General features: G+C 71.4%; 102 protein-coding genes, 7 tRNA genes and 1 pseudogene (2 of these 110 running past the window's edge). 76 read left to right on the forward strand and 34 right to left on the reverse strand.

Going from position 1 to position 113,188, the window contains the following annotated elements; all coding sequences use genetic code 11:
- The 3 genes from ACZ4Z3_RS24075 to ACZ4Z3_RS24085 all read left to right on the forward strand — a co-directional run.
- Positions 1–310, forward strand: the 3' end of a protein-coding gene (locus ACZ4Z3_RS24075; protein ID WP_468502939.1) for a PP2C family protein-serine/threonine phosphatase. It extends 689 nt beyond the left edge of the window; only the last 310 of its 999 coding nucleotides appear in the window; the start codon falls outside the window, past its left edge; it ends in the stop codon at positions 308–310.
- A 223-nt stretch (positions 311–533) separates the two neighbouring features.
- On the forward strand, positions 534–1,874 hold the full coding sequence (locus ACZ4Z3_RS24080; protein ID WP_468502940.1) for a transcriptional regulator: 1,341 nt from the start codon (positions 534–536) through the stop codon (positions 1,872–1,874).
- 98 nt (positions 1,875–1,972) lie between these two features.
- Positions 1,973–2,518, forward strand: coding sequence for an NUDIX hydrolase (locus ACZ4Z3_RS24085; protein ID WP_055517029.1), 546 nt, complete (start codon positions 1,973–1,975; stop codon positions 2,516–2,518).
- Positions 2,519–2,545: 27 nt separating this feature from the next.
- On the opposite strand, the gene ACZ4Z3_RS24090 is transcribed toward ACZ4Z3_RS24085, so the two are convergent.
- The 3 genes from ACZ4Z3_RS24090 to ACZ4Z3_RS24100 all read right to left on the reverse strand — a co-directional run bounded on the left by ACZ4Z3_RS24090 (position 2,546) and on the right by ACZ4Z3_RS24100 (position 4,468).
- Positions 2,546–2,803: a hypothetical protein gene (locus ACZ4Z3_RS24090; protein WP_055517027.1), complete on the reverse strand. Its 258-nt coding sequence runs from the start codon at positions 2,801–2,803 to the stop codon at positions 2,546–2,548.
- A 253-nt stretch (positions 2,804–3,056) separates the two neighbouring features.
- Complete coding sequence (locus ACZ4Z3_RS24095) at positions 3,057–3,548, reverse strand: hypothetical protein (protein ID WP_468502941.1); 492 nt, start codon at positions 3,546–3,548, stop codon at positions 3,057–3,059.
- Between the two features lie 44 nt (positions 3,549–3,592).
- Positions 3,593–4,468, reverse strand: coding sequence for a 3-hydroxybutyryl-CoA dehydrogenase (locus ACZ4Z3_RS24100; RefSeq protein WP_468502942.1), 876 nt, complete (start codon positions 4,466–4,468; stop codon positions 3,593–3,595).
- A 192-nt stretch (positions 4,469–4,660) separates the two neighbouring features.
- Between ACZ4Z3_RS24100 and ACZ4Z3_RS24105 the strand changes: the two genes are divergently transcribed.
- A complete protein-coding gene (locus ACZ4Z3_RS24105) occupies positions 4,661–5,899 on the forward strand; it encodes a glycoside hydrolase family 10-like protein (RefSeq protein ID WP_468502943.1) in 1,239 nt (412 codons plus the stop codon).
- A gap of 45 nt (positions 5,900–5,944) precedes the next feature.
- Here ACZ4Z3_RS24105 and ACZ4Z3_RS24110 read toward each other — a convergent pair whose 3' ends face one another.
- Both ACZ4Z3_RS24110 and ACZ4Z3_RS24115 read right to left on the reverse strand, forming a co-directional pair.
- On the reverse strand, positions 5,945–6,139 hold the full coding sequence (locus ACZ4Z3_RS24110; RefSeq protein WP_468099597.1) for a DUF1918 domain-containing protein: 195 nt from the start codon (positions 6,137–6,139) through the stop codon (positions 5,945–5,947).
- 90 nt (positions 6,140–6,229) lie between these two features.
- Positions 6,230–7,162 (reverse strand): DMT family transporter, encoded by a 933-nt coding sequence (locus tag ACZ4Z3_RS24115; protein WP_468502944.1) that lies wholly within the window; start codon positions 7,160–7,162, stop codon positions 6,230–6,232.
- Here ACZ4Z3_RS24115 and ACZ4Z3_RS24120 point away from each other — a divergent pair.
- The gene (locus tag ACZ4Z3_RS24120) at positions 7,161–8,633 is read left to right on the forward strand and encodes an aminotransferase-like domain-containing protein (RefSeq protein WP_468502945.1); all 1,473 of its coding nucleotides are present in this window, start codon (positions 7,161–7,163) and stop codon (positions 8,631–8,633) included. The genes ACZ4Z3_RS24115 and ACZ4Z3_RS24120 overlap by 2 nt on opposite strands.
- A gap of 260 nt (positions 8,634–8,893) precedes the next feature.
- Positions 8,894–9,466: a histidine phosphatase family protein gene (locus ACZ4Z3_RS24125; protein ID WP_099965566.1), complete on the forward strand. Its 573-nt coding sequence runs from the start codon at positions 8,894–8,896 to the stop codon at positions 9,464–9,466.
- Here ACZ4Z3_RS24125 and ACZ4Z3_RS24130 read toward each other — a convergent pair.
- Positions 9,463–9,945, reverse strand: a complete 483-nt coding sequence (locus tag ACZ4Z3_RS24130; RefSeq protein ID WP_468502946.1) for a DUF6314 family protein — start codon at positions 9,943–9,945, stop codon at positions 9,463–9,465. The genes ACZ4Z3_RS24125 and ACZ4Z3_RS24130 overlap by 4 nt on opposite strands.
- A 143-nt stretch (positions 9,946–10,088) precedes the next feature.
- Between ACZ4Z3_RS24130 and ACZ4Z3_RS24135 the strand changes: the two genes are divergently transcribed.
- Entirely contained in the window at positions 10,089–12,575 is a 2,487-nt protein-coding gene (locus tag ACZ4Z3_RS24135) for an alpha-L-arabinofuranosidase C-terminal domain-containing protein (protein ID WP_468502947.1), read from the forward strand.
- Between the two features lie 134 nt (positions 12,576–12,709).
- On the opposite strand, the gene ACZ4Z3_RS24140 is transcribed toward ACZ4Z3_RS24135, so the two are convergent.
- A complete protein-coding gene (locus ACZ4Z3_RS24140) occupies positions 12,710–13,486 on the reverse strand; it encodes a LysR substrate-binding domain-containing protein (RefSeq protein ID WP_468502948.1) in 777 nt (258 codons plus the stop codon).
- 84 nt (positions 13,487–13,570) lie between these two features.
- Between ACZ4Z3_RS24140 and ACZ4Z3_RS24145 the strand changes: the two genes are divergently transcribed.
- Positions 13,571–13,966, forward strand: coding sequence for a DUF5997 family protein (locus tag ACZ4Z3_RS24145; RefSeq protein ID WP_468502949.1), 396 nt, complete (start codon positions 13,571–13,573; stop codon positions 13,964–13,966).
- A gap of 51 nt (positions 13,967–14,017) precedes the next feature.
- Here ACZ4Z3_RS24145 and ACZ4Z3_RS24150 read toward each other — a convergent pair whose 3' ends face one another.
- Complete coding sequence (locus tag ACZ4Z3_RS24150) at positions 14,018–14,815, reverse strand: hypothetical protein (protein WP_468502950.1); 798 nt, start codon at positions 14,813–14,815, stop codon at positions 14,018–14,020.
- A gap of 104 nt (positions 14,816–14,919) precedes the next feature.
- On the opposite strand from ACZ4Z3_RS24150, the gene ACZ4Z3_RS24155 reads away from it, so the two are divergent.
- Entirely contained in the window at positions 14,920–16,998 is a 2,079-nt protein-coding gene (locus ACZ4Z3_RS24155) for a hypothetical protein (RefSeq protein ID WP_468502951.1), read from the forward strand.
- 58 nt (positions 16,999–17,056) lie between these two features.
- Here the strand turns inward: ACZ4Z3_RS24155 and ACZ4Z3_RS24160 are convergent, their stop codons facing one another.
- Together ACZ4Z3_RS24160 and ACZ4Z3_RS24165 are read right to left on the reverse strand one after the other, a co-directional pair.
- Complete coding sequence (locus tag ACZ4Z3_RS24160) at positions 17,057–18,187, reverse strand: hypothetical protein (protein WP_468502952.1); 1,131 nt, start codon at positions 18,185–18,187, stop codon at positions 17,057–17,059.
- A gap of 41 nt (positions 18,188–18,228) precedes the next feature.
- Positions 18,229–18,624: a hypothetical protein gene (locus tag ACZ4Z3_RS24165; RefSeq protein ID WP_468502953.1), complete on the reverse strand. Its 396-nt coding sequence runs from the start codon at positions 18,622–18,624 to the stop codon at positions 18,229–18,231.
- 225 nt (positions 18,625–18,849) lie between these two features.
- Here ACZ4Z3_RS24165 and ACZ4Z3_RS24170 point away from each other — a divergent pair, with 225 nt between their 5' ends.
- From ACZ4Z3_RS24170 to ACZ4Z3_RS24195, 6 genes are all read left to right on the forward strand, one after another.
- On the forward strand, positions 18,850–19,203 hold the full coding sequence (locus ACZ4Z3_RS24170; protein ID WP_055713064.1) for a cupin domain-containing protein: 354 nt from the start codon (positions 18,850–18,852) through the stop codon (positions 19,201–19,203).
- Between the two features lie 227 nt (positions 19,204–19,430).
- Positions 19,431–20,459, forward strand: coding sequence for an N-acetyl-gamma-glutamyl-phosphate reductase (gene argC / locus ACZ4Z3_RS24175; protein ID WP_468502954.1), 1,029 nt, complete (start codon positions 19,431–19,433; stop codon positions 20,457–20,459).
- Positions 20,456–21,607, forward strand: coding sequence for a bifunctional glutamate N-acetyltransferase/amino-acid acetyltransferase ArgJ (gene argJ, locus ACZ4Z3_RS24180; RefSeq protein ID WP_468502955.1), 1,152 nt, complete (start codon positions 20,456–20,458; stop codon positions 21,605–21,607). Before argC ends, argJ begins: the two co-directional genes overlap by 4 nt.
- Positions 21,604–22,515, forward strand: coding sequence for an acetylglutamate kinase (argB, locus tag ACZ4Z3_RS24185; protein ID WP_055536662.1), 912 nt, complete (start codon positions 21,604–21,606; stop codon positions 22,513–22,515). The genes argJ and argB overlap by 4 nt, the downstream gene beginning before the upstream one ends.
- Positions 22,512–23,708 (forward strand): acetylornithine transaminase, encoded by a 1,197-nt coding sequence (locus ACZ4Z3_RS24190; RefSeq protein ID WP_468502956.1) that lies wholly within the window; start codon positions 22,512–22,514, stop codon positions 23,706–23,708. Before argB ends, ACZ4Z3_RS24190 begins: the two co-directional genes overlap by 4 nt.
- Before the next feature lie 19 nt (positions 23,709–23,727).
- Positions 23,728–24,264 carry an arginine repressor gene (locus ACZ4Z3_RS24195; protein ID WP_055536664.1) on the forward strand — a complete coding sequence of 179 codons (537 nt, stop codon included), beginning with the start codon at positions 23,728–23,730 and terminating at the stop codon, positions 24,262–24,264.
- Between the two features lie 133 nt (positions 24,265–24,397).
- Here ACZ4Z3_RS24195 and ACZ4Z3_RS24200 read toward each other — a convergent pair whose 3' ends face one another.
- From ACZ4Z3_RS24200 to ACZ4Z3_RS24220, 5 genes and pseudogenes are all read right to left on the reverse strand, one after another.
- Positions 24,398–25,192: an FAD:protein FMN transferase gene (locus ACZ4Z3_RS24200; protein ID WP_468502957.1), complete on the reverse strand. Its 795-nt coding sequence runs from the start codon at positions 25,190–25,192 to the stop codon at positions 24,398–24,400.
- A gap of 4 nt (positions 25,193–25,196) precedes the next feature.
- Positions 25,197–26,306, reverse strand: coding sequence for an FMN-binding protein (locus ACZ4Z3_RS24205; protein ID WP_468502958.1), 1,110 nt, complete (start codon positions 26,304–26,306; stop codon positions 25,197–25,199).
- 121 nt (positions 26,307–26,427) lie between these two features.
- On the reverse strand, positions 26,428–27,765 hold the full coding sequence (locus ACZ4Z3_RS24210) for a ferredoxin reductase family protein (RefSeq protein ID WP_468503111.1): 1,338 nt from the start codon (positions 27,763–27,765) through the stop codon (positions 26,428–26,430).
- Between the two features lie 145 nt (positions 27,766–27,910).
- Positions 27,911–28,498, reverse strand: a complete 588-nt coding sequence (locus ACZ4Z3_RS24215) for a pyridoxamine 5'-phosphate oxidase family protein (RefSeq protein ID WP_468502959.1) — start codon at positions 28,496–28,498, stop codon at positions 27,911–27,913.
- A gap of 589 nt (positions 28,499–29,087) precedes the next feature.
- Positions 29,088–29,915 (reverse strand): annotated as a pseudogene (locus tag ACZ4Z3_RS24220) (hypothetical protein); the annotation flags it as partial.
- A gap of 234 nt (positions 29,916–30,149) precedes the next feature.
- Between ACZ4Z3_RS24220 and argH the strand changes: the two are divergent.
- The 4 genes from argH to ACZ4Z3_RS24240 all read left to right on the forward strand — a co-directional run bounded on the left by argH (position 30,150) and on the right by ACZ4Z3_RS24240 (position 34,822).
- A complete protein-coding gene (gene argH, locus ACZ4Z3_RS24225) occupies positions 30,150–31,580 on the forward strand; it encodes an argininosuccinate lyase (protein ID WP_468502960.1) in 1,431 nt (476 codons plus the stop codon).
- 90 nt (positions 31,581–31,670) lie between these two features.
- Positions 31,671–32,642, forward strand: a complete 972-nt coding sequence (locus tag ACZ4Z3_RS24230) for an aldo/keto reductase (RefSeq protein ID WP_468502961.1) — start codon at positions 31,671–31,673, stop codon at positions 32,640–32,642.
- A gap of 108 nt (positions 32,643–32,750) precedes the next feature.
- A complete protein-coding gene (locus ACZ4Z3_RS24235; RefSeq protein ID WP_468502962.1) occupies positions 32,751–33,302 on the forward strand; it encodes a TetR/AcrR family transcriptional regulator in 552 nt (183 codons plus the stop codon).
- Positions 33,299–34,822, forward strand: coding sequence for an MFS transporter (locus ACZ4Z3_RS24240; RefSeq protein WP_468502963.1), 1,524 nt, complete (start codon positions 33,299–33,301; stop codon positions 34,820–34,822). The genes ACZ4Z3_RS24235 and ACZ4Z3_RS24240 overlap by 4 nt, the downstream gene beginning before the upstream one ends.
- Here the strand turns inward: ACZ4Z3_RS24240 and ACZ4Z3_RS24245 are convergent.
- Positions 34,819–35,598, reverse strand: a complete 780-nt coding sequence (locus ACZ4Z3_RS24245) for a hypothetical protein (RefSeq protein ID WP_468503112.1) — start codon at positions 35,596–35,598, stop codon at positions 34,819–34,821. The two genes, ACZ4Z3_RS24240 and ACZ4Z3_RS24245, sit on opposite strands and share 4 nt — an antisense overlap.
- Positions 35,599–35,752: 154 nt before the next feature.
- Entirely contained in the window at positions 35,753–36,427 is a 675-nt protein-coding gene (locus ACZ4Z3_RS24250; protein WP_055518690.1) for a lysophospholipid acyltransferase family protein, read from the reverse strand.
- A 331-nt stretch (positions 36,428–36,758) separates the two neighbouring features.
- On the opposite strand from ACZ4Z3_RS24250, the gene ACZ4Z3_RS24255 reads away from it, so the two are divergent.
- From ACZ4Z3_RS24255 to ACZ4Z3_RS24265, 3 genes are all read left to right on the forward strand, one after another.
- Entirely contained in the window at positions 36,759–37,952 is a 1,194-nt protein-coding gene (locus ACZ4Z3_RS24255) for a glycerophosphodiester phosphodiesterase (RefSeq protein WP_468502964.1), read from the forward strand.
- A 129-nt stretch (positions 37,953–38,081) separates the two neighbouring features.
- Positions 38,082–38,588: an RNA polymerase sigma factor gene (locus tag ACZ4Z3_RS24260; RefSeq protein ID WP_390946144.1), complete on the forward strand. Its 507-nt coding sequence runs from the start codon at positions 38,082–38,084 to the stop codon at positions 38,586–38,588.
- A gap of 45 nt (positions 38,589–38,633) precedes the next feature.
- Positions 38,634–39,131 (forward strand): GNAT family N-acetyltransferase, encoded by a 498-nt coding sequence (locus ACZ4Z3_RS24265; protein WP_468502965.1) that lies wholly within the window; start codon positions 38,634–38,636, stop codon positions 39,129–39,131.
- 38 nt (positions 39,132–39,169) lie between these two features.
- Here ACZ4Z3_RS24265 and ACZ4Z3_RS24270 read toward each other — a convergent pair whose 3' ends face one another.
- Both ACZ4Z3_RS24270 and ACZ4Z3_RS24275 read right to left on the reverse strand, forming a co-directional pair.
- Entirely contained in the window at positions 39,170–39,619 is a 450-nt protein-coding gene (locus tag ACZ4Z3_RS24270; RefSeq protein WP_468503113.1) for a hypothetical protein, read from the reverse strand.
- Positions 39,620–39,650: 31 nt separating this feature from the next.
- Positions 39,651–40,010 (reverse strand): hypothetical protein, encoded by a 360-nt coding sequence (locus ACZ4Z3_RS24275; protein ID WP_468502966.1) that lies wholly within the window; start codon positions 40,008–40,010, stop codon positions 39,651–39,653.
- A 489-nt stretch (positions 40,011–40,499) separates the two neighbouring features.
- Here ACZ4Z3_RS24275 and ACZ4Z3_RS24280 point away from each other — a divergent pair, with 489 nt between their 5' ends.
- The 8 genes from ACZ4Z3_RS24280 (at position 40,500) to ACZ4Z3_RS24315 (ending at position 52,469) form a co-directional block, all read left to right on the forward strand.
- Positions 40,500–41,543: a methionine ABC transporter ATP-binding protein gene (locus tag ACZ4Z3_RS24280; protein WP_468502967.1), complete on the forward strand. Its 1,044-nt coding sequence runs from the start codon at positions 40,500–40,502 to the stop codon at positions 41,541–41,543.
- On the forward strand, positions 41,540–42,271 hold the full coding sequence (locus ACZ4Z3_RS24285; RefSeq protein WP_468502968.1) for a methionine ABC transporter permease: 732 nt from the start codon (positions 41,540–41,542) through the stop codon (positions 42,269–42,271). The genes ACZ4Z3_RS24280 and ACZ4Z3_RS24285 overlap by 4 nt, the downstream gene beginning before the upstream one ends.
- A gap of 84 nt (positions 42,272–42,355) precedes the next feature.
- A complete protein-coding gene (locus ACZ4Z3_RS24290) occupies positions 42,356–43,189 on the forward strand; it encodes a MetQ/NlpA family ABC transporter substrate-binding protein (RefSeq protein ID WP_468502969.1) in 834 nt (277 codons plus the stop codon).
- A gap of 179 nt (positions 43,190–43,368) precedes the next feature.
- Positions 43,369–44,007, forward strand: a complete 639-nt coding sequence (locus tag ACZ4Z3_RS24295) for a GNAT family N-acetyltransferase (RefSeq protein ID WP_468502970.1) — start codon at positions 43,369–43,371, stop codon at positions 44,005–44,007.
- Positions 44,008–44,131: 124 nt separating this feature from the next.
- Entirely contained in the window at positions 44,132–45,340 is a 1,209-nt protein-coding gene (gene cbiE, locus ACZ4Z3_RS24300) for a precorrin-6y C5,15-methyltransferase (decarboxylating) subunit CbiE (protein ID WP_468502971.1), read from the forward strand.
- 359 nt (positions 45,341–45,699) lie between these two features.
- Positions 45,700–50,190: a nicotinate-nucleotide--dimethylbenzimidazole phosphoribosyltransferase gene (cobT, locus tag ACZ4Z3_RS24305; protein ID WP_468502972.1), complete on the forward strand. Its 4,491-nt coding sequence runs from the start codon at positions 45,700–45,702 to the stop codon at positions 50,188–50,190.
- 163 nt (positions 50,191–50,353) lie between these two features.
- The gene (gene cobA / locus ACZ4Z3_RS24310) at positions 50,354–51,586 is read left to right on the forward strand and encodes a uroporphyrinogen-III C-methyltransferase (protein WP_468502973.1); all 1,233 of its coding nucleotides are present in this window, start codon (positions 50,354–50,356) and stop codon (positions 51,584–51,586) included.
- 64 nt (positions 51,587–51,650) lie between these two features.
- Positions 51,651–52,469, forward strand: a complete 819-nt coding sequence (locus tag ACZ4Z3_RS24315; protein WP_055540878.1) for a TrmH family RNA methyltransferase — start codon at positions 51,651–51,653, stop codon at positions 52,467–52,469.
- Between the two features lie 108 nt (positions 52,470–52,577).
- Here the strand turns inward: ACZ4Z3_RS24315 and ACZ4Z3_RS24320 are convergent, their stop codons facing one another.
- The gene (locus ACZ4Z3_RS24320) at positions 52,578–53,882 is read right to left on the reverse strand and encodes a serine/threonine-protein kinase (protein ID WP_468503114.1); all 1,305 of its coding nucleotides are present in this window, start codon (positions 53,880–53,882) and stop codon (positions 52,578–52,580) included.
- Positions 53,883–54,517: 635 nt separating this feature from the next.
- Here ACZ4Z3_RS24320 and ACZ4Z3_RS24325 point away from each other — a divergent pair.
- The 3 genes from ACZ4Z3_RS24325 (at position 54,518) to ACZ4Z3_RS24335 (ending at position 56,299) form a co-directional block, all read left to right on the forward strand.
- Entirely contained in the window at positions 54,518–54,718 is a 201-nt protein-coding gene (locus ACZ4Z3_RS24325; RefSeq protein WP_055716924.1) for a hypothetical protein, read from the forward strand.
- A gap of 259 nt (positions 54,719–54,977) precedes the next feature.
- Complete coding sequence (locus tag ACZ4Z3_RS24330) at positions 54,978–55,916, forward strand: phosphotransferase family protein (RefSeq protein WP_468502974.1); 939 nt, start codon at positions 54,978–54,980, stop codon at positions 55,914–55,916.
- A gap of 86 nt (positions 55,917–56,002) precedes the next feature.
- Positions 56,003–56,299: a TFIIB-type zinc ribbon-containing protein gene (locus ACZ4Z3_RS24335; RefSeq protein ID WP_099965768.1), complete on the forward strand. Its 297-nt coding sequence runs from the start codon at positions 56,003–56,005 to the stop codon at positions 56,297–56,299.
- Between the two features lie 53 nt (positions 56,300–56,352).
- Here the strand turns inward: ACZ4Z3_RS24335 and ACZ4Z3_RS24340 are convergent.
- The 5 genes from ACZ4Z3_RS24340 to ACZ4Z3_RS24360 all read right to left on the reverse strand — a co-directional run bounded on the left by ACZ4Z3_RS24340 (position 56,353) and on the right by ACZ4Z3_RS24360 (position 56,823).
- A tRNA-Val gene (locus ACZ4Z3_RS24340) sits at positions 56,353–56,424 on the reverse strand.
- A 35-nt stretch (positions 56,425–56,459) separates the two neighbouring features.
- Positions 56,460–56,531: transfer RNA gene (locus tag ACZ4Z3_RS24345), tRNA-Val, on the reverse strand.
- A 34-nt stretch (positions 56,532–56,565) separates the two neighbouring features.
- Positions 56,566–56,637, reverse strand: a tRNA-Val gene (locus ACZ4Z3_RS24350).
- A 1-nt stretch (position 56,638) separates the two neighbouring features.
- Positions 56,639–56,712, reverse strand: a tRNA-Cys gene (locus ACZ4Z3_RS24355).
- A 38-nt stretch (positions 56,713–56,750) separates the two neighbouring features.
- Positions 56,751–56,823, reverse strand: a tRNA-Gly gene (locus tag ACZ4Z3_RS24360).
- A 156-nt stretch (positions 56,824–56,979) separates the two neighbouring features.
- On the opposite strand from ACZ4Z3_RS24360, the gene ACZ4Z3_RS24365 reads away from it, so the two are divergent.
- Genes ACZ4Z3_RS24365 through ACZ4Z3_RS24375 form a run of 3 tightly spaced genes read left to right on the forward strand, consistent with a single transcriptional unit; the run spans position 56,980 to position 59,719 of the window.
- Positions 56,980–58,023, forward strand: a complete 1,044-nt coding sequence (locus ACZ4Z3_RS24365; protein WP_468502975.1) for a chorismate-binding protein — start codon at positions 56,980–56,982, stop codon at positions 58,021–58,023.
- Complete coding sequence (locus ACZ4Z3_RS24370; RefSeq protein ID WP_468502976.1) at positions 58,020–58,841, forward strand: aminotransferase class IV; 822 nt, start codon at positions 58,020–58,022, stop codon at positions 58,839–58,841. The genes ACZ4Z3_RS24365 and ACZ4Z3_RS24370 overlap by 4 nt, the downstream gene beginning before the upstream one ends.
- 53 nt (positions 58,842–58,894) lie before the next feature.
- Entirely contained in the window at positions 58,895–59,719 is an 825-nt protein-coding gene (locus tag ACZ4Z3_RS24375) for a GNAT family N-acetyltransferase (RefSeq protein ID WP_468502977.1), read from the forward strand.
- A 114-nt stretch (positions 59,720–59,833) separates the two neighbouring features.
- Here ACZ4Z3_RS24375 and ACZ4Z3_RS24380 read toward each other — a convergent pair whose 3' ends face one another.
- Positions 59,834–60,355, reverse strand: coding sequence for a DsbA family protein (locus ACZ4Z3_RS24380; protein ID WP_468502978.1), 522 nt, complete (start codon positions 60,353–60,355; stop codon positions 59,834–59,836).
- A gap of 183 nt (positions 60,356–60,538) precedes the next feature.
- Between ACZ4Z3_RS24380 and ACZ4Z3_RS24385 the strand changes: the two genes are divergently transcribed.
- Positions 60,539–60,994 carry a hypothetical protein gene (locus ACZ4Z3_RS24385; RefSeq protein ID WP_468502979.1) on the forward strand — a complete coding sequence of 152 codons (456 nt, stop codon included), beginning with the start codon at positions 60,539–60,541 and terminating at the stop codon, positions 60,992–60,994.
- Between the two features lie 187 nt (positions 60,995–61,181).
- Positions 61,182–61,337, forward strand: coding sequence for a hypothetical protein (locus ACZ4Z3_RS24390; protein ID WP_468502980.1), 156 nt, complete (start codon positions 61,182–61,184; stop codon positions 61,335–61,337).
- Between the two features lie 119 nt (positions 61,338–61,456).
- Here the strand turns inward: ACZ4Z3_RS24390 and ACZ4Z3_RS24395 are convergent, their stop codons facing one another.
- Positions 61,457–62,017, reverse strand: coding sequence for a CGNR zinc finger domain-containing protein (locus ACZ4Z3_RS24395; RefSeq protein WP_055541994.1), 561 nt, complete (start codon positions 62,015–62,017; stop codon positions 61,457–61,459).
- Between the two features lie 331 nt (positions 62,018–62,348).
- Positions 62,349–62,762, reverse strand: a complete 414-nt coding sequence (locus ACZ4Z3_RS24400; RefSeq protein ID WP_004002642.1) for an SsgA family sporulation/cell division regulator — start codon at positions 62,760–62,762, stop codon at positions 62,349–62,351.
- Between the two features lie 191 nt (positions 62,763–62,953).
- Here ACZ4Z3_RS24400 and ACZ4Z3_RS24405 point away from each other — a divergent pair, with 191 nt between their 5' ends.
- From ACZ4Z3_RS24405 to ACZ4Z3_RS24435, 7 genes are all read left to right on the forward strand, one after another.
- The gene (locus ACZ4Z3_RS24405; RefSeq protein WP_468502981.1) at positions 62,954–63,433 is read left to right on the forward strand and encodes a TIGR02611 family protein; all 480 of its coding nucleotides are present in this window, start codon (positions 62,954–62,956) and stop codon (positions 63,431–63,433) included.
- A gap of 79 nt (positions 63,434–63,512) precedes the next feature.
- Positions 63,513–63,587 (forward strand) — tRNA-Val (locus ACZ4Z3_RS24410).
- 1,167 nt (positions 63,588–64,754) lie between these two features.
- Positions 64,755–66,044 carry an ABC transporter substrate-binding protein gene (locus ACZ4Z3_RS24415; RefSeq protein ID WP_468502982.1) on the forward strand — a complete coding sequence of 430 codons (1,290 nt, stop codon included), beginning with the start codon at positions 64,755–64,757 and terminating at the stop codon, positions 66,042–66,044.
- A complete protein-coding gene (locus tag ACZ4Z3_RS24420) occupies positions 66,044–67,042 on the forward strand; it encodes a carbohydrate ABC transporter permease (protein ID WP_468502983.1) in 999 nt (332 codons plus the stop codon). The genes ACZ4Z3_RS24415 and ACZ4Z3_RS24420 overlap by 1 nt, the downstream gene beginning before the upstream one ends.
- Complete coding sequence (locus ACZ4Z3_RS24425; RefSeq protein WP_468502984.1) at positions 67,042–67,935, forward strand: carbohydrate ABC transporter permease; 894 nt, start codon at positions 67,042–67,044, stop codon at positions 67,933–67,935. The genes ACZ4Z3_RS24420 and ACZ4Z3_RS24425 overlap by 1 nt, the downstream gene beginning before the upstream one ends.
- Positions 67,936–67,946: 11 nt before the next feature.
- On the forward strand, positions 67,947–68,546 hold the full coding sequence (locus ACZ4Z3_RS24430; protein ID WP_468502985.1) for a hypothetical protein: 600 nt from the start codon (positions 67,947–67,949) through the stop codon (positions 68,544–68,546).
- A gap of 103 nt (positions 68,547–68,649) precedes the next feature.
- Positions 68,650–71,397, forward strand: coding sequence for an exo-rhamnogalacturonan lyase family protein (locus tag ACZ4Z3_RS24435; protein ID WP_468502986.1), 2,748 nt, complete (start codon positions 68,650–68,652; stop codon positions 71,395–71,397).
- Positions 71,398–71,507: 110 nt separating this feature from the next.
- Here the strand turns inward: ACZ4Z3_RS24435 and ACZ4Z3_RS24440 are convergent, their stop codons facing one another.
- Positions 71,508–74,000 (reverse strand): SCO7613 C-terminal domain-containing membrane protein, encoded by a 2,493-nt coding sequence (locus ACZ4Z3_RS24440; protein WP_468502987.1) that lies wholly within the window; start codon positions 73,998–74,000, stop codon positions 71,508–71,510.
- A gap of 117 nt (positions 74,001–74,117) precedes the next feature.
- Here ACZ4Z3_RS24440 and ACZ4Z3_RS24445 point away from each other — a divergent pair, with 117 nt between their 5' ends.
- Entirely contained in the window at positions 74,118–74,576 is a 459-nt protein-coding gene (locus ACZ4Z3_RS24445) for an SRPBCC family protein (protein WP_468502988.1), read from the forward strand.
- A 39-nt stretch (positions 74,577–74,615) separates the two neighbouring features.
- Positions 74,616–74,687: transfer RNA gene (locus ACZ4Z3_RS24450), tRNA-Val, on the forward strand.
- A 125-nt stretch (positions 74,688–74,812) separates the two neighbouring features.
- Here the strand turns inward: ACZ4Z3_RS24450 and ACZ4Z3_RS24455 are convergent.
- Entirely contained in the window at positions 74,813–75,538 is a 726-nt protein-coding gene (locus tag ACZ4Z3_RS24455; RefSeq protein ID WP_055716809.1) for a 3'-5' exonuclease, read from the reverse strand.
- Between the two features lie 168 nt (positions 75,539–75,706).
- Here ACZ4Z3_RS24455 and ACZ4Z3_RS24460 point away from each other — a divergent pair, with 168 nt between their 5' ends.
- The 4 genes from ACZ4Z3_RS24460 to ACZ4Z3_RS24475 all read left to right on the forward strand — a co-directional run bounded on the left by ACZ4Z3_RS24460 (position 75,707) and on the right by ACZ4Z3_RS24475 (position 80,283).
- On the forward strand, positions 75,707–76,273 hold the full coding sequence (locus ACZ4Z3_RS24460) for a DUF4365 domain-containing protein (protein ID WP_055541061.1): 567 nt from the start codon (positions 75,707–75,709) through the stop codon (positions 76,271–76,273).
- On the forward strand, positions 76,270–77,496 hold the full coding sequence (locus tag ACZ4Z3_RS24465) for a hypothetical protein (protein ID WP_468502989.1): 1,227 nt from the start codon (positions 76,270–76,272) through the stop codon (positions 77,494–77,496). Before ACZ4Z3_RS24460 ends, ACZ4Z3_RS24465 begins: the two co-directional genes overlap by 4 nt.
- Before the next feature lie 127 nt (positions 77,497–77,623).
- Positions 77,624–79,600 carry a threonine--tRNA ligase gene (thrS, locus tag ACZ4Z3_RS24470; protein ID WP_468502990.1) on the forward strand — a complete coding sequence of 659 codons (1,977 nt, stop codon included), beginning with the start codon at positions 77,624–77,626 and terminating at the stop codon, positions 79,598–79,600.
- Between the two features lie 122 nt (positions 79,601–79,722).
- A complete protein-coding gene (locus ACZ4Z3_RS24475; RefSeq protein WP_468502991.1) occupies positions 79,723–80,283 on the forward strand; it encodes an HIT family protein in 561 nt (186 codons plus the stop codon).
- Positions 80,284–80,534: 251 nt separating this feature from the next.
- Here the strand turns inward: ACZ4Z3_RS24475 and ACZ4Z3_RS24480 are convergent, their stop codons facing one another.
- Both ACZ4Z3_RS24480 and ACZ4Z3_RS24485 read right to left on the reverse strand, forming a co-directional pair.
- Positions 80,535–82,205 (reverse strand): hypothetical protein, encoded by a 1,671-nt coding sequence (locus ACZ4Z3_RS24480; RefSeq protein WP_468502992.1) that lies wholly within the window; start codon positions 82,203–82,205, stop codon positions 80,535–80,537.
- 299 nt (positions 82,206–82,504) lie between these two features.
- Complete coding sequence (locus tag ACZ4Z3_RS24485) at positions 82,505–84,703, reverse strand: elongation factor G-like protein EF-G2 (protein ID WP_468502993.1); 2,199 nt, start codon at positions 84,701–84,703, stop codon at positions 82,505–82,507.
- A gap of 261 nt (positions 84,704–84,964) precedes the next feature.
- Between ACZ4Z3_RS24485 and pgsA the strand changes: the two genes are divergently transcribed.
- From pgsA to ACZ4Z3_RS24565, 16 genes are all read left to right on the forward strand, one after another.
- Positions 84,965–85,723 (forward strand): phosphatidylinositol phosphate synthase, encoded by a 759-nt coding sequence (gene pgsA, locus ACZ4Z3_RS24490; RefSeq protein ID WP_468502994.1) that lies wholly within the window; start codon positions 84,965–84,967, stop codon positions 85,721–85,723.
- Positions 85,720–86,676: a phosphatidylinositol mannoside acyltransferase gene (locus tag ACZ4Z3_RS24495; RefSeq protein ID WP_468502995.1), complete on the forward strand. Its 957-nt coding sequence runs from the start codon at positions 85,720–85,722 to the stop codon at positions 86,674–86,676. The genes pgsA and ACZ4Z3_RS24495 overlap by 4 nt, the downstream gene beginning before the upstream one ends.
- A complete protein-coding gene (locus ACZ4Z3_RS24500; protein ID WP_468502996.1) occupies positions 86,673–87,833 on the forward strand; it encodes a glycosyltransferase family 4 protein in 1,161 nt (386 codons plus the stop codon). Before ACZ4Z3_RS24495 ends, ACZ4Z3_RS24500 begins: the two co-directional genes overlap by 4 nt.
- A gap of 383 nt (positions 87,834–88,216) precedes the next feature.
- On the forward strand, positions 88,217–88,762 hold the full coding sequence (locus ACZ4Z3_RS24505; protein WP_055521858.1) for a LemA family protein: 546 nt from the start codon (positions 88,217–88,219) through the stop codon (positions 88,760–88,762).
- A gap of 503 nt (positions 88,763–89,265) precedes the next feature.
- A complete protein-coding gene (pdxS, locus tag ACZ4Z3_RS24510; protein WP_468503115.1) occupies positions 89,266–90,171 on the forward strand; it encodes a pyridoxal 5'-phosphate synthase lyase subunit PdxS in 906 nt (301 codons plus the stop codon).
- A 6-nt stretch (positions 90,172–90,177) separates the two neighbouring features.
- Entirely contained in the window at positions 90,178–90,786 is a 609-nt protein-coding gene (gene pdxT, locus ACZ4Z3_RS24515; RefSeq protein ID WP_468502997.1) for a pyridoxal 5'-phosphate synthase glutaminase subunit PdxT, read from the forward strand.
- A gap of 48 nt (positions 90,787–90,834) precedes the next feature.
- Positions 90,835–91,587 carry a YebC/PmpR family DNA-binding transcriptional regulator gene (locus ACZ4Z3_RS24520; RefSeq protein WP_468502998.1) on the forward strand — a complete coding sequence of 251 codons (753 nt, stop codon included), beginning with the start codon at positions 90,835–90,837 and terminating at the stop codon, positions 91,585–91,587.
- A 140-nt stretch (positions 91,588–91,727) separates the two neighbouring features.
- Positions 91,728–92,294, forward strand: coding sequence for a crossover junction endodeoxyribonuclease RuvC (gene ruvC / locus ACZ4Z3_RS24525; RefSeq protein WP_468502999.1), 567 nt, complete (start codon positions 91,728–91,730; stop codon positions 92,292–92,294).
- The gene (ruvA, locus tag ACZ4Z3_RS24530; protein ID WP_468503000.1) at positions 92,291–92,896 is read left to right on the forward strand and encodes a Holliday junction branch migration protein RuvA; all 606 of its coding nucleotides are present in this window, start codon (positions 92,291–92,293) and stop codon (positions 92,894–92,896) included. The genes ruvC and ruvA overlap by 4 nt, the downstream gene beginning before the upstream one ends.
- 96 nt (positions 92,897–92,992) lie before the next feature.
- Positions 92,993–94,063, forward strand: a complete 1,071-nt coding sequence (gene ruvB, locus ACZ4Z3_RS24535; RefSeq protein WP_055714943.1) for a Holliday junction branch migration DNA helicase RuvB — start codon at positions 92,993–92,995, stop codon at positions 94,061–94,063.
- A 174-nt stretch (positions 94,064–94,237) separates the two neighbouring features.
- Positions 94,238–94,732 (forward strand): preprotein translocase subunit YajC, encoded by a 495-nt coding sequence (gene yajC / locus ACZ4Z3_RS24540; protein ID WP_055714942.1) that lies wholly within the window; start codon positions 94,238–94,240, stop codon positions 94,730–94,732.
- Positions 94,733–94,865: 133 nt separating this feature from the next.
- Positions 94,866–96,650 carry a protein translocase subunit SecD gene (gene secD, locus ACZ4Z3_RS24545; protein WP_468503001.1) on the forward strand — a complete coding sequence of 595 codons (1,785 nt, stop codon included), beginning with the start codon at positions 94,866–94,868 and terminating at the stop codon, positions 96,648–96,650.
- A 1-nt stretch (position 96,651) separates the two neighbouring features.
- Positions 96,652–97,746: a protein translocase subunit SecF gene (gene secF / locus ACZ4Z3_RS24550; protein WP_468503002.1), complete on the forward strand. Its 1,095-nt coding sequence runs from the start codon at positions 96,652–96,654 to the stop codon at positions 97,744–97,746.
- Positions 97,743–98,282: an adenine phosphoribosyltransferase gene (locus tag ACZ4Z3_RS24555; RefSeq protein WP_468503003.1), complete on the forward strand. Its 540-nt coding sequence runs from the start codon at positions 97,743–97,745 to the stop codon at positions 98,280–98,282. Before secF ends, ACZ4Z3_RS24555 begins: the two co-directional genes overlap by 4 nt.
- A gap of 254 nt (positions 98,283–98,536) precedes the next feature.
- Entirely contained in the window at positions 98,537–98,971 is a 435-nt protein-coding gene (locus ACZ4Z3_RS24560; RefSeq protein ID WP_468503004.1) for a hypothetical protein, read from the forward strand.
- Positions 98,972–99,161: 190 nt separating this feature from the next.
- Positions 99,162–101,732, forward strand: coding sequence for a RelA/SpoT family protein (locus ACZ4Z3_RS24565; RefSeq protein WP_468503005.1), 2,571 nt, complete (start codon positions 99,162–99,164; stop codon positions 101,730–101,732).
- Positions 101,733–101,811: 79 nt separating this feature from the next.
- Here ACZ4Z3_RS24565 and ACZ4Z3_RS24570 read toward each other — a convergent pair whose 3' ends face one another.
- Positions 101,812–103,041: a DUF349 domain-containing protein gene (locus ACZ4Z3_RS24570; protein ID WP_468503006.1), complete on the reverse strand. Its 1,230-nt coding sequence runs from the start codon at positions 103,039–103,041 to the stop codon at positions 101,812–101,814.
- A 135-nt stretch (positions 103,042–103,176) separates the two neighbouring features.
- Positions 103,177–104,013, reverse strand: coding sequence for a peptidylprolyl isomerase (locus ACZ4Z3_RS24575; RefSeq protein WP_468503007.1), 837 nt, complete (start codon positions 104,011–104,013; stop codon positions 103,177–103,179).
- Between the two features lie 168 nt (positions 104,014–104,181).
- Between ACZ4Z3_RS24575 and ACZ4Z3_RS24580 the strand changes: the two genes are divergently transcribed.
- The 9 genes from ACZ4Z3_RS24580 to ruvX all read left to right on the forward strand — a co-directional run.
- Entirely contained in the window at positions 104,182–104,898 is a 717-nt protein-coding gene (locus ACZ4Z3_RS24580) for an MBL fold metallo-hydrolase (RefSeq protein ID WP_468503008.1), read from the forward strand.
- A gap of 13 nt (positions 104,899–104,911) precedes the next feature.
- Positions 104,912–106,174 (forward strand): histidine--tRNA ligase, encoded by a 1,263-nt coding sequence (gene hisS / locus ACZ4Z3_RS24585; protein WP_468503009.1) that lies wholly within the window; start codon positions 104,912–104,914, stop codon positions 106,172–106,174.
- A gap of 136 nt (positions 106,175–106,310) precedes the next feature.
- Complete coding sequence (locus ACZ4Z3_RS24590; RefSeq protein ID WP_468503010.1) at positions 106,311–106,958, forward strand: vitamin K epoxide reductase family protein; 648 nt, start codon at positions 106,311–106,313, stop codon at positions 106,956–106,958.
- A 48-nt stretch (positions 106,959–107,006) separates the two neighbouring features.
- Positions 107,007–108,362, forward strand: a complete 1,356-nt coding sequence (locus ACZ4Z3_RS24595; protein WP_468503011.1) for a replication-associated recombination protein A — start codon at positions 107,007–107,009, stop codon at positions 108,360–108,362.
- A 301-nt stretch (positions 108,363–108,663) separates the two neighbouring features.
- Positions 108,664–109,278, forward strand: a complete 615-nt coding sequence (gene rpsD, locus ACZ4Z3_RS24600) for a 30S ribosomal protein S4 (protein ID WP_055537226.1) — start codon at positions 108,664–108,666, stop codon at positions 109,276–109,278.
- Positions 109,279–109,431: 153 nt separating this feature from the next.
- Positions 109,432–109,914, forward strand: coding sequence for a DUF948 domain-containing protein (locus ACZ4Z3_RS24605; protein ID WP_099965489.1), 483 nt, complete (start codon positions 109,432–109,434; stop codon positions 109,912–109,914).
- Positions 109,915–109,921: 7 nt separating this feature from the next.
- Positions 109,922–110,296 carry a hypothetical protein gene (locus tag ACZ4Z3_RS24610; protein ID WP_055537228.1) on the forward strand — a complete coding sequence of 125 codons (375 nt, stop codon included), beginning with the start codon at positions 109,922–109,924 and terminating at the stop codon, positions 110,294–110,296.
- On the forward strand, positions 110,296–112,968 hold the full coding sequence (alaS, locus tag ACZ4Z3_RS24615; RefSeq protein WP_468503012.1) for an alanine--tRNA ligase: 2,673 nt from the start codon (positions 110,296–110,298) through the stop codon (positions 112,966–112,968). Before ACZ4Z3_RS24610 ends, alaS begins: the two co-directional genes overlap by 1 nt.
- On the forward strand, positions 112,965–113,188 hold the 5' end (the start) of the coding sequence (gene ruvX / locus ACZ4Z3_RS24620) for a Holliday junction resolvase RuvX (RefSeq protein WP_468503013.1). The gene runs 283 nt beyond the window's last position; the window shows 224 of its 507 coding nt (coding positions 1–224); its start codon is at positions 112,965–112,967; its stop codon lies beyond the right edge, outside the window. The genes alaS and ruvX overlap by 4 nt, the downstream gene beginning before the upstream one ends.

Below are 113,188 nucleotides of genomic sequence, written 5' to 3' on the forward strand. Positions count from 1 at the left end.
AGAGGCCCTGTTCCTCCACACGGACGGTGTGGAGGACGCCAGGGACGGCGACGGCCGCTTCTTCCCGCTGCCCGCCGCCCTGGCGGAGGCCGTGCGGGGCCGCCCCATCTCGCCGCACTCCGTCCTGCGTGCCGTCTTCACCCAACTCCTGCGCCACACCGGGGGACGGCCCAAGGACGACATCGCGATACTGATCATCCGCAACGACCGGCTCATGAGGGCCGCCGCCGCTTACCGAACCGCGGGGACCTGCGCGATCGGCCCGCCCGGCCCCACGGCCGACACCCCACCCGTCGTCCCCGGGCCGTAGCCGCCGAGCGCCCTCAGCCTGTTCGTCCCGACGGGGCCACCGCGCTGTACGAGGGGGAGCCGGTGGCCCAGTCGGCCTCTTGCGAGGCATTCCAGTCAAGCGGTCCGAAACTCTCCGCAACAGCGCGCGTACAGCCCGAATTCGGGCATTCCCTTCACACCCCGTGTGAAGACGGAAGCGCTACGCTGCCAATCGCCGGCACCGAGCCACCGGAGGGCCCTCCATGCAGCCCAACACCCTGCTCGACGCGATCCTCGACGAGGCCGGTATCTCGCACGCCGGACTCGCCGCACACGTCAACCAGGCAGGGCGGGCACGCGGTCTGGCGCTGAGATACGAACACACCGCCGTGGCCCGGTGGTTGAAGGGGCAGCGACCGCGCGGCCAGGTGCCCGACCTGATCTGCGAAGTGCTCGCCCGGCGGCTGCAGAGGACCGTGACCCTCGACGACATCGGTCTCGGCGTGCCGGGCGAGGCGCTCTCCCAGCACGGCGCCGGACTCTCCGGGTTCGTGGAGCGCGCCACCGCCCTGTGGCGCTCCGACGAACAACAACGCCCCCACGTCCTCGGCGCCCCCGCCGTCACCGGAACACCCGCCGTGATGCCGGTGTGGGAGTGGGAGAACCCGCCGGAGGACGTCGACGTCTCCCGCGGCGGACGGCATCGCGTCAGCATGGCCGACATCGAGATGCTGCGCGCCGCCCGATCGCACTACGAGCAGCTGTACCGCAAGGCGGGCGGCGTCGCGACCCGCGCCCGTATCGTCGGATTCCTCAACGCCGAGGCGGCGCCCCTGCTGCGCGGCAGCTACACCGACGCCACCGGACGCCAACTCCACCGGGCCACCGGCGGACTGGTCGCCATCGCCGGCATCTGCGCGTACGACTCCGACGCGCACGGGCTCGCCCAGCGCTACTTCCACCAGGCGCTGCGGCTCGCCAAGGCCAGCGGGGACCGGGGACTCGGCGCCTATGTGATCGCGCTGCTCGTCAACCAGTCGCTGTTCATGCGGGAGTACCGGCAGGCCGTCGCCTTCGCCGAGGCAGCGCTGCGCGCCGCGGGCAAGCACATCACCCCGGCCCTCGCGGCGGACCTCTACGCGATGCAGGCCAAGGCGTACGCGCACCTCGGCGACGGCACGAGCGCGCTGTCCTGCATCCGGCGGGCGGAACAGGCCGCCGAGCGCATCCGGCGCGGCCACGAACCCGACGAGACCGGCTATGTCCAGCCCGGCCTGGTCAATGTGCAGGTGGCGGAGGCGCTGCTCAGCCTCGGCGACCTGACCGCCGCGGCGGAGCACGCGGCGGCGGCCGTCGACACCCCGGCGCACGACCGGGGCCGGGTGCACCGGCTCGCCATGCTCAGCCAGATCGAACTACGGCAGGGCAACGCCGACAAGGCGGTCGAGACCGCCGTGGAAATGGCCGAGCGGGCGCGCGGAATGGAGTCCATGCGCCTGCGCGACAGACTGCGGGCGGTACGCGAACATCTCGTGCGAAACGGCTGCGCGGGGACCACGGAGGCCGCCGCACTCATCGACGGGGCACTGCGCGTACCGCTCTGACACCGCGTCCACGGCCCGGCCGTGCACCGCCCGTGCGCCTGCTGTCACCACGCTTCTGCTGCGATATTGCCACTTACTCGGCGGAAGGTGGCAGAACCGTGCAGTGGACGAAACAGAGCGAACAAACTGTGTATTCGAACCGCTGGTTCAGCGTCAATCTCGCAGATGTCGCATTGCCGGACGGGCGGCACCTCGATCACTTCCTGATACGGCTGCGGCCCGTCGCCGTGGCCACCGTGGTCAACGAGGCCAACGAGGTGCTGCTGCTGTGGCGGCACCGCTTCATCACCGACAGCTGGGGGTGGGAGCTGGCGGCCGGCGTCGTCGAGGACGGCGAGGGCATCGCCGACGCGGCCGCCCGGGAACTGGAGGAGGAGACCGGATGGCGGCCGGGACCGCTGCACCACCTGATGAGCGTCGAGCCCTCCAACGGGCTCACCGACGCCCGGCACCACATCTACTGGGCCGACGAGGGCGCGTATGTCGGTCACCCGGTGGACGACTTCGAGTCGGACCGCAGGGAATGGGTTCCCCTCAAGCTCGTGCCCGACATGGTCGCCCGTGGCGAGGTCCCGGCCGCCAACATGGCGGCCGCACTGCTCCTCCTGCACCACCTGAGGCTCGGTCAGGACGCGGGGCGCTGATCCCTCCGGGCGTCCCGCCCGCGCCGGTCAGCGGCCCACGGCCTGCCAGATGGCCACCACCAGTGCTCCCACGGCTGCGAGCGCCGCGACCGCGGGCAGCGGCCAGCGGGAGTGCTCCAGGGTGACGACCCGTGTGCTCAGGTCGTCCAGCTCCTTGGCGGTCTGTTCGGCACGGTGACTCAGCAGGGTGAGCCCTCCCTCGACGCGTGCGTGCGCCACGTCCAGGCGGCGGCGTAACTCAGCGAGTTCACCGTGGACCACGGGATGCTCGGGGTCGATGGCCACGAGTCCGCTCCTTTCTGTAGTCGTCTCGGTAGTCGTCACATCCCTTGCATGCGCACGGCAAGTCAACTCGCCTGGTGGGCGCGTGGGGAGAGTGTGCGAGCGGCATATGCGTGTCCGCCGCGCACACGGTGTGTGAATACGACGGGCCCGGCGCCCTCTCCGGCGCCGGGCCCGTACGGGGGACCGCTTCTCACGTTCCGTAGCCGTGGCGGGATTCTCGGCCGGTGGAGACGCGACGCGGACGTCAGTGATGTCAAGCCGCGTGCTTGTGCAGTACGGAGAGGTAGTGCCGGTTCGGGTGGGGCACGAGGCGGTCGCGTGCGGGCACGCTGAAGACCGCGCAGACCCCGGCGGGCTGGGTGATGATGCTTGATTGACGGCCGAAGGTGAGATTGCCGTTGACCACATGCCGGCAGCCCACGCCGTCGAGGGCGGCGATCAGCTCCTCGCGGAGGACGGTGGTCTCGTAGGACTCCGTGTCGGGCAGGACGAGCGGCGGGAGCCTGACGGTCGAACCGGGCCAGAGGTCGAGGCAGATGCCGCTGACGGCCCGCCGGGTGACCTCCAGCCGCAGCCCGTCCCAGGAGTAGGGGTAGCCGTCGATGTCGGGGCCCTTCAGGACGTGGGCGGGGTGCGGGCGCCCCGGGCCGAGGAGGTCTTCGGCCTCGGCCAGGGACATTCCGCAGTGCAGGGGCCCGATCCGGCCGGTGCGGGAGAAGTCGACGAGTACGTCCATCAAGGTCACGACAGGGACTGTGGCATTCCCCCGCGCCGGTTCGCACGCCGATATCAGGCGTACGTGTAGAAGCCCGAGCCGGTCTTGCGGCCCAGGCGGCCCGCGTCGACCATGCGCTGGAGGAGCGGGGGAGCGGCGTACAGGGGCTCCTTGTACTCGTCATACATCGAGTTGGCGATCGAGACGATCGTGTCCAGGCCGATCAGGTCGGACAGCTTCAGCGGGCCCATCGGGTGGGCGCAGCCCAGCTCCATGCCGTTGTCGATGTCCTCGCGGCCGGCGATGCCCGACTCGAACATGCGGATGGCGGAGAGCAGATACGGCACGAGCAGCGCGTTGACCACGAAGCCCGAGCGGTCCTGCGCGCGGACCGCGTGCTTGCCGAGGACCTTCTCGGCGAACAGCTGCGCCCGGCTGAGCGTGCCCTCGGAGGTCGTGAGAGCCGGGATCAGCTCGACGAGCTTCTGCACCGGGGCCGGGTTGAAGAAGTGGATGCCGATGACGTGGTCCGGACGCGACGTGGCGACCGCCAGCTTCACCAGGGGGATGGAGGAGGTGTTCGAGGCGAGGATGGCGTCGGGGCGGGTCAGCACCTGGTCGAGCACCTGGAAGATCTCGGTCTTCACCTGCTCGTTCTCCACGACCGCCTCGATGACGAGATCGCGGTCGGCGAACTCCCCGAGGTCGGTGGTGAAGCTCAGCCGCGCCTGGGTGGCGTCCCGCTCCTCCTCGCTGATCTTGCCGCGCTCGGCCGCCTTGGACAGGGAGTTGAACAGCCGGGTACGGCCGATCTCCAGGGCTTCGCCGGTGGTTTCGGCGACCTTGACGTTCAGACCGGCGCGGGCGCACACCTCGGCGATGCCCGCTCCCATCTGGCCGCAGCCCACGACTCCGACTCGCGCGAGATCTCCCGTTGGGAAGTCCGTCACATCGTCCCTTTCACTGGTCTACGTGGCCGGCGGACACCCGGGGTACGGGCCTGCGCCAAACCTGCACGTTACCTCCGGCCGCTACCGATCAGTATCGCGGGTACCACATGGAAGGCTGGCTCCACGAACGGTCCGCGACGAGGCGGGCACGTAGCGGTACGCGGAGGTACGAGGATGCATCGGAAGCCACGGATGTCACGAAGGGCGTTCTGGGCGACCGCGGTGACCACACTCGTGGCGGCGGGCGGCGTCGCCGCGGGCACCGCCATCGCCGGTCAGGGTCCCGACCGCCGCAGGCGGGCCTCCGGTGAGCTGCGCGGCATGTGGCTCGCCACCGTCGTCAACCGGGACTGGCCCTCCAAGGCGGGCCTCACCGCCGCCCAGCAGCGCGCCGAGCTGCTCGCCCACCTCGACACCGCCGTGGCGCGCCGCCTCAACACGGTGATCTTCCAGGTCCGCCCCACGGCTGACGCGCTCTGGCCCTCCCCGTACGAGCCCTGGTCGCAGTACCTCACCGGCACCCAGGGCAAGGACCCCGGCTGGGACCCACTGGGCACGGCGGTCGAGGAGGCCCACGCCCGGGGGCTGGAGCTGCACGCCTGGTTCAACCCGTACCGGGTCGCCAACCACACCGACCCGAGCCGTCTGGCGGAGGGCCACCCCGCCCGCGAGAACCCCGGCTGGGTCGTCCCCTACGGCGGAAAGCTCTACTACAACCCGGGCATCCCCGCCGTGCGCGCCTTCGTCCAGAAGGCCATGCTCGACGCCGTACGGAAGTACCCGATCGACGCGGTGCACTTCGACGACTACTTCTACCCGTACCCGGTCGCCGGTCAGGTCTTCGACGACGACGCGGCGTACGACACCCACGGCGCGAGCTTCCCCAACCGGGCGGACTGGCGGCGCGACAACATCGACAAGCTGGTGAAGGAGATGGCGGCGCAGATCAAGGCGGTCCGGCCCGGCACCCAGTTCGGCATCAGCCCCTTCGGGGTGTGGCGCAACGCCGCCACCGACGCGCGCGGCTCCGACACCCGGGCCGGTGTGCAGACGTACGACGACCTGTACGCCGACACCCGCAAGTGGGTCCGGAAGAACTGGATCGACTACCTCGTCCCCCAGCTGTACTGGAACATCGGCTTCGCCGCCGCCGACTACGCCAAGCTGCTGCCCTGGTGGGCCGAGACCGCGCGTGGCACCGGCACGCGCCTCTACATCGGCGAGGCCCTCTACAAGGCCGGCGACCCGGCCCAGCCCGCCGCCTGGCAGGACCCGGCCGAGTTGTCCGGTCACCTGTCACTGGCCCGTGACGTCCCGGAGGTGCGCGGGCATGTGTTCTTCTCGGCCAAGGAGGTGACCGTCGACAAGATCGGGGCGATGGCGCGCGTGGTCGCCGACCACTACCAGCAGCCGGCGGAGCCACCGAGCTGAGCCGGCGGCCCGCTCTGCCGGTCTACTGCTGTGCTTCCCTGTGGTCTACTGCTGTGCTTCCCTGTGCCGGATCTCCGTGTCCGGGCCGGGCGAGCAGACACCCTCGTGCCCGTCCTCGAACCGGACGCGGTACGGCGGATTGCCCTCCTGGCCCATGACCTCGACGATCTCGCCGACCTTGTCGTGTTGCCCGACCACCCTGCCGTGCTGGACAAGCTGGTCGCCCACGGTTGCACGCATCTTCGGGGCCTCCTCACCAGGCGCGGGAGCATCGGTCCGTGGCCTGAGTCTACGGCGGGCCGGCCCGATCGGATCCTGCCCGGACTCCGCTCAGCCCCGCGCCCGTTGGGTGACGGCGATGCACACGAGCACCGCCGCGGCCGTCAGGGGGGCGGCCGCTGTCAGGTGCTCGCCCAGCAGCAGCACCGACCACACCAGTGTGAGCAGGGGCTGGGCCAGCTGCAACTGGCTGGCCCGGGGTATGCCGATGGCCGCCATGCCCCGGTACCAGACGACCAGGCCGAGGAACTGGGACCCGGCGGCCACCCACAGCAGCCCCGTCACACTGTGCGCGGTCAGCTGGACCGGCTCGTACGACAGGGCGAGCAGCGCGCCCGGCACGCTGAACGGCAGGCAGAACACCAGCGCCCAGCCGATGACCTGCCAGCCGGGCATCACCCGGGCCAGCCTGCCGCCCTCGGTGTAGCCGGCCGCGCACACCAGGAGCGCGGCGAAGAGGTAGAGGTCGGCGGTACCGAGGGCGCCGCCGCTCTGCGTCACAGTGAACGCGAGGACGGCGGCGGCCCCGGCGAGCGCCGCACCCCAGAACGTGCGCGAGGGCCGCGAGCCCATGCGCAGCGCCGAGAACAGGGCGGTGGTCAGCGGGAGCAGCCCGATGACCACGGCGGCGTGCGCGGTGGTCGAGGTCTCCAGGGCGAGCGTGGTGAGGAGCGGGAAGCCGACGACCACTCCCGCGGCCACCACGGCCAGCCCCGTCCAGTGCCGGCGGCCGGGCAACGGCACCCGCAGGGCGAGCAGGCAGCCGCCCGCGATGACGGCCGCGAGGACACTGCGCACGGCGACGAGGGACCAGGGGCCGAAGCCCTCCAGACCCCAGGCGGTCGCCGGGAACGTGAGGGAGAAGGCGACCACACCGAGGGCCGCCTGAAGGGTGCCGCCACGGCCCACGGGACGGCGCACCTCGGCCGGACCGGTGCCGACCGCTACTGTTCGCTGGTCGATAGCGCTACTCTGTGCTCTCATGCAAGAGCGTAGCAGCGTCGCGGAACTGGCGGAACAGCTCAGAAAGGAGCTCGACCGCTACTCACCCGGTGGAAAGCTGCCGTCGAGTCGGGTGCTCGTGGACCGCTTCCGGGTGAGCCCGGTGACCGTTTCGCGGGCCCTGGCCCAACTGGCCGCCGAGGGCCTGGTGGTGACGCGGCCCGGCGCGGGCGCGTTCCGGGCGCGGCCGCGTGAGAACCGGGTGGCGACCGTGGGGGACACCTCCTGGCAGGAGGTCGCGCTGAGCGCGGACGGCACCGCCGAGCCGGCCCCGCGCACGGTCGACGCCTCGGGCGTCCTGGTCTCCCTCGCCGCCCCGCCGCCCGGCGTGATCGAGTTCAACGGCGGCTATCTGCACCCCGCGCTGCAACCGGAACAGGCCATGGGCGCCGCCCTGTCGCGGGCCGGGCGACGTCCCGGCGTCTGGGCGCGCCCCCCGGTCGAGGGTGTCCTGGAGCTGCGCGAGTGGTTCGCGCGGAGCATCGGCGGGGAGATCACGGCGGCCGAGGTGATCGTCGCGGCGGGCGGCCAGTCCGCGCTCACCACGGCCCTGCGGGCGCTGGCGTCGCCCGGCGCTCCGGTGCTGGTCGAGTCGCCCACGTACCCCGGCATGCTGGCCATCGCCCGGGCCGCCGGTCTGCGGCCGGTCCCGGTGCCGGTGGACCCGGACGGGGTGCGGCCGGCCCTCCTCGCCGACGCGTTCAAGGCGTCCGGCGCCCGGGTCTTCGTCTGCCAGCCCCTCTTCCAGAACCCCACCGGGGCCGCCCTTTCCGCCGGGCGGCGGGGCGAGGTGCTGCGGATCGCACGTGAGGCGGGGGCCTTCGTGATCGAGGACGACTTCGTGCGCCGGCTCGTGCACGAGGACGCGGGGCCGCTGCCGCCGCCGCTGGTCGCCGACGACCCGGACGGCGTCGTCGTCCACGTGTCCTCGTTGACCAAGGCGACCTCGCCCAGCTTCCGGGTGGGCGCGCTGGCCGCCCGCGGACCGGTTCTCGAACGGCTGCGCGCCATCCAGGTCGTCGACACCTTCTTCGTGCCGCGCCCCCTCCAGGAGGCCGCGCTCGAACTCGTCGGCTCGCCCGCCTGGCCCCGCCATCTGCGGGCGGTGTCCAGGGAGTTGAAGAACCGTCGGGACGCGATGACCTCCGCGCTGCGGCTGCACCTCCCCGAACTCGCCCTGCCCCACATCCCTTCCGGCGGCTACCACCTGTGGCTCCGCCTCCCCGGCGGCACCGGCGGCACCGACCGGGCCCTCGGCTCCGGGGGAGAGGCCGCGCTGGTCGCCGCCGCGCTCCGTGCGGGGGTCGCCGTCACCCCCGGCCGCCCCTACTTCAGCGCCGAACCCCCGGCAGCGCACCTGCGGTTGAGCTTCGCCGGGGTCAGCGGGACGGGGGAGATCGTCGAGGGTGTCCGGCGGCTGCGGGCGGCGGTGAACGGTTCGACAGTGCTCTGACCTGCGAACGTCCAGCCATGAACGACGGTGTGTACGAGAACACTTCGGGCGAGCAGGTGGCGTACGCGAATGGAGCGCGCGGGTGGCTTCCGGGGGAGGGGCGCGGAACGACCTTCAGGGGAGGGCGCCTGTGGTCGCGGCGGAGGGCGCGAGCGGCCATCCGGTAGGCGCGGGCCCGGTCCCGTGAGGGTCCGACGGTGTCTCGTAACCTATGGGTAACACCTCTTGACCTGCTCAGTTCCGGCCACCACGATCTCCGCATGCATCTTCGGGTCACGTTCGTCGCCGCGGCGCGCTGCTCCTCGCTGCTCGCTGAGCGTTTCGAGGACGACCGGCCGCTGGACCAGGCCGGCTGGGACGAGGTGCAGCGCGCCGCCCACGAACTGGTGCCGTTGGCGGCGGCCGAGCTGCGCTACTGCTCGCCGACGCCCCGCAGTCGGGCCACCGGCGATGCCCTCGGGTACGCGCCGCTGGCGCAGCCCGCGCTGCGCGACTGCGACATGGGCCGCTGGCGCGGCTTCACCCTCGGGGAGGCCATGGCCCGGGAGCCCTCGGCGGTGGACGCCTGGCTCGCCGACCCGCGCTGCACCCCGCACGGCGGTGAGTCCCTTCTGTCCTTCATCGCCCGGATAGGGAGCTGGCTCGACACCCGGCCGAAGGACGACGGCGGCCGGATCGTCGCCGTGGCCGAGCCCTCCGTGCTCCGCGCCGCGCTGGTCTACGCGCTCAAGGCGCCGCCGTCGACGTACTGGCACATGGACGTCCGCCCCTTGTCGACGCTCACCGTCGCGGGCCAGCCGGGCCGCTGGAACCTGCGGCTGGGCGCCGCCTAGACCGACCGGCGCGCGGGCCGCGCCGGCTGCCCGGGGTGTCCGGCCCGTGCGTAGTCCGTGACCAGGAGCTGCTCCTTCGTGGGGCCGCCGACGCGCCACGTCGTCCGCCAGTGGTCCTCGTCGTACACCTCGAACTCGCCCCGGTAGAGGTCGGCGGCGCACGGGTGGTCCGTGCGCCAGTGGCCCGAGGTCAGGTCCAGGTCGTGGAAGGGGCGGCCGTCGGCGAAGCGGACGTCCGCCGAGCCGGGGGTGGGACCCGGCAGGAAGCGGAGGGTGCGTTCCGCGGGGCGCGGGACCCCTTGCCAGACGAAGATGCCGGTCTCGCGGTAGAGCAGTCCGCCGCCGTCCAGCGGGCCGAAAACCGTCGTCCCGGAGAACTCGCCCGTCGCACCGCTCGCGAGATCCCGCACCGAGCGGGTGACCTGCCAGCTCCCGGACAGATAGCCCAGCACATCGGGCACTGACCGGAACTCGCCCATACCGGGCCTCCCTTGAGTCACATGGGTGGCCGCACGCCCCATTGACGCCTCCCGACCTCCTCCCTATCTTGCCGTTCGATGCGCTGATCATTGTCTGATATTTCGAACAACTCTCGACCCCCACCACGAGCCGCGGAGTATCCATGTCACGCAGCACCCGCACCCGCTGGAGACTCGGTCTCACCGCCACCGCCTTCCTGGTGGCGGTGGCCTCGGTCCCGGCCCCCGCCCACGCCGAGGGCGTCAGCGACTACAGGATCACCGTCGACCCCACCGCCGAGGGCGCCAGGATCGACGACACGATGTACGGCGTCTTCTTCGAGGACATCAACCGCGCCGCCGACGGCGGCCTGTACGCCGAACTCGCCCAGAACAGGTCCTTCGAGTACTCCACCGCCGACAACCGCGCGTACACCCCCCTCACCTCCTGGACGGTCGACGGCTCGGCCCGGGCCCTGAACGACAGCGGCCGGCTCAACGACCGCAACCGCGTCTACCTCTCCCTGGGTGCCGGTTCGGCCGTCACGAACACGGGCTACAACACCGGCATCCGCGTCGAGAAGGGCAAGAAGTACGACTTCTCGGTGTGGGCGCGGGCCGAGAGCGGTACGACCCTGACCGTCACCCTGAAGGACGCCGACGGCACGCTGGCGAAGGCCCGAAGGGTGGCTGTGGCGGCCGGCGGCTGGGCGAAGTACCGCGTCGTGCTGAAGGCGACCCGGACCAGCTCCGACGGCCGCCTCGCCGTCGCCACCTCCGGTGCCGCCGCCCTCGACGAGGTGTCCCTCTTCCCCCGCGACACCTACAAGGGCCGCCGGAACGGTCTGCGCAAGGACCTCGCCCAGAAGATCGCCGCCCTCAAGCCGGGCTTCCTCCGCTTCCCCGGCGGCTGCCTGGTCAACACCGGCTCCATGAAGGACTACAGCGAGGCCTCGGACTGGGAGCGCACCCGCGCCTACCAGTGGAAGGACACGATCGGCCCGGTCGAGCGGCGGGCCACCAACGCCAACTTCTGGGGCTACAACCAGTCCTACGGCCTCGGCTACTACGAGTACTTCCAGTTCGCCGAGGACATCGGCGCCATGCCGCTGCCCGTCGTGCCCGCCCTCGTCACCGGCTGCGGCCAGAACAAGGCCACCGACGACGAGGCCCTGCTCCAGCGGCACATCCAGGACACGCTCGACCTGATCGAGTTCGCCAACGGGCCCGCCACCAGCGAATGGGGCCGCGTGCGGGCACGGATGGGCCACCCGAAGCCGTTCCACCTCACCCACCTCGCTGTCGGCAACGAGGAGAACCTGCCGAACGAGTTCTTCGCCCGCTTCCAGAAGTTCCGGGCCGCCATCGAGGCGGAGCACCCCGACATCAAGGTCGTGTCGAACTCCGGCCCCGACGACGCGGGCAGCACCTTCGACACCGCCTGGAAACTGAACCGCGAGGCGAACGTCGACATGGTCGACGAGCACTACTACAACAGCCCCCAGTGGTTCCTCCAGAACAACGACCGCTACGACTCCTACGACCGCAACGGCCCGAAGGTCTTCCTCGGTGAATACGCCTCCTGGGGCAACGCCTTCAAGAACGCCCTCGCGGAAGCCGCGTTCATGACCGGCCTGGAACGCAACGCCGACGTCGTCAAACTGGCCTCCTACGCACCGCTCCTCGCCAACGAGGACTATGTGCAGTGGAGCCCCGACATGATCTGGTTCAACAACCACGCGTCCTGGGGTTCGGCCAACTACGAGATGCAGAAGCTGTTCATGAACAACGTCGGGGACCGGGTCGTCCCCTCGACGGCCACCGGTACCCCCGCGGTCAGCGGGCCCATCTCGGGAGCCGTGGGCCTGTCCACCTGGGCCACGACCGCCGCGTACGACGACGTGAAGGTCACGAGCGCCGACGGGGCGACCCTCCTCAGCGACGACTTCAGCGGGGACGCCTCGCAGTGGACCCACACCGGTCGCGGCAACTGGTCCGTGCAGGACGGGCAGTACGTTCAGACCGACGTGGCCGCCGAGAACACCATGGTCTCCGCCGGTGACCCCTCCTGGCACGACTACGACCTGAAGGTGAAGGCCACGAAGAAGGCGGGCAAGGAGGGCTTCCTCGTCGCCTTCGGCGTCAAGGACACCGGCAACTACTACTGGTGGAACCTCGGCGGCTGGAACAACACGACCAGCGCGGTGGAGCAGGCCGTCGACGGCGGCAAGTCGTCGCTGATCTCCAAGCCGGGGACGATCGAGACGGGCCGCGCGTACGACATCGAGGTCAGGGTGCGAGGCCGCGAGGTGACCCTGCTGCTCGACGGCCAGGAGTGGGGCAGCTTCACCGACGACAAGCCGGCTGAGCCGTTCCGGCAGGTGGTGACGCGGGACGCCAGGACCGGTGACCTGATCGTCAAGGTCGTCAACGCGCAGCCGGTCGCCGCGCGTACGGCCGTCGACCTCGGGACCGCGAAGGTCCGGGGCACTGCGCGGGTGACCACGCTCGCGGCGGCGCCGGACGCCGTGAACACGGAGACGGCTACGCCGGTCGCGCCGGTGACGTCGACGTTCCGTGGAGTGGCGAGGAAGTTCAGCTATACGTTTCCGGCCAACTCGGTGACGTTCCTTCGGATCAAGAAGCGGTGAGGAGGGGCGGCCGCCGGGTCTGAGGTCCGGCTGCGGGCGCGTGGGGGCTGGTCGCGCAGTTCCCCGCGCCCCTTTTCGGGCCTGAGGCCCGATTCAGGGGCCTGCGGCCCGACTTGGGGGTCGCGGATCATGGGTCACGAGCGGCGGCGGGGCTTTCCTGGCCTGCCGCCGCTCTTTGACGTTCTGGTGCCGCCGGAGCCGGACCGGGGGTTGCGGGCGGTCGGCTTTCCGGTGGTGGACCGGCGGCGGGTGCCGCCGGTGGGCTGGCGCTTCGGCTGCTGCTTTTCCTCGGGGGGCTTGGGGCGGCCCCGGGAGCTGTTGACCGTACGGCCCCGGACGATGCCGATGAAGTCCTCGACCATGTCCGTGGTCGCGTCCTGCGGCCAGGACAGGGCGACCCGGGACTCGGGGGCGCCGGTCAGCGGGCGGTACGTCAGGTCCTTGCGGTGGTGCAGGCGGGCCAGCGACTGGGGGACGACGAGGAGTCCGATCCCGGCCGCCACCAGCTCGATCGCGTCCGCCGTGGTGGCGGGGCGCTCGAACGCCGGCTGCCCCGGCGGGCGGTCCCAGTCGAGGGTGTCGTCGAGGGGGTGCAGCACGATCTCGTCCGCCAGATCCTCCGTGGAGACCTCGTCGACGGCCGCGACGACATGGTCCTTCGGGACCACGACCACCGTGGCCTCGGTGTAGAGGGGGATCGCGCTGAGGTCGGCCCCGTCCACCGGCAGCCGGACGAACCCGGCGTCCGCCTCGCCGCCCCGCAGCGCGCCGAGCGCCTCGGCGGCGGGCACCTGGACGAGGGTGAGGGGAATGTCGGGCAACCGCTCGTTCCAGATCCGCACCCACTTCGTGGGCGTCACTCCCGGAACGTAAGCGAGCCGGAACGAGGGCGATGCATCCGAGCCTGTCACACGACCAGGCTATCGGGCCGGGCCGTCGCCCCCGCTCTCCGGGCGTGGTCAGCGATGGCGCACATGCTCGATACCCTGGACACCATGACGTCGCACCAGACCGCACCCCAGACCATGAAGCCCGCGACCGCGGCGAAGAAGCTGGGTGTGTACCTCGAAGCCACCCCCGCCGAGTTCCGGGAGGGCGTCGTCTCGCGCGCCGAACTGAACGCGCTCCAGGCCGACCCGCCGGCCTGGCTGCAGGAGCTGCGCCGCAACGGCCCGCATCCCCGCCCGGTCGTCGCGGCCAAGCTGGGCGTCTCCATCGCGGGGCTGGCCCGCGCCGGTGTCACCGAGCCCCTCACCACCGAGCAGATCGAGGCGCTGAAGGACGAGAGCCCCGAGTGGCTCCAGCGCGAGCGCGCCACCCAGGCCGAGGTCCGCAAGGAAGGCGCCCGCATCAAGAAGCGCAACGCGGAGCGGGCGGCGGAACGCCCCTAGCCGCCCAGCCACCGCGGGCCCGGCGGCGGGCCGCTCTCGGTCGGGCCGCTCTCAGAGCGTGAGCACCGGCCGTACGGTGAAGTCCTCGTAGAAGTCCTCGCCGTCCTCCCCGTACACGAACTCCGCCATCGACGGGTTGACGTTCGCCGTGGCCAGGGGCAGCCAGCCGAGCAGATGGCCGTAGCCGCCGCACACGGACTCTCCGCCGTCGCCGCCGCGCACCACCGAGGTGTCGCTCGTCAGCTCCGTCGTGTACGTGTCGTACGCGATGCGCAGGCCGAAGGCGTTCGGTTCGTGCTGGGGGCCCGTGGGGTCGTCGTAGGGGACCCGGTCCAGGGGGCAGTCGTCGCCCCAGCGGAACAGGGTGCCGGCGCCGGCACCGCAGGCGTGCTCCCACTCGTCCGAGGTGGGCATGCGCAGACCGCGCGCCGCCAGGACGGCCGGGGTCTCGGCGGGCGGCTCCGTCAGATGCTCGCCCTCCACCGCCATGAGCACGGCGTCCAGCACCACGTCACGGCGCGGACTGAGCACCTGCGCCAGGTGTTCCCGGAGGTCGCTGTCGTACCCGTATCCCTCGGCCACGCTCCGGGCGTAGTCCGCCGACTGCTCGGGCGTCGGCCGCCAGGCGGCGGCGTCGAAACCGAGCGTGACCCGGCCGCCCGGTATCAGGGCGAACTCCTGTCCGTCCCGCTCGATCAGCACACGGTGCAGTGGGGCACCGAGGTGCTCGACGGTGTCGACGCGGACCACCCGGCCTCCCACCCGGGCGGCGGCGTCCTGGGCGACCTGCCGCGCGATGGCCGGCGCGAAGGAGCGCCATGTGTCGAGAGTGAGACCGGCGAGAGACATGCGACGCAGTGTGACACGGGGGTCTGACAACGCCCCGGCGGACGCCTGCGGCCGCGATCGGTCGGTCGAAAAGTCGTTCGGCAGCGGCCGTGCTCGGTGACAGGATGACCGCGGGGACACGGACGACCACGGGTCACGAGGTCACGGGTCACAACGTCACGGGTTACGGGGTCATGGGGGGCGCGGTGGCGGGTTTCGCGGTGGAGGCGTTGGACGACGTGCCGTGGGAGCGGCTGGAGCCGGTGCTCGAACAGTGTCCGACGACGGGGACCCGCGCGGCCTTGCGGAGGCTCGCGCTGAAGGGCGAGGCGGCGACCGAGGAGGACTGCTACCCGCTGTACGACTGCCTCGCGCTCGGCACCGGACGCCTGCCCTCCGTCAGTACCGCCGCGCTGCCGTTCGTCGCCGCCCTCGCCGGTGATCCGGCCTGCGGTACGCGGCGCGAACTCGTCGGGCTTCTGGTGAGCTTCGCCCGGTTGGCGGCCGAAGCCGAGCCGGGCCAGGTGGACGAGGCATGGCACGAGGCATGGCGGCTTCAGCGGCCGGTGTTCCTGGCACTGCTGGCGGACCCGGGCCCCGAGGTGCGCAGGGAGGCCCTGCCCCTCGCCGGGGACGTCGGCCCGTTGCTGGACCGCTGGCGGGCGGAGACGGACCCGACGGTGCGGCCGGCCGTCCTGCTGGAACTGGGGACCGCCGCCGGCGCCACCGGCCCGGAGGCGGCGGACCGGGTACGGGCGGTGGTGACCGAGGTGCTGCGAGCGGACGACCCCGTCCTGCGGGTCGCGGCCGTGCACGCCTGGGCGGCGTTCGATCCCGAGGCACCGGTGCGGGCACGGGAGCCGCTGACGGAGATCCTCACCGACCCGGCGGTGCGACCGCTGTTCGAGGCGGCTTGGTACGTCCCCGACGTCGAGACGGCGTTCACCCGCGAGGACGTCGTCTCCTGGACGGTCGGCCTGTTCGTCACCGTACCCCCGACGATGCTCGACTTCGTTCTCGACCTCATCGAGGCGGCCCGCCGCAACGGCGACGCCCCGCTGTGCCGCGTCGCGCTCGACGAGGCGTGGCGGCTGCTGGTCCACCTGCCGTCCGTGGCCGAGCGGCTGCTGCCGCACGCCGGCGCGCTGCTCGCCGACCGGGACGACGGCGTCCGCTACCGGGCCGCCCACCTCCTCGCGGTACTGGGCCCCCGCGCGGCCCCCTACGCCGACGAACTCGCCGCCCTCCTCGACGACCGGGGCGAGGACCAGCACGACTTCCTTGAGGGCACCGTCGGCGACCACGCCCGCTGGGCGTTGACCCGCATCGGCGACCCACGCGCCCTGCCGGGCCTGATCGCGCGACTGTACGCGCCCTACGAGGGGCAGTACTCGCGCTCCTACTGCTCGGGCGACCCCCGCCTGCCGGAGGTCGAGGACGTCCTGACCCCGCTGGCCGCGCACGCGGAGATCCTGGTGCCGGACATTCGCGCCCTGCTCCGCAAGGACGGCAAGGGCGGCGGGCTGACCTGCTGCCTGCTCGGCGTCCTCACCGCGTGGGGTGAGGCGTCCGCGCCCGCGCTGCCGGAGGTGGTGGCCCTGCTGGACGACGCCCGGTACTCGCTGGACGCGATCGACGCGCTCGTGGCGATGGGACCGGCCGCGGCGTCCGCCGCGCCCGAGGTGCGCCGCGCCACCGTCCTCGACCCCCCGGGCAACCACCAGAAGGTGGCGTGGGCCGCCTCGGTCCTCGACGGTGACATCGCGTCGGCGCTGCGGCTCGTGGGCGAGGCCGTGCTGACCGAGGAGGAGCCCTTCTACGGCCCCGTCCACCTGATTGGTCACTTCGGCGCGGCTGCCGCGCCCTACGCCGAGCGGGTACGACAGCTCATGGAGCGTGGCGACGGCTGGCTGCGGCTGCGGTCCGCGATCGCGCTCGCGTCGATCACGGGCGAGGCGGAACCGGGCGTGTCCGTCCTCGGGGAGTACCTGCGGCCCCTGGCCGACGGCGACGACTCCTACGGCTACTTCGTCGACGCGCTGCGCGCCCTCGTCGCCATCGGCACGGTCACCCACGAAACACGTGCGGTGCTGCGCCGGGTGCGGGACACCGACCGGCGACTGGCGCCCCACGGGGACTACCGGACGATCCTGTTCGACGAGGAGATGCGATCCCTGATCGACGCGGTCCTCGCCCTGCCGTGACGTGGGGGATGCTGTCCTCGACGCGCCGTGACGCGGGGACGGACGGGCCGCCTGTCGCTCAGGACGCCGCTTCGCTCCAGCGGGCCAGCGTGCCGCTCGCGTCGTCGTAGGTGAGCCAGGTCCCGTCCCCGAGCGGGCGCACATGGCTGTCGATGTGGCCGGAACGCGTGGGATACGTGATCGCGCCGCGTACTTCCAGGGTGTGCGCGTCGAGCAGCCAGTGGCGGCCCTCCGCCGGGTCGTCGGCGGCGTCGATGGTCGAGGCGATGACGGTGTCGGCGTCGACGAAGCCGCCGCCGTGGTCCCAGCAGAGCGGCTCGTCCTCGTCGTCGCGGTCGTCGTCCTCGTCGTGTTCGTCGTCGAGGTCCGCCTCGCGGCCCGGCTCCGGCCGTGCCCCCGCCGCTTCGCGCTCGGCGAGCACCGTGCCGTCGAGGGCGTGCAGCCTCATGTCCGAGCCGTAGTGCTCGGCGGTCAGGAAGCCGGGATGCGCCGGGTGGACGTCCGTCAGGTCGCGGTCCAGGCTCTCGTTCAGGTCCCAGGCGGTCAGCTCTGCGCCGTCCCAGCGGGCCCAGTGCAGCAGGAGGCCGTCCTGGCCCATGCCGATGCTCAGCCCCATGTGGACGCCGTCAGGGTGGGAGACGTGGTGGGAGCCGGAGGCCGCGCTGTCCAGTGGCAGCCGGGCCAGCTCACGCCCGTCCCGGGCGTCCAGGACGACCCAGTACTCCTGACCGCCGTGCTCCTCCGGCGCCACGACGTGTGCCCAGACGAGCCGGCCGTCGTCGGATATGCGGCAGGACCCCTGCTCCAGCCCGTCGCACACCTCCTGTGCGTCCCCCATGTGCGGGTGCCCGAGGAGCGGGCTCCAGCAACCGTGCCGGTACTCCCACAGCGTGGCTCCGCCGGGGGCCACGGCCCGCACCGCCCGCTGGCCCGAGAACACCGCGAACGACACGTCGGCACTCACCGAGTGGACGCCCCCGCGCCAGCCGGGCCAGGGCAGCGGGAAGACGGCGGTCGGCGCGCGGTCGGCGGCGAACAGCCCGGCCAGGTCGTGGACCTCCAGCGCGGGCCCGTTCCTGAGGAGGGCGCGAGGCGGGCGGTCGGCACGACCGTCGAGGGCGAAGCCGTTGACCAGGGATCCACCGTTCGGCAACTGCACCGAGTCGCGCAGGCGGGCTGTGATCGACATGGCCCGAAGGTACGGCACGCCACTGACATCGGTGCCGGCTCTCAGCTCTCCGCCTGCGCGGACGCCGCGCGGAAGCGGGCCAGGAGGGCCCGGGCCGGTGGGGCCACCGGGTCGAAGAACTGCCTGGCCAGCGGGGGCGGCACGACCGGCCCGCGCATCCGGACCTCCTGGCACGTGAAGCAGAACGCGGCCTCGAACAGTGCCGTGTCGAGGGCGTCCCCGTAGGCCCGGACGCTCCACCCGGGCGAGAACCCGCACCGGTGCTGCTCGCCCCCCGACAGTTCCTCGATCAGCGCCAGGGTGTCGGCGACCTCGCCCCCGGCCCAGTGCGCTACCACACGGCCGGGACAAGGGTCGGACCCCTTCGTCGGAAGCGCGGAGATCCGGACCACCTCGATCAGCGCGGTGAGGGCGACGGCCTCGGCGGGGAGCTGCATGCAGGCAGTCTGCCGTGGCCGGTCCCCACGGAGATCCGCCGGGTGTGCTTGACACAACGTCCGAACCTTGTGTCCGCAGTGGACAGTTCACGCATGGGCTCGGGGCGGGGTCCCGTGGACACTCGACGAGCCGGTCATTCCGGCATTTCGTGGCGCAGTCCGCACCCACCTGTCCGCGGCCTGCCTGACCCGCGCCGAGGTTTTCCCACCAGTAAAGGAAGAAGCATGTCGCTCCTGAAGACCATCGACACCGACCCCTCCTTCGCACCCAAGGAGTCCGGTCCGCTGCCGGAACGCCTGATCTCCGGCGACCCGACGTACAAGACCTGGGCACAGGACGACGCCCGTGGGGAAACGATCCACACGGGCGTCTGGGAGGCGACGCCCGGCGAGACGCGCTCGATCAAGGGCGAGACCTTCGAGTTCTGCCACATCCTTTCCGGCGTCGTCGAACTCACGCCGGAAGGCGGCGAGCCGGTGATCTACAAGGCAGGCGACAGCTTTGTCATGAAGCCGGGCTTCGTCGGTGTCTGGAAGACCATCGAAACCGTGCGCAAGATCTACGTGACCGTGTCCTGACCCCGACGGCGCAGGTCGCCCGTGGAGACCTCTGGCGAGGACAAGCTGCCCGGAGGACACATCTCCTCGATGACTCCCGCGGCCGGTGGCCCACCGCCCCACCGGCCGCGACGGCGTTCTCAGGGACAGGTTCCCCGCCGACCTCGGCACGCTGGCTCCTGCGGTTCGGCTGATTGCATAAACGTGCAGCGAAACGTATAGTCATGCCATCCAGGAGGAGGGTTTCCATGGCGGTACGTGCAGCGGTGGCGGGAGCGAGCGGTTATGCGGGCGGCGAAGTGCTGCGCTTGCTGCTCGCACACCCCGAGGTCGAGATCGGCGCCCTGACCGGCAACTCGAACGCGGGCCAGCGCCTCGGCGCCCTCCAGCCGCACCTGCTGCCGCTGGCCGACCGGGTCCTTCAGGAGACCACGGCCGAGGTCCTCGCCGGGCACGACGTCGTGTTCCTCGCGCTGCCGCACGGGCAGTCCGCCGCCGTTGCCGAGCAGCTCGGCCCGGACGTGCTCGTGATCGACATGGGCGCCGACTTCCGGCTGAAGGACGCGGCCGACTGGGAGAAGTTCTACGGTTCCCCGCACGCCGGGACCTGGCCCTACGGTCTCCCCGAACTGCCGGGCGCCCGCGCCGCGCTGGAGGGGTCCAAGCGCATCGCGGTGCCCGGTTGCTACCCCACGGCCGCCACCCTGGCCCTCTTCCCCGCGTACGCGGCGGGCATCGCCGAGAACGAGGCCGTGATCGTCGCCGCGTCCGGGACGTCCGGCGCCGGCAAGGCCCCCAAGACGCACCTGCTCGGCAGCGAGGTCATGGGCTCGATGAGCCCGTACGGCGTCGGCGGCGGCCACCGGCACACCCCCGAGATGATCCAGAACCTCGGCGGGGTCGCCGGCGAGCAGGTCTCCGTGTCCTTCACCCCGACCCTCGCGCCCATGTCCCGCGGCATCCTCGCCACGTGCAGCGCCAAGGCCAGGGAGGGCGTCACCGCCGAGTCCGTGCGCGCCGCGTACGAGAAGGCCTTCGCCGACGAGCCCTTCGTCCACCTCCTCCCGGAGGGGCAGTGGCCCGCCACGGCGTCCGTCCACGGTTCGAACGCCGTTCAGGTGCAGGTCGCGTACGACGAGGCGGCGGGCCGCATCATCGCGATCAGCGCCATCGACAACCTCACCAAGGGCACCGCCGGCGGTGCCGTCCAGAGCATGAACATCGCCCTCGGGCTCCCCGAGTCCACCGGGCTGACGACGATCGGAGTTGCGCCGTGAGCGTGACGGCAGCACAGGGATTCACGGCGGCCGGGATCGCCGCCGGGATCAAGGAGAACGGCAACCCGGACCTGGCCCTCGTGGTCAACAACGGGCCCCGCCTCGCCGCCGCGGGCGTCTTCACCTCCAACCGGGTCAAGGCCGCGCCGGTGCTCTGGTCCGAGCAGGTGCTGAAGGGCGGCCAGGTCTCGGCCGTCGTCCTCAACTCGGGCGGCGCCAACGCCTGTACGGGCCCCAAGGGCTTCCAGGACACGCACGCGACCGCCGAGAAGGTGGCCGACGTCCTCGGCCTGAACGCCGCCGAGGTCGCCGTCGCCTCCACCGGCCTCATCGGTGTCCTGCTCCCCATGGACAAGCTGCTCCCCGGCGTCGACACCGCCGCCGCCCAGCTGTCCGAGCACGGCGGTGAGAAGGCCGCCATCGCCATCAAGACCACCGACACCGTGCACAAGACGTCCGTCGCGCAGGGTGACGGCTGGACCGTCGGCGGCATGGCCAAGGGCGCGGGCATGCTCGCCCCCGGCCTCGCCACCATGCTCGTCGTCCTCACCACCGACGCCGACGTCGACGCCGAGACCCTCGACCAGGCCCTCCGGGCGGCCACCCGGGTCACCTTCGACCGGGTCGACTCCGACGGCTGCATGTCCACCAACGACACCGTGCTGCTGCTCGCCTCCGGCGCCTCCGGCGTCACCCCGGAGTACGCGGAGTTCGCCGAGGCCGTCCGCACCGTCTGCGACGACCTCGGACAGCAGCTCATCCGGGACGCCGAGGGGGCCAGCAAGGACATCAAGGTCGAGGTGATCAACGCCGCGACCGAGGACGACGCCGTCGAGGTGGGCCGCTCCATCGCCCGCAACAACCTCCTCAAGTGCGCCATCCACGGCGAGGACCCCAACTGGGGGCGCGTGCTGTCCGCGATCGGCACCACACGGGCCGCCTTCGAGCCGGACCGGCTGAACGTCGCCATCAACGGCGTCTGGGTCTGCAAGAACGGCGGCGTCGGCGAGGACCGCGACAAGGTCGACATGCGCTACCGCGAGGTGCACATCGTCGCCGACCTCGCCGCCGGGTCCGAGACCGCCACCGTCTGGACCAACGACCTCACCGCCGACTACGTCCACGAGAACAGCGCCTACTCCTCATGAGCACCACGCGGAAACACACCGCCCTCCCCAAGGCCCAGATCCTCATCGAGGCGCTGCCCTGGCTGACCCGCCACAACGGCAAGACGGTCGTCATCAAGTTCGGCGGCAACGCCATGATCGACGAGGAGCTGAAGGCCGCCTTCGCCCAGGACGTCGTCTTCCTGCGGCACGCCGGCCTCAACGTCGTCGTCGTGCACGGCGGCGGCCCGCAGATCAGCGCCGCCCTCGACAAGCACGGCATCGTCAGCGAGTTCAAGGCCGGTCTGCGCGTCACCACCGAGGACGCCATGGACGTCGTCCGCATGGTGCTCGCCGGACAGGTGCAGCGTGAACTGGTCGGTCTGCTCAACCAGCACGGACCGCTCGCCGTCGGTCTGACCGGCGAGGACGCGCACACCATCACCGCCATCAAGCACCAGCCGGAGATCGACGGCGAACTCGTCGACATCGGGCGGGTGGGTGAGATCACCGACATCGACACGGGCGCGATCGAGGCACTGCTCGCCGACGGCCGCATCCCGGTCGTCTCGTCGATCGCCCGGAGCGAGGACGACGGACATGTCTACAACGTCAATGCCGATACGGCGGCTGCGGCACTCGCCGCCGCTCTGGGCGCCGAGACCCTCATGGTCCTCACCGACGTCGAGGGCCTCTACGAGGACTGGCCGAACAGCGACGAGGTGATCAGCCGCCTCACCGCATCCCAACTGGAGAAGCTCCTGCCGGAGCTGTCCTCCGGCATGGTGCCGAAGATGGAGGGCTGCCTGCACGCCGTGCGCAACGGCGTCAACACCGCCCGCGTCATCGACGGCCGGGTCCAGCACTCGATCCTGCTGGAGATCTTCACCGACGAGGGCATCGGCACGATGGTCGTGCCCGACGCCGTGACCGAGGGGGACGCCGAATGACCGGGACCGCGAGCAACGCAGAGCTGACCCAGCGGTGGCAGGGCTCGCTCATGAACAACTACGGCACCCCGAGACTGCCCCTCGTCCGCGGTGAGGGCAGCAGGCTGTGGGACGCCGACGGCAAGGAGTACGTGGACTTCGTCGGCGGTATCGCGGTCAACGCCCTCGGCCACGCCCACCCGGCGGTCGTCGAGGCCGTCAGCACGCAGATCGCCTCCCTCGGCCATGTCTCCAACCTGTTCGTCGCCGAGCCGCCCGTCGCGCTCGCCGAACGGCTCCTGGAGGCCTTCGGCCGCGACGGCAAGGTCTTCTTCTGCAACTCCGGCGCCGAGGCCAACGAGGGCGCCTTCAAGATCGGCCGGCTGACCGGGCGGACCCACATGGTCGCCACCACGGGCGGCTTCCACGGCCGGACCATGGGCGCCCTCGCCCTGACCGGCCAGTCCGGCAAGCAGACCGGCTTCCACCCGCTGCCCGGCGACGTCACCCACGTCCCCTACGGCGACGCCAAGGCCCTGGCCGCCGCGGTCACCGAGGAGACGGCGCTCGTCATCATCGAGCCGATCCAGGGGGAGAACGGCGTCGTGGTCCCGCCCCCCGGCTATCTGAAGGCGGCCCGCGCGATCACCGCCGCCACCGGGTCCCTGCTGGTCCTCGACGAGGTGCAGACCGGCGTCGGCCGGACCGGGCACTGGTTCGAGTACCAGGCCCACGAGGGCGTTCTGCCGGACGTCGTCACCCTCGCCAAGGGCCTCGGCGGCGGCCTCCCGCTGGGCGCGACCGTCGCCTTCGGCCGGGCCGCGGAGTTCCTCCAGCCCGGTCAGCACGGCACCACCTTCGGCGGCAACCCCGTCGCGTGCGCCGCAGGGCTCGCCGTCCTGGAGACCATCCGGGCCGAGGGCCTGCTGGAGAACGTGAAGCGGCAGAGCGAGCGGCTGCGGGAGGGAATCGAGTCCCTCGGCCACCCGTTGATCGCCCATGTCCGTGGCGCGGGCCTCCTGCTGGGTATCGTGCTCACCGAGCCGCTCGCGCCCCAGGCGCAGCAGGCGGCTCAGGACGCCGGTCTCCTGGTGAACGCGCCCGCCCCCGATGTCGTACGGCTCATGCCGGCGCTGAACATCGGTGACGCCGAGGTGGACGCCTTCCTCAGGGCGCTGCCCGGTGTCCTGGACGTGGCCAAGGGGGACGGATGATCCGGGGAATGGGACGACGATGAGCCAGGCGCAGGAGCACGACCAGGCGGGGCCCGCGGTGCCGCAGACCCGTACGGCACGCCACCGGCGGATCGTGGACATCCTCAACCGGCAACCGGTGCGCTCGCAGAGCCAGTTGGCGAAGCTGCTGTCCGACGACGGGCTGAGCGTCACCCAGGCGACGCTCTCCCGGGACCTGGACGAGCTGAACGCGGTGAAGATCCGCAACACCGACGGCGACCTCATCTACGCGGTGCCGAGCGAGGGCGGTTTCCGCACGCCCCGGGCGCCGCTCGGCGAGTCGGCGAAGGAGGAGCGGATGCGGCGGCTCTCGGCGGAGCTGCTGATCTCCGCGGAGGCGTCCGCGAACCTGGTGGTGCTCCGTACGCCGCCGGGCGCGGCCCAGTTCCTGGCCTCGGCCATCGACCAGGCGGAACTGCACGATGTGCTCGGCACGATCGCCGGCGACGACACGCTGCTGCTGATCAGCCGTGACCCGGTGGGCGGGCAGGCGCTCGCGGACCACCTGCTGCGGCTGGCCCAGAACGGCCACTGAGCGACCGGCCAGCGGGCCTGGAGCAACGGAGAACGCCGGAAGCCTCCCGCGCACGCCGACGGCGTGCGCGGGAGGCTTCCGGCGTTGCTCGGTCCGGCGCCCGCGCCCCGGGCGCACTCCGGGGCCGGTCGTCTCAGCCCAGGCGGGACGCCAGCCCTCCCGTGCACCGCACCTCGTCGCCCGCCGTGATCAGCAGGGCCTCCACGTCCGGCAGCGACTCCAGCCAGGCCAGACCCTCCCGCGAGCCCATCGCGAACGCCGCCGTCGCCCAGCAGTCCGCCCAGGTCAGCCGGGGAGCGACCACCGTCACCGACACCAGGTCGGTGACCGCGGACTTCCCGGTGCGCGGGTCGACGATATGGGTGCCCCGTTCGGCCGTGCCCGAGGTGGCGACGGCCAGCCGGTCCGCGCCCGCCGCGGTGACGACCGCGGCCAGCCCGCCCGGCCGCAGAGGATCGGCCACGCCCACCCGCCAGGGCCGGTCGGGGCCGGGCACACCGCACAGCTGGACGTCGCCGCCGCCGTTGACGCTCACCCCGCCCGCGCCCGCCTCGACCAGGCGCAGGGCAGCCCGTTCGGTCGCCCACCCCTTCACCAGGCCGGTCGGATCGAAGCGGCCCTCGTAGGTCGCGCTGAACCAGCCGTTGCTCACCCGCTCCGCCTCGGCGCACAGTCCGAGCACCTCGGCGACCTCCGGATCGCACTCCTCGATGGTGGTCTCGGCCCGCGCCAGCCGGGAGATCTGGCTCTGCTCGCGGTAGGTGCTGAACACCTCGTTCACGGTGTGCAGCCCGGCCACCGCCTCGTCGAGCGCGGCCCTGATCGCCGCCGGCTCGCCTCCCCGGACGTCGAAGGAGAAGACGGTGCCCATGACCTCCTCGGCGTGCCGCAGCTGGGCGGGCGCGGGGGCCCCGGAGGGTTCGGCCACCGGATCAGCCCGCTTGGTCGAGGGCGGACTGCACGGACTTCTTGTACCCCTCGCTGGTGTACGTGGCACCTGAGACAGCATCGATGTCGGCGCTCCCTGCCGCGACGGCGTTCTGGTTCAGCTTGGGGATGGCGGTGCCGCTGATCTGGGTGGAGCGGCCGCCGCTGGGCTGCTGGAGCGCCTCGGCGTTGGTGATCCTGCCGTCGGTGACGGTGATACGGACCTGGACCGGCCCGTACTCCGTCTTGACGGCCGAGCCCGTGAGCACCTGGGTGCCCGTCGACTTCCCGGCCCCGGGGTCCGCCGCGCCGCCGCCCGCGTCCTGCGAGCCGCCCGCCTCGGCCCCGCCGCCCGAGCCCCCGCCGCCCGAGCCCTGCGCCTTGCCGGCCTGGTCGAGTGCGGACTGGAGGGACTTCTTGTAGCCGTCGCTGGTGTAGGTGGCGCCGGAGACGGCGTCGATGTCGGCGGAACCGGCGGCCACGGCCGCCTGGTTGAGCTTCGGGATGGCGGTGCCGCTGATCTGCGTGGACCGGCCGCCGCTGGGCTTCTGGACGGCGTCCGCCTGGGTGATCTTGCCGCCCGCCACGGTGATACGGACCTGGACCGGCCCGTAGTCGGTCTGCACGGTCGTACCCGTGAGCGTCTGCGCCCCCGAGCCCTGCCCGCCCGCGCCCTGCGCGCTGCCGGCCTGGTCGAGTGCGGACTGGAGGGACTTCTTGTAGCCGTCGCTGGTGTAGGTGGCGCCCGACACCGCGTCGATGTCGGCGTTGCCCGCGGCGACGGCCGCCTGGTTGAGCTTCGGGATGGCGGTGCCGCTGATCTGCGTGGAGCGCCCGCCGCTGGGCTTCTGGACGGCGTCCGCCTGGGTGATCTTGCCGCCCGCCACGGTGATACGCACCTGGACCGGCCCGTAGTCGGTCTGCACGGCGGTGCCCGTGAGGGTCTGCGCGCCCGCCACCACCCCGCCCTGGGCCGACGGAGCGCCCCCGGCCGCTCCGGCCTGTACCGATCCGGCCGGGTCCGAGGCGGGCTTCAGCGACAGCAGCAGCACGATGCCGGACACGGTGGCGGCGGTGGCGAGCAGGGTCCGCCGGATGGGGTGGCTCTTCTTCATCGCTCCTTCAGCTCCTGAAGTGAGAGGGCAGGTAGGGGGAAGCCCCGTGGGCGGTCCCATGGGCAGGGGTCGGTGGGGGACGGCCCCGTGGTGAGTGCGCGACGGCCCGCGGGCCCGTCGCTCACATCTCGAACGACTCGTGGTGGATACGGCGGGTGGGGACGCCCGCCCCGCGCAGTGCCTCGTACACGCCCTGGGCGAACCCGGGCGGACCGCACAGGAAGACGTCGTGGCTCTCGATGTCCGGGATCTTCCGGCGCAGGGAGTCCGCCGAGATGTCGGGGCGCTCGCCCTCCGGGCTGTTCACCGCGTACATCAGCCGCGCCCCGCGCTCCTCCGCGATCTGCGCGAGCTCGTCCCACAGCGCCAGGTCCTGGGTGCTGTTGGCCCGGTACAGCAGGGTCAGATCACCGGCGGCGCCGGGCAGCGTCTCGAACAGGGCCCGCATCGGCGTGATGCCCACGCCGCCGGCCACCAGCAGCACCTTGCCCCGGCTGCGCTTGGCGGCCGTGAGCGCCCCGTACGGGCCCTCGGCCCACACCCGGGTGCCGGGCTCCAGGTCGCGCAGGGCGGAGCTGTGGTCGCCGATCGCCTTGACGGTGATGCGCAGCATGTTGGGGCGCGGCGCCGCCGACAGCGAGTACGGGTGCGAGCTGAACCGCATACCGGGGGCCAGGAACCGCCAGCGGAAGAACTGTCCGGCCTCCGCGCCCATCCGGTGCAGCTTGCGCCCGCTCATCAGCACCGAGACGATGCCGGGCGACTCCTCGATGACGGCCTCCACGCGCAGCCGGTGCCGCATGTTCAGCCGGATCGGGGTGAGGATCCGGTACCAGACGACCAGCGCGGTCACCGACCCGTACAGGGCGTACCAGCCCGTCTTCGCCTCGGGGGTGGCGGCGAACTCGTTGCCGGTGGTGATCTGGTGCCAGAACGTCAGGAACGTCGCCGCGTACGTCAGCAGGTGGGTGTGGTACCAGAGGTCGTACGGGATCCGCTTGCGGATCGGGCCGATCGAGATCAGCCCGATGAACACCAGCAGACCGGTGCCGATGGCGGCCTTGCCCATGTCCGGCAGCTGGTTGATGGAGTCGATGGTCTGCTGGAGGATCGCGGTGTGGGTCAGACCGGCCTGGAGGGCGTACCCGTACATCGTGAGGACGACGTGCGCCACGACCAGGCAGAGCGTGTAGCGGCCGGTCATCGCGTGCCAGCGGGCGACCCGGTCGGAGCCGACCCGGCGTTCCAGCGCGGGCACCCGCGCCATCTGGAGGACCACCAGCGCCATCAGGTATCCGCCGAGCAGGCCCGTGATCCGGCCGGCGTTGACCATCTGGCTGCCCTGGTCCGCGATGGAGGGCGTGTTGGCCCACCACAGCCACACCACCGCCGCCGCGCCCGCCCAGAAGGCGATCAGCAGCGGGACGGCGGGGGAGCGGCGAGGTCGGATGCGGCGCATCGTCTGGCGGCGCGCGGCGCGACCTCCGGCGATCGTGGACACGGTTCCTCCGTGGTGGGCTGGACCCTTGGCCCACACGTACGTGCAGGGAGTGCCGTGTGTTCAACGTGGTGGGGAAACCGCTCGGCGAACGGGATGTTCCGTTTCAGCCGGCCGAGGGCGGCAGCGGCAACGGCAGCCCGGGCAGTCCGTCCAGGCTGGTCTCGATGTGCTCCTTGGAGCGGAAGTACGCGGTGAGCGAGTCGTCGTCCTCGCGCGCGAAGCGGCGCCCGTGCAGATCGCGGTCCTCCTCGTACGCCATGAAGGGCACCGCGTAGCCGCAGCTGTCGCGGACGAGTTCGGCCCGCACCACGATGACGGCGCGCAGGCCGTGTGGGGCGGGGTCGATGTCGGGGAAGTGCGCCAGGAGCTCCGGGAAGCGCGGGTCGTCACGGAAGACGGCCTCGCCCTTGCCGTGGACGCGCACGATGGTGGGCGGGCCCTGGAAGGCGCACCACATGAGGGTGATCCGGCCGTTCTCCCGCAGATGCGCGACGGTCTCCGCGTTGGAGCCCGCGAAGTCCAGATAGGCGACGGTCAGTTCGTCGAGGACGGCGAACGAACCCCGCAGGCCCTTGGGGGAGAGGTTGACCGTGCCGTCGGCGGACAGGGGGGCGGTCGCGGTGAAGAAGAGGGGCTGGGCCTCTATGAAGGTGCGCAGGCGGCCGTCGATGCGCTCATAAGTCTTTCCCATGACTCATGATTCTCGGCGTATATCGTTCGCCTGTCTAAGGAAAAATGAATTCCGGGTGGATCGCCATCGCTGGGATCCACCCGGAATCGGAGCCGTCACTCGCCGGGCGAGCGGGTCGTCATGAGCGGCCGACCCGAACGGTGCCCACCCGGTGAGTTCGGGGCACGGCTCACTTGTTGAGCTGGCAGGGGGCGAGCTTCTCCAGGCCCTCGGGCTTGGCGGCGGCGCGGCCGATGGCGGTCTCGATGCGGTTCAGCGCGGCGACGCGCTTGTCCTCCAGCGGGCCGAGGATGGCGTTCTGGACGAAGTTCGGGCCACCCTGGCCGACGGTGTCGACGAGGCGCTTGTTGGCTTCCTGGATCTGGGTGTCGAGCAGCTCCAGGTTGCGCGTGACCTCGGCCTGGGCGGAGGCGGGGATCGCCGGGAGGCTGCCCTCGACGGCCGGGCAGGAGATGGTGCCCGGCGCACCCGCGTTGTTCTCGGCACCGGCGTTGCCGGCGTCGCCCGCGTCCTCGCCCGCACCGGCCTCGGCGCCCGCTCCGGCCTCCTCACCCGCGCCCGCCTGGTCACCGGCGCCGGCGGCGCCGCCCTGGTTGAGCTGGCAGGGGGCGAGCTTCTCCAGGCCCTCGGGCTTGGCGGCGGCGCGGCCGATGGCGGTCTCGATGCGGTTCAGCGCGGCGACGCGCTTGTCCTCCAGCGGGCCGAGGATGGCGTTCTGGACGAAGTTCGGGCCACCCTGGCCGACGGTGTCGACGAGGCGCTTGTTGGCTTCCTGGATCTGGGTGTCGAGCAGCTCCAGGTTCCGGGTGACCTCGGCCTGGGCGGAGGCGGGGATCGCCGGGAGGCTGCCCTCGACGGCCGGGCAGGAGATGGTGCCCGGCGCACCCGCGTCGTTCCCCGCACCGGCGTCGCCGGCCCCGGCGTCCGCACCGGCACCGGCTCCGGCGCCCGCCTGGTCACCGGCGCCGGCGGCGCCGCCCTGGTTGAGCTGGCAGGGGGCGAGCTTCTCCAGGCCCTCGGGCTTGGCGGCGGCGCGGCCGATGGCGGTCTCGATGCGGTTCAGCGCGGCGACGCGCTTGTCCTCCAGCGGGCCGAGGATGGCGTTCTGGACGAAGTTCGGACCACCCTGGCCGACGGTGTCGACGAGGCGCTTGTTGGCTTCCTGGATCTGGGTCTGCAGCAGGGCGAGGTTGCGGTCGACCTCGGCCTGGGCGGACGCGGGGATCGCCGGCAGGCTGCCCTCGACCGCCGGGCACGAGATGGTGCCGGGGGACGCGGCGCCGTCCTGTCCGTCGCTGTTGGCACCCTCACCGGCAAGAGCGGAACCCGCGATGACCGCTCCGGAGAGCACGACCGCGGCGGCGCCGCCGATGATCCCTACGCGACGCTTGTTGTACTTCGGAAGAGCCCTGGACATGCGGATGCCTCACTCGGGTCAGGTGTGGTCGGTGTGATCTAACGCGGCGCCTGCGTTCGGGGAGAGGTACGGGAAAGCGGTTTCGAGTGTTCAAGGCTTCTTGCTTTTCTCTTGAACTTCTCTCACATTGACGATTCATGCAGAGTTCTGCATAATCATGCATGGCAGGCATCGGCCGCCGACGGTCGCGGCGGACGCACGTGGAAGATCCACACCTCTCTAGGAGCAGCGCAAGTGAGCAGCAACAGCGGTGACGTTCGGCTCTGGGGCGGCCGTTTCGCCGACGGTCCCGCCGAGGCCCTGGCGAAGCTGTCCGCGTCCGTCCACTTCGACTGGCGGCTGGCGCCCTACGACATCGCGGGCTCCCGCGCCCACGCGCGCGTACTGCACAAGGCGGGGCTGCTCACGGACGGCGAGCTGACCGACATGCTGGCCGGCCTCGACCGGCTCGAGGCGGACGTCGCCGACGGCTCCTTCGTCGGCACCATCGCCGACGAGGACGTGCACACCGCCCTGGAGCGGGGTCTGCTGGAGCGCCTCGGCCCCGACCTCGGCGGCAAGCTGCGCGCCGGCCGCTCCCGCAACGACCAGGTCGCGACCCTCTTCCGTATGTACCTGCGCGACCACGCCCGGGTCATCGGCGGCCTGATCGCCGAACTCCAGGACGCGCTGGTCGGCCTGGCCGAGGCCCACCCGGACGTGGCGATGCCCGGCCGCACCCACCTCCAGCACGCCCAGCCGGTGCTGTTCGCCCACCACGTCCTCGCGCACGTCCAGTCCCTGTCCCGGGACGCCGAGCGGCTGCGTCAGTGGGACGAGCGGACGGCGGTCTCCCCGTACGGTTCCGGCGCTCTCGCGGGCTCCTCCCTCGGCCTCGACCCGGAGGCGGTGGCGAAGGACCTCGGCTTCGAGCACGGCAGCTCGGGCAACTCCATCGACGGCACGGCCTCCCGTGACTTCGTCGCCGAGTTCGCCTTCATCACCGCGATGATCGGGGTGAACCTCTCCCGGATCGCCGAGGAGGTCATCATCTGGAACACGAAGGAGTTCTCCTTCGTGACGCTCCACGACGCGTTCTCCACCGGCTCGTCGATCATGCCGCAGAAGAAGAACCCGGACATCGCCGAGCTGGCCCGGGGCAAGTCCGGCCGCCTCATCGGCAATCTGACCGGTCTCATGGCGACCCTGAAGGCCCTCCCGCTCGCCTACAACCGGGACCTCCAGGAGGACAAGGAGCCGGTCTTCGACTCCATCGACCAGCTTGAGGTCCTCCTGCCCGCCTTCACCGGGATGATGGCCACCCTCACCGTCCACCGCGAGCGCATGGAGGAACTGGCCCCCGCCGGCTTCTCCCTCGCCACCGACATCGCCGAGTGGCTGGTCAAGCAGGGCGTGCCGTTCCGGGTCGCGCACGAGGTCGCCGGCGAGTGCGTCAAGGTCGCCGAGTCCGAGAACAAGGAGCTCGACGAGCTGACGGACGAACAGTTCGCCAAGATCTCCGCCCACCTCACCCCCGAGGTCCGCACGGTCCTCAACGTCCCCGGCGCCCTCGCCTCCCGCAACGGCCGCGGCGGCACGGCCCCCTCCGCGGTCGCCACCCAGCTGGCGGAGGTCAAGGAGAACCTGGCCGTCCAGCACGCCTGGGCGACGGCGAAGCAGGGCTGACGGGGGACGTCGGTCCCCTCGCACCGCACAACCAAGGTCATCGCGGGTTACGTTGGTCGCACGTAAGGAGCCGACCGAACGGAGCCCGCGATGCCCTTCGCCCGACTGGCCTCAGCGACCACCCCCACCTGCCACATCGGACTCGGCCTCGCCGCCGTCGGCCGCCCCGGCTACATCAACCTCGGCCGGGACGAGGACCTCGGACCCGACCGCGGCGTCGACGCGCTGCGCGCCCGCACCCACGAACTCCTCGACGCCGCCTACGCGCAGGGCGTCCGCTACGTCGACGCGGCCCGCTCCTACGGCCGCTCCGAGGAGTTCCTCGCCGACTGGCTGAAGGCCCGCCCCGACATCGACGACATCGTCGTGGGCAGCAAATGGGGCTACACCTACACCGCCGACTGGACCACCGACGCCGAGCACCACGAGGTCAAGGACCACGGCGTCGCCACGTACGAGCGGCAGCGGGCCGAGACCGCCGAACTGCTCGGCGACCGGCTCGATCTCTACCAGATCCACTCGGTCACCCCGGACAGCCCGGCCCTCACCGACAAGGAACTCCACGCCAAGCTGGCGGAAGCGGCCGCCCGCGGTGTCACGATCGGCTTCTCCACGAGCGGCCCGGCGCAGACCGACGCCATCCGGGCCGCCCTCGCCGTGACGGTCGACGGCGAGCCTCTCTTCCGTACCGTCCAGTCGACGTACAACGCGCTGGAGACCTCCGCCGCCCCCGCCCTCGCCGAGGCGCACGACGCCGGGCTCACCGTGATCGTCAAGGAGGGCATGGCCAACGGCAGGCTCGCCGAGCCGCACGCGCCGGACGCGCTGCGGGCCGTGGCCGCCGAGACGTCCCTCGGCTGCGACGCGGTCGCCCTCGCGCTGATCCTCCGCCAGCCATGGGCGGGCGTCGTGCTGTCGGGCGCCGCCACCGTCCACCAGCTCGCCTCCAACCTGCACGCGGCGGTCGTGGACCTCGACGAGGACCAGCTGACCCGGCTCGCGGCACTCGCCGAGGAGCCCCGCGCCTACTGGGAGAAGCGCGGCGGCCTGCCCTGGCACTGAGCGGCACGGGATGACCGGCGCGCCGACCTGAAGTCACGCACACCTGAGACGTGAGACACGTATGCCCGAGCTGAGACAAAGATGTCTCACATGGTCTATGGTTGTCTCATGGCTGTCGACCGTGACCATGTGCTGCGCAGTGCCGCGGCCCTGCTGACCCGCAAATCCACCGCGACCATGGACGAGGTGGCCAAGGCCGCCGGGATCAGCCGGGCCACGCTGCACCGCCACTTCGCGGGGCGGGAGGCACTCGTCCTGGCACTGGAGGCGCTCTGCATCGCGGAGTGCGAGACCGCGCTCGACGCGGCCCGCCTGGACGACGGCCCGGCGCGCGACGCCGTACGACGCCTCGTGCGCGAGATCGAACCGGCCGCGGGCCTGCTCGCCTTCCTCTACACCGAGAGCCAGTTGTTCGAGGGCGACGCCCAGAACAAGGGCTGGACCAGGATCGACGACCGCGTCGCGGCCCTCTTCAGACGCGGCCAGGCGGCCGGCGAGTTCCGTATCGACCTGACCCCGGCCTGGCTCACCGAGGCGCTGTACGGCCTGCTGGCCTCCGGCGCATGGGCGGTCTCGGAGGGCCGGGTCGCCGGCAAGGACTTCACCCACATGATCGCCGAGCTGCTGCTCGGCGGCGCAGTACGGAGAGAGGAATCATGACCAGCACCCTGCAGCCGGAGTCCACGACCGAGGCGGTGAAGCGGCCGGGCCGTTGGCTCGCGCTCGGCGTCCTCGTGCTCGCCGTGCTGCTGGTGGCCGTCGACGCGACCGTCCTCGGCCTCGCGACCCCCTACATCAGCGAGGACCTCAACCCCTCCGGCACCCAGCTGCTCTGGATCGGCGACGTCTACTCGTTCGTCATCGCGGGCCTGCTGGTCTCGGCGGGCAGTCTCGGCGACCGCATCGGCCGCAAGAAGCTGCTGCTGATCGGCGCCACCGCGTTCGGCGCGATATCGGTGCTGAACGCCTACGCGACGACGCCCGAGATGATGATCGTCGCGCGGGCGCTGCTCGGCGTCGCGGGCGCGACCCTGATGCCCGCCACCCTCGCCCTGATCCGCAACCTCTTCCACGACCGGCGTGAGCGCAGTCTCGCCATCGGCATCTGGGGCGCCACCGCCTCCGCCGGCACGGCGGTCGGCCCGGTCGTCGGCGGCTTCCTGCTGGAGCACTTCTGGTGGGGCTCGGTCTTCCTGATCAACCTGCCCGTGATGATCGTGCTGGTCGTCGTCGGCAGCAAGCTGCTCCCCGAGTCCCGCCACCCGAACCCCGGCCCGTGGGACCTGCTCAGCGTCGGTCTGTCCCTCGTCGGCATGATCGGCGTCGTGTACGCCGTGAAGGAGACCGCCAGCCACGGCATCGACGGCAACGCGCTCGCCGCGGGCCTGTTCGGCGTCGCGGCCCTGTTCTTCTTCGTACGCCGCCAACTGGCCCTGCCGCAACCGCTGCTGGACATGCGGCTGTTCCGTGACCGCGGGTTCTCGGGCGCCGTCCTCGCCGACCTGCTGACCGTGTTCGGCCTGTCCGGCCTCGTCTTCTTCCTCTCCCAGTACCTGCAACTCGTCCAGGGCAGGCGGCCCTTCGAGGCGGGCCTCGCGGAACTCCCCGCCGCCGTGGGCGCGGTCGTGGCCGGTCTCGTCGCCGGACGCGCCGCCCGGCGCTTCTCGGTACGGGCCGTCGTCGCCGGTGGCCTGGCCGCGATCGGCCTGGCCCTGGGTGTCCTGACTATGATCGACGAGTCGACCGGTTATCCGCTGCTGGGTGCCGCCCTCCTGGTCGTCGGGGTCGGCGCCGGCTTCTCCTTCACGGTGACCGCCGACGTCATCCTCTCCTCCGTCCCCAAGGAACAGGCCGGCGCGGCCTCGGCGGTCTCCGAGACGGCGTACGAACTCGGCGCGGCCCTCGGCATCGCCCTGCTCGGCTCGATCGTGACCGGCGTCTACCGGGGCTTCGCCGCACCCGCGGACACCCCGGACGGGGCGCACGAGTCGCTGGGCGGAGCGGTGGAGGCGGCCGCCGGTCTTCCGTCGGACAGCGCTCAGGCCCTGCTGGCGTCCGCCCGGGAGTCCTTCGTCGACGGCCTCACCCTCGCGTCCGGCGTCGGAGCGGCGGTCCTGCTGGCCACGGCGGCCGCGGCCTGGTTCATGCTGCGCGGGCAGCGACTGGACAGCAAGGCCTAGACCGCCCCATGCGCCCCGCCGGGGCCGTGAACCGGTCCCTCGTCGGGGCGCATGAGGGCGAGGTCGTCGCCCCACGCGTCCAGTACGTCGCCGAGCCCCGCTTCTCGTGCCGCCGCCTCGACACGGGCGAACAGCCGCCGTTGCGGGGCCACGGCGCCGCTCGCCGCGATACGGCCCACGGTGTCGAGCAACGCGGCCGTGTCCCAGCCCGGCAGCGGGTGCCGGACGAGTTCCCACTCCAGGTACTTGTTGTACGGGCGGGGGCGGCGGTCGAGAGCGAAAAGCAGTTCGAGCAGGAACCGTACGCTGTCGGCGGCGTCGAGCCGCGCGGCGAGTGCCTGGCCGTCCCGGTGGTTCTTGACGGAGCGGTAGAGGGAGTTGGCGTAGGCGTCGAGCCACTCGCCGGCGGCCCGGAACGCCTCGTCGGCGTCCAGCCGGGCCTTGTCGGCGAGGATCCGGGCGATGCCTCCGTCGAGGCGGTCGAGCACGATCCGGGCGCGGGCCAGGGCGTAGCGCTCGAAGCCGGGCATGCCGACTGCCCGGAACTCTCCGAGGGAGAGGACGACGAGGTCCAGCTCGGGGGTGCGACGGTCCGAGAGCCGGGTGAGACCGGTTGTCGCCCCGTCGGCGAGGACCACGTACAGGTCGTGGTCGGAGTACTCGGTGGTCATGCCGTCATGGGCCCGGGAGCCCTTGAGGACGAGGCCGACGACGGCCGGATCGGCGGTGGCGAGCCGGACGAACGCGTCGTAGGTGAGCGGCTGCTGCGCGGTCATGGTGCGGATCTCCGGTGGTGTGACGACGGGTATGCCCGAGGGCGGCCCCGTCAGGGAGCCGCCCCGCACCGTCTGCGGCAGCACACGGCTGCCGCCCGGAAGATCAACGCACACCGGGACCCTAACGCCCGGCCGGGCGCCGGGTCGGGTCCTTTTACGCCGCTTCCTTGGCCTTCGAGGCGTACATGTCCACGTACTCCTGCCCGGACAGCCGCATGACCTCGGTCATCACCGAGTCGGTCACCGCCCGCAGCACGTACCGGTCCCGGTCCATGCCCTCGTAGCGGGAGAACTCCATCGCCTCACCGAACCGCACGGTCACCCGGTGCGGCCGGGGCAGACCCGCGCCCCCCGGCTGGATCTTGTCCGTGCCGATCATCGCGAACGGCACGACCGGCGCGCCGGTCATCAGGGTCAGCCGGGCGATACCCGTACGCCCCCGGTACAGGCGCCCGTCGGGCGACCTCGTGCCCTCGGGGTAGATGCCGAACACCTTGCCCTCGTCGAGGATGCGACGCCCGGTCATCAGGGCGGCGACACCCCCGCGCCCTCCGTCGCGGTCGACGGGGATCATGCCGACGCCGGTGAAGAACCACGCCATCAGCCGCCCCTTGAGGCCCTTGCCGGTGACGTACTCGTCCTTGCCGATGAAGCAGACCTGCCGGTCGCAGACCAGCGGCAGGATCATCGAGTCGATGAAGGTCAGATGGTTGCCGGCGAGGATCACCGGGCCGTCCCCCGGAATGTGCTCCGCGCCCTCCACCCGGGGGCGGAACATCAGGCGCATGATCGGTCCGAGCACTGCCTTGATGAGCACGAAGCGGGACAACGGGCCCTCCCATGTCAAGCGTTCCGGAACAAGTCTGTGCAGGTGAGGACGATACTCCCGCGCCCGCGGCCCGCGCACATCGGCTTCACCGAGTGGATACGCACTGTTGACATAGCTTTACCTGCGGTATCGCCCGGATGGCGGGTCGTCACCGCCCCGGACCGTGTGACGGACATCGCGCCCCGTGTTCGACGCTCCGTCAAATTCCGCCACTCGTACGACATGAGGCGTCACCCGTGTGTTCGGTCCCAGGTCTCCCGGCGGTCACCTCGTGGCACCTACGATCAACCCGGTTTGGCAGGTGCAGGGCACAGCGGTGGGAGGAGCCGACATGGGGACGCAGGAGTCGCGTCAGTCGCAGGACCCGAGCGGGCAGGGGCGCGGAACGGGCAGGCGGGCGCTGCTCGGGGCCGCGGTGCTCGGCGCGGGCGGTGCCGTCCTCGGGCTGCCGGGCACGGCGGGGGCCGAGGAGGCGAAGGCGGCCGGCACGTCGTCGCACGGCGGCTACCGGAGCCTGCCGGTGCCGACGATCATCGCGCACCGCGGGGCCAGCGGCTACCGCCCGGAGCACACGCTCGGCTCGTACCAGCTCGCCCTCGACATGGGCGCGCACGTCATCGAACAGGACCTGGTGCCCACCAAGGACGGCCACCTGGTGTGCCGTCACGAGAACGACATCACCGGCACCACCGACGTGGCGTCCCACACCGAGTTCGCCGACCGGAAGACCACGAAGGTCGTCGACGGCGTCTCCTACACCGGCTGGTTCACCGAGGACTTCACCCTGGCCGAGCTGAAGACCCTGCGCGCCAAGGAGCGCATCCCCGGCACCCGGCAGGAGAACACCCTCTACGACGGCCGTTGGGAGGTCCCCACCTTCGAGGAGGTCCTGCGCTGGGCCGAGAAGGAGGGCAGGAAGCGCGGCCGGCGGATCTGGCTGCACGTCGAGACCAAGCACCCCACCTACTTCCGCAAGCTGGGCCTCGGTCTGGAGGAGCCGCTCGCCAAGCTGCTGCGCAAGTACGACCGCCACCGGAAGAACTCGCCGGTCTTCCTCCAGTCGTTCGAGCCGAGCAGCATCCAGCGCCTCAACCGCTTGGTCGACAGCCCCCTCGTCGTCCTGCTGTCCGGCGCCGCCACCCGCCCCTGGGACTTCGTCGAGGCCGGTGACCCGCGCACCGTCGCCGACCTGGTCAAGCCGGAGGGCCTGGCCTGGATCGCCTCCTACGCCAACGGCATCGGCCCGACCCTCGACCTGATCATCCCGCGCGACTCCGGCGGCAGGCTCACCACGCCGACCACCCTCGTCGCGGACGCGCACGCCAAGGGCCTGATCCTGCACCCCTACACCCTGCGCAACGAGAACAGCTTCCTGCCCGCCGACTTCCGCAAGGGCACCGACCCCAACGCCTACGGCGACGCCTTCGGCGCGTTCAAGGTGTACTTCGACACCGGCATCGACGGCATCTTCACCGACAACACCGACACGGGCCTGCTGGCGCACGCGGACTTCGTGGGCGACTGACCCGCGCCCCCGCGCCCCCTCCCGCTCCCGACGCGCTCCGCGTCAACGGGGAGGCGGCACATGCCCCGATTGGGGTGACACCCCGCCGCCCCGGCAACCCTCCGCCGGGGCGGCGGCGTCCCGGCGCATATGACACCCGACATGCTCACCACCCTCCGCCCCCTGCTCGTCGCGGAGGCGTCGGCCGAGGCGTACGCCGCCGGCGCCGAGGCGGGGGACCTGGAGCAGGCGGTCTGGCTGCGTCTGCTGGAACGGCTCGACGCCGACGGCCCGCCCACCGATCCCGAGAGCTGGCTGCGCAGCGCCGTCCGTTTCGAGGCCCGCCTCAGCCGACGGACGGCCCGAGCCGAACAGCCCTATGCGGCGGAGCCCGTGGACGTCCACGCCCCCGGTCCGGAACAGCAGGCGCTCACCGCGGCCCGCCGCCGGGCCCTGTACGCCGCCGTCCGCCGGCTTCCCGGCCGCTGCCCCCGGCTGCTCGCGGCGCTGCTGTCACCACGGGACCTCACCTATCGCGAGATCGCGGGCGAGTTGGGTATCTCACAGGGCAGCCTCGGTCCGGAACGTTCCAGATGCCTGGGATGTCTTCGGCGAATGCTGACGACGGAGGTTGCGGCACGCGAACCGCGGGGATAGGAGTGGGGGACAACAGGTGAGCAGGTGAGCGGGAGGCGTGCACACATGGGCATGAGCGTGACCATCTCGGTGGCGACCGAGCAGGACGCCGAGCAGATCTTCAGGCTGCAGTACCTGTGCTTCCAGAGCGAGGCGGCGCTGTACGGCAACTACCGCATCGATCCGCTCGTCCAGAGCCTCGACTCGGTCCGCGACGAGGTCGCCTCGGACTGTGTGTTCGTGGCCCGCCTCGGTGACGAGGTGGTCGGCTCCGTACGCGGCGCCCTCGACGAGGACGGCGCCGCCTCCATCGGCAAGCTCTGCGTCCACCCCCGCCTCCAGGGCCACGGCATCGGTGCCCGCCTGCTCCGAGCGGCCGAGTCGGCCCTCGTGGAGGAGCGCGGCGCCACCAAGTTCCGCCTCAGCGCCGGTCACCGCAGCGAGGGCAACCTCCGGCTGTACCGCAGGGTGGGCTACGAGGCTGTCGGCACCAGCCAGGGACGCGACGGCGTACCGATGGTGATCCTGGAGAAGCCGGCCCAGGCGTACGTGGCCACGGCCTGAGGGATGCCTGCGCACGGCCCCGAGCCGCCTGGCCCAGGTCAGGCGGCGGCTTCCTGCCGCGCGCTCTTGCGCAGCCAGTACATCGCGGTGATCGGCAGGATCACCGGGATGAACAGATAGCCGATCCCGTAGTCCGACCACACCGTCTTGTCGGGGAACGCCGACGGCTCGACCAGCGTCCACGTCCCCACGATCAGCACGCCCGCCAGCTCGACGGCGCAGCACACCCGCGCCGCCTTCCGGGCGAACTCACCGCCCCGCACCAGCGAGTACGTGATGAACCCGTACACGACACCCGCGACCGCGGAGAGCGAGTAGGCGAGCGGCGCGTGCTCGAACTCGGTGGAGATCTGCACGACGGACCGCGACACCGCGCCGACGACCATCACGCCGTACAGCCAGACGAGCAGCATCCCGGGCCCGCCGATGAGGCGGGTCCGCTTCTTCTCCACCGGCGGTTCGTCGTTCTGCCGCGGCTCGTCGTTCATTCCGCGCGGCTTGTCGTCCGTGGCCGCCACCTCAGCCTCCCCAGATGTCGTAGAGCCGTACCTGAAGCACCGCGAGTACCACACCGCCGGCCGCGACGGTCACGCTGCCCCAGCGGGTGCGCTCCGCCAGGGACATGAACCCCGCCACCGGGACGCAGGCGAAGGAGCCGAGCAGATAGGAGACGAAGATCGTGGTGCCCTGCTCGGGCTTCTCACCGCGCGCCAGCAGCACGATCCCGACCACCAGCTGCACCAGGGTCAGCACCGTCACCAGGGCCATCCCGATGAAGTGCCAGTCCTTGGTCGGCTGGTCCCGGTACGCGGCCCAGCCGCACCACGCGGCGAGCAGAAGCGCGGCGACGGCGGTCGCCACCGTCAGGGCAACAAGCATGCCGCGACCCTATTACGGCGAAAAACACCCGCAGCGCCCGGCCCCGCGCGAGAACGCGCCCGTCCCGGACGCCGTGGCCTTCACCACAGTCATCGGTGCCCAGAGAATGGACAGCATCGGCTTGACCTGCTGCTCCGCCGACCTGAGTTGTCCGTAATACGGACAGGGGTCTCTCGTCCCCGGTATGCGTCTGCTTTACTGATCTCATGACCACGACGAGCTGCCGCATCTGTGCGACCGAGGCGACCATGACGCCCGGTGCTCGTTGTATGTGTCGAATGTGCGCCTTCTAGAGGGCCCCCGCACCACCCCCTGAGCCATGGGGGTGCCCCCGCTCGAGCGAAGCCGAGAGTGGGGGAGCCCCGAAGCGAGCGCCTGTGGCACGTCCGTACGCCGCACGCCGTACGTGACCTTCACGCCCCGCGCACACCTTTGTCTCCCGTACCCGGGCACATCCACGCCCGCGTACTCGACAGTGATGGAAACCCAGTGATCACCACATCGGGCCTCACCAAGGTCTACCGCGGCCGTGGCCGCGAGGTCACCGCCCTCGACGGAGTCGACCTGCACGTACGCGAGGGCGAGGTGTACGGCGTCATCGGCCAGTCCGGCGCCGGCAAGTCCTCGCTGATCCGCTGCGTCAACCTCCTCGAACGCCCCACCTCCGGCACCGTCACGGTCGCCGGCCAGGACCTCACCGCCCTCGCGGGCCGCGGCCCCCGCGCCGGCCGGGAACTGCGCCGGGCGCGCAGCCGCATCGGCATGGTCTTCCAGCACTTCAACCTGCTGTCCACGCGCACCGTCCAGGACAACGTCGAACTGCCGCTGGAGATCCTCGGCACCTCCGGCAAGGAGCGCTCCCGCAAGGCCCTGGAACTGCTCGACCTCGTCGGCCTCGCCGACAAGGCCAAGGCCTACCCGGCCCAGCTCTCCGGCGGCCAGAAGCAGCGCGTCGGCATCGCCCGCGCCCTGGCCGGCGATCCGAAGGTGCTCCTCTCCGACGAGGCCACCAGCGCCCTCGACCCGGAGACGACCCGCTCGATCCTGGCGCTGCTGCGCGACCTCAACCGGCAGCTGGGCCTGACCGTCCTGCTCATCACGCACGAGATGGACGTCGTCAAGTCGATCTGCGACTCGGCCGCCCTCATGGAGAAGGGCCGCGTCGTCGAGTCCGGCACCGTCAGCGAACTCCTCGCCACCCCCGGCTCCGAACTGGCCTCCGCGCTCTTCCCGGTCACCGGCGAGGCGTCCGGCGACGACCGCACCGTCCTCGACGTCACCTTCCAGGGCGAGGCGGCCACCCAGCCGGTCATCTCGCAGCTGTCCCGCACCTACAACATCGACATCTCGATCCTCGGCGCCGCCATCGACACCGTCGGCGGACTCCAGATCGGCCGGATGCGCATCGAACTGCCCGGCCGCTACGAGGACAACGTCGTCCCCATCGGGTTCCTGCGCGAACAGGGCCTCCGGATCGACGTGCTCGGCCGCGCCGGCCAGGAGTCCGTTCTCGCGAAGGAAGGTGCCAAGTGAACTGGACCGAGATGCGGCCCCTGCTGGAGCAGGCGTGTTGGGACACCCTCTACATGGTCGGCTGGTCCACGCTGATCGCGGTCGTCGGCGGACTCCCGCTCGGACTGCTGCTCGTCCTCACCGAGCGCGGCGGGCTCCTGCAGAACGTCCTCGCCAACAAGGTCGTCGGGCAGTTCGTGAACATCGCCCGCTCGATGCCCTTCATCATCCTCATGGTCGCCCTCATGGGCTTCACCCGCTGGATCACCGGCTCGACCATCGGCCGTGAGGCCGCGATCGTGCCCCTCGCCATCGGCGCCATCCCGTTCTTCGCGCGCCTCGTCGAGACGGCCGTCCGCGAAGTGGACCACGGGCTCGTCGAAGCCGTGCAGGCCATGGGCGGCAACACCTGGACCGTGGTCCGCAAGGTCCTCGTCCCCGAAGCCCTGCCCTCGCTGATCTCCTCCGCGACCACGACCGTCGTCGCCCTCATCGGCTACTCCGCCATGGCCGGCACCGTCGGCGCGGGCGGCCTCGGCGACATCGCCATCCGGTACGGCTACCAGCGCTTCGAGACCGACCTCATGTGGATCACCGTGGCGGTCCTGGCGGTCGTCATCTCCGTCATCCAGTTCGCCGGCGACCACGCGGCCCGCGCCCTCCACCGTCGCGGCGGCCGCTCGGGAGCCGCCCCGAGGCTCCGGCTGCTGAAGGCCGAGGCCGCCGCCCCCGAGGTCACCAAGGTCTGACCTCCGCGGACCTCTCCCGGCACCCGCAGACTTCCCGTCCCACCCACGACGGGACAGCTCCACCCAAAAGGAAAGGCACTTTTCGTGCGTAACACCGCCAAGCTCACCACCGCCGTCCTCGCCGCCGGAGCCCTCACCTTCGGGCTCACCGCCTGCGGCTCCGGCGCGGCCGACACCGCGTCCGACACCAGCGGACCGCTGGTCGTCGCCGCCAGCCCCACCCCGCACGCCGAGATCCTCACCTTCGTCAAGGACAACCTGGCGAAGAAGGCCGGGCTGGACCTGGAGGTCAAGGAGTTCACCGACTACGTCCTGCCGAACACGGCCACCGAGGACGGCTCCGTGGACGCCAACTACTTCCAGAACCAGCCCTACCTCGACGACTTCAACAAGAAGCAGGGCACCCACATCGTGCCCGTCGTCACCGTGCACCTGGAGCCGCTCGGCCTCTACTCCGACAAGGTCGAGAGCAAGGACGACCTGAAGACGGGCGCCACCGTCGCCGTCCCGAACGACACGGTCAACGAGGCGCGGGCCCTCAAGCTCCTCGACGCCGCCGGGATCATCACGCTCAAAAACGGCGCCGACAACGCGGCGACCCCCGCCGACATCGCCGAGAACCCGAAGAAGCTGAAGTTCAAGGAGCTGGAGGCGGCCCAGACCCCGCGCTCCCTGGAGGACGTCGACGCGGCCGTCATCAACGGCAACTACGCCATCGAGGCCGACCTGTCGCCCGCCGACGACGCCCTCGCCGTGGAGCCCGCCAAGGACAACCCGAACGGCAACTTCCTCGCCGTGAAGGAGGGCAACGAGGACGACCCGCGCGTGAAGAAGCTCGCGAAGCTCCTCACCTCCCCCGAGGTGAAGAAGTTCATCGAGGAGAAGTGGAGCAACGGCTCGGTCATCCCGTCCTTCTGAGCCGTCCCGTCCCCCCTCCGAACCGTTCCGTCGAATCGGCGGCACGTATACGGCGTATCGCCACGCATGGGGTCCGCTCCCTCACAGGGAGTGGGCCCCGTGGTGCGATTCAGTGCTTTCATGCTGCATGCTGGGCAGTTCAGCAGCCCCCCAGGTTTTCGAAGGTTACGGAGCGGCGCATGACGAGCACCTTCCCCGACATCTCCATCAGCACGGAGCGGTTGGTCCTGCGCCCGTTCGACGAGGACGACGTCCAGGCGCTCACCGAGATGATGAACGACGAGCAGGTGATGGCCTGGACCGACGTCCCGCAGCCCTTCACCGAGGCCGGTGCCCGCACCTGGATCACCGAGTACGCGCCCGCCGAACGCACCTCCGGCCGCGGCCTCGATCTCGCCGTCACCGAGTTCCTCACCCAGCGCCTCGTCGGCGTCATCCAGCTGACCAAGACCAACTGGCACGTCCGGTCCACCGAACTCTCGTACGTCGTCGCCCCCTGGGCGCGCGGTGAGGGCTACGCCTCCGAGGCCGCCCTCGCCACCGCCCAATGGCTGTTCCGCGAGCAGAAGTTCGAGCGGATCGAGCTGCGCACCGCCGCCGACAACACCGCCTCCCAGCAGGTCGCGCAGAAGATCGGCTGTATCAGCGAGGGCGTCCTGCGCAACGCCTGCATAGCGCGCGCCCGCACGCCCGAGGACGGCTGGACCGAGGTCCGCACCGACTTCATCGTGTGGAGCCTCCTCCCGGAGGACATCGAGGGCGTCAGCGAGGAACTGGCCGACAGCGGCGGTTTCGGCGCCTACTCGGACTGGAACTGAACCACCCACGGGCGCACACGGCCCCTGCCCGGCCGCCGGGCCCCGCCCCGTCACCAGGTACGCTCACGGGACCCCGTGCGGGCTTCCCTGACGAGCTGCGAAAACCTTCTGGAGACTGACGACGATGGCCGACCGGGTCACGGTGATCGGCTGGGACGGCTCCCCCCTGACCGCCGCGGCGCGCTCCGCCCTCGCCGCCGCCACCCTCGTCGCCGGCGCCGCCCACCATCTGACCCTGCCCGAAGTGCCCCCGGCCGCCGAACGCATCCGGCTCGGCAGCGTCGCCCTCGCCGCCCGCCGCATCGCCGCCCACCGCGGCACCGCCGTGGTCCTCGCCGACGGCGATCCCGGCTTCTTCGGTGTCGTCCGCACGCTCCGGGCCCCCGAGTTCGGCCTGGAGGTCGAGGTCGTCCCCGGTGTCTCCTCCGTGGCCGCCGCCTTCGCCCGCGCCGGAATGCCCTGGGACGACGCACAGGTGGTCGTCGCGCACCGCCGCACGCTCCGGCGCGCCGTGAACGTGTGCCGCGCCCACACCAAGGTCGCCGTCCTCACGTCACCCGGCGCCGGCCCCGCCGAACTCGGCCTGCTCCTCGAAGGGGTTCACCGCACCTTCGTGATCTGCGAGGAACTCGGCACCGAACGCGAACGCGTCACCGTCGTCACCTCCGACAAGGCCGCCGACCACACCTGGCGCGACCCCAACCTCGTCATCGTCATCGGCCCGGCGGGCACCACCGAGGACGGCGGCTGGATCGCGGGCCGCGACCCGAGCGCCGGACCCCGCGGCTGGTCCCTGCCCGCCGACGTCTACGGCGGCGCCCTGGGCGAGGGCGAGGGCGAGCTGCTGCGCTCGGCCCAACTGGCCCGCCTCGGACCGCGCGTGGGCGACCTCGTGTGGGACATCGGCTCCGGCAGCGGGGCCTTCGCCACCGAGGCGGCCCGCTGCGGCGCCGGTGTCATCGCCGTCGACCGCGACCCCGGCGCCTGCGGCCGGACGACTCTCGCCGCCCGCCGCTTCGGCGTACAGCTCCAGGTGGTCCACGGCATCGCCCCGCACATCCTGGAGAACCTCCCCGAGCCCGACGTCGTACGCGTCGGCGGCGGGGGAACGGCGGTGGTCTCCGCCGTCGCCGACCGGCGCCCCAGGTGCATCGTCACCCACGCCCTCACCCGCCCCGCCGCCGAGCGCGTCGGACGCGACCTGACCGAGCACGGCTACGACGTTCGGTGCGAGTTCGTCCAGTCCGTCGAGCTCGACACGAGGGCCTGGACGGAGCGGGAGCGGAGCGTCGCGTTCCTGCTCAGCGGGACTTTGCCCGATCGTTCCCAGTGATCCGGTTGTCGTACCGGCGCGGTAGGCTGGCCGACTGTCGTACCGCACTCCGGCACCCGACACTTCGTCGGTCAATGTCCGGAAAGCGCGCCCGTTTTGAGGGCGTGTGTGGTACGGCGGAACCGGAGGGCGCGCAACGTGGCGCAGTCCACAGCAGACCGTCGCCGATCAAGCTGTCGCGACGGCGGGACGACCGCGACAATGGCCGTTGAACGGTTTCACCGAATGGCTTTGTCGACATGCAGGCGGGTCGTCACGTGCCGCTGGGCACGCACGCTCGTTCTCCACATGTGGAACGGTCGGTGCGCCGTTCCGGGCCAGCTGGCATAGAGGCACTAACCGATGGGCGAGGGGTACGCATGACCGACACCGGCCAGGTCCCGGGCGACGGGCAGCCGGAGAGCGCAGGCATGGTGGAACAGCCGGGCGTCGCCGCGCCGGGTGCGTACACCTACCTCTCCGAGACCCCCGTCGAGGACGACGAGCTGCTGCTGCCGGGTGCCCAGGGCGCATGGGGCAACGAAGTGCCCCCACCCGCCCCCGAACCCGTCGTCCAGGTCGTCCACGAGCCCGGCCCGCACGAGACGTCCGGCCGGGACAGCGGCTCGATCGACCTCGGAGCCGTACGCCACCCCGTCGCCACCGCGGTGCCGCAGCCGCCGGTGGCCCGCCGACCGCTGCACCTCGGCCCGCCCACCCCGGACGCCTCCGCCAGCCCGGTCCGCTCCCTCGCCGACCGCGGCCCCGCCGGAGCCCCCGTCCCGCCCTCCGCCGCACGCCACTCCGGTCCGCCCACCACCGGGCCCGAGTACCTCGACGTGCCCCCGCAGGGCGTGACCCCGTGGGGCACCCCTGTCTCCGGGGCCGTGACGACGCAGCCCGCGCCCGTCGCCCAGGGGCAGGCTGCAGAAACGGTCGTTCCGCAGGAGGCGCAGCCCGGCGCCGTCGTCGCCGAGACGCCGCAGGTCGTGGAATCCGTGCAGGTCACGGAGGCGGAGCAGGACGCCGAAGCCCTCCATGACGCCCAGGACGCCGCCTACGCCCAGGCCCAGGAAGCCGCGGTCGCCCAGTTCGCCACCGGCCAGGTGCAGGTCGCGGAGGCCGTCGCCCAGGCCACCGCCCCGCAGCCGGCCGAGGTGCTGGTCATCCCCGAGGCCGCCGAGGTCCAGCCGGTCGTCGAAGCGGCCGAGGCCCAGCCGGTGGAGGTGGTGGCTGTGCCGGAGGGTGCGGAGGCCCAGCCGGTCGGGGAGGCCGCCGAGGTCCAGCCGGTCGTCGAGGCTCAGCCCGTCGTGGAGGAGGTGCCTGCCGCCGAGGCGGAGACGGGTGCCCCCGCCGCCGACGCCCCTGTGGTGGCGGAGCCCGCCGCCGACGTCCAGCCGGTGGAGGAGCCCGCCCCCGCCGCCGACGCCCCGCAGAGCCCCGAGCCCACGGAGACGGCGCCGGACGCCCGGGCATCGGAGGAGGTCGCCGCTGTCGCTCCGGGCGCCGCCGAGTCGCCCGCCGCCGGGGCTCCCACCGAGTCCGCCCTCGACGCCCTGGTCGCCCGCGAGGCCCAGGTCCCGGAGGCCACGCCGTTCCCGCCCGCCGCGAAGGGCCCGGAGCCGATCCAGGCCCAGGTGCCCGCCGACGCCCAGGACGTCTCCCCGGTCCCGCAGCAGAACGAGGACGCCGCCCAGCCGGTCGACGCCCCCGCCCCGCCGCAGGCCGAGGCCGGTGCCGCCGCACCGGAGGCCGTGCCGGGCGACGCCGCCGAGCCGGTCGCCGAGACCTCCGCCCCCGAGACGGCGCCCGTTGCCCCCGAGGCGCAGGCGGTGCCCGCGGCTCCGGTTGACCCGACAGCCGCTCTCACCGAGGAGCAGACGGTTCCCATCGCCGGGGACGAGCAGCCCGCGGCCGACGTGCCGGCCGAGCAAGCCGCCGGTGAGGCCCCGCTTGCCGAGGACGCGCAACCGCTGCCCGACGGCCCCGACGCCCAGCAGCCGGCGGAACCGCAGGAGGGGCAGGAGCCGCATGTGGCCGAGACCCCGGCAGCGGAAACCGAGGAGGAGCCGCAGTCGGCCGACACCGCCGAGCCGGTGGCTGCCGAGGCCGCAGCCCCCGCCCCCGCCGAGCCCCAGCCTGACGAGCCCTCGGCGGTGGAGCCCGCACAGGCCGAGCCGGAGGCGGCCGTCGCGGAGGAGACCGCCACCGAGCAGGCCGCCGCCCAGGAAGCAGCCGCCGAGGAGGCGCTGACCTCGGAGCCCGAGCACCCGCAGCCCCCTGCGCAGGGCCCCCAGGCAACCGAGCCGGTCGTCCCCGCCACGGACGCCGCCGAGCAGGCCCCCGAGACCGCCGCCGCTCCGTCGGAGACCGAGGCGGAGGCCGCAGACGTCACCGTGGAAGCGCAGGAGTCGGACCAGCCCGGCGAGGCCGTTCCCGCCGAGCCCGTCACCGTCGGACAGTCCACCGCCGAGGCCCCCTCCGCGGGGTCGCCCGCCGACGAGTCCGCCGTCGCGCAGCCCGCCGAGCCGGTCGCCGCCACAACCACCGAGTCTCCCGCGCAGCCCGCAGACCCGGCCGCCGCCGACGCCGTGGCCGCCGACGCCCCCCTGGCCGTGACGGCCTCCCCGCTCGACGCGCCCCAGGGCGCCGTCCTGCAGCCCTCGGCGGGGACCCCGGCCGACGCCCCGCACGCCGCCGACGCGGCCCGGGAGCCCGGCGGCGAGCAGCCGATGGGTGAGTTCGTGCCGGTGGACGGCTCGGTGCCGACCACCCCGCGTCCGGCCCCGACCCCGCCCCAGGGCATGGTCGTACCGCCGCTTCCCGCCGACGACCGGTCGGCGCCCGCCACCGCGGCCGCGCCCGGCGAGACCGCTGACGAGGCACCGGAGCAGGAGCCGCAGGCGGAACCCGTGGCCACGGTCCCGGCCCCCCGCGACTCCGAGGGCGAGACGATCGTCGTACCGCAGCCGGCCGCGGCCGAGGCGCATCCCGACCTCGTCCAGAACGCGGAGGACCTGGACACCCGGGCCGCCGACCAGGAGGACGGCGAGGAGGCCGAGGCAGTGGAAGCAGCCGACGAGAGCGTGGCCGCGGTGGACGAGGCCTCCGAGGAGGCGGAGGCGACGCAGCCCGCCGGCCCGGCCGCGCCGCCCTACGACGACGCCGAGCGCGAGGCCGTCCTCAAGGTCATGCGCGAGCGCCGCGACATCCGCAACGGCTTCCGCGGCGACCCCATCCCGCACGACGTCCTGCTCCGCGTCCTGGAGGCCGCCCACACGGCACCTTCCGTGGGCCACTCCCAGCCGTGGGACTTCGTCGTCATCCGCTCCGCCGAGACCCGCCGGACCATGCACGAACTGGCCCAGCGCCAGCGTGAGGCGTACGCCAAGTCGCTGCCGAAGGGCCGGGCGAAGCAGTTCAAGGAACTGAAGATCGAGGCCATCCTCGACACCCCGGTGAACATCGTGGTCACCGCCGACCCGACGCGCGGCGGCCGGCACACCCTGGGCCGCCACACCCAGCCGCAGATGGCCCCGTACTCCTCGGCCCTCGCCGTCGAGAACCTGTGGCTCGCGGCCCGCGCCGAGGGCCTCGGGGTCGGCTGGGTCAGCTTCTTCGACGAGCGTGAGATGGTCCGCGCCCTCGGCCTGCCCGAGCACCTGGAGGTCGTGGCGTACCTGTGCGTCGGGTACGTCGACGAGTTCCCGGCGGAGCCCGAGCTGATGCAGGCGGGCTGGGCCAAGCGCCGCCCGCTGTCCTGGGTCGTCCACGAGGAGACGTACGGCCGGCGCGCGCTGCCCGGAGCGGAGCCGCACGACCTGCTCGCCGAGACCGTCGCCGGGATCCGCCCGCTGGACGCCAAGGCGCTCGGCGAGGCGTGGGAGCGGCAGAAGCGCATGACCAAGCCGGCCGGCGCGCTCGGCATGCTGGAGATCATCTCCGCGCAGCTGTCGGGCCTGTCCCGCCAGTGCCCGCCGCCCATCCCGGAGCCCGCGGCCGTCGCGATCTTCGCCGGTGACCACGGCGTCCACGCCCAGGGCGTCACCCCCTGGCCGCAGGAGGTCACGGGCCAGATGGTCGCCAACTTCCTCGGCGGGGGAGCGGTCTGCAACGCCTTCGCCAACCAGGTGGGCGCCGAGGTGTGCGTCGTGGACGTGGGTGTGGCGAGCGACCTGCCCGCGACCCCCGGTCTGCTGCCGCGCAAGGTGCGCGCCGGTACGTCCGACATGACCACCGGTCCCGCGATGACCCGCGAGGAGGCCAAGAAGGCCATCGAGGTCGGCATCGAGACGGCCCGCGATCTGGTCGCCGCCGGGAACAAGGCCCTGCTCACGGGTGAGATGGGCATCGCCAACACCACGGCGTCCGCCGCGCTCATCTCGGTCTTCACCGGCGCCGACCCCGCCGAGGTCACCGGCCGGGGCACCGGTATCAACGACGAGACCCTCGCCCGCAAGACCGAGGTCGTCCGCCGGGCCATCGAACTGCACCAGCCGGACCCGGCCGACCCCATCGGCGTGCTGGCCGCGATCGGCGGCTTCGAACACGCCGCGATCGTGGGTCTCCTCCTCGGCGGCGCCTCCCTGCGCACGCCGGTGATCCTCGACGGTGTCAGCGCCGGCGCCGCCGCCCTGGTCGCCCGCGCCATCGCCCCCGAGGTCCTCGCGGCGTGCATCGCGGGCCACCGCAGCGCCGAACCCGGCCATGTGGCGGCCCTGAAGAAGCTCGGCCTCCGTCCCCTGGTCGACCTCGACCTCCGCCTCGGAGAGGGCACCGGCGCCCTCCTGGCCCTGCCGGTCGTCCAGAGCGCGGCGAGGGCGATGCACGAGGTGGCGACCTTCGACTCGGCGGGCGTCACCGAGAAGTAGAGGCCTGCCGCCAAAGCCGAACGGAAGGGGGCGGGCCCGGGAGACATATCCCACCCCGCCCCCGCCACACCCTCGCCCGCGCAATAAAATCGCACGTCAGGGGCCGCTCCAACGCCGCAGGGGCTCCGTCCCGCACCGCCGCCACCAGAGGAGCCGCACCCTCATGGCCGAACATCCCGCCTACCCCGTGGGCCTCCGCCTGACCGGCCGCAAGGTCGTCGTCCTCGGCGGCGGCCAGGTGGCCCAGCGTCGTCTGCCCGCCCTGATCGCAGCGGGCGGCGACATCCTCCTCGTCTCCCCGACGGCCACCCCCTCGGTGGAGGCCATGGTCGACGCCGGCGAACTGACCTGGGAGAAGCGGCCCTACGCTGAGGGCGACCTCGCCGACGCCTGGTACGCGCTCATCGCGACCAGCGACACCGAGGCGAACACCCTGGCCTCGGCGGAGGCGGAGCGGCACCGCGTGTGGTGCGTCCGCTCCGACGACGCCGACGCGGCCACCGCCTGGACCCCGGCCACCGGGACCAGCGAGGGCGTCACCGTCGCCGTCCTCACCAGCGACGCCAGGGGCCGCGACCCCCGCCACACCGCCGCGATCCGCGACGCCGTGGTCGAGGGCCTCCGCGACGGCACCCTGGTCGCCCCGCACCATCGCACCCGTACCCCCGGAGTCGCCCTCGTCGGCGGCGGGCCCGGCGACCCGGACCTGATCACCGTGCGGGGCCGCCGTCTCCTCGCCGAGGCCGACGTGGTCATCACCGACCACCTCGGCCCGCGCGATCTGCTCGCGGAACTCCCGCAGAGCGTCGAGGTGATCGACGCGGCGAAGCTGCCGTACGGCCGCTTCATGGCCCAGGAGGCCATCAACGACGCCCTGATCGAGCACGCGCGGAAGGGCAGGTCGGTCGTCCGCCTCAAGGGCGGCGACCCGTTCGTCTACGGCCGCGGCATGGAGGAGGTCCAGGCGCTGGCCGAGGCGGGCATCCCCTGCACGGTCGTGCCCGGCATCTCCAGCTCGATCTCGGTCCCGGGCGCCGCCGGCATCCCCGTCACCCACCGGGGTGTGGCCCATGAATTCACCGTGGTCAGCGGGCACATCGCCCCCGACGACGAGCGCTCCCTGGTCGACTGGCCGGCCCTGGCGAGGCTCACCGGAACGCTGGTGATCCTCATGGGCGTCGGCACGATCGGCAAGGTCGCCGAGACGCTGATCGCGCACGGCAAGTCCCCCGACACCCCCGTCGCCCTGGTCCAGGAGGGCACCACGGCGGCCCAGCGCAGGGTCGACGCCACCCTCGCGACGGTCGCCGAGACGGTCGTCGCCGAGGAGATCAAGCCGCCGGCGGTCATCGTCATCGGCGAGGTCGTGACCGTGGGTCCGAACCCCAGCAAGTAACCGCGGGTAACCCAACCCGTACCGAGCCGTTGGCACCACACCCAGGACAAGGCAGTATCACCCTGTGGCCGAACTCATCACCGTCGAGGACCCCGCCGACCCGCGCCTGCGTGACTACACGGGCCTGACCGACGTCGAACTGCGCCGCAGACGCGAACCCGCCGAGGGCCTGTTCATCGCCGAGGGCGAGAAGGTCATCCGCCGGGCCAAGGACGCCGGGTACGAGATGCGCTCGATGCTGCTCTCCGCCAAGTGGGTCGACGTCATGCGCGATGTCATCGATGAGCTCCCGGCCCCCGTCTACGCGGTCAGCCCGGAGCTCGCCGAACAGGTCACCGGATACCACGTGCACCGCGGCGCCCTCGCCTCCATGCAGCGCAGACCGCTGCCGACGGCGGTGGACCTGCTGGGCTCCGCCCGTCGCGTCGTGATCATGGAGTCGGTCAACGACCACACCAACATCGGTGCGATCTTCCGCTCGGCCGCCGCCCTCGGCATGGACGCGGTCCTGCTCTCGCCGGACTGCGCCGACCCGCTCTACCGCCGCAGCGTCAAGGTCTCCATGGGCGCGGTCTTCTCCGTGCCGTACGCCCGCCTGGACGCCTGGCCGAGGGGTCTCGACGCGGTACGCGACGCCGGCTTCACCCTTCTCGCCCTCACTCCGGACGAGAAGGCGAAGTCCCTCGACGAGGCGGCCCCGCACAGGATGGACCGTGTCGCCCTGATGCTCGGCGCCGAGGGCGACGGCCTCTCCACCAAGGCGTTGATGGCCGCCGACGAATGGGTCCGCATTCCCATGGCGCACGGCGTCGACTCCCTCAATGTGGGCGCGGCGGCGGCCGTGGCGTTCTACGCGGTGGCGACGGGCCGACCGCAGGCGTGACGGCGCGGCCGGATGGCTGCGACCGACCCCGGTACGCGGGGCCGCGCTGTACGAAGCGGTCGCGGCCCCGGCTCCGGCCCGGTTCGTCCTCCGGGGCCCGCGCGACGGTCAGTCGCCGTCCGGCTCCGCGATCGTCCGCTCGTACCGCACCTCGTCGACGCCGAGTCCGCGCGCCGGACCCTGACATCCCTGGGCCGCGGCGATGCCGAGCGCGGCCAGCAGCGTCACCACGACGAACACGACGAGCCGCTGGCGCAGCAGCCGCGGATTGGCGGGCCTGCGCCCGGTGCCGTTGGTACGGGGGCCCGGACGCCCGGCGCCGCTGCGGGGCGCGGGCCGCTTCCCGGAGCCGGTGGCGCCGCGGCCCGACGCGGGCCGGCCTCCGGGCCGGGAGCCACCCCCGGTCCGTGCATCCCCGCCGGTCCGGGAGCCGCCCCCGGTGCGCGGCAGCGGCGTCCTCGACTGGGTCGCACGGGTCTCCGGCGGCTGCCGCAGCGTGCGCTGCTCGACGTACTGCTCGGCGAGCCGTCCCGAGTGCCGGTCCGGGTCGGTGCGCGGCGCGGGCGGCCGCACGTCCGACAGTCCCTGCGCCTCACGGGCGGCGATCTCCTTGAGCCGCAACGACAGTTGCAGGGTGCTCGGCCGCTCCTCCGGGTCCTTCGCCAGGCATGCCCGGACGAGCGGAGCGAGCGCGTCCGGCACCCCGCGCAGCTGCGGCTCCTCGTGCACGACCCGGTACAGCATGACCTCCGAACTACCGTGCCCGAAGGGGGAGTCGGAGGTCGCCGCGTAGGCGAGCGTGGCGCCGAGGGAGAAGACGTCGGTGGCCGGGGTGACGGCGGCACCGCGCACCTGCTCGGGCGCGAGGAAGCCGGGCGACCCCACGGCCGTGCCGACGTGCGTCAGTGTCGAGGCGCCGGTCGCCCACGCGATGCCGAAGTCGATGATCCGCGGTCCCTTCGGGGACAGCAGGATGTTGGACGGCTTCAGGTCGCGGTGGACGACACCGGCCTCGTGCACCGCCACCAGTCCCTCGGAGAGGGCGGCACCGACCGCGGCCACCTCGGCGGCCGAGAGCGGCCCCTCCTCGTTGACCTTGTCGTGCAGCGAGGGCCCCGGGACGTACTGGGTGGCGAACCAGGGCCGCTCCGCCTCCAGATCGGCGGCGACCAGCCGGGCCGTGCACCCGCCCCTGATCCGCCGCGCGGCCGACACCTCACGCGCGAACCGCGACCGGAACTCCTGATCCTCCGCCAGGTCCGGCCGGATCACCTTCAACGCGACTCGCTGTCCACGCCGGTCGGAGCCCAGGTAGACAACGCCCATCCCACCCGCGCCGAGCCGTCTGTGGATCCTGAACGAGCCGACGACGCGCGGGTCCTCGCGCCTCAGGCGCATCATCGCCATGTTCATCCCCGCTGCCCGTTCCGTCTGACGAGCCACAGCTTACGTTTCCACGGCCGGGCGTGCGCAGAGGCCGCGCCCTCGCGACCCGATCGATTGTCGGCCCCGCGCACGCGACATGAAAGACGGTCAGGGAACAAGGGTTCGGGCCGGTGTTGGCTCCCTGATGATCTCAACGCCCCGACCGGCAGAGGGGATTGGCGAACCGGGCGGAGGGCTGGTGAACAGGGCGAGGATCGTCGGGGACATGACATGCGGAGGTCGGGTGATCGTCTTCGCGACCGACCGTCGGACGGCGTCGGCGGTACGCCGGGACGTAGCGGAAGTGAGCGAAGTCACCCTCATCGGTGCGCGCTCCCTCCCTCCCGTGGTGACCCCCGACAGAAGGGACACTCCAGGCATCTCCCGGCCGTCCCCTCCGGGAAGACCCCGAGACCTAGGACCCCGTCTCCACCCTGGGGAGTACGCCGCAGGTCATCGCTCATCCTCCGGGAGGCCCGCCAATCGGTACGAGGGCATGACGACCCCTCCCCGCCGCGCGCCTAGATTTGAGGTCAAGCGGCGGGTGCAGCACTCGTCCCCCGAGGTCAGGCACCCGCCGCTGCCAACGACAAGCACCACAAGATCGGTCAGGAGGAGGGATCATGGCCCACACGGCACCGCGGACGGCGCTCCGCACGCGAGAGCGCAGGGTGTTCACCGCCGAGCGCGGGGCGGGCCGCCGCCACCCCTTGGTGGCGACCGCGATGGTCCTCCCCCTGGCGGCCCTGCTCGTGTACGCCTTCGGCGGCTGGGAGGCAGTGGTCACACAGGCGTCGTCCGTGGGTGTGATGCTGGGGCGCTGAGCGGCGACTCCAGGCCCGGAAGAGCGGTCCGGGTGGGGACATCCATCCATGAAACCCCGTGGGGACGGGGGTGCGGCGGACGGCAAATAGACGCCCGCGCAGCTGGGGAGCTGCGCGGGCGTTGTCTTTTGCCCCGCGAACCCCGCGACGCCCATGGGGCATGCCGCCGTCGTCCCTCCCGGCGGCGGACCGTCGTGACGCCGGCGCCCGTTTGCGTAGGCTCACCGGCAGCGTGCCGCACCGTCCGCAGGGGGAGCCCATGACCACCACCGACGTCCTGCCCGCCCTCAGGGCCACGGTGCGGGGCGCGGCCCATCCGCAGGCGGCCCCCTGCTCCCACCCCGACAGCGTGCTCGCGGAACGGGAGGACGGCACGGTCGTCCGCCACGCGGACACGGTCGCCAAGGCCCACGCCCCCGACACGGACCCCGCCCACCTAGCCCTCCGACTGGCCATCGCCACGGCCCACCCCGACCTCCTCCTGGCCCCGCTCCGCCCCGGCCCGTCCGCCCTGCACGGCCGCCTGATCACGTTCTGGCCGTACGGCACCCCGGTCGACCCCGAGATGCCCGAGGACGCCCCGTGGGAGGAGGCGGCCACCCTCCTCGCCCACCTCCACCGACGCCAGGCACCCCCGGGTCTCCCGCCGATGCGGGGTCCCGTGAAGGCGGCCCGAGCCGTCGCGCGGCTCACCGGGGTGGCGCCGGACCACCCCGCCGCACCCCCCGTCCTCCGCGCCTGGCGCACACTCCCCGCATGGGCCGGAGCCGAGGCCCCCATGCCCGGCCCGACCACCCTCTGCCACGGCGACCTGCATCTCGGCCAGCTCGTCCGCCACCCGGCGGGCACCGGCCCCTGGCGCCTGATAGACGTCGACGACCTCGGAGTCGGCGCCGCCGCCTGGGACCTCGCCCGCCCTGCCGCCTGGTACGCCTGCGGCCTTCTCCCGCCCGACGTCTGGGCCCGTTTCCTGGGCGCCTACCAGCGGGCGGGCGGCCCCGCGGTCCCCGCCGACGCCGACCCCTGGCCGGTACTGGACGTACCGGCCCGCGCACTCACCGTGCAGACCGCCGCTCTGGCCATAGCCAAGGCCACGGCGGCCGGCCGCCCCCTCGACGACGTGGAGGGGGCCGTTATCGACGCATGTGACCGAATGAGTGCCGTCCCGCCGGAGTTGGCGAGCGATTTCCCGAAGTAGGGTGCAACCGACCACCGCCGGGCAGTGTCTGTCCTGGCGTAACGCGAAGCAGCACCAACGGCGAGGAGTTGAGCCGAACCATGCACATGCAGTGTCCGAAGTGCCATGCGCCGATGCACACGTACAACCGCAACGGTGTCCAGATCGAGCAGTGCAGCGGGTGCCGCGGGATCTTCCTCGACTACGGCGAGCTGGAGGCGCTGACCCGTCTGGAGTCCCAGTGGGGCGGCCCGGCCGTTCCGCCGCCCCCCGCCGCCCCGCAGTACCCGGCCGGCGGCCACCACTCCGCTCCCGCCTGGGGCGCCCCGCACGGCGGCCACCACGGGGGTCACCACGGCGGCCACCACAACCGAGGCTTCGGTCACATGCTGTTCTCCAGCTGAACCCACGCACGCCGAAGCCCCCGACCGCAGAGACGGCCGGGGGCTTCGAGGTGTGGACGATACTGGGATTGAACCAGTGACCTCTTCCGTGTCAGGGAAGCGCTCTCCCGCTGAGCTAATCGTCCTCGGGATGTGATCCGAAGATCACGGTTATACCGCGTGCGCGATACTGGGATTGAACCAGTGACCTCTTCCGTGTCAGGGAAGCGCTCTCCCGCTGAGCTAATCGCGCGGGGAAGACCTTCGATGATCTGTCGAAGATCCAGTGGACGATACTGGGATTGAACCAGTGACCTCTTCCGTGTCAGGGAAGCGCTCTCCCGCTGAGCTAATCGTCCTTGGAGGTGGAGACGGGATTTGAACCCGTGTAGACGGCTTTGCAGGCCGTTGCCTCGCCTCTCGGCCACTCCACCAGGAGTGAGGGGTTCGGGAAGATCCCCTTGTTCCTTCGAGCGGACGACGAGGCTCGAACTCGCGACCTCAACCTTGGCAAGGTTGCGCTCTACCAACTGAGCTACGTCCGCTTGTCGTTTCGGTCCGCTCTCGCGTCCCGGCGACGAGTTGAACTCTAGCGGATTCCGGGGCCAGCACAAAAACGCGTTTGTGCAGCGTGCTGCGGTGCGTCCTCGCCGCCACCCGGCCGGGGCCGCCCGGCGGGCGCCCGTCCTAGACTCGACTGCGTGTCCGACCTGCCTCCTCTCGCCCGCTTCGGCAACCTTGTCGCCACCGGCCTCGCCGATGTGACCAGCGATCCCGCCGCTCTGGACTCGTCCGGTTTCTGGGCCGTCCGCGCCGATTTCGAGGGTGGCGTGGTGTGCGCGCGCTTCAGTGACGTACGGCACGAGCCGGTCCCGCGGCCGGTGCCGGGGCAGTGGCGGGGTCCGGCCGTCGACGACTGGACCTCGTCGCTCGACCACGCCGCGTACACGGCGGGCGTACGCCGCATCCGGGACCACATAGCCGCCGGCGAGGTCTACCAGGCGAACCTCTGCCGGGTGCTGTCCGCGCCCGTCGCGCCGGACGCCGACGTGGACGCGCTGACCGCGCTGCTGGCCCGCGGCAACCCGGCACCGTTTGCCGGAACGATTCGCCTGCCTGGTCACGGCGTGGAGATAGCCACCGCGTCACCCGAGCTGTTCCTGCGGGTCGACGGCCGGACCGTCGAGTCCGGCCCGATCAAGGGGACCGGACGGACGGAGGCGGACCTCCTGGAGAAGGACTACGCCGAGAACGTGATGATCGTCGACCTCGTCCGCAACGACATCGGGCGGGTCTGCGCCACCGGTTCCGTGACCGTCCCGGACCTGTGTGTCGTCGAGAAGCACCCGGGGCTCGTCCACCTCGTCTCGACCGTGCGCGGCGAACTCGACGCGGACGCCGGCTGGCCGGAGCTGCTCGCCGCGGCCTTCCCGCCGGGTTCGGTCACCGGCGCTCCGAAGTCCAGCGCCCTGCGGATCATCGACGCCCTGGAGACGGCGCCCCGCGGCCCGTACTGCGGGGGCATCGGCTGGATCGACGCCGACCGGGGCACCGGAGAGCTGGCCGTCGGCATCCGCACCTTCTGGATCGACCGGCCCTCGGGCGAGCTGCGGTTCGGCACCGGAGCCGGCATCACCTGGGGGTCGGACCCCGAGGCGGAGTGGCGGGAGACCGAGCTGAAGGCCGCCCGGCTGCTCGCGGTAGCGTCGGGAACGTACGAGGCGAGTGGGAGGACCCTTACGTGAAGATCTGGCTCGACGGCGGACTGCAGGACATCGACTCCGCCCGTGTCTCCGTCCTCGACCACGGGCTGACCGTGGGCGACGGCATCTTCGAGACCGTCAAGACGGTCGACGGGCGGCCGTTCGCGCTCACCCGCCATCTCGACCGGCTCACCCGCTCGGCGCGCGGCCTCGGGCTCCCCGAGCCCGACCACGACGAGGTGCGCCGCGCCTGCGCCGCCGTCCTCGACGCCAACCCGATGCCGCTCGGCCGGCTGCGCGTCACGTACACCGGCGGTGTCTCCCCGCTCGGCTCCGACCGCGGCGACCACGGCACCACCCTCGTCGTCGCCCTCGGCGAGACCTCCCGGCGCGCCGACTCCACCGCCGTGATCACCGTCCCGTGGACCCGCAACGAGCGCGGCGCCCTCACCGGCCTGAAGACGACCTCGTACGCGGAGAACGTCGTCGCGCTCGCCCGCGCCCACGAACAGGGCGCGAGCGAAGCCCTGTTCGCCAACACCCTCGGGCGGCTCTGCGAGGGCACGGGCTCCAACGTCTTCGTCGTCCTCGACGGCGAGATCCACACCCCGCCGGTCGCCTCCGGCTGTCTCGCGGGCATCACCCGCGCGCTCGTCGTCGAATGGACCGGCGCCCGCGAGACGGACCTGCCGCTGGACGTGCTGGAGAGCGCCGACGAGATCTTCCTGACGTCGAGCCTGCGGGACGTGCAGGCCGTGCACCGCGTCGACGGCCGCGAACTGCCCGGCGCGCCCGGCCCGGTCACCGCCAAGGCCATGCGGATCTTCGACGAGCGGTCCGGGAACGACCTCGATCCGTAGACCCCCGCGATATTCGGCAGACATGGGGCGGTGAGGCGGGTAGAACACCCGTGATGACCACCACCCTGCGGCCCATCGAGCCGCTCCAGTACGCAGCCGACGGGTCCCGTTCGCGCCGCTACCAGGTGTGCGTGAACAGCCGTCCCGTCGGCGCCATACACCTCGGCACCCGCCCAGAGCCCAGCTCCTCGGCCGCCCGCATCCTGGACCTGCGGATCGACGAACCGGACCGTCGGCGCGGCCGGGCCACCGTGGCCGCGCTGGCCGCCGAGGAAGTCGCCCGCGGCTGGGGCTGCCGTCGGATCGAGGCGTCCGTCCCGGCCGGCGCGGAGCCCGCCCTGCGACTCGCCGAGACCCTCGGCTACGTCCTGCGCAACCGCCACATGCGCAAGCCCCTCGACGGCGCCCCGCCCGAACTGCCGGAGGGCAGCCGGGCCCGCCCCATGACCGAGGCCGAGTTCGGCCCCTGGAAGGAGGCAGGGCTCGACGGCTACGCCCAGGACCTGATCTCCCACGGGGTGCCCGAGGCGGAGGCGTACGCGCGTGGCGCCGAGAGCTACGAACAGTGCCTGCCCCACGGACCGGCCTCCCCGAACAACGTGTGCAGCGTGCTGGAGCACGAGGGAACCAGGGTCGGCACCCTGTGGGTGTGGCTGACCGCCGACGCCGCCTGGGTCTACGACGTGGAGGCGGACGCCGCCCACCGGGGCAGGGGGCACGGCCGTTCGCTCATGCTGCTGGCCGAGGCCCAGGCGATGGCGGCCGGCCGCACCGTTCTCGTGCTCAACGTCTTCGCGGGGAACGTCCGCGCCGAATGCCTCTACGAGTCCCTCGGCTACGAGACGACCACCTACCACTTGTCCAAGCCACTGCTCTGAGGAGGCTGCGGGGCGACGCGTGAGGGGGCGACGTCCACCGGGAGTGCGTGAGACGGCATGGGCCGGGTCCTTGCCGGGCCGCCGGACGTGGCGTCCGTGGGCGGTACCGGGGTGTCAGGCGTCGCTCTCGGCCAGCAGGCGGTCGGCGATCTCCTCGACGCGCTCGCGCAGCCCTTCCTGGCTCTTGCCGCCGTCGAGGCGTTCGCCGCCGATGACGTACGTCGGGGTGCCGGTCACGCCGATCGCCTTGCCCTCGGCCTGGTCGGCGTCCACGATCAGGATGTGCCGGCCGTCGATCAGCGCGGTGTCGAACTCCTCGGCGTCCAGCCCCAGTTCACGGGCCACCTCCACCAGGAACGGCTCACCGGCACGGTCCAGCTGCTCCACCCGGCCCAGTACGGCCTCGACGTACGGCCACGCCTGCCCCTGCTCCGCGGCCTCCTCGGCGGCCTGCGCGGCGGCGAAGGCGTGCTTGTGCTTCTCCAGCGGGAAGTGCCGCAGCCGGATGTCGAGCCGGTCGCCGTAGCGGGCCCGCAGCGTCCGGAGGTCGTCGAGGGCCCGGCGGCAGTCGGGACACTGGAGTTCGCACCAGACGTCCAGGACGACGGCCGACGGCACGGGGGAGGAGTCGCTCATGCGATCAGTCTTCCAGCCCGGGACCGCACCGGCCCAATCGGCCGTCCTCGTCGGTGGCGACCCCCGAGACGACCCGGAGATCTCCCTGAGGTCTCCCCGGACCATGGCATATCGGGCGCGGGGCGGTGCAGGATGGAAGGGACGGATTGATCCGCCCGACCGCGCTGCGCCTTGGAGGACCCGATGATTGCCGAGACAGTGTGCGCCGCCGTCTCAGCGGCCGGCCTGGGCCTCGCCGCGATCACGGCGTACCGGAAGCGGTTCCTCAGGGCGACGCGCATCGCCGCCTACGCGCTCGTGCCTATCGGCCTGGTGATGACCGGGGTCGTCGAGTGGGCGGCGGACACCGCGTTCAGCCCGACCGCGTGGGCCGGCTTCGGTGTGCTGGGCGCCGCCTGGTTCCTCTTCATGACCACACGCGCCGTGGAGCGGCGCCGGGGCGACAACGGCAGGGACCGCAAGGCGGCCAAGGCGTCCCGTACGGAGGCGATAGCCCCGGCCGCGGCGGCACCCTCCTTGGGCGGTAGCGCCCGCCCGGCGGGCCGCCCCACCACCGGATCCCGGCCGACGAGCCCTGGCGCGTCCGCCGCCGACGACTTCAGCGACATCGAGGCGATCCTGAAGAAGCACGGCATCTGACCACACGTCCCGTATCAGCCGCGCTTCACCGGTACGGCTCGGATCGGACTGAAACGACACAGTAGGTCGACCGGCGACGCCGAAGTGATCACGATCGCTCCGGAGGTTGTGGATATTGGCGAACTCTCCGTCATTCGGAGTCGGTTGATCGCGCGGAGGGCCCCCGCTGCGTCATCATCGCCGCGAGATGCTGGATACAACAGAACAGAGCGACACCGCCGCCCCGCCCGCGGAGCGGCGAGGTTGTCTCTTCGCGCTTTCCCAGCCGCCGCTGATGATCTTCCTTGCGGTGATCGGCTGCCTGCTGCTCATGGCGTCACTGCACGACCTGCTGATGCTCTGAGCCGTAAACGGAGCCCCTGACGTCACCCGTCGAGGGCTCCGTAAGCCCCAGCACCACCCGCCGAAGCCAGTCACCAACCCGCTACAGTCCGGCGCCGCCACGGGTCGCCAGGTGTCCCCTCAGCCCGCGGCTTCCTTGCGGCGCGCCCGGTACGCGGCCACATGCAGCCGGTTACCGCAGGTACGGCTGTCGCAGTAGCGGCGCGAGCGGTTGCGGGAGAGATCGACGAAGGCGCGCCGGCAGTCCGGGGCCTCACAGCGGCGCAGCCGTTCCTGTTCCCCCGCGACGACGAAGAAGGCGAGGGCCATGCCGCAGTCGGCCGCGAGATGGTCGGCGACGGACGCGCCGGGCGCGAAGTAGTGCACATGCCAGTCGTAGCCGTCGTGGTTGGTGAGCCGGGGCGTGGTGCCCGCCGCGGCGACGAGGTCGTTGATGACCGAGGCGGCCGAGCCGGGGTCCGGCGCCGAGAAGACCTCGGCGAACCTGCCGCGTACTTTGCGTACGGCGGCGAGGTCGAACTCCGACAGCGTGCCGACATCGCTGATGTCGTGCTCCTGTACGAAGGCGTCGAGCGACGCGACATCCGTGAGCCCGTCCGTCGCCGTGTCGTTCTCCGGTGCGGTGTTCACCAGATCCACCACGGTGTCGAGGGCACACCGGGTGTCGTGGGTGATCAACACGTTTCGCTCCCTGGCCTGCGAGGGTCGGGCAGCCGCCCGCCGATGCTGGCCGATGGTAACGGCTCCCCGCACCGGACGGACCGGACGGACCGGCCCAGAGCCCGGGAAACCGCGGGGGGCGTGGTCAGAGGGGGTGCCGGTGCCGGAGTGATCGGAAGGGATCCGCTCGGTGGCCGGACCGACCGCGCTCCGTCACCCGGCGCATACGGACGCCGCCGCGCGGAGACCCGCTACGACGGCGTCGATCGGTCGGCCTGAGCCGTATGCGGTTGTCCTGGCCCGAGCCGTCTCCCCGAGTGGACGGCGCCGGGCGGCTCTGTGGGGTCTCGGTCTAGCTCTCCGCCAGGATGTGCGAGAGCTCCTGATCGAGGTCGAAGTGCCGATGTTCCGTGCCGGGCGGCACGGCGGCGTCTGTGCGCTTCAGGAAGGACTCCAGAGCCCGCGCCGGGGCTTCGAGCAGTGCCTCGCCCTCCGGAGAGCTCAGGGCGATGCACACGACGCCCTGACCGTGGCTGCGCGACGGCCAGACACGGACGTCGCCGGTGCCGGTGGGCCGGTGAAGGCCCTCGGCGAGGAGGTCGCGGGCGAACACCCATTCGACCGTTTCCTCGGCTCCGGTGTGGAAGGTGGCGTGCACGGCGTAGGGATCGGCCGTGTCATACCGCAGTCCCGCGGGAACAGGCAGTGAGGACTCGCTCGACACAACGAGGCGCAGGTGCAGCTCGCAGCTGACCGTGGTGTTCATAAGCGCCAAGGCCTTTCGCTCAGTGTGCGCTCGGGGATTCGCACGTCGGCGAAATCGACATGCCACCTACGGTGCCGTTGTAAACCCCTCTGGGAGTTTTGCGTCGCTTTTGGTAGCTCATCCGGCCGAGCCCGACTTCGTCCGGTACGACCATTCCGGTGACCGGTTTCTCTCCGGTAGGGTTTGGCCGTATGGACACGGGGAGTAACGGAACGGGGGAGGTCGCGGTGGCGGCCGACGGATCGAACAGAGAGACGGACGTGGCGAACGGCGAGGCCGATGTGGCGAAGAAGGAAGCGCCGCTCGGATCCCGTGCGCCGGAATTCGTCAAGGCGCGCCGGATGCTGCACCTGAGCTGGCAGGTGGCCGTCTTCGTCATCGGGCTCGCGGTGGTCGTGGCCGGCGTGATCATGCTTCCCCTTCCGGGCCCCGGCTGGGTCGTGATCTTCGGCGGCATGGCGATCTGGGCGACCGAGTTCGTATGGGCCCAGCTGGTGCTCCGCTGGACCAAGCGGAAGGTCACCGAGGCGACCCAGCGCGCCCTCGATCCCCGGGTCCGGCGCCGGAACCTCATCCTGACGTCGATCGGCCTGGTGATCGTGGCCGTCCTCATGGGGGTCTACCTGTGGAAGTTCGGCTTCGAGATGCCCTGGAACATCAAGAACCAGTAGCCGCGGGCCGGACGGCCACCGGGCATCCGTACGGTGTCCGAGGCACCCCCTGACATGGGGTAATGTTCTTCCTGCGCCCGGGCGATTAGCTCAGTGGGAGAGCGCTTCGTTCACACCGAAGAGGTCACTGGTTCGAACCCAGTATCGCCCACCACCGAAACGACCTGGTCCACGGACTCCGTGGACCAGGTCGTTTCGCATGTACGGGCAGTGGGCGCGTGATGGGCTCGGCGGCGCGCGTCGGTTGGTTCCGGCGGGGCGAGGGTTCCATCACGGGCAGGGGCAGAGCTATGTGTCGCGGGCCAGGGCCGGAGGCTGAGGGTCGGCGGCGCGGAGGCTGGAAGCCGGGGACCATGCCCAGGCGGCCAGGCGGCCAGGCGGCCGGGCGGCCGGGCGGCCGGGCGGCCGGGCGGCCGGGCGGCCAGGCGGTCCGAGTGGGCGAGCCAGGCGCTGGGGTTAGGGGCCGGGGCCCAGGCCCGCGCAGGGTGCAAGACCCGGAACCCGCCTCACCATGCCGAGCGTCGCCTCCTCGTAGCCCCCGGAACGAAGACCCGACACGGAAGCGTCTGAAACTTCCCGCCGGTCGGTGTCGTCGACGCCGCTTGTGCCCACCTCCGGCATGCCCGCAGACCTCACGCGCACTCGACCCTCGCACACCATCCCCGCCTCTGGACACCGACCCCAGGGTCCGCGTCACGACGCGCACCTCGACGGCCCTCGAAGTCTGCCTCCCCATCCCCCGGAAGCCCCTGCTCCGAGCCCTGCAGCAGCCCGAAGCCACCTGCGACCCTCCCTCGCCCCCGCCCCCGATCGACCCCGCGCCGGGCTCACCCATCACCCCACGGCCCCCACCCCGCCCCGCTTTCGCCGACCACCAGCGCAGCACCCCCAAACCAGCAGCCCCTCACCCCACGCCGCCCAGCCCTGCCCCCACACCATTTGCCGTTTCCAGCCCCCGGCGCCTCGCGCTTCCCTCCCCCCCGCGCGCCCAACGGCGCTCACCCAGAGTCAGATCGCGAAGCCGGCGAGCCGCGCGCCGCCTCTCCCGGCCTGGCGGCGCCTGCCTCCTTTCGGCCTCTCTGCGGCTTCGGCCGACGGCCCGTCTCGCGTTCGACGAGTCGGCCACAACTCGCCCACCTGCACGTTCACTTGACGAGAGGTCATCGCAGCCGCCGCGCGACCCCGCGCGGCGCCCCCTCCGCTCTCCATCAATTCCTGTCCGAATCATTGACGTCTCCTGAGGGGCTCCGTACCTTGTGCCAGCAAGCGCTTACTTGAAACGATTCATGAGGCGGACGCAGCGTCGCGGGGAGGCCCAACCATGCACCAGGACAAGAATGTTGAGAGGCGGACTGTCCTCAAGGCGGCCGGAGCCTCGCTGGCCGTCGCGGGGCTCGGGGCGACGGCCACGGCCTGCGGGGGCGGCAGCGGGTCGGGGGACGGGACGGTGACGATCCGTTACGCCTGGTGGGGTGCCGAGGACCGGGCGGAACGCATCAAGAAGACCATCGCGCTTTTCGAGAAGAAGTACCCGAAGATCAAGGTGAAGACCGACTTCCAGGTGTATCCGGACTTCTGGAAGAAGTTCAACACCCAGGCCTCCGGTGGAAATCCGCCGGACGTCTTCCAGAATGCCATCGGCTTTCTGCGGAAATACGATGCGAAGAATGTGCTGCTCGATCTCAACGCACAGGTCGAGGCGGGCAACCTCTCCCTGGACGGCTTCCGAGCGGGGCTGGAGAAGTTCGGCGAGGTCGACGGAAAGCTGCTCGGTGTCCCTGTCGGGTCCAACTCGATGGCCCTGGTGATCGACAAGCCCGTCTACACCAAGTCCGGTGTGAAGCCGGAACAGGGCTGGACCTGGGACGACTTCGACGCGGCGATGAAGAAGATCCGCGACAAGGCGGGACGGGCCGGCGACAGCGGCATGTACGGCGTCATGTACCTCTACGACCTCTACCTGCGCCAGAACGGCAAGGCGTTCTTCACCGAGGACGGCCTCGGCTTCACCGAGGCGGACCTCAAGGAGTGGTGGACGAAGGCGGAGAAGGGCGTCAAGCAGGGCATCTACGCCGACCCCAAGAAGGTCGCGCAGACCAAGCCCAAGTCGGCGGTCGCCGCGGAACTCGCCGCCGGTGAGTTCACCTGGGACAACTTCACCGTCCGCTACACGTCCGAGGGCAAGAGCGAGTACGGTCTGGCCCCCATCCCGACCACCGACGGCAAGAAGACCGGCCAGTACCTCGGCTCCCTCATGCTCAGCGCCTCCAAGCGCACCCGGCACCCCAAGGAAGTCGCGCAGTTCATCAACTTCATGGTGCACGAGCCCGAGGTCGCCAAGATCATGGGCTACGACCGGGGCGTGCCCGCGACGCAGGCCCAGTACGACGCCTTCAAGCCGACCGACCCGGTCAACAAGGCCATCGCCGAGTACGAGGAGTCCCTCGTCGCGGCCGGCGTCCTGGAGCCCATCACCCCGCACCCGAACGGCGCGGACATCTGCGAGGCCGGGTTCATGCGCATCGCCGAGGAGCTCGCCCTGGGCAAGCGGTCGGTCGACGACGCCGTCAAGCAGTTCTTCACCGAGTCGAAGACGGCTCTCGGCAGCTGATGGGAACCGCCGTGACACACGCCCCTGCGACGGAGGACCTGACCCGGGACTCCGAGCCGCGGCACCGTCCGGCCAAGTCCCCCCGCCCCGCCGCACTCAAACGGCGGGGCCGCCGGGAGACCCTGGCCGGCTATCTCTTCATGTCCCCGTGGATCGCCGGGTTCCTGCTGCTGACCGCGGGCCCGATGGTCGCCTCGCTCTACTTCGCCTTCACCGACTACAACCTGTTCGACGCGCCCCGGTGGATCGGCCTCGACAACTTCTCCGAGATGTTCGCCGATCCACGCTGGCAGAACTCGGTGAAGGTGACGCTCTGGTACGTCGCCGTCGGCACGCCGATCAAGCTGATCGCCGCCCTCGGAGTGGCGCTGCTGCTCGCCCAGAAGCGGCGCGGCCAGGCCTTCTACCGGGCCGCCTTCTACGCGCCGTCGCTGATCGGCGCAAGCGTCTCCATCGCGATCGTGTGGAAGGCGATCTTCTCCGACGACGCCGTCGTGGACCGTACGCAGAAGCTGTTCGGGATCGACGTCGGCGGCTGGACCGGTGACCCGGACCTGATCATCTACAGCCTCGTGGCGCTCACCGTCTGGCAGTTCGGTGCCCCGATGGTGATCTTCCTCGCCGGTCTCAAGCAGGTCCCGCGCGAGCTGTACGAGGCGGCCGAGGTCGACGGGGCGGGGACCTTCCGGCGGTTCTGGAACATCACCCTGCCGATGATCTCCCCGGTCCTGTTCTTCAACGTCCTGCTGGAGACGATCCACTCCTTCCAGATCTTCAGCTCGGCGTACATCGTCGGCGGCGGTGCCGGCGGCAACGCCTGCGGTCCGGCGGACGGTTCGATGGTCTACACCTGTTATCTGTACGTCCAGGGCTTCGAGAACAGCCGGATGGGCCTGGCCTCCGCCATGGCCTGGGTGCTGCTGGTCGCGGTCGCCCTGGTGACGGCGGTGCTGTTCTGGTCCCAGAAGCGCTGGGTGCACTACGAGGAGGGTGCCTGATGAGTGCGCAGGCCACCGAGATCACCCCGGCGCCGACGGCGGAGGGCGGCGCCCTCCGGCGCAAGCTGCCCGGCTCCCTCGCCTGGCACATCGGCTCCCTGCTGATCCTCGCGGTGATCCTCTACCCGGTGATCTGGGTCGTGGGAGGCTCGTTCAAGAACAGTGACGACATCGTCGGCAGCCTGGACCTGTTCCCGAGCGACCCGATCATCGCCAACTACACACGGCTCTCCGAGGGCATCGCCGACATTCCCATCTCCACGTTCTTCCTGAACTCGCTCACACTCGCCGTGGGCTCGGTGATCGGGATCCTGGTGTCCTGCTCGCTGACCGCGTACGCCTTCGCGAAGATCAAGTTCGCGGGCCGGAACCTGCTGTTCACGCTGATGATCGGCACGCTCCTGCTGCCGTACCACGTACTGCTCATCCCGCAGTACGTGCTGTTCCGCAACATGGACATGATCAACACCAACACCCCGCTGCTGCTGCCGAAATACCTGGCCACGGAGGCGTTCTTCGTCTTCCTGATGGTGCAGTTCATGCGGAACCTGCCCAGGGAACTCGACGAGGCGGCCCGGCTCGACGGCTGCGGGCACCTCCGGATCTACTGGTCGATCGTGCTGCCGCTGTCCCGGCCCGCGCTCATCACCAGTGCGATCTTCACCTTCATCAACGCCTGGAACGACTTCATGGGCCCGCTGATCTATCTGAACGACCCCGAGAAGTACACCGTCTCGCTCGGTCTGAAGATGTTCGTGGACCAGGACGCCGTGGCCAACTACGGCGGCATGATCGCGATGTCGCTGGTGGCCCTGCTGCCGGTGCTCGCCTTCTTCCTCGCCTTCCAGCGCTATCTGATCGACGGCATGGCCACGTCCGGCCTGAAGGGCTGAGTGAACCGATCATGGACCGGGCCCGGGCGAAGGCCGCCAAGCCCCGTGGGGAGTCCCCGCTCGCCGAACGGTTCGCGCTGTTCGCCGAGTGTCTGCTCACCGGGGTGTGGATCGCGGTGGCCGCGCTGCCTCTCGTGACGTACCCCGCCGCGTTCGCCGCCGGATCCCGGCACCTGGGCCGCCGTACCGCCCATGTGGGCGGCGGGCTGCGCGAGTTCGTGGCGGACTTCCGGGCGGCGCTGCGCGGGGGGTGGCTCGTCGGGCTCGCCGGCTGGGCCGCACTCGCGGCGGTGTGGGTCGACGTCCAGGCCGTACGCGCCGGGATCCCGGGCGGGCCGCTGGTCGGGGCCGTCGGCGTCCTCGCGCTGATCGGCGCGGCCGTCACGATGCTGCGCGCGGCGGCGGTCTGGGAGCCCGGTGCCGCCTGGCGGGCCCTGCTCGCGGCGGCCGGGCGCCGGACGGTGCTCGACCCCGCGGGGTCCTTCCTCGTCGTCGGCGGACTGGCCGTGGTCGCCTGTTCCGCCTGGTTCACCGCCCCGCTGGCGGTGCCGGTCCTCGGGGCCGTCGCAGCGGCGGCCCTCGCCGTGGAGGAGCGGTACCGGCGCCGCTGACCCAAGGCGGTGCCTCGCACAAGGGCGGCTCCTCGGGTGCCGCACCTCTCTCTGTCATGCCCCTGACCACCCCGCACGACTTCCCGTACGGAAAGGAAAGGCCATGTCCCCCATCGACCGCAGGTCCCTGCTCAAGGCGGCCGCCGTCGCCGGAGCCGCCGCGCAGTTCAGCTGGGCGCCAGGGAGTACGGCCGCCCAGGCGGCACCGAGAGCCGAGGCCGCAGAGGCGGAACCGGTCACCCTGGACTGGCTGGAGGACGGCGGCCTCGGCGCCGCGCCCGGCTCGACCGTGGGCGTGCCCTGGCCGAAGGGCGCGTACGAGAAGGAACAGTCGTTCTCCTTGAAGGACGAGGACGGCAAGGACATCCCCGTCCAGTCCTGGCCCATCGGCTACTGGCCCGACGGCTCCCTGAAGTGGACCGCGCACGCGATCGGCGCGGGCGCCGGCTCCGGCAAGCTCACCCTGACCGCGGGCACCCCCACGGCCCCGGCGAAGAAGGTCACCGTCGACAAGCGCGGCGGCACCATCGACGTGTCGACCGGCGTCATCACCGCCAGGATCGGCAAGAGCGGCTCCACCCTCGTCAAGTCGGTGCTGCGCGGCTCCACCGAGGTCGCCCGCGCCGGTCGCCTCGTCCTGCTGCGCCAGCCCGAGATCGAGGACGGCGACCAGGGCACGGTCAAGTACGAGCGCTTCGAGAGCGTCATCGACGAGGTCGAGGTCGAGCAGGACGGCCCCGTCCGAGCCGTGGTCCGCATCGACGGCAAGCACCGCAAGGGCGGCCGCAGCTGGCTCCCCTTCTCGATCCGCCTCTACTTCTACGCGGGCGCCGAATCGTTCCGCATGATCCACACCATCACCTTCGACGGCGCCCAGCAGCCCGGGAAGGCGAGCGGTGACTTCATCCGCGGCATCGGCGTCCGCTTCAAGGTCCCGATGCGCGACGCCGCGTACGACCGGCACATCCGTATCGGCGGCGAGGGCACCGGTCTGCTCCGCGAAGCCGTCAAGGGCGTCACCGGACTGCGCAGGGACCCCGGCTCGGCCGTGCGCACCGCCCAGTTCGAGGGCAGGAAGCTGCCGGACCCCTCGACCTGGGACCAGCGGGTCACCACCCGCCTGCAGTACATCCCCGAATGGGGCGACTACACCCTCTCCCAGCTCTCCGCCGACGGCTTCACGGTCCGCAAGCGGACGAAGAAGGGCCACGGCTGGATCCCGGCGGGCGGCGGCCGACGGGCCAGCGGCTTCGGGTACGTCGGCGGGGCGAGCGGCGGATTCGCCGTCGGCCTGAGGGACTTCTGGGAGAAGTTCCCCGCGCAGCTCGACATCCGGGACGCCCACACCGACGAGGCCGAGGTCACCATGTGGCTGTGGTCCCCCGAGGCACAGCCCATGGACCTGCGCTTCTACCACGACGGCATGGGCCAGGACACCTACCCCGAGCAGCTCGAGGGCCTCAACATCACCTACGAGGACTACGAGCCCGGCTTCGGCACCCCCTACGGCATCGCCCGCACCAGCGAACTCCTCTTCTGGGCCCATGAGTCGACGCCCGCCGCCGACGCCATGGCCCGGCAGGTCGAGGCGGTCCGCACACCCCCGCAGCTCGCCGCGCCGCCCAAGCAGCTCGTCAAGGCCGGTGTCTTCGGCAAGCTGTTCTCCCAGCCGGACCGCTCCACCGCCGCCAAGGCGAAGATCGAGGACCACCTCGACTTCCTCTTCACCTACTACAAGAACCAGGTGGAGATGCGCCGTTGGTACGGCTTCTGGGACTACGGCGACATCATGCACAGCTACGACCCGAGCCGCCACCAGTGGTGCTATGACGTCGGCGGCTACGCCTGGGACAACTCCGAGCTCTCGCCCGACCTGTGGCTGTGGTTCGCGTACATGCGCTCCGGCCGCGCCGACATCTTCCGCTTCGCCGAGGCCATGACCCGCCACACCGGCGAGGTCGACGTCTACCACCTCGGCAAGTGGGCCGGTCTCGGCACCCGCCACGGCGTCCAGCACTACGCCGACAGCGCCAAGCAGCAGCGCATCGCCAACACCACGTACCGCCGCTACTACTACTTCCTCACCGCCGACGAACGCGTCGGCGACCTCATGCACGCCAACGTCGACTCCGACGAGACGTTCCTCGTCCTCGACCCCATCCGCAAGATCCGCACCGAGCCGTACACCCCCGACCGCAACGCCCTGTCGATCGGCTTCGGCACGGACTGGTCGGGCCTGGTATCCGCGTGGCTGACCGAGTGGGAGCGGCGCGGGCCGAAGTGGGAGAAGGCCAGGGCGCGCGTGCTGTCGACCATGGAGACCATCGCCGCCCAGCCCAACGGCTTCGTCCAGGGCACCGGGCTGTACGACCTCGACACCGGGAAGTTCGCGGTCGCGGAGAAGCCGGTCGTCGGGGTCTCGCACCTGTCGGCGATGTTCGGCCTGGTCGAGATGTGCGCCGAACTCATCGACCAGATCGACATGCCCGAGTTCAAGGAGGCATGGCTGGACTACTGCCGCTACTTCAACGCCACGAAGGCCGAGCAGGCCGCCCGCTACGGCTCGAACTTCGGGACGCTGCTCCTCTTCCAGGGGCACTCGCGGCAGGACGCCTACGCGGCGGTGCAGTTGGGCGACGACAAGCTCGCCGCCCGCGCGTGGCGGCAGTTCTACAACAGCGCCGACACCTGGGACTACAAGGAGTCCACCGACTGGTCCACGAAGAAGGTCGAGGGGCCGACGGGGCTCGTCCCCGGCAGCGAGGCCGCGTGGGTGTCCACCAACGCGACCGCGCTGTACGGGCTGGCGGCCATCCAGAACCTGGCGCTCGTCGGCGACAAGATGCCGTGACGCTCCGCTGAGGGAACAGGGGGCCTCACGGGGGTGGGGAACTGCGGGTGCGCTGTGGCCGGGCGCGCAGTTCCCCGCGACCCTGAGGGGGCGCGGGGACTTCGGGAACGTCAGGTCATCCTTCCGAAGACGTCCCGCACCCGGCGGGCGTCGCGCAGGCGCTGCTCGTACGTGGCGCCCGCCGCCAGCAGGACCAGGCCAGCCAGGGCCGGGGGCGCCCAGCGGGGGAGGGCGTCGACCACCTGGGCGATGTACGGGGCCAGTTCGTGCAGGGTCACCAGCGTGAGGGTGGCACCACCGAGCAGGAGCGGGGCCTGGAGGCGGAGGCGGGCTCCGACGAAGGTGAGGGCCAGCGCGGCCGTGCCGAGCAGCAGGGGGCGCAGCCAGTGCGCGTCGCCCCAGGCCGCCGCGAGGCTCGGCAGGAGGGTGGCCGCGAGGCCCGGCCCGTACGCCGTCCAGGACGAGGCCGCCGGGTCACGACGGCGCCTGAGGAGGCCGACGGCCAGCGCCGGGACGGTCACCGGGAGCGTGTACGCCTCCGGGGACCCGACCTCCCAGGCCGCCAGCCGCACCCAGCTGGCCAGCACCAGGAGCACGGCGGCCGCGTAGCCGACATCGCGTCGCTCCGGGCGTACCGCGGTCCCCGCCACGATGACGCCGCAGAGCGCGAGGGTCAGGGCCAGCATGGGCGCGTCGGTGACGGAGAGGGCGACGGCCAGGAGGCCCGCCGCGGCGCCGGTCGCCTCGACCGGGACGGTCATGGGGGAGGCGCCGAGGCGCGCCGCGAGCAGCGCGGCGGTGGCCGGTACGGCCAGGACCAGGAGGGCCGTGTGCTGCGGCTCCCAGCCGGCCGACGCGCCGACCGCGCAGGTCAGCGCGGTGCCGTGGACGAGCGCGGCGGGCGCGGTGAGCGGACCGAGATCCGTGCGCCAGGCAGCCAGGGCGAACAGGACGGTCGAGGCGGCGAGCACCGTGAGCGTCGCGGACTCCGTCGCGAGCGCGGCCAGAGCCAGGGCCACCGAGGTGACGAGGGCCAGCAGCGCTGCCGTGAGGGCCACCGGGTCCTGGAGGCGCTTGCCGGCCGCCGGCCGTACACGGGCCGCCATGACCAGCGCCGCCACCGCCACGGCGCCCTGGGCCACCAGGCCCGCCGTGTACGGGAGTTCCAGCACCGCCGGGAACACCAGGCCCGTGGCCCAGCCCAGCACGAGCGCGCCCACCAGGGCGGGGGTGCGCCACGCGGTCGTACGCCCGGCAGCCAGGGCCAGCACCCCGGCGAGCACGGCCAGGACGAGGGGGACCGTCGCGGTGAGTGGCGGCCACGGGGCTCCCACCGTCACCGCGGCGCGGGCGTCGTCGGGAGCGCCGGACCAGATCCGCTCGAACCAGCCGGCCGGGCCGAGCAGCGTGACGACGACCGCCGGGAGGGCGGTCACGGCGGCGAGGGCCTGGACCACCGCGGAGGACAGGACGAGACCCCGTCGTACGGGATCGGGGACACGGGTCCGGACGACCGCCAGCAGGGCGACACCGCACAGCAGGTGGCCGGGGACCGTCCACACGTCCGGCAGCGCGGCCCGCAGGACCCCGCCGAGTGCCGCGACCATCAGCAGACCGCCGGTCAGGGCGGTACCGAGGGCCGGGCCCTGCTTCGGCGCGAACCGGGCGACGGCCAGGGCGGTCGCCGCGGCGAGGACGAGGAGCGCCGCCGCCCGTGCGGCGGCGCTCGGGCCCGCGGCGGCCCACGAGAGCCACCCGGCCGCCAGAACGCCCCAGGCGCCCCAGCCGAACGCGCCCACCAGGGCGACGATCCGGACGGGCGTCGTCCGCGCCCGGAGCGCGACCGCGCTGTCCGCCGCGGCCGTCACCAGCACCACGGCCGTGACCGTCTCCATGCCCGCGTCCAGCGCCGACACCCAGAGCAGCAGTGGCAGTTGCGCGGCGACCAGGGCGAAGGGCAACGGCAGACGGAGAGCCACACGCACAGCGCCCGCCCCCGTGCCCGCCGAGGTGCGGTCCTCCGCGTCACCGGGGGCCGAACGGTCCCGCGAGCCGTCGACGACCGGCGGGGCCACCGCGCCGACGGCCAGGCCGTACGCCGCCCAGGTCGCCGCCAGCACCGCCGAGGCGGCCGCCGCGAACCCCGTGCCGCCGGTCCCCGGGAGGACGACCTCGTGCAGGGCGTACGCGTCGAGCACCGTCAGGGCCATGCCGAGGCCGGCCACCGCCTCCGCGGTCGAGCGCAGCCCCCGCCGCAGGAGCGCCACGGGCGTGGCGAGGGCGGCGAGGGTCACCCCGCCGAGGACCAGGGAACGGCCGGCGATCCCCATGTGCCCCCAGCTGACCAGGGTGAACGCGATCGCCGCGACGGTCAGCAGGACCCCGCCGAGGACCAGCAGCACATTCTGGACACCGGGCGCCGTCGCCTCGGGACCCCGGGCCGGAGGACGCGCGGACGGGTGGGACGGCACGGCGGCCTGGGCGTACAGCGCGTTGACCAGCCAGGCGCGGCGGGTCAGCAGAACGGCGCGGCGGGCGTCGAGCTGCCGCAACTCGGTGTCGAGGAGGCGCAACTCCTCGGCCGGGGACGGAAAATGCGTCATGTTCCGCAGTGTGGTCCGGGTCACGCGGCGACGACATGAGCGCACATACTCAGGGCAGTACTCAGATCCAGCCACTACGGGCCCGGTACGAGGCCCGCCGGTGGGCACAATCCGAGCATGGACTGGTGCCACTACCGCTTCCGCAGCCTCTGGGCCCTGCCCGCGCCGCCCGCCGCCGTGTACGACACGCTCCAGCGGGCCGAGGACTATCCGCGCTGGTGGCCCCAGGTGCGCGAGGTGACCCCGGCCGACGACACCAGCGGCACCCTCCGCATCCGCTCGGTCCTGCCGTACGACCTCGTCCTCACCGCGCGCGAGGTACGGCGCGATCCGGCCAACGGGATCCTGGAGATCGAGATGAGCGGGGACCTCGACGGCTGGGCCCGCTGGACGCTCACCGCCGACGGGGCCGGCACCCTTGCCCGCTACGACCAGGAGGTCGACGTCACCAAGCCTCTGATGCGACGGCTCGCCGTACCCGGCCGGCCCCTGTTCCGCGCCAACCACGCGCTGATGATGCGAGCGGGACGCCGAGGGCTCGCCGCGTACCTCGCGGCCGACGGGCGAGCGGTTTGAACCAGAGCCGTCGGGACCTGTATTGTTCAGTCCGTTCCCGGGCGATTAGCTCAGTGGGAGAGCGCTTCGTTCACACCGAAGAGGTCACTGGTTCGAACCCAGTATCGCCCACCCGGAAGAGAACCGGTCCGACACAGTCGGGCCGGTTCTTTGTTGTGGTGCTGCTTCTCCGCTGTGCCGACTGCTTCTCCGCTGTGGCGCCGGCACCGGCGCGCCTCGGCCGGTGGTCCTGCCGCTCACGCCGCCGCGGCCAGCCCCGGGCGCAGGGGCCAGGCCGGATCCACCGCCTCCTCCGAGCCGCTGCGCGCGAACCACGCCTGCAGGCCGCGGGCCTGCGCCGCGTGCCACACGGCCTGGAGGGTGTGCAGCTCGGCGGGGGAGAGGCGGGCCAGCCTCGTGGCGAAACGACGCCCCACGGCCCGTACGACGTCCATCGCCGCCTGCGCGTCGGCCGCCGCGTCGTGCGCGCCGTCCAGCACGACCTCGTAGTGCGCGCACAGATCGGTCAGGGTGCGGCGGCCCTTGCGGTAGCGGTCCAGGTGCTTGTCGAGGACCCGGGGATCGAGCACCCGCAGCGGCGTCGTCTCGAACCACTGGTCGAGCGACGAGGCGCGGTGACGCCTCAACTCCCGGTCCAGCAACGTCAGATCGAACGGCGCGTTCATCACCACCAGCGGGCGGCCGCGCGACGCCTGCTCGGCCAGCACCCTGGCTATCTCCTCCATCACCGGTGACGGCCAGCGCCCCTCGCGCTGCAACCGCTCGTCCGTCAGCCCGTGCACCGCCGTCGCCCCGGCCGGCACCGGCACCCCCGGATTCACCAGCCACCGGGTCACCCGGGGGCGGGTGCCGGGCGCGTCCTGGACGACGACGGCGGCCGACACGATCCGGTCGGTCTCGACGTCCACACCCGTGGTCTCCGTGTCGAACGCCGCCAAGGGCCCCTCGTACCAACACGTCATGCTTACTCAACTCCTCGTTCACCCAGAGCAGCTGACGCCCCGTCTTCTGCCCGTTTGGTGATACCCGGGCTGTTTGCGCCGTACGCCGGAAGGAGACAACAGAAGTACGGGTCTGCGCAGTTCAGGGGCTCGGCACGGGGAAGGACCTGTAGGGGAAGGCTGTTGGTCATGGCCATAGCGCAGCCCGAGCGGGGCGGGCTGCTGCCCGAGCACGCGGAGTCACACCGCGGCTCCCTCGCCACCACCGCCTGCATGGAGACACTGCAGGTGGGTTATCTGCACGCGGTGGCCGCGGCGGCGGGCTGCTCGCTGTCCCAGCCCTTTCCGGACAACGGCATCGACTGGCACGTCAGCCACGGCTCACCCGGTCACACGGTCGACGACGAGGTCACCATCAAGGTGCAGCTCAAGGCCACCTACCAGGTCGCCCCCAACCCCTCCGGACGCACCTTCTCCTTCACGCTCGACAACGACCACCTGGCGAAGCTCGCCCGCACACCCGTCACGGTGCACAAGATCCTCGTCGTGATGATCGTCCCGAGATCGCGGGAGCAGTGGCTGCGAGCCGGCCACGACCGCCTCGACCTGCGGCACTGCTGCTACTGGATCAACCTCGCCGGACACCCGATCACCGGCCGGCACCGCACGACCGTGCGCATACCGACCTCGCGCATCTTCGACGACCGAGCGCTCTGCGAGATCATGACGCGGGTCGGAACGGGAGGCAGACCGTGACTCACGGGCCCATCGACCAGCCCCTACGCCCGGTACGGCCCCACCCCGTCGAACCCGTCTGGACCCAGCCGCCCGACCCTGCCCGCGTCGACCCCGCCGTGCTCGGCGCCCTGCTGCTCCGGCACGGCTGGCAGCGGCGCGGCGGCGCCGCCGGACGCTACGGCCGCTGGACCCCACCGGGGCCCGGCGGCAGGGGCATGAGCCTGCTCGTCCCGGAGAACCGGGCCTTCCCCGACAGCGACGACCTGCTCGGGGAGGCGCTGACGGCTCTCTTCCGCAGCGGATCGCCGGCCGCACGCGACGTCCTGGTCGGCCTCGCCGTCCCCAGCGACGAGATCCGCTGGTGGCGGGATGTGCCGACCGGACCCGTGGGCACCGCCTCCTGGGCCGTGGAGGACCAACTCCGCTCCGCCGCACGCCAGATGCTCCTCGCGGCGGCTCTCGCCACCCGCGCGCGGGCCGGCTACCACGGCGCCCGCCACCGCCTGCCCGCCGCAGCCCTCCTCGACGGGGTGCTCGTCGGCGCCGCACCCGGCGGCCGCAGCCTCACCGCCTTCGTGCCCGTCACCACCGGGCGCCCCCTCGCCGTACGCCTCCAGCAGGCCCTGTACGCCACTCGCGAGGCCATCGACTACCAGCGCGCCACCGGCGGCATGGACGCCTTCGACGGCGCCGTGGAGGCCGGGGTGAGCCATGAGTTGACCGAGGCCCTCGTCGCCCTCGTCCGCGGCACCGAGGGCGCCCGCGTCGCCGTCGAGTGGGCGCCCGCCGCCGGGGTCCCCGAAGGCGGGGCGACCCCGCCCGAACCCGTCGAGTTCTCACCCGGCGACCTGCCCGTGCTGCGCGAGGCCGGGGCCCGCTACCTCCGCGAGGAACCCTCCGTGCCGGTCTGCCTCACCGGGGCCGTGGTCCGGATGCGCCGGTCCGCCGCGCGCGGCGAGGGAACCGTACGGCTGCGCGTCCTCGCCGGGGCGGAGGTCCCGCACGTCCGTATGACCCTCGACGAGGAGGCGTACCGGATCGCGGGGCACGCCCATCTCGTGGGGCTGCCCGTACGGGTCCACGGACGGCTGGAGAGCCGGGGCGGCTTCCGGCGGCTCACCGGCGCCGGCGGCGTCGCCCCCGTGGAGGTCGACGAGGCGGAGCGGGACCGCCTGATGAAGTCCCTCCAGGAGACGGCGGAGATCACGGCCTTCTTCGAAGAGGCGTGCGGAGGGGAGTGAGAGCCTTACGGGCGGGTCGCGGAACCGTCGAGGGCGTAACCGTTTCGCAGAGGGCACCCCCGGCTCGGTACGATTCCTGTCTGCGTACGCGGACGCGTGCGCGACCACCATCAGGCAGGAGAGACCGGTGTCAGACGTCCGTGTGATCATCCAACGCGATTCCGAGCGGGAAGAGCGCGTGGTGACGACGGGCACTACGGCCGCCGACCTCTTCGCCGGTGAGCGCGCCATCGTCGCGGCCCGCGTGGCCGGTGAACTGAAGGACCTCGCGTACGAGGTGAAGGACGGCGAGACCGTCGAGGGCGTCGACATCTCCTCCGAGGACGGCCTGAACATCCTGCGCCACTCCACCGCGCACGTCATGGCGCAGGCCGTCCAGGAGCTGTTCCCGGAGGCCAAGCTGGGCATCGGACCGCCGGTCCGGGACGGCTTCTACTACGACTTCGATGTCGAGAAGCCGTTCACGCCCGAGGATCTCAAGGCCATCGAGAAGAAGATGCAGGAGATCCAGAAGCGCGGCCAGCGCTTCTCCCGCCGCGTCGTCACCGACGAGGCCGCCCGCGAGGAGCTCGCGGGCGAGCCGTACAAGCTGGAGCTGATCGGCCTCAAGGGCTCGGCGTCCTCGGACGACGGCGCGGACGTCGAGGTCGGCTCCGGTGAGCTGACGATCTACGACAACCTCGACGCCAAGACCGGTGACCTGTGCTGGAAGGACCTCTGCCGCGGTCCGCACCTGCCCACCACCCGGAACATCCCGGCGTTCAAGCTGATGCGCAACGCCGCCGCGTACTGGCGCGGCAGCGAGAAGAACCCCATGCTCCAGCGCATCTACGGCACCGCCTGGCCCTCGAAGGAGGAGCTGAAGGCGCACCTCGACTTCCTCGCCGAGGCCGAGAAGCGCGACCACCGCAAGCTGGGCAACGAACTCGACCTGTTCTCCATCCCGGACGAGATCGGCTCCGGTCTCGCCGTCTTCCACCCCAAGGGCGGCATCATCCGCCGGGTCATGGAGGACTACTCGCGGCGTCGCCACGAGGAGGAGGGCTACGAGTTCGTCTACACCCCGCACGCCACGAAGGGGAAGCTCTTCGAGGTCTCGGGCCACCTGGACTGGTACGCCGACGGCATGTACCCGCCCATGCAGCTCGACGAGGGCGTGGACTACTACCTCAAGCCCATGAACTGCCCGATGCACAACCTGATCTTCGACGCGCGCGGCCGCTCCTACCGTGAACTGCCGCTGCGCCTCTTCGAGTTCGGGACCGTGTACCGGTACGAGAAGTCCGGTGTCGTGCACGGGCTGACCCGGGCCCGCGGCTTCACCCAGGACGACGCGCACATCTACTGCACCCGCGAGCAGATGGCGGAGGAGCTCGACAAGACGCTCACCTTCGTCCTGAACCTCCTGCGGGACTACGGCCTCACCGACTTCTACCTGGAGCTGTCCACCAAGGACCCGGAGAAGTTCGTCGGCTCCGACGAGGCGTGGGAGGAGGCCACCGAGACCTTGCGTCAGGTGGCCGAGAAGCAGGGCCTCCCGCTGGTCCCGGACCCGGGCGGCGCCGCCTTCTACGGTCCGAAGATCTCCGTGCAGGCCCGTGACGCCATCGGCCGCACCTGGCAGATGTCCACGGTCCAGCTCGACTTCAACCTGCCCGAGCGCTTCGACCTGGAGTACACCGGACCGGACGGCTCCAAGCAGCGCCCCGTCATGATCCACCGCGCGCTGTTCGGTTCCATCGAGCGCTTCTTCGCGGTGCTCCTGGAGCACTACGCGGGCGCCTTCCCGGCGTGGCTGGCGCCCGTCCAGGCGGTCGGCATCCCGATCGGCGACGCGCACGTCGAGTACCTGCAGAGCTTCGCCGCGGAGGCGAAGAAGAAGGGGCTGCGCGTCGAGGTCGACGCGTCCTCCGACCGTATGCAGAAGAAGATCAGGAACGCGCAGAAGCAGAAGGTGCCGTTCATGGTCATCGTGGGTGACGAGGACATGAACGCGGGCACGGTGTCGTTCCGCTACCGGGACGGCTCGCAGGAGAACGGCATCCCGCGTGACGAGGCGCTGGCGAAGCTCGCCGACGTGGTGGAGCGCCGCGTCCAGGTGTGAGCCGCCCTCGCGGCTGAGCGCGTGAGAAGGAGGCCCCCGGGGATTCGCCCAGATCCCCGGGGGCCTCCGCTCGTCTGTCCCGCCCCGGCACCCGGCGACACGCCGGGAACGGACGAAGCCATATGCTGCACTGCATGACGAGTGAGCCGGAACAGCAGATCGGAGTGGGAACGCAGGACGCGTTCCAGCGCCTGTGGACGCCCCACCGGATGGCCTACATCCAGGGCGAGAACAAGCCGACCGGTCCGGGGGCCGACGACGGCTGTCCGTTCTGCTCCATCCCGGCCAAGTCGGACGAGGACGGCCTGATCATCCGACGCGGGGAGCATGTGTACGCGGTGCTCAACCTCTACCCGTACAACGGCGGCCACCTCATGGTCGTGCCGTACCGGCACGTCGCCGACTACACGGACCTCACGGTCCAGGAGACCGCCGAGCTGGCCGAGCTGACCAAGCAGGCCATGACCGCCCTGCGCACCGCCTCCGGCGCGCACGGCTTCAACATCGGCATGAACCAGGGCACGGTCGCCGGCGCGGGCATCGCGGCCCACCTCCACCAGCACATCGTGCCCCGCTGGGGCGGCGACACGAACTTCATGCCGGTGGTGGGCCACACGAAGGTGCTGCCGCAGCTCCTGGCCGACACGAGGAAGATGCTGGCGGAGGCGTGGCCCAGCGTGTGAGGTAGGGCCGCCTTTCCGTCTGCCGGGTGAGGACGCGTGCGCGTCCGCGGGCGCGTGGGGCTTGTTCGCGCAGTTCCCCGCGCCCCTGAAAAGCGCCCGGGGCTACGCCCCGTGCTTTTCAGGGGAGGGCGGGCCGTAGGCCCGTCCCTCCAGGGGCGCGGGGAACTGCGCGACCAGCCCCCACCCACCCGCACCCGCCGACGAATCCGCACCCCCGACCCACCAGGCGCCCGCCCAAGCCGGCGCAGCGCTCACGCGTCGTAGACGTCCGCCTTACGCGGCGTAGGATCCTGCACCGCCCCGCTGAGGAACGCCGAGCGGGAGCCGAACTTCTCCGTGTCCACGCCGTTCTCCGCCAGCACCTTGATCGCGGCGTTGTGGACGACCCGAAGGACCGGCGTCGCGGCGCGCAGCGCGTCGTCGGCCATGAACCGGTGCCGCCACGGCTGGTCGGCCCAGGCGTGCCGCAGACCGAACGGCTCCGGCAGGCCGATGGAGCCGCCGAGCCAGTTGAGCAGCGGCGGGTACCAGGTCAGCGGGGCGCGCGCGGTGAGCCGTACGACCTCGTCGGCGTCGACGAGGGGGAGCTTGACCTTGCGGGTCTCCCAGAACCTGACCGACTTCTGGACTTCCTTCTCCTTGGCCGCCGGCCCGGTCGTGAACAGCCCGTGCACCGGACCCAGGGCGTGTCCGGTCACCTCGATGCGGAGCGTCTGGTGCAGGACGGTGACCGTCACCAGCATCGTGATGATCAACTGGCCGTCCCAGAGCGTCCACTGGACGCCCAGGTAGTGCCGGTTGCCGCTGCCGAAGTGCTGCTTGTTGCAGATCTCCTGTATGGCGTGGGTCTTGTACTGGTACGCCTCCACGTCGGTGCCGTCGGGCCGTGCCACGGCGGCGGCGCCCTCACCGATGGGGCTGACGATCCAGTGCTTGATGGAAGGGGCCGTGAAACCACCCGTGTTGAGGGGGGTGCGCTCCAGCATGCGCAGCTGGTCGTGGATGGCCCGTATGACGTCCCAGCTGCGGAACGGGTGGATCTCCTTGCCGGACTCGGCGGGCACCAGGTCCTCGGCGAGCTGCCAGCTGCCCCACCGGGTGCCCATGCCGAGGATGCCCTTGGGGCCGGCGTAGAAGACGAGGTTGGAGCGCTGCTCGGCGCTGAGCCGGGCGAGTTCCTTGCGCAGCTGCTCGGCTTTCGTCTCGCCCGGGCTGCCGGGCACCGCCTCGGGGACCTTCGCCCCGATGCCGCCGCCGGAGAGCAGACCCGCCCAGCGGTCCCGCAGGTCCTGGGCGGTGCGCTCGCAGATCTGCTTGGCCCAGAACCAGCCGACGACCGGCAGCACCACGCACGCGCGCGCGTACCAGGCCCAGAACCCGTCGAACGGCATCCTGAGCAGGAAGATCACGGCGAGGGCGCCCACGGCGACGAGCAGGGTGGTGCCGAGGGCACCGGCCCGCTTGTCCTCACGCTTGGAGATCGTCGTGCGGATCTGGAAGACCAGCAGCCACAGCAGCAGGCCGGGCAGGAAGAGCAGTCCGCACAGGACCATCACCGCCGACAGCCAGTTGTCGCGCTCCCGGCGGATGTTGGTCGCCGCCAGGCAGTGCTCGACGACGACCTGCGGCTCCATGCCGAAGGACTGGATGAGCGGTTTGCGGCCGGCGCCGACCATCCGGTCCCGCACCGCGAGGGAGAACGCCTCCCCGAGGTTCGGCCGGAAGATCGTCGCCCACTTGCGGCCCGGTTTCACCGAGGACTTGTGCCACTCGTTGTTGGCCTTGAGGATCTCGTCGACCTCGTTGTCCCGGTAGGCCGCGGACGCCAGGGCGTACGTCGCCGCGGTCTGTCCCGCGGTGCCCGTCAGCGGGACCTGTGCCCCGGGAGTGAAATCGAATTCGTCCGCCACCGCCGCCCCCATCGCCGCACACTCGCTCCTGCGGCTCTTCCCGACTTCCGTGCTCCGCACACCTGTTGATCAGGTCATCACCCGATCCGGAGCTGATCAAGCCACACTTGTCGATCAGGTGATCAGCGTATCCGCAGTCACGGACATCGCGCGGCGTGAAGAACGGACATTCACGGAACCCACCGGCCCCGCCCTCCCGCGCGGGCGGACGGGGCCCTCGGCACCCGTCGGCGGGCGGCCGCAGCCGCCCGCCGACCTGCCGGCAGTCCCTTCCGCCGAACGCGAACCGTCAGTGCTTCCTCAGTTCTCCTTCAGTTCTCCCTCGCCCGTTCGCGAAGCCGCTCGGCCACCTGGGGCGGCATCGGCTCGTGCCGGGTGTAGCGGCGGCCGAAACGCGCGGTGCCGTGGGAGAGCGAGCGCAGATCGACGGCGTAGCGGTCGATCTCGATCTCGGGGACCTCGGCGCGCACCAGGGTGCGCCCGCCGCCCGCCTGCTCCGTGCCCACGACCCGTCCGCGCCGTCCCGACAGGTCGCTCATGACCGGGCCGACGTACTCGTCGCCGACCAGCACCGACACCTCGGCCACCGGCTCCAGCAGATGGATCTTCGCGTCGGAGGCCGCCTCGCGCAGCGCCAGCGCGCCCGCCGTCTGGAACGCGGCGTCGGAGGAGTCCACCGAGTGCGCCTTGCCGTCGCGCAGCGTGATCCGCACGTCGATCAGGGGATAGCCGGCCGCGACCCCCTTGGCGGCCTGCGCCCGTACACCCTTCTCGACGGACGGGATGAACTGCCGGGGCACCGCACCGCCGACGACCTTGTCCACGAACTCGATGCCCGAGCCGCCGGGCAGCGGCTCCACGTCGATCTCGCAGATCGCGTACTGCCCGTGCCCGCCGGACTGCTTCACATGACGGCCCCGCCCGGCCGACTTGCCCGCGAACGTCTCCCGCAGGGAGACCTTGTGCGGGACGACGTCGACCTGGACGCCGTACCGGCTGCGCAGCCGCTCCAGCGCCACGTCGGCGTGCGCCTCGCCCAGGCACCAGAGCACCACCTGATGGGTGTCCTGGTTCTGTTCGAGCCGCATCGTCGGGTCCTCGGCGACCAGCCGGGAAAGGCCCTGGGAGAGCTTGTCCTCGTCGGCCTTGCTGTGCGCCTGGATGGCGAGCGGCAGCAGCGGGTCGGGCATCTCCCACGGCTCCATGAGCAGTGGGTCGTCCTTCGACGACAGGGTGTCGCCGGTCTCCGCGCGGTTCAGCCTCGCCACACACGCCAGGTCGCCCGCGATGCAGTGCGTGAGGGTCCGCTGCTGTTTGCCGAAGGGCGCCGACAGGGCGCCGATCCGTTCGTCGACGTCGTGGTCCTCGTGCCCGCGGTCGGCGAGCCCGTGCCCCGAGACGTGCACCGTCTCGTCGGGGTGCAGCGTCCCGGAGAAGACCCGCACCAGGGAGATACGGCCCACATAGGGGTCGCTGGCCGTCTTCACGACCTCGGCGACCAGGGGGCCGTCCGGATCGCAGGCCGCCCCGATATCCCGCGGCGCGCCGTCCGGTGTCGTGACCGACGGGGCCTCGCGCTCCAGAGGCGTGGGGAACCCGCCGGTGATCAGCTCCAGCAGCTCGACGGTGCCGATGCCCTGGCGGGCGCCCTCGGCGGCGGGCGCCGCCGCCAGCACGGGGTGGAAGACACCGCGGGCGACGGCCCGTTCCAGGTCGTCGATGAGCGTCTTGAGGTCGATCTCCTCGCCGCCGAGGTAGCGGTCCATGAGGGTCTCGTCCTCGCTCTCCGAGATGATCCCCTCGATCAGCCGGTTGCGTGCCTCCTCGATGTCCGGCAGCTGCTCGGGGCCCGGCTCGGACTCCTTGCGCTCCCCGGACGCGTAGTCGAGCAGCTTCTGCGACAGCAGGCCGATCAGCCCGGTCACGGGCGCGTGCCCGTCCGGGCCCTGCGGGCCGTGCAGGGGCAGATAGAGCGGCAGTACGGCGTCGGGGTCGTCCCCGCCGAACGTCTCCGCGCAGATCCGCGTCATCTCCTCGAAGTCCGCCCGCGCGGCCTCCAGATGCGTGATCACGATCGCCCGCGGCATGCCGACCGCCGCGCACTCCTCCCACACCATGCGGGTCGAGCCGTCGACGCCGTCGGAGGCCGAGACGACGAAGAGGGCCGCGTCCGCCGCTCGCAGACCGGCCCTGAGTTCCCCGACGAAGTCGGCGTATCCGGGGGTGTCCAGAAGATTGACCTTGTACCCGCCCCATTCCACGGGTACCAGGGAGAGCTGCACCGAGCGCTGCTGCCGGTGCTCGATCTCGTCGTAGTCGGAGACGGTGCCGCCGTCCTCCACACGGCCCGCCCGGTTCACGGCTCCCGCGGTCAGCGCGAGAGCCTCCACCAGAGTCGTCTTGCCCGATCCGGAGTGGCCGACCAGCACCACATTCCGTACGGACGCGGGGTGGTCGGCCGCCGTAGCCCTGCCGGCGGCCCCAGGGTGTGCGTTCGCCTTGTCGCCCATGGTCCTGCCTCCCGTGCACGGTGAGGTCACTGTGGGCGCGGACACGCGAGGGCCGCGTGCGGTGGCGGCTCCGGCGACGCCCGCGGTCCTTCGAGCTTTCCACTCCCGTCACGGTGCGTCCATACGACGGACGTGATCCCTCCTCCCGCGCAGGTGGGGCGCGGTGGCGGTCGGCCGCGCCCCCGCCGCGCCACCGGTGCGTTCAGGACAGGACACGGCAGGCCGATGCCCGACGGCCGCCCGCGCACACCCGTGGCTACGATGGGCCAGCCGACGGCCAGCAGGGGCCGCCCGGCGACACCGACCCTCGGGAAGGCCATGCTGAACAAGTACGCGCGTGCATTCTTCACGCGTGTCCTCACACCGTTCGCCGCGTTTCTGATCCGCAGGGGCGTCAGCCCCGACACGGTCACGCTCCTCGGCACCGCCGGAGTGATCGCGGGCGCGCTGGTCTTCTACCCCCGGGGCGAGTTCTTCTGGGGCACGATCGTCATCACGCTGTTCGTGTTCTCGGACCTCGTCGACGGCAACATGGCCCGCCAGATGGGCCGTTCCAGCCGCTGGGGCGCCTTCCTCGACTCCACGCTCGACCGTGTCGCCGACGGCGCGATCTTCGGCGGCTTCGCCCTGTGGTACGCGGGCGGCGGCAACGACAACGTCCTGTGCGCGGTGTCGATCTTCTGCCTGGCCAGCGGCCAGGTCGTGTCGTACACCAAGGCGCGCGGCGAGTCGATCGGTCTGCCGGTGGCGGTCAACGGCCTCGTGGAGCGCGCCGAGCGCCTGGTGATCTCACTGGTCGCCGCCGGTCTCTCGGGGCTGCACAAGTTCGGCGTGCCCGGCATCGACGTCCTCCTGCCGATCGCCCTGTGGATCGTCGCCGTCGGCAGCCTCGTCACGCTGATCCAGCGCGTGGTCACCGTGCGTCGTGAGTCCGCCGAGGCGGAGGCGGAGGCCGCCGCCTCCGCCTCGACGGACACGGCTCCGGGGGACTCCCCGCGCAACAGCGAGGCGACCTCGTGAGCGGTCTGCAGGAGCGCCTCACCGACGGGCTGTACGGCCTCGGCTGGGGCACCGTGAAGAAGCTGCCGGAACCCGTCGCCGCCCGCCTCGGCACCACGATCGCCGACGCCACCTGGAAGCGGCGCGGGCCGCTCGTGCGCCGCCTGGAGTCCAACTACGCGCGCGTGGTGCCGGGCGCGGGCCCCGAGCGGCTCGCGGAGCTGTCCCGCGCGGGCATGCGGTCGTACCTGCGCTACTGGATGGAGTCCTTCCGGCTCCCCGCGTGGAGCGAGCAGCGGATAAGGGCCGGCTTCGTCCCCGAGGACCTCCACCATCTGACCGACGGCCTCGCCGCCGGGCAGGGCGTCATCCTCGCCCTGCCCCACCTCGCCAACTGGGACCTCGCCGGCGCCTGGGTCACCACCGAGCTGAAGACCCCGTTCACGACGGTCGCCGAACGCCTCAAGCCCGAATCCCTGTACGACCGCTTCGTCGCCTACCGCGAGGGGCTCGGCATGGAGGTCCTGCCGCACAACGGCGGCACCGCCTTCGGCACACTGTCCCGGCGGCTGCGCGACGGCGGCCTGGTCTGCCTGGTCGCCGACCGCGACCTGTCCGCCTCCGGAGTCGAGGTCGACTTCTTCGGCGAGCCGACCCGGATGCCCGCCGGACCGGCCCTCCTCGCCCAGCAGACCGGAGCCCTGCTCCTGCCGGCCACGCTCTGGTACGACGACTCGCCCGTCATGCGGGGACGGGTCCACCCCCCGATCGAGGTACCCCAGTCAGGTACCCGCGCCGAGAAGACGTCTGTCATGACACAGGCGCTGGCCGATGCCTTCGCCACGGGCATCGCCGACCATCCGGAGGACTGGCACATGCTCCAGCGCTTGTGGCTCGCGGACCTCGATCCCGCGAAGGATCCTGAGAGGACCTCCAAGGAGTCCTCCGAGGACCCCGAGAAGGGACGCCCGTGAGGATCGGCATCGTCTGTCCGTACTCCTGGGACGTACCCGGGGGAGTCCAGTTCCACATCCGTGACCTGGCCGACCATCTCATCCGCCTCGGCCACGAGGTGTCCGTCCTGGCCCCCGCCGACGACGACACGCCCCTGCCGCCGTACGTGGTCTCCGCGGGCCGGGCGGTCCCGGTGCCCTACAACGGCTCGGTGGCCCGCCTGAACTTCGGCTTCCTGTCCGCGGCCCGGGTGCGGCGCTGGCTGCACGAGGGCACGTTCGACGTGATCCACATCCATGAGCCGGCCTCCCCGTCGCTCGGCCTGCTCGCGTGCTGGGCGGCCCAGGGTCCGATCGTCGCCACGTTCCACACCTCCAACCCTCGGTCGCGGGCGATGATCGCCGCGTACCCGATCCTCCAGCCCGCGCTGGAGAAGATCAGCGCGCGCATCGCGGTGAGCGAGTACGCGCGCCGCACCCTCGTCGAGCACCTCGGCGGCGACGCGGTCGTCATCCCGAACGGCGTCGACGTCGACTTCTTCGCCCGCGCCAAGCCCAAGCCCGACTGGCAGAGCGACACGCTCGGCTTCGTCGGCCGTATCGACGAGCCCCGCAAGGGCCTGCCCGTTCTGATGAGGGCGCTGCCGAAGATCCTCGCCGAGCGCCCGCAGACCCGGCTGCTGGTCGCCGGGCGCGGGGACGAGGAGGAGGCCGTGGCCTCGCTGCCCGAGGAGCTGCGTTCGCGCGTGGAGTTCCTCGGCATGGTCAGCGACGAGGACAAGGCGCGCTTCCTGCGCAGCGTCGACGTGTACGTCGCCCCCAACACCGGCGGCGAGAGCTTCGGCATCATCCTCGTCGAGGCCATGTCGGCGGGGGCCCCGGTGCTCGCCTCCGACCTCGACGCGTTCGCCCAGGTCCTCGACCAGGGCGCCGCGGGCGAGCTGTTCGCCAACGAGGACGCCGACGCGCTCGCCACCGCCGCCGTACGCCTCCTCGCCGACCCCGCCCGCCGCGCCGAGCTCCGCGAACGGGGCAGCGCCCACGTCCGCCGGTTCGACTGGTCGACGGTCGGCGCGGACATCCTCGGCGTCTACGAGACGGTCACCGAGGGCGCGGCGTCGGTGGCGGCGGACGAACGGATCGGTTTGCGGGCCCGGCTGGGTCTGGCCAGGGACTGAGACGGGGGTCCGGGGTCCGGGCTCCGGCACGCCGGCCGGGCGGGATCGCGGCCTTGCCGCCCCGGTGGGGGTGGCGCTCGGCGGCGCGGGCCCGGCAGCCGTGCCCTCCCGGCGGGCGAAGCCGCGGTGCCGCGGCCCGGAGAGGGCCCCCTCGGCTTGGGCGGGCCCGGCGGCGTCACGTGCCGGCGCTCGGAACGCCGGGCATCGGGTGGGCCGGGGCGGAGGCCCGCGTCGGCGGCGGTGCGGGCCGGGGGGCTGAAGGCCGGGGCTTCGGGCCGACAGGGGCGGAGACCCGCCTCGGCGGCGGTGCGGGCCGGGGGGTCTGAAGGCCCGGCTTCGGGTGGGTCCGGCGGTCGGGCCCGGCACCGGTAGCCTTGCCGCCCGTGACTTCGACACTCATCTGGATCGCGGTCGTCCTCTTCGCGATCGGCCTCTACCTGAGCTGGACGGCGGGGCGCCTCGATCGCCTGCACGCGCGCATCGACGCCGCCCGTGCGGCGCTCGACGCGCAGCTGCTGCGCCGTGCCTCGGTCGCCCAGGAGCTGGCCACCTCCGGGGTGCTGGACCCGGCCGCCTCCATCGTGCTCTACGAGGCGGCGCACGCCGCGCGGCAGGCCGAGGAGGAGCAGCGCGAGGTCGCCGAGAGCGAGCTGAGCCAGGCGCTGCGCGCCGTGTTCGGCGAGGCGCAGCAGGTGGAGGCGGTGCGGGAGGCGCCCGGGGGAGAGGACGCCGCGAACGAGCTGGCCCAGGCCGTCCGCCGGGTGCCCATGGCCCGCCGCTTCCACAACGACGCAGTGCGCGCGGCCCGCGCCCTGCGCCGCCACCGCAAGGTCCGCTGGTTCCGTCTCGCCGGCCACGCGCCCTTCCCGCTGGCCTTCGAAATGGACGACGAGCCCCCGGCCGCCCTGGCCGACCGACCGACGACCTGACGACGCGGCGACGCGAGTACGGCGACCGGGCCGAGGCCAAGCCAGGGCCGCGACGCTGCTGGCCAGAGGCGCGGGGAACCGCCCGACGAACCGCAAGACCAGCCCCCGCCACGCATCCCGGCCGCGCAGGGCGGCTCCGCGCACATCATCCGTGCGGCTTCGCGCGCGGTCCGTGCGGCTCCGCCCCCCGGCCCGTGCGGCTTCGCGCGCGCGGACGGAGCCGCTCCGCCCCCCGGCCCGGGCGGCGCGGACGCCGTCCGACCGGCTCCGCCCACCCCGTCCCGGCGGCTTCGCCCACCTCGTCCCGGCGGCTTCGCCCACCTCGTCCCGGCGGCTTGGCGCACGCCGTCCCGGCGGCTCCGCCCGCCCCGCCCGGGCGGGCCCCGCGGCGGAAAACGATCCACTGCCTATCCATTGGCCCTTGCAGTGGCCTGTGCCCCTCCCGTTTCCTCGGTGATTGCAGAAACCCTCTTCCACCGAGCGAGGTCGAACCCGTGTCCAGCTTGCCCAACACCGCCGCCCAGACCCCCGAGACCGGCACCGCCCGCGTGAAGCGCGGCATGGCCGAGCAGCTCAAGGGCGGTGTGATCATGGACGTCGTCACCCCGGAGCAGGCGAAGATCGCCGAGGACGCGGGCGCGGTCGCGGTCATGGCCCTGGAGCGGGTCCCGGCCGACATCCGCAAGGACGGCGGCGTCGCCCGTATGTCCGACCCGGACATGATCGAGGGCATCATCGAGGCCGTCTCCATCCCGGTCATGGCCAAGTCCCGCATCGGCCACTTCGTCGAGGCCCAGGTCCTGCAGTCCCTCGGCGTCGACTACATCGACGAGTCCGAGGTCCTCACCCCGGCCGACGAGGTCAACCACTCCGACAAGTGGGCCTTCACCACCCCCTTCGTCTGCGGCGCCACCAACCTCGGCGAGGCCCTGCGCCGCATCGCCGAGGGCGCGGCCATGATCCGCTCCAAGGGCGAGGCCGGCACCGGCAACGTCGTCGAGGCCGTCCGCCACCTGCGCCAGATCAAGAACGAGATCGCCAAGCTGCGCGGCTTCGACAACAACGAGCTGTACGCCGCCGCCAAGGAGCTGCGCGCCCCGTACGAGCTGGTCAAGGAGGTCGCCGAGCTGGGCAAGCTCCCGGTCGTCCTCTTCTCCGCCGGTGGTGTCGCCACCCCCGCCGACGCCGCGCTGATGCGCCAGCTCGGCGCCGAGGGCGTCTTCGTCGGCTCCGGCATCTTCAAGTCGGGCGACCCGGCCAAGCGCGCCGCCGCCATCGTGAAGGCCACCACCTTCTACGACGACCCGAAGATCATCGCGGACGCCTCCCGCAACCTGGGCGAGGCCATGGTCGGCATCAACTGCGACACCCTCCCCGAGGCCGAGCGCTACGCGAACCGGGGCTGGTAAGCACCCATGAGCAACACCCCCGTCATAGGCGTCCTGGCCCTCCAGGGTGACGTACGGGAGCACCTCATCGCCCTGGCCGCGGCGGACGCCGTGGCCAGGCCGGTGCGGCGCCCCGAGGAACTCGCCGAGGTGGACGGCCTCGTCATCCCCGGCGGCGAGTCCACCACCATCTCCAAACTGGCCGTCCTCTTCGGCCTCATGGAGCCCCTGCGCGCGCGTGTCCGCTCCGGACTGCCCGTGTACGGCACCTGCGCCGGCCTGATCATGCTCGCCGACAAGATCCTCGACCCGCGCTCGGGCCAGGAGACCATCGGCGGCATCGACATGATCGTGCGCCGCAACGCCTTCGGGCGTCAGAACGAGTCCTTCGAGGCGGCGGTCGACGTGACGGGCGTCGAGGGCGACCCCGTGGAGGGCGTCTTCATCCGCGCCCCCTGGGTGGAGTCCGTGGGCGCGCAGACGGAAGTGCTGGCCGAGCACGACGGTCACATCGTCGCCGTACGCCAGGGCAACGCGCTGGCCACGTCGTTCCACCCCGAGCTGACCGGCGACCACCGCCTGCACGCCCTCTTTGTCGACATGGTGCGCGCGAACCGGGCGGCGGGATCCTTGTAGGATCTCTGGGGTTCGTACGGAGTTGGGTAACGCGAAGGAGACAGGCAGATGTCCGGCCACTCTAAATGGGCTACGACGAAGCACAAGAAGGCCGTGATCGACGCCAAGCGCGGCAAGCTCTTCGCGAAGCTGATCAAGAACATCGAAGTCGCGGCCCGGATGGGCGGCGTGGACCTCGAGGGCAACCCGACGCTCTACGACGCCGTGCAGAAGGCGAAGAAGCAGTCGGTTCCCAACAAGAACATCGACTCCGCGATCAAGCGCGGCGGCGGTCTCGAGGCCGGCGGCGCCGACTACGAGACGATCATGTACGAGGGCTACGGTCCGAACGGCGTCGCGGTGCTCATCGAGTGCCTCACCGACAACCGCAACCGCGCCGCCTCCGACGTCCGCGTCGCCATGACCCGCAACGGCGGCTCGATGGCCGACCCGGGTTCCGTGTCGTACCTCTTCAACCGCAAGGGCGTCGTGATCGTCCCCAAGGGCGAGCTGTCCGAGGACGACGTCCTGGAGGTCGTCCTCGACGCGGGCGCCGAGGAGGTCAACGACCTGGGTGAGTCCTTCGAGGTGCTCAGCGAGGCCACCGACCTGGTCGCCGTCCGCACCGCCCTCCAGGACGCCGGGATCGACTACGACTCCGCCGAGGCCAACTTCGTCCCGACCATGCAGGTCGAGCTGGACGAGGAGGGCGCCAAGAAGATCTTCAAGCTGATCGACGCCCTCGAGGACAGCGACGACGTCCAGAACGTCTTCGCCAACTTCGACGTCAGCGACGACGTGATGGCCAAGGTCGACGCGTAACCGCCGCGAGCCGGACGGACTGCAGGTGCGAGCGGACTCCCACGGGCCGACGGGACACACCCCGTCGGCCCGTCGCGTTGTCGGCCGTTGTCAGTGGCACCCGATAGCCTGCACAAACAGGTGATCGATGGGAGGGGCGCGTGCGCGTACTGGGGGTGGACCCGGGGCTGACCCGTTGCGGAGTCGGCGTGGTGGAGGGCGTCGCCGGACGGCCGCTGACGATGCTCGGCGTCGGTGTCGTCCGCACGCCGACGGACGCCGACCTCGGTCACCGCCTCGTCGCAGTGGAGCAGGGCATCGAGCAGTGGCTCGACGAGCACCGCCCCGAATTCGTCGCCGTGGAGCGGGTGTTCAGCCAGCACAACGTCCGGACGGTCATGGGTACCGCCCAGGCCAGCGCCGTCGCCATGCTGTGCGCGGCCCGCCGCGGCATCCCGGTCGCCCTGCACACTCCCAGCGAGGTCAAGGCCGCCGTCACCGGCAGCGGCCGCGCCGACAAGGCCCAGGTCGGCGCCATGGTCACCCGTCTGCTGCGGCTCGACGCGCCCCCGAAGCCGGCGGACGCCGCCGACGCCCTCGCCCTCGCCATCTGCCACATCTGGCGGGCCCCCGCCCAGAACCGCCTCCAGCAGGCCGTCGCCCTGCACGCAACCCAAGCTCCGCACGCAGCCCGAGCACCGCACGCACGGAAAGGCCGTACGGCATGATCGCCTTCGTCAGCGGCACGATCGCCGCCCTCGCTCCCGACACCGCGGTGGTCGAGGTCGGCGGCGTCGGCATGGCCGTCCAGTGCACGCCCAACACCCTCTCCACCCTGCGCCTCGGCCAGCCGGCCAAGCTCGCCACCTCCCTCGTCGTCCGCGAGGACTCCCTCACGCTCTACGGCTTCGTCGACGACGACGAGCGCCAGGTCTTCGAACTGCTCCAGACCGCGAGCGGCGTCGGCCCCCGCCTCGCCCAGGCGATGCTGGCCGTGCACACCCCCGACGCCCTGCGCCGAGCCGTGTCGACCGGCGACGAGAAGGCGCTGATCGCCGTCCCCGGCATCGGCAAGAAGGGCGCCCAGAAGCTGCTGTTGGAACTGAAGGACCGCCTCGGCGAACCCATCGGCACCCCCGCGATCGGCGCCCCGGTCACCCAGGGCTGGCGCGACCAGCTGCACGCGGCCCTGATCGGCCTCGGCTACGCGACCCGTGAGGCCGACGAGGCCGTGTCGGCCGTGGCCCCCCAGGCCGAGGCCGCCGAAGGCACGCCCCAGGTGGGCCAGTTGCTGAAGGCCGCCCTCCAGACCCTGAACAGAGCCCGCTGACCGACCCGTTGAGGCCGCGCGCCGCACACGGGCCCGGCCCCCACGGCTCCTTCACCACCGCCCCTCCACCCGACCGCGACCCGCGAGGCACAGCAGATGAACTGGGACGACACGACCGACGCGACAGCCCCCGAGCGGCTGGTGGGTTCTGTCGCCGACCGTGAGGACCAGGCCGTCGAGGCGGCCCTGCGCCCCAAGGACCTGGACGAGTTCATCGGCCAGGAGAAGGTCCGCGAACAACTCGACCTCGTCCTGCGGGCCGCCCGCGCGCGCGGGGCGACGGCCGACCACGTCCTGCTCTCCGGCGCCCCGGGGCTCGGCAAGACCACCCTCTCCATGATCATCGCGGCCGAGATGGGCGCCCCCATCCGCATCACCTCGGGCCCCGCCATCCAGCACGCGGGCGACCTGGCCGCGATCCTCTCCTCCCTCCAGGAGGGCGAGGTCCTCTTCCTCGACGAGATCCACCGCATGTCCCGGCCCGCCGAGGAGATGCTGTACATGGCGATGGAGGACTTCCGGGTCGACGTCATCGTCGGCAAGGGCCCCGGAGCCACCGCCATCCCGCTGGAACTCCCCCCGTTCACCCTGGTCGGCGCCACCACCCGCGCGGGACTGCTGCCGCCGCCGCTGCGCGACCGCTTCGGCTTCACCGCGCACATGGAGTTCTACGAACCCGCCGAGCTGGAACGGGTCATCCACCGCTCGGCGAACCTCCTCGACGTGGAGATCAACCCGGAGGGCGCCGCCGAGATCGCCGGCCGCTCCCGCGGCACGCCCCGCATCGCCAACCGCCTGCTGCGCCGCGTCCGCGACTACGCGCAGGTCAAGGCCGACGGGATCATCACGCGCGACATCGCCGCCGCGGCCCTCGCCGTCTACGAGGTGGACGCCCGCGGCCTCGACCGTCTCGACCGCGGTGTCCTGGAGGCGCTGCTCAAGCTCTTCGGCGGCGGACCGGTCGGCCTGTCCACCCTCGCCGTCGCCGTGGGGGAGGAGCGCGAGACCGTCGAAGAGGTCGCCGAACCCTTCCTCGTCCGCGAGGGACTGCTCGCCCGGACCCCCCGCGGGCGGGTCGCCACCCCCGCCGCCTGGACCCACCTCGGACTCACCCCGCCACGCGGTACGACCGGCGGAAACGGACAACAGGACCTGTTCGGGGCGTGACCGTCTCGTGACGGCGGGGTACTCGCCCGGCGAGGAACCACGGTGACATGCTGTGCGTTGTTCCATCACGGTGGACTCGCTTAGACTCCGCCGATGCCGCCCTTGTCGGCAGCACACATACCCCCAACCATCAGGCCGCTCGCCATCGCGGTCGTGTGAAGGAAGTTCCGACCCGTGAGTCTCGTGACCCTCCTCCCGTTCATCGTGCTCATCGGGGCCATGATCCTGATGACCCGATCGGCCAAGAAGAAGCAGCAGCAGGCCGTCGACATGCGGAACCAGATGCAGCCCGGTTCCGGCGTCCGCACGATCGGGGGCATGTATGCGACGGTCAAGGAGGTCAGCGAGGACACGGTCCTCCTCGACGCCGGGCCGGGCGTCGAGCTGCTGTTCGCGAAGAACGCCATCGGTGCCGTCCTCAGCGACGAGGAGTACAACCGCATCGTCCACGGCATCGAGCACGACCTGAAGTCCGACGTCGTCCCGGACGACGCCTCCTCCCTCACCGAGACCGACGAGCCCTCCGACGACGCTTCCGCCGCTTCCGACGACAAGCCCATCGACCTCGGCAAGAAGGACGTGTCCGACGACGCGACCGACGAGACCGTCGAGGCGAAGGCCGACGAAGCAGAGCCGAAGAAGACAGACGGCGAGTCCGACGCGAAGTAGTCACGTCCCGGGAGCACGGGCGAGAACCGCCCGTGCCCCGGGCACGTGCCGTTCTCGCCCGGATTCCCGACACCAGTCATGGCCGCCCCCGCGCTGACCCCGCGCAGGGCGGCCCGAGAGGGAGTACGAGAAGGTGGCAGCACCGAAGAAGGGCCGGAGCGCCAGCACCCAGAGCAAGCCTGGGCGCGCGCTGGCCCTCATCCTGATCGCCATCGTGGCGCTCACTGGGGGAATGTTTGCCTCCGGACACACCAAGCCGCGTCTCGGCATCGACCTCGCCGGTGGTACGAGCATCACGCTGACGGCGATCAACGAGCCCGGCCAGCCCAACGCGATCAACAAGACCAACATGGACACCGCGGTCGAGATCATGAACCGCCGTGTCAACGGTCTGGGCGTCTCCGAGGCGGAAGTGCAGACCCAGGGCAATGAGAACATCATTGTCAACATCCCCAAGGGCACGGACTCCGAGGAAGCCCGGGACCAGGTCGGCACGACCGCGAAGCTCTACTTCCGCCCCGTCGTGAAGGTCGAGGGCAGCGGAGTCCCGCCCGTCCCGACCACCCCGCCGAGCGGTGACGCCAGCGGCAGCGCCTCGCCGAGCCCCTCGAAGTCCGGCGACAAGAACGCGGACAAGGGCACCGACAAGGCGACGTCTCCCGAGTCCCCGAGCCCCACGGGCTCCGCGACCTCGCAGGGCCGCGCCGTCACCGACGCGCTGAAGGCCGACCCGACGCCGACCCCGAGCGGCTCCGGCTCCCCGAAGCCCTCCGACAAGGCTTCGCCGACCCCCACCCCGAGTGCCGACAAGGCCACCCAGGACCTGGAAGCGGCGTACGCGAAGCTCGACTGCAGCGACCCGAAGCAGCGGGCCGCGGCCGGCAAGGGCAAGAACGACCAGCCCATCATCGCCTGCGGTGAGGAAGCCCCGAAGGTCTGGAGCAAGTTCCTGCTCGGCCCGGTCGGCGTCGACGGCACGGAGATCACCAAGGCGCAGGCGATCCTCGACACCCAGAACGCGGGCGGGTGGAAGGTCGTCATGGACTTCGACTCCAAGGGCGGCAAGAAGTTCCTCGACGTCACCACCAAGCTCGCCGGCCAGCCCTCCCCGCAGAACCAGTTCGCGATCGTCCTGGACGACGAGGTGGTCTCGCACCCCGAGGTGAACGGCCCGATCACCGGCGGCAAGGCCGAGATCTCCGGCAGCTTCACCCAGGAAGAGGCCCAGAACCTCTCCAACATGCTGTCCTACGGCGCGCTCCCGCTGACCTTCAAGGAGTCCAGCGTCACCACGGTGGACGCCGCGCTCGGCGGTGAGCAGCTGCACGCGGGTCTGATCGCCGGCGCCATCGGGCTCGCCCTGGTCGTGATCTACCTGCTCGTGTACTACCGCGGCCTGTCGTTCATCGCGATCGCCTCGCTGCTGGTCTCCGCCGCGCTCACCTACGTGATCATGTCGCTGCTCGGCCCGGCCATCGGCTTCGCGCTGAACCTGCCGGCGGTGTGCGGTGCGATCGTCGCGATCGGTATCACGGCGGACTCGTTCATCGTGTACTTCGAACGCGTCCGGGACGAGATCCGCGAGGGCCGTACGCTCCGTCCGGCCGTCGAGCGCGCCTGGCCGCGTGCCCGACGCACCATCCTGGTCTCCGACTTCGTGTCGTTCCTCGCCGCCGCGGTGCTCTTCGTGGTCACCGTCGGCAAGGTCCAGGGCTTCGCGTTCACGCTCGGTCTGACCACCCTGCTCGACGTCGTCGTGGTGTTCTTCTTCACCAAGCCGCTGCTGACGCTGATGGCCCGCAGGAAGTTCTTCGCAGGCGGCCACCGCTGGTCCGGCCTCGACCCGAAGAGCCTGGGTGTGCAGCCCCCGCTGCGCCGCACGCGCCGTCCCGCCCCCGCCGACCCGAAGGAGGCCTGAGATGTCCAAGCTCGGTGACCTCGGAGCACGACTCCACCGCGGCGAGGTCGGCTACGACTTCGTCGGCAACCGCAAGATCTGGTACGCGGTCTCCATCCTGATCACCATCACGGCCATCCTCGGCCTGGCGGTGCGCGGTATGAACATGGGCATCGAGTTCCAGGGCGGTGCCGTCTTCACCACCCCGAAGACCAGCGTCTCCGCCACCCAGGCCGAGGAGGCGGCGGAGAAGGCGTCCGGCCACGACGCGATCGTGCAGGGACTCGGCACCGGCGCGCTGCGGATCCAGGTCTCCGGTGTGGACACCGGTCAGGCCGACCGGATCAAGCAGGACATCGCCGAGGACCTCAAGCTCGACGCGGACAAGATCAGCGCCGAGCTGGTCGGCCCCAGCTGGGGTGACCAGATCGCCGACAAGGCCTGGCAGGGCCTCGCCATCTTCCTGGTCCTCGTGGTGATCTACCTGGCGATCGCGTTCGAGTGGCGCATGGCCGTCGCCGCGTTCGTCGCCCTGATCCACGACATCACCATCACCGTCGGCATCTACGCCCTCGTCGGCTTCGAGGTGACGCCGGGTACGGTGATCGGTCTGCTGACCATCCTCGGTTACTCGCTCTACGACACGGTCGTCGTCTTCGACAGCCTCAAGGAGCAGACGAAGGACATCACCAAGCAGACCCGCTGGACCTACAGCGACATCGCCAACCGCTCGATCAACAGCACCCTGGTGCGGTCCATCAACACCACGGTGGTCGCGCTGCTGCCGGTCGCCGGTCTGCTCTTCATCGGTGGCGGTGTCCTCGGCGCGGGCATGCTCAACGACATCTCGCTGTCGCTGTTCGTCGGTCTCGCGGCCGGTGCGTACTCCTCGATCTTCATCGCCACGCCGCTCGTCGCCGACCTCAAGGAGCGCGAGCCGCAGATGAAGGCCCTGAAGAAGCGGGTCCTCGCCAAGCGCGCCCAGGCCGAGCAGACGGTGGAGACCGCCGCCGACGGCCCGCACGGGGACCAGCACGAGGACGCGACGCCCGCCGTGGTCGGGCCGCGCTCCCAGTCCGGTGCCCGCAGCCGGGGCCGGGGCGGTAAGCGGCGATGACCGACGTCAAGGAGCTGCTGCTCAGCCGCATCCGTGATGTGGCGGACTATCCGGAGCCGGGCGTGATGTTCAAGGACATCACCCCGCTGCTGGCGGACCCGGCGGCGTTCACCGCGCTGACGGACGCGCTGGCCGAGGTCACCGTGCGGCACGGCGCCACGAAGATCGTCGGCCTGGAGGCCCGCGGCTTCATCCTGGGCGCCCCGGTCGCCGTCCGGGCCGGCGTCGGCTTCATCCCCGTACGCAAGGCGGGCAAGCTCCCCGGGGCGACGCTCAGCCAGGCGTACGACCTGGAGTACGGCTCCGCCGAGATCGAGGTGCACGCCGAGGACCTCGTCACGGGCGACCGCGTCATGGTCATCGACGACGTCCTCGCCACCGGCGGCACCGCCGAGGCCTCCCTTCAGCTGATCCGCCGCGCGGGAGCCGATGTGGCGGGCGTCGCGGTGCTGATGGAGCTGGCGTTCCTGGCCGGACGGCAGCGCCTTGAGCCGGCGCTCGGCGGAGCGCCGCTGGAGGCGCTGATCACCGTCTGAGACGGTTCGCGCGACCGCATGGAACGGGCGCCCCGGGATTCGTCCCCGGGGCGCCCGTCCCGTTTGTGGACGTTCGCCACTCGCTGCGTACACGTTCTTTGCCCGTAGTGCACATGTTCGCCATACGTAATTGCGGAACGTAAGAAACCCCCGTTGAAAGCTCAGATCTTGCTCAATGCGGTTGGATTTGCATGATCGCTCCTGCCAAGATCGATCTTGAACTCCCCGTAGGGGGAGAAAACGGGAGGAAAAGTATGACCATCACGCGTAAGTTCGCGTCCGGCGCCATCGCCGTGGCGTCCGTCGCCGCCATGTCCGCCGCGGCCGCCCCGGCCAGCGCTGCGCCCAAGGCCGCCGACACCGCGGTCACGACCGTCGCCCTCAAGGCGAACCCCTGCACCAGCTGGAAGAACGCCGTCGGCATCCCGGGCAAGTGGAGCAAGTCCAAGTACGGGTGCGCCATCCTCGGCCGACCGGGTCTGAAGGTCACCTACCGCTGGGCCGCCGAGCGCGGCAAGCCCTGCATCAAGGTGAAGGGCTTCGTCAAGGGCGGCCCGAAGGGCTTCAAGACCAAGTGGTACAACGCCGGCTGCGGCAAGTCCGGCTTCATCAAGAACGTCCCCTGGGGCAATGTCGCGGCGGACCGTGAGATCCAGATCAAGGGTGCCTCGCTGCTCAAGTGGCGCTGATGCCTGACGTGCGGTAACTGACCACTACACGCACCCCGAGGCGGGCCCGGAGGAATCCGGCGCCCGCCTCTCGCGTTTCACGGGTAGACGGCCCTCACAGTGGCCTGAAGGCGATCCTGGCGCGCAGGATCGCTACCATGGGTGGTCCGGAGCCTGACCGGGGGACCCGGATCGCGCACGAGGAGCCCTCTTGGCAGACGAGGCCCAGCACCTGACCGCCGCCAAGCCCGAGTCCGCCTCGGGCCCCGCGGCCAAGCCCGCGCAGAACGCGACGCAGGCGAAGAACCCCGCGCAGGGCTCCGTCGAACACGCCCAGTCCGCGCCCGCCGACAAGGCCGCCGAGCCGTCGCGCCCCAAGCCCGCCGCCGACGCCGGCCGGACCGGGGCCGACCCGGCGCCCGAGCGCCCCGTCCCCACCCCGGCGCCCCCGGCCCGCTCCGCCGCCCCCGGCCAGCCCGCCCGCTCCGGCTCCTCCAACCGCGTCCGCGCCCGTCTCGCCCGGCTCGGCGTGCAGCGCTCCAACCCGTACAACCCGGTCCTGGAGCCGCTGCTGCGGATCGTGCGCAGCAACGACCCCAAGATCGAGACGTCGACGCTCCGCCAGATCGAGAAGGCCTACCAGGTCGCCGAGCGCTGGCACCGGGGCCAGAAGCGCAAGAGCGGCGACCCGTACATCACCCACCCCCTCGCGGTGACCACGATCCTCGCCGAGCTGGGCATGGACCCGGCCACCTTGATGGCGGGCCTGCTGCACGACACGGTCGAGGACACCGAGTACGGCCTCGACCAGCTCCGCCGCGACTTCGGCGACTCCGTCGCCCTCCTCGTCGACGGCGTCACCAAGCTGGACAAGGTCAAGTTCGGCGAGGCCGCCCAGGCCGAGACCGTGCGCAAGATGGTCGTCGCCATGGCCAAGGACCCCCGCGTCCTGGTCATCAAGCTCGCCGACCGCCTGCACAACATGCGCACCATGCGCTACCTCAAGCGCGAGAAGCAGGAGAAGAAGGCGCGCGAGACCCTGGAGATCTACGCGCCGCTCGCCCACCGCCTGGGCATGAACACCATCAAGTGGGAACTGGAGGACCTCGCCTTCGCGATCCTCTACCCCAAGATGTACGACGAGATCGTCCGCCTCGTCGCCGAGCGGGCCCCCAAGCGCGACGAGTACCTCGCCATAGTGACCGACGAGGTGCAGCAGGACCTGCGCGCGGCCCGTATCAAGGCGACCGTCACCGGCCGCCCGAAGCACTACTACAGCGTCTACCAGAAGATGATCGTCCGCGGCCGCGACTTCGCGGAGATCTACGACCTGGTCGGCATCCGCGTCCTGGTGGACACCGTCCGCGACTGCTACGCGGCCCTGGGCACCGTCCACGCCCGCTGGAACCCGGTTCCGGGGCGGTTCAAGGACTACATCGCGATGCCCAAGTTCAACATGTACCAGTCGCTGCACACGACGGTCATCGGGCCCAACGGCAAGCCCGTCGAACTCCAGATCCGCACGTTCGACATGCACCGCCGCGCGGAGTACGGCATCGCCGCGCACTGGAAGTACAAGCAGGAGGCCGTCGCCGGCGCCTCCAAGGTGCGCACGGACGCCCCCCGGACCTCCGGCAAGGACGACCACCTCAACGACATGGCGTGGCTGCGCCAGCTGCTGGACTGGCAGAAGGAGACCGAGGACCCCGGCGAGTTCCTGGAGTCCCTGCGCTTCGACCTGTCCCGCAACGAGGTCTTCGTCTTCACCCCCAAGGGCGACGTCATAGCGCTGCCGGCCAGTGCCACGCCCGTCGACTTCGCGTACGCGGTGCACACCGAGGTCGGCCACCGCACCATAGGCGCCCGCGTCAACGGCCGCCTGGTGCCCCTCGAATCCACCCTCGACAACGGCGACCTGGTGGAGGTCTTCACCTCCAAGGCGGCCGGCGCGGGCCCCTCCCGCGACTGGCTCGGCTTCGTGAAGTCGCCCCGTGCCCGCAACAAGATCCGCGCCTGGTTCTCCAAGGAGCGCCGCGACGAGGCCATCGAGCAGGGCAAGGACGCCATCGTCCGCGCCATGCGCAAGCAGAACCTGCCGATCCAGCGCATCCTCACCGGCGACTCCCTGGTCACCCTCGCGCACGAGATGCGCTACCCGGACATCTCCGCGCTGTACGCCGCCATAGGCGAGGGCCATGTCTCCGCGCAGAGCGTCGTGCAGAAGCTCGTCCAGGCCCTCGGCGGCGAGGAGGCGGCCACCGAGGAGATCGACGAGTCGGTACCGCCCACCCGCAGCCGCCGCAAGCGGCGCGGCAGCAACGACCCCGGTGTCGTCGTCAAGGGCGTCGACGACGTCTGGGTCAAACTGGCCCGCTGCTGCACCCCCGTCCCCGGCGACCCCATCATCGGCTTCGTCACCCGGGGCAGCGGCGTCTCGGTCCACCGCAACGACTGCGTCAACGTCGAGTCACTGTCCCGTGAACCCGAGCGCATCCTCGAGGTCGAGTGGGCGCCCACCCAGTCCTCGGTCTTCCTCGTCGCCATACAGGTCGAGGCCCTGGACCGCTCCCGGCTGCTGTCGGACGTCACCCGCGTCCTGTCCGACCAGCACGTCAACATCCTGTCGGCGGCCGTCCAGACCTCCCGCGACCGCGTCGCCACCTCCCGCTTCACCTTCGAGATGGGCGACCCGAAGCACCTGGGCCACGTCCTGAAGGCCGTCAGGGGAGTGGAGGGCGTCTACGACGTGTACCGGGTGACATCGGCGCGCAGGCCCGGCTGACCCGGGAGGACCGGAAACGAGTGAGGGGCTCCCGTACGCACCGTACGGGAGCCCCTCACTCGTCGTTGAGCACGCGGCGTCAGCCGCCGAACTCCTGCAGACCCTTCAGCGCCTGGTCCAGCAGCGCCTGGCGGCCGTCCAGCTCACGCTGGAGCTTGTCGGCCTTGGCGTTGTTGCCCTGGGCGCGGGCCTGCTCGATCTGGCCCTTCAGCTTGTCCACGGCGGCCTGGAGCTGGCCCGTGAGACCGGCCGCGCGGGCGCGTGCCTCCGGGTTCGTCCGGCGCCACTCCGCTTCCTCGGCCTCCTGGATGGCCCGCTCGACCGCGTGCATCCGGCCCTCCACCTTCGGGCGGGCGTCGCGCGGCACATGGCCGATGGCCTCCCACCGCTCGTTGACCGAGCGGAAGGCCGCACGGGCAGCCTTGAGGTCCGTCACCGGAAGGATCTTCTCCGCCTCGCCGGCCAGCTCCTCCTTGAGCTTGAGGTTCTCCGACTGCTCGGCGTCACGCTCGGCGAACACCGAGCTGCGGGCGGCGAAGAACACGTCCTGGGCGCCGCGGAAGCGGTTCCACAGGTCGTCCTCGTGCTCGCGCTGGGCGCGGCCCGCCGCCTTCCAGTCGGCCATCAGCTCGCGGTAGCGCGCGGCCGTGGGGCCCCAGTCCGTCGAGTTCGACAGGGCCTCGGCCTCGGCGACCAGCTTCTCCTTCGTCTTGCGGGCCTCCTCGCGCTGCGCGTCGAGCTGCGCGAAGTGGGCCTTGCGGCGCTTGGAGAACGCCGACCGGGCGTGCGAGAAGCGGTGCCAGAGCTCGTCGTCGGACTTCCGGTCGAGCCGCGGCAGGCCCTTCCAGGTGTCCACCAGGGCGCGCAGCCGCTCACCGGCCGCCCGCCACTGGTCCGACTGCGCCAGCTCCTCCGCCTCGGTGACCAGCGCCTCCTTGGCGTGTCGCGCCTCGTCGGACTGCTTCGCCCGCTGCTGCTTGCGCTCCTCACGGCGCGCCTCGACGGTCTCGACGAGCTTGTCCAGCCGCACCTTGAGCGCGTCCAGGTCACCGACCGCGTGATGCGCGTCCACCTGCTCGCGAATGTGGTCGATCGCGGCCTGGGCGTCCTTCGCCGACAGGTCGGTGGTCTTCACCCGCTTCTCGAGGAGGCCGATTTCGACGACCAGGCCCTCGTACTTGCGCTCGAAGTAGGCCAGCGCCTCATCGGGGGAGCCGGCCTGCCAGGAACCGACGACCTGCTCGCCGTCGGCCGTACGCACGTACACGGTCCCCGTCTCGTCGACGCGGCCCCACGGGTCGCTGCTCACAGCGCCTCCTCCACATGATGCCTGCGGGGGGCCTTGGCTCCCCCGGGCATCGTCCACAGTTTCGTCACGGCCAACATAGGCGACCGGCGGGTTGCCTGTCCGCATCCCGCGCGACCGAAATTTCGCTGTTCGCGGTCAGGACTTCTTGACAGTCGCCTTGTTGATCACCACGGTCGCGTTGGGCGTCCCATCACCCATGCCCGTGTTCTCTCCCGCGTCGGCGATCTTCTTCAGGACCTTCATGCCGTCCTTGCTGACCGTGCCGAACGGGGTGTAGTTGGCCGGCAGCGGGCTGTCCTGGAACACCAGGAAGAACTGGCTGCCGCCGCTGTTCTTGCCCTGACCGGTCTGAGCGTTGAACTGGTTCGCCATGGCGACCGTGCCCGCCGGGTACGTATTGCCCTTCAGACGCGAGTCCTTCAGATTCTCGTCCGGGATGGTGTAGCCGGGGCCGCCCATGCCGGTGCCCTTCGGGTCACCGCACTGGAGCACGTAGATGCCCTGCGTGGTGAGACGGTGGCACTTGGTGTGGTCCAGGTAGCCCTTGTTCACCAGGAAGTCGAACGAGTTGACGGTGTGCGGGGCCTTCGCCGCGTCCATCGTTATGCCGATGGCACCGCAGGTCGTCTGCAGGTCCATCGTGTACTTCGCGGTCTTGTCGATGGTGATCGCGGGTTCCTTCTTGAAGGTGAGTTCCTTCACCTTGCCCGCGGCCGGCTTCTCGCACGGGTCCGGCGCCTTGCTGGGCTTGGGGCTCGGCGACACCTCCGAGCTCGCGTTCTCCTTCTTGCCGTCGTCCTTCAGGACCCCGGTCGTGTACAGCGCGAGGCTGCCGACCAGGATCACGCCGAGAACCGAGGCGATCACGGCGTTGCGGACATGTGCCTTGCGCCGGGCCTGGGTACGCCGCTGCTGCTGCCGCAAGAACTTCTCCCGGGCGAGCTGACGCCGCCGCTGCTCCTGGCTGACCACCGGGTTCTCTCCCTATGCGTCTCGTACGTCGACGGGTGCGTCGCGCGTCTCGTGAGCCGACTGATTGTGTGTGACCCGTACCGTATATGGGTTCGCTGAGGAAACGGCAGCGCCGGTAGGCTCTGATCCACAGCAACCCACCCCTCGTACGACACAAGAAGGACGATCGTGCTCATTGCCGGGTTCCCCGCCGGGGCCTGGGGGACCAACTGTTATCTGGTCGCCCCCGCCGCCGGTGAGGAGTGCGTGATCATCGACCCGGGCCACCAGGCCACCCAGGGAGTCGAGGAGACGCTGAAGAAGCATCGGCTCAAGCCCGTCGCCGTCGTCCTCACCCACGGCCACCTCGACCATGTGGCCTCGGTCGTCCCGGTGTGCGGCGCGCACGACGTACCGGCGTGGATCCACCCCGAGGACCGGTACATGATGAGCGACCCCGAGAAGGCGCTCGGCCGCTCCATCGGCATGCCGCTCATGGGCGAGCTGACCATCGGCGAGCCCGGCGACGTCAAGGAGCTGACCGACGGCTCGAAGCTGGAGCTGGCCGGTCTGGAGCTGTCCGTCGCGCACGCGCCCGGCCATACCAAGGGGTCGGTGACCTTCCGGATGCCCGAGACCACGGAGGTCCCCTCCGTGTTCTTCTCCGGGGATCTGCTCTTCGCCGGCTCCATCGGACGCACCGACCTGCCCGGCGGTGACATGGCCGAGATGCTCGACTCGCTGGCCCGCGTGTGCCTGCCGCTCGACGACTCGACCGTGGTGCTGTCCGGCCACGGCCCCCAGACGACCATCGGCCAGGAGCGCGCCACCAACCCGTATCTGCGGCAGGTGGCGGCCGGCGGCCAGGGAACGGGTCCGACGACCCCTCCCCGACGAGGAATGTGACGAGAGACCTTCCGTGAGTACCTTCCAGGCCCCCAAGGGCACGTACGACCTGCTGCCCCCGGACAGCGCCAAGTACCTGGCCGTCCGCGAGGCCATCGCCGCGCCGCTGCGCGACTCGGGCTACGGCTACATCGAGACGCCCGGCTTCGAGAGCGTCGAGCTGTTCGCTCGCGGTGTCGGGGAGTCCACCGACATCGTGACCAAGGAGATGTACGCCTTCGAGACCAAGGGCGGCACCAAGCTCGCCCTGCGTCCGGAGGGAACCGCCTCCGTGCTGCGCGCGGCCCTGGAGGCCAACCTGCACAAGGCGGGCAACCTCCCGGTCAAGCTCTGGTACTCGGGCTCCTACTACCGTTACGAGCGCCCCCAGAAGGGCCGCTACCGCCACTTCTCCCAGGTCGGTGCCGAGGCCATCGGAGCCGAGGACCCGGCGCTGGACGCCGAGTTGATCATCCTGGCCGACCAGGCGTACCGCTCGCTGGGCCTGCAGAACTTCCGCATCCTGCTCAACAGCCTGGGCGACAAGGAGTGCCGTCCCGTCTACCGGGCCGCGCTGCAGGAGTTCCTGCGCGGCCTGGACCTCGACGAGGACACGCTGCGCCGGGCGGACATCAACCCGCTCCGCGTCCTCGACGACAAGCGCGAGTCGGTGCGGAAGCAGCTCGGTGACGCCCCGCTGCTGCGTGACTACCTGTGCGACGCCTGCAAGACGTACCACGAGGAGGTGCGCGAGCTGATCACGGCGGCGGGAGTCTCCTTCGAGGACGACCCCAAGCTGGTCCGCGGCCTGGACTACTACACGCGCACGACCTTCGAGTTCGTCCACGACGGACTGGGCTCCCAGTCCGCGGTGGGGGGCGGCGGCCGCTACGACGGTCTGTCCGAGATGATCGGCGGCCCCGCGCTGCCGTCCGTCGGCTGGGCCCTCGGCGTCGACCGCACGGTCCTCGCCCTGGAAGCGGAGGGCGTCGAGCTCGAACTCCCCGCCTCCACCAGCGTGTTCGCCGTCCCGCTCGGCGAGGAGGCCCGCAGGGTCCTGTTCGCCAAGGTCACCGAGTTGCGCAAGGTGGGGATCGCGGCCGACTTCTCGTACGGCGGGAAGGGCCTCAAGGGCGCGATGAAGAACGCCAACCGCAGCGGCGCCCGCTACGCGATCGTCGCGGGGGAGCGGGACCTCGCCGAAGGTGTGGTGCAGCTCAAGGACATGGAGTCCGGCGAGCAGGTCGCGATCGGCGTGAACGAGATCGTGGCCGAGCTGGAAGCCCGACTGGGCTGAGTCAAGCCGATGCCGCCCCCGTCGCCCGATCCGGCGACGGGGGCGGCGTTTATGTCCAGCGAACGGTGGACGCGCGAGGGTGTACGGCACAATGACCGTGCGCCAGAGGCCCCTTCGACCCTACGGATACGACGTGATGAGCAAGACGACAGTCAAGGACGTCTCCACAGAACCCGAACATCACGACGCCCCGCGCACGGTGGGCGCGGGCCGTGCCTTCGCGTTCATGCTGGTGCTCACCGGCGCGGCCGGACTGCTCGCCGCGTGGGTCATCACGATCGACAAGTTCAAGATCCTCGAAGCCAAGGTCGCGGGTGAGACGTTCACGCCCGGGTGCAGCCTGAACCCGGTCGTCTCCTGCGGCAGCGTCATGGAGAGCGAGCAGGCCTCCGTCTTCGGCTTCCCCAACCCGATGCTCGGCCTCGTCGCCTACGGCATCGTCATCTGCGTCGGCATGAGCCTGCTCGCCCGCGCCCGCTTCCCCCGCTGGTACTGGCTGACCCTCAACGGCGGCACCCTCTTCGGCGTCGCCTTCTGCACCTGGCTGCAGTTCCAGTCCCTGTACCGGATCAACGCGCTGTGCCTGTGGTGCTCGCTCGCCTGGGTCGCGACGATCACCATGTTCTGGTACGTGACCTCGTTCAACGTCCGCCACGACCTCCTGCCCGCCCCCGGCTGGCTGAAGCGGTTCCTCGGCGAGTTCACCTGGGTCCTGCCGGTCACCCACGTGGGCGTCATCGGCATGCTGATCCTGACCCGCTGGGGCGCCAACCTCTGGGCCTGACCCGGTCACGGCGGGGAGTGTCGTACCTCTGACGTAGGCTCCCGAAGTGTGGAGCCCGATCTGTTCACCGCCGCCGCCGAAGAACGCCAGGAGAAGGACCCGGCCGCCAGCCCCCTGGCCGTGCGGATGCGTCCGCGCACCCTCGACGAGGTCGTGGGCCAGCAGCATCTGCTGAAGCCCGGCTCACCCCTGCGCAGACTGGTCGGCGAGTCCGGCGGCGGACCCGCCGGCCCCTCCTCGGTGATCCTCTGGGGCCCGCCCGGCACGGGCAAGACGACCCTCGCGTACGTCGTCTCCAAGGCCACCAACAAGCGTTTCGTGGAGCTCTCCGCGATCACCGCCGGCGTCAAGGAGGTCCGCGCGGTCATCGACGGCGCCCGCCGCGCCACCGGCGGCTTCGGCAAGGAGACCGTCCTCTTCCTCGACGAGATCCACCGCTTCAGCAAGGCCCAGCAGGACTCCCTCCTCCCGGCCGTCGAGAACCGCTGGGTCACCCTGATCGCCGCGACCACGGAGAACCCGTACTTCTCGGTGATCTCCCCCCTGCTGTCCCGCTCCCTGCTCCTCACCCTCGAACCCCTCACCGACGACGACGTGCGCGGCCTCCTCCAGCGGGCCCTGACCGACGACCGCGGCCTCAAGGGTGCCGTCACCCTCCCCGAGGACACCGAGGCCCACCTCCTGCGCATCGCCGGCGGTGACGCCCGGCGCGCGCTGACCGCCCTGGAGGCCGCGGCCGGCGCCGCCCTCGACAAGGGGGAGCGGGAGATCGGCCTGACGACCCTGGAGGAGACCGTCGACCGGGCCGCCGTGAAGTACGACCGCGACGGCGACCAGCACTACGACGTGGCCAGCGCCCTCATCAAGTCCATCCGCGGCTCCGACGTCGACGCCGCGTTGCACTACCTGGCCCGCATGATCGAGGCAGGCGAGGACCCCCGCTTCATCGCCCGCCGCCTGATGATCTCCGCCAGCGAGGACATCGGCCTCGCCGACCCCAACGCCCTGCCCATAGCCGTCGCCGCCGCGCAGGCCGTCGCCATGATCGGCTTCCCGGAGGCGGCGCTCACCCTCAGCCACGCCACCATCGCCCTGGCCCTCGCCCCCAAGTCGAACGCCGCGACCACCGCCATCGGCGCCGCCCTGGAGGACGTCCGCAAGGGGCTGGCCGGGCCGGTGCCAGCCCACCTGCGGGACGGCCACTACAAGGGCGCGGCCAAGCTCGGCCACGCCCAGGGGTACGTGTACCCGCACGACCTGCCCGAGGGGATCGCCGCCCAGCAGTACGCGCCGGACGCCCTGAAGGACCGCGCCTACTACACCCCGACCCGCCACGGGGCCGAGGCCCGGTACGCGGACGCCGTGGAGTGGACCAGGAAGCACCTCGGTCGGAAGCAGTCCTGAGCCCCCTGTAGACTGCCCTTCAGTGCTGCGTCCCGTGTCCGGCTCCGGTCGGCGCCTCAGGCGGGACATCCAGCCGGATCCTCGGATCCAGGAGCGTCGCGCACCGTCGTAGGTGTCGCGGGCCGCCCACCACCACCCGGATTTCCCGGGACCGGTCGGTGGGCCGTTCGTGTGCTGCACGTATGTGCCCAGACCAGGGAGCGGCTGCCCGGAAGTCCCTCGTGGACCTGACGGGAATCCCCGGCTGCGGATGCGACCTCCCGTAACCCTGAGGCAGCCGAATACAGGAAAAGGAAAAACAGTGGCGAACCAGTCCCGCCCCAAGGTCAAGAAGTCGCGTGCCCTCGGCATCGCGCTGACCCCGAAGGCCGTCAAGTACTTCGAGGCCCGTCCCTACCCGCCGGGCGAGCACGGCCGCGGCCGCAAGCAGAACTCGGACTACAAGGTCCGTCTGCTGGAGAAGCAGCGTCTGCGCGCGCAGTACGACGTGTCCGAGCGCCAGCTCGTCCGCGCCTACGAGCGTGCCTCCAAGGTCCAGGGCAAGACCGGTGAGGCCCTGATCATCGAGCTCGAGCGCCGTCTCGACGCGCTGGTCCTGCGTTCGGGCATCGCCCGCACGATCTACCAGGCCCGCCAGATGGTCGTCCACGGCCACATCGAGGTCAACGGCCAGAAGGTCGACAAGCCGTCCTTCCGCGTCAAGCCGGACGACGTCGTCATGGTCCGTGAGCGCAGCCGTCAGAAGCCGCTGTTCGAGATCGCCCGCGAGGGCGGTTTCGCCGCGGACGGTGAGACCCCGCGCTACCTCCAGGTGAACCTCAAGGCCCTGGCGTTCCGCCTGGACCGCGAGCCCAACCGCAAGGAAGTCCCGGTCATCTGCGACGAGCAGCTCGTCGTCGAGTACTACGCCCGTTGATCCTTCGACGGACGTAGTACGGACCACGCGTCAGCCCGTCGTCCTCCCGCCTCTCCCGGCGGGCGGGACGGCGGGCTCTCGCCTTCTGGGGTGGGCGTTAATGCGGTTCGGAGTGACCGCCCCGGCGCGATAGGCTCGGGACACGACTTCTCGATGTTCAGGCATGTCTCAGGGAGCGGGTGGCACACAGTGTCCGGTGGAGAGGTGGCCGGGATCCTGGTGGCCGTCTTCTGGGCGATCCTGGTCTCCTTCCTCGCCGTCGCGCTGGCGAGGCTGGCCCAGACGCTCAAGGCGACCACCAAGCTCGTCGCGGACGTGACCGACCAGGCCGTCCCCCTCCTCGCCGACGCCTCCACCGCCGTCCGCTCCGCGCAGACCCAGATCGACCGGGTCGACGCCATCGCGTCCGACGTCCAGGAGGTCACGTCGAACGCCTCGGCGCTCTCCACCACCGTCGCCTCCACTTTCGGCGGCCCCCTCGTCAAGGTCGCCGCCTTCGGCTACGGAGTGCGCCGGGCCATCGGCGGCCGCCGCGAGGGCGAGGCACCCGGGGACCAGCGGCGCACGGTGATCGTGGGCCGCACGGTCCCGGGGGCACGTCGAAGCAAGCGCAGCACCCGTGGAAAGAAGGACTGACCGAGCGATGTTCCGCCGTACGTTCTGGTTCACCACCGGTGTCGCCGCCGGAGTGTGGGCGACCACCAAGGTCAACCGCAAGCTGAAGCAGCTCACGCCCGAACACCTCGCCACCCAGGCGGCGAACAAGGCGATCGAGGCGGGCCACAAGCTCAAGGACCGGGCGGTCGGCTTCGCGCTCGACGTCCGCGACAACATGGCCCAGCGGGAGGCCGAACTGGGCGAGGCCCTCGGTATCGAGGCCAACCCCGATCGCCTTCCGGAACTCCCGGCCCCCCGGCGCGTCGCCGCCATCGAGAACAGCAACACCCCGAAGTACAGCAGGAATCCGAGGTACGTCGACAACTCGTCGTACCCGTACAACCGGAATGAGGACCACTGATGGAGTCGGCCGAGATTCGTCGCCGCTGGTTGAGCTTCTTCGAGGAGCGCGGTCACACCGTTGTCCCTTCGGCGTCGCTCATCGCGGACGACCCGACTCTGCTCCTGGTCAACGCGGGCATGGTCCCCTTCAAGCCGTACTTCCTCGGTGAGGTCAAGCCGCCCTTCGCCCGTGCCACCAGCGTGCAGAAGTGCGTCCGTACGCCGGACATCGAAGAGGTCGGCAAGACGACCCGGCACGGCACGTTCTTCCAGATGTGCGGCAACTTCTCCTTCGGCGACTACTTCAAGGAAGGCGCCATCAAGCACGCCTGGGAGCTGCTCACCAGCCCCCAGGACAAGGGTGGTTACGGCCTGGAGCCGGAGAAGCTCTGGATCACCGTCTACAAGGACGACGACGAGGCCGAGCGCATCTGGCACGAGCAGATCGGCGTGCCCAAGGAGCGCATCCAGCGCCTCGGCATGAAGGACAACTACTGGTCCATGGGCGTCCCCGGCCCCTGCGGCCCCTGCTCCGAGATCAACTACGACCGCGGCCCCGAGTTCGGCGTCGAGGGCGGCCCGGCCGTCAACGACGAGCGGTACGTGGAGATCTGGAACCTGGTCTTCATGCAGTACGAGCGCGGCGAGGGCACCTCGAAGGAGGACTTCGAGATCCTCGGCGAGCTGCCCAGCAAGAACATCGACACGGGCCTCGGCCTGGAGCGCCTCGCCATGATTCTGCAGGGCGTGCAGAACATGTACGAGATCGACACCTCCATGGCGGTCATCGACAAGGCCACCGAGCTGACCGGCGTCCGCTACGGCGACGCCAAGGACTCCGACGTCTCCCTGCGCGTGGTCACCGACCACATCCGCACCGCCGTGATGCTCATCGGCGACGGCGTCACCCCCGGCAACGAGGGCCGTGGCTACGTCCTGCGCCGCATCATGCGCCGCGCCATCCGCAACATGCGTCTCCTCGGCGCCACCGGACCGGTCGTCCAGGACCTCATCGACGTCGTCATCGGCATGATGGGTCAGCAGTACCCGGAGCTGATCACCGACCGCGAGCGCATCGAGAAGGTCGCCCTCGCCGAGGAGGCGGCCTTCCTCAAGACGCTGAAGGCCGGCACCAACATCCTCGACACCGCCGTCACCGACACCAAGGCCGCCGGCGGCAAGGTCCTCGCCGGTGACAAGGCGTTCCTGCTCCACGACACCTGGGGCTTCCCGATCGACCTCACCCTGGAGATGGCCGCCGAGCAGGGCCTGACCGTGGACGAGGACGGCTTCCGCCGCCTGATGAAGGAGCAGCGGGAGCGCGCCAAGGCCGACGCCAAGGCCAAGAAGACCGGCCACGCCGACCTCGGCGCCTACCGCGAGATCGCCGACGCCGCCGGCGAGACCGAGTTCATCGGCTACTCGGACACCGAGGGCGAGTCCACGATCGTCGGCATCCTCGTCGACGGTCTCTCCTCGCCCGCCGCCACCGAGGGCGACGAGGTCGAGATCGTCCTCGACCGCACCCCCTTCTACGCCGAGGGCGGCGGCCAGATCGGCGACACCGGGCGGATCAAGGTCGACTCCGGTGCCGTCATCGAGATCCGCGACTGCCAGAAACCGGTCCCGGGTGTGTACGTCCACAAGGGCGTCGTCCAGGTCGGCGAGGTGACCGTCGGCGCCAAGGCCCAGGCCTCGATCGACGCCCGCCGCCGCACGGCCATCGCCCGCGCCCACTCCGCCACCCACCTCACCCACCAGGCCCTGCGCGACGCCCTCGGTCCGACGGCCGCCCAGGCCGGTTCCGAGAACCAGCCCGGCCGTTTCCGCTTCGACTTCGGCTCCCCGTCCGCCGTACCGACGGCCGTGATGACCGACGTCGAGCAGAAGATCAACGAGGTGCTGGCCCGCGATCTCGACGTGCGCGCCGATGTCATGGGCATCGACGAGGCCAAGAAGCAGGGCGCCATCGCAGAGTTCGGCGAGAAGTACGGCGAGCGCGTGCGCGTGGTGACCATCGGCGACTTCTCCAAGGAGCTGTGCGGCGGCACGCACGTCCACAACACCTCTCAGCTCGGCCTGGTCAAGCTGCTGGGCGAGTCCTCGATCGGTTCCGGTGTGCGCCGTATCGAGGCCCTCGTCGGTGTCGACGCCTACAACTTCCTCGCCCGTGAGCACACGGTCGTCGCCCAGCTCCAGGAGCTGATCAAGGGCCGTCCGGAGGAGCTCCCGGAGAAGGTCTCCGCCATGCTCGGCAAGCTGAAGGACGCCGAGAAGGAGATCGAGAAGTTCCGCGCCGAGAAGGTGCTGCAGGCCGCCGCCGGTCTCGCCGAGTCCGCCAAGGACGTTCGCGGCGTTGCCCTGGTGACCGGTCAGGTCCCGGACGGCACGACCGCCGACGACCTCCGCAAGCTGGTGCTCGACGTGCGCGGACGCATCCAGGGCGGCCGCGCCGCCGTGGTCGCCCTGTTCACCACGGCGAACGGCAAGCCGCTGACGGTCATCGCCACCAACGAGGCCGCTCGTGAGCGGGGTCTCAAGGCCGGCGACCTGGTCAGGACCGCCGCCAAGACCCTCGGCGGCGGTGGCGGCGGCAAGCCGGACGTCGCCCAGGGCGGCGGCCAGAACCCGGCCGCCATCGGTGAGGCCGTGGACGCGGTGGAGCGCCTGGTCGCCGAGACGGCCAAGTGAACACCACGGATCACACGAGCGAAGGTGACGGTCCGGCCCTGCGCCGCGGCCGTCGCCTCGCGATCGACGTCGGGGACGCCCGTATCGGGGTCGCCTCATGCGACCCCGACGGGATCCTCGCCACCCCGGTCGAGACGGTTCCCGGACGCGATGTCCCGGCGGCTCAGCGGCGTTTGAGACAACTGGTCGACGAATACGTACCTATCGAGGTGATCGTCGG

The organism is Streptomyces sp. NPDC030296 (assembly GCF_055572815.1).

Bases quoted from the DNA above. Each gene is read 5' to 3' on its own strand.
- ACZ4Z3_RS24080 (WP_468502940.1), top strand. From the start codon at position 534: ATGCAGCCCAACACCCTGCTCGACGCGATCCTCGACGAGGCCGGTATC.
- ACZ4Z3_RS24105 (WP_468502943.1), top strand. From the start codon at position 4,661: ATGTCACGAAGGGCGTTCTGGGCGACCGCGGTGACCACACTCGTGGCG.
- ACZ4Z3_RS24110 (WP_468099597.1), bottom strand. From the start codon at position 6,139: ATGCGTGCAACCGTGGGCGACCAGCTTGTCCAGCACGGCAGGGTGGTC.
- ACZ4Z3_RS24120 (WP_468502945.1), top strand. From the start codon at position 7,161: ATGCAAGAGCGTAGCAGCGTCGCGGAACTGGCGGAACAGCTCAGAAAG.
- ACZ4Z3_RS24115 (WP_468502944.1), bottom strand. From the start codon at position 7,162: ATGAGAGCACAGAGTAGCGCTATCGACCAGCGAACAGTAGCGGTCGGC.
- ACZ4Z3_RS24125 (WP_099965566.1), top strand. From the start codon at position 8,894: ATGCATCTTCGGGTCACGTTCGTCGCCGCGGCGCGCTGCTCCTCGCTG.
- ACZ4Z3_RS24130 (WP_468502946.1), bottom strand. From the start codon at position 9,945: ATGGGCGAGTTCCGGTCAGTGCCCGATGTGCTGGGCTATCTGTCCGGG.
- ACZ4Z3_RS24135 (WP_468502947.1), top strand. From the start codon at position 10,089: ATGTCACGCAGCACCCGCACCCGCTGGAGACTCGGTCTCACCGCCACC.
- ACZ4Z3_RS24145 (WP_468502949.1), top strand. From the start codon at position 13,571: ATGACGTCGCACCAGACCGCACCCCAGACCATGAAGCCCGCGACCGCG.
- ACZ4Z3_RS24150 (WP_468502950.1), bottom strand. From the start codon at position 14,815: ATGTCTCTCGCCGGTCTCACTCTCGACACATGGCGCTCCTTCGCGCCG.
- ACZ4Z3_RS24155 (WP_468502951.1), top strand. From the start codon at position 14,920: ATGACCGCGGGGACACGGACGACCACGGGTCACGAGGTCACGGGTCAC.
- ACZ4Z3_RS24160 (WP_468502952.1), bottom strand. From the start codon at position 18,187: ATGTCGATCACAGCCCGCCTGCGCGACTCGGTGCAGTTGCCGAACGGT.
- ACZ4Z3_RS24165 (WP_468502953.1), bottom strand. From the start codon at position 18,624: ATGCAGCTCCCCGCCGAGGCCGTCGCCCTCACCGCGCTGATCGAGGTG.
- ACZ4Z3_RS24170 (WP_055713064.1), top strand. From the start codon at position 18,850: ATGTCGCTCCTGAAGACCATCGACACCGACCCCTCCTTCGCACCCAAG.
- argC (WP_468502954.1), top strand. From the start codon at position 19,431: ATGGCGGTACGTGCAGCGGTGGCGGGAGCGAGCGGTTATGCGGGCGGC.
- argB (WP_055536662.1), top strand. From the start codon at position 21,604: ATGAGCACCACGCGGAAACACACCGCCCTCCCCAAGGCCCAGATCCTC.
- ACZ4Z3_RS24190 (WP_468502956.1), top strand. From the start codon at position 22,512: ATGACCGGGACCGCGAGCAACGCAGAGCTGACCCAGCGGTGGCAGGGC.
- ACZ4Z3_RS24195 (WP_055536664.1), top strand. From the start codon at position 23,728: ATGAGCCAGGCGCAGGAGCACGACCAGGCGGGGCCCGCGGTGCCGCAG.
- ACZ4Z3_RS24205 (WP_468502958.1), bottom strand. From the start codon at position 26,306: ATGAAGAAGAGCCACCCCATCCGGCGGACCCTGCTCGCCACCGCCGCC.
- ACZ4Z3_RS24210 (WP_468503111.1), bottom strand. From the start codon at position 27,765: ATGCGCCGCATCCGACCTCGCCGCTCCCCCGCCGTCCCGCTGCTGATC.
- ACZ4Z3_RS24215 (WP_468502959.1), bottom strand. From the start codon at position 28,498: ATGGGAAAGACTTATGAGCGCATCGACGGCCGCCTGCGCACCTTCATA.
- ACZ4Z3_RS24230 (WP_468502961.1), top strand. From the start codon at position 31,671: ATGCCCTTCGCCCGACTGGCCTCAGCGACCACCCCCACCTGCCACATC.
- ACZ4Z3_RS24235 (WP_468502962.1), top strand. From the start codon at position 32,751: ATGGCTGTCGACCGTGACCATGTGCTGCGCAGTGCCGCGGCCCTGCTG.
- ACZ4Z3_RS24240 (WP_468502963.1), top strand. From the start codon at position 33,299: ATGACCAGCACCCTGCAGCCGGAGTCCACGACCGAGGCGGTGAAGCGG.
- ACZ4Z3_RS24245 (WP_468503112.1), bottom strand. From the start codon at position 35,598: ATGACCGCGCAGCAGCCGCTCACCTACGACGCGTTCGTCCGGCTCGCC.
- ACZ4Z3_RS24255 (WP_468502964.1), top strand. From the start codon at position 36,759: ATGGGGACGCAGGAGTCGCGTCAGTCGCAGGACCCGAGCGGGCAGGGG.
- ACZ4Z3_RS24260 (WP_390946144.1), top strand. From the start codon at position 38,082: ATGACACCCGACATGCTCACCACCCTCCGCCCCCTGCTCGTCGCGGAG.
- ACZ4Z3_RS24265 (WP_468502965.1), top strand. From the start codon at position 38,634: ATGGGCATGAGCGTGACCATCTCGGTGGCGACCGAGCAGGACGCCGAG.
- ACZ4Z3_RS24270 (WP_468503113.1), bottom strand. From the start codon at position 39,619: ATGAACGACGAGCCGCGGCAGAACGACGAACCGCCGGTGGAGAAGAAG.
- ACZ4Z3_RS24275 (WP_468502966.1), bottom strand. From the start codon at position 40,010: ATGCTTGTTGCCCTGACGGTGGCGACCGCCGTCGCCGCGCTTCTGCTC.
- ACZ4Z3_RS24295 (WP_468502970.1), top strand. From the start codon at position 43,369: ATGACGAGCACCTTCCCCGACATCTCCATCAGCACGGAGCGGTTGGTC.
- cbiE (WP_468502971.1), top strand. From the start codon at position 44,132: ATGGCCGACCGGGTCACGGTGATCGGCTGGGACGGCTCCCCCCTGACC.
- cobT (WP_468502972.1), top strand. From the start codon at position 45,700: ATGACCGACACCGGCCAGGTCCCGGGCGACGGGCAGCCGGAGAGCGCA.
- cobA (WP_468502973.1), top strand. From the start codon at position 50,354: ATGGCCGAACATCCCGCCTACCCCGTGGGCCTCCGCCTGACCGGCCGC.
- ACZ4Z3_RS24320 (WP_468503114.1), bottom strand. From the start codon at position 53,882: ATGAACATGGCGATGATGCGCCTGAGGCGCGAGGACCCGCGCGTCGTC.
- ACZ4Z3_RS24325 (WP_055716924.1), top strand. From the start codon at position 54,518: ATGGCCCACACGGCACCGCGGACGGCGCTCCGCACGCGAGAGCGCAGG.
- ACZ4Z3_RS24330 (WP_468502974.1), top strand. From the start codon at position 54,978: ATGACCACCACCGACGTCCTGCCCGCCCTCAGGGCCACGGTGCGGGGC.
- ACZ4Z3_RS24335 (WP_099965768.1), top strand. From the start codon at position 56,003: ATGCAGTGTCCGAAGTGCCATGCGCCGATGCACACGTACAACCGCAAC.
- ACZ4Z3_RS24375 (WP_468502977.1), top strand. From the start codon at position 58,895: ATGACCACCACCCTGCGGCCCATCGAGCCGCTCCAGTACGCAGCCGAC.
- ACZ4Z3_RS24380 (WP_468502978.1), bottom strand. From the start codon at position 60,355: ATGAGCGACTCCTCCCCCGTGCCGTCGGCCGTCGTCCTGGACGTCTGG.
- ACZ4Z3_RS24385 (WP_468502979.1), top strand. From the start codon at position 60,539: ATGATTGCCGAGACAGTGTGCGCCGCCGTCTCAGCGGCCGGCCTGGGC.
- ACZ4Z3_RS24390 (WP_468502980.1), top strand. From the start codon at position 61,182: ATGCTGGATACAACAGAACAGAGCGACACCGCCGCCCCGCCCGCGGAG.
- ACZ4Z3_RS24400 (WP_004002642.1), bottom strand. From the start codon at position 62,762: ATGAACACCACGGTCAGCTGCGAGCTGCACCTGCGCCTCGTTGTGTCG.
- ACZ4Z3_RS24405 (WP_468502981.1), top strand. From the start codon at position 62,954: ATGGACACGGGGAGTAACGGAACGGGGGAGGTCGCGGTGGCGGCCGAC.
- ACZ4Z3_RS24415 (WP_468502982.1), top strand. From the start codon at position 64,755: ATGCACCAGGACAAGAATGTTGAGAGGCGGACTGTCCTCAAGGCGGCC.
- ACZ4Z3_RS24420 (WP_468502983.1), top strand. From the start codon at position 66,044: ATGGGAACCGCCGTGACACACGCCCCTGCGACGGAGGACCTGACCCGG.
- ACZ4Z3_RS24425 (WP_468502984.1), top strand. From the start codon at position 67,042: ATGAGTGCGCAGGCCACCGAGATCACCCCGGCGCCGACGGCGGAGGGC.
- ACZ4Z3_RS24430 (WP_468502985.1), top strand. From the start codon at position 67,947: ATGGACCGGGCCCGGGCGAAGGCCGCCAAGCCCCGTGGGGAGTCCCCG.
- ACZ4Z3_RS24435 (WP_468502986.1), top strand. From the start codon at position 68,650: ATGTCCCCCATCGACCGCAGGTCCCTGCTCAAGGCGGCCGCCGTCGCC.
- ACZ4Z3_RS24440 (WP_468502987.1), bottom strand. From the start codon at position 74,000: ATGACGCATTTTCCGTCCCCGGCCGAGGAGTTGCGCCTCCTCGACACC.
- ACZ4Z3_RS24445 (WP_468502988.1), top strand. From the start codon at position 74,118: ATGGACTGGTGCCACTACCGCTTCCGCAGCCTCTGGGCCCTGCCCGCG.
- ACZ4Z3_RS24455 (WP_055716809.1), bottom strand. From the start codon at position 75,538: ATGACGTGTTGGTACGAGGGGCCCTTGGCGGCGTTCGACACGGAGACC.
- ACZ4Z3_RS24460 (WP_055541061.1), top strand. From the start codon at position 75,707: ATGGCCATAGCGCAGCCCGAGCGGGGCGGGCTGCTGCCCGAGCACGCG.
- ACZ4Z3_RS24475 (WP_468502991.1), top strand. From the start codon at position 79,723: ATGCTGCACTGCATGACGAGTGAGCCGGAACAGCAGATCGGAGTGGGA.
- ACZ4Z3_RS24480 (WP_468502992.1), bottom strand. From the start codon at position 82,205: ATGGGGGCGGCGGTGGCGGACGAATTCGATTTCACTCCCGGGGCACAG.
- ACZ4Z3_RS24485 (WP_468502993.1), bottom strand. From the start codon at position 84,703: ATGGGCGACAAGGCGAACGCACACCCTGGGGCCGCCGGCAGGGCTACG.
- pgsA (WP_468502994.1), top strand. From the start codon at position 84,965: ATGGGCCAGCCGACGGCCAGCAGGGGCCGCCCGGCGACACCGACCCTC.
- pdxT (WP_468502997.1), top strand. From the start codon at position 90,178: ATGAGCAACACCCCCGTCATAGGCGTCCTGGCCCTCCAGGGTGACGTA.
- ACZ4Z3_RS24520 (WP_468502998.1), top strand. From the start codon at position 90,835: ATGTCCGGCCACTCTAAATGGGCTACGACGAAGCACAAGAAGGCCGTG.
- ruvA (WP_468503000.1), top strand. From the start codon at position 92,291: ATGATCGCCTTCGTCAGCGGCACGATCGCCGCCCTCGCTCCCGACACC.
- ruvB (WP_055714943.1), top strand. From the start codon at position 92,993: ATGAACTGGGACGACACGACCGACGCGACAGCCCCCGAGCGGCTGGTG.
- secF (WP_468503002.1), top strand. From the start codon at position 96,652: ATGTCCAAGCTCGGTGACCTCGGAGCACGACTCCACCGCGGCGAGGTC.
- ACZ4Z3_RS24555 (WP_468503003.1), top strand. From the start codon at position 97,743: ATGACCGACGTCAAGGAGCTGCTGCTCAGCCGCATCCGTGATGTGGCG.
- ACZ4Z3_RS24560 (WP_468503004.1), top strand. From the start codon at position 98,537: ATGACCATCACGCGTAAGTTCGCGTCCGGCGCCATCGCCGTGGCGTCC.
- ACZ4Z3_RS24590 (WP_468503010.1), top strand. From the start codon at position 106,311: ATGAGCAAGACGACAGTCAAGGACGTCTCCACAGAACCCGAACATCAC.
- ACZ4Z3_RS24605 (WP_099965489.1), top strand. From the start codon at position 109,432: ATGTTCAGGCATGTCTCAGGGAGCGGGTGGCACACAGTGTCCGGTGGA.
- ACZ4Z3_RS24610 (WP_055537228.1), top strand. From the start codon at position 109,922: ATGTTCCGCCGTACGTTCTGGTTCACCACCGGTGTCGCCGCCGGAGTG.
- alaS (WP_468503012.1), top strand. From the start codon at position 110,296: ATGGAGTCGGCCGAGATTCGTCGCCGCTGGTTGAGCTTCTTCGAGGAG.